The following is a 115,343-nucleotide window of genomic DNA, read 5'->3' as shown; positions in this document are numbered from 1 at the left end:
AGCCACGTCCTGCAAAGGCATTTTTGATCAAAGTCCAAAATTTGAAATCACCTGTTTCGTAAGCTTTATTAACGATCCACCAAAGTAACACATAACCACCCGCGATAACTGCGCGCTCGTCCGTAAAAAAAGCGGCCAGCATTAAAAAGAATACAGCGGCATGTTTTCGGGTCAAAAGTGCGTTTAGTAGGAAAAAGTAAGCAAAAGTATCCCCGTATCCATGGATATCCGCATAAGGCCATACGCCGATGAAAATATTGGAAAGAGACAAAATGAACAAGCAGGTTGTTACTTTATCATTTGAAACAGAATACACATATTTGGCGATCTGATTGATAAAAGCGACGCCAATAAGACCCTGGAAAAGTAATATCAACACAACATTATGATGGGTGACGTAGGAAAGTAAGGGAAGTGTCCATCGGTAAATCATGGCATCCCGCCGCACATATATACCGTATCCAATGTCAGTAGGATGTAAAAGATTATCTGCCTGATTTGCTATAAAAGTCCACGCATCGAGATTTCCGGTATGGTTCAGATGATGCCATAAAACAGTATACGGAGGAAATGCGAGGAAAACGGAAAGGGCGACGGAAAACAAAGTCAATAGTAGAATCCAGCGTCTGGACTTTAATTTGAGCTCAATCCACCCAATCAATAACTTGTAGAAGTTTTCAAAAAGCATGGCTAATTATTTATGGGTAATAACGCAAAGTATGATGCTAAGTTAAAATAGTTAGCACTTCTTTTCCAAAAAACATTACAGGGTTACAGCCATAATTTGCTTTAATGTTGTTCCTTAGACTTTTAATTTATTTAATGGTTAAATCTTGTTGTTTATAATAAGATTTTGCTAATATATTTTGTTTTAACGATAATGAAGAAGATTATCACTATTGCCGGAAAGGCCGGTCTGGATGGTTTTTTGCTTGCGTTGCTAAGTATGATCGGGCTGGCGTATATTTATCCTTATCCGGGAATGAAAAGTAGTCCGGTACCTTTGGGAGAAATTGCGACGTATGGCGTTTCTGTCATTTTCTTCTTTTACGGATTGCGGTTAAGCCCTGACAAACTGAAAGCAGGATTAACTAACTGGCGTCTCCATACGATGATCCATTTTTCCACTTTCATACTTTTTCCACTTCTCGCACTGGCTGTTCGTCCGCTTTTTAAAGGTTCTGAAAATGAATTGTTATGGTTGTCCATATTCTTCCTGACTACTTTGCCGTCAACGGTTTCATCTTCGGTCGTTATGGTTTCGATTGCAAACGGGAATATTCCTGCTGCAATTTTCAATGCCAGTATTTCAAGTTTGATGGGCGTTTTTATTACACCGCTCTGGATGGGACTGGTTCTGGACAATGCATCCGGTGAATATGATTTGCTGGGAGTAGTCGGAAAGCTGTCTTTGCAAGTAATACTACCTGTTGGTTTAGGTATATTGATGAATAAATCCTGGGGCGCATTTGCTGAAAAGTACAAAAGTAAAATCCGTTATTTTGATCAGTTTACCATTTTATTAATTGTTTATACATCATTTTGTGAGTCTTTCGGAGAGCATTTGTTTAGCGGATTTGAGCCTCGGGATATACTGTTTTTGGGAGCAGGAATGAGTGCTTTATTCTTTGCCATCTATCTGCTGCTGAGCTTTTTTAGTCGAATATTGCATTTTAGTAGGGAAGATGAAATAACGGCAGTATTTTGTGGTTCAAAAAAATCTCTGATTCAGGGAGCCGTGATGTCAAAAGTGTTGTTTTCAGGGGCTTCTTATGCAGGTGTAATGTTGTTGCCGATTATGCTTTATCATGCCTTGCAACTTATTGCTGCAAGTGTTTTGGCTCAGCGGATGGCGAGGAAAAATCTGGAAATGGCAGATTCTGTGTAGTCTGGCATCTTCCGGAAATGGGTATTATTTACAAAACAGATTACTATGCGATTGATTCCGTTCATCTTACGATTGATTTTATTTGTACTTATTCTGGCAGGGTTAAAGTCGATGTGGGATAATTTCAGTTCAGGAAACTGGATTCCGGATTGGGTTTCGGGGAAAAATAAAACAGAAACGGTTCATACTTTAGTATTGCAGGAAATGACTGCGATGGGAAAACTGGAACTGGTTAAATACAATTTTAAAGATGTAGTGGAACAGGAAGTTGTAAAAACCTGGCTACCTAATGCAAAAGCGGTTTTAATCGTTCAGGGAGAGGCGATAGGCTGTGTTGATCTGACCAAAATCCGGATTGCAGATATTACATCAGAACAAGAAACACTGGTAGTACATATGCCTGAGCCTGAGCTTTGTGTTTTCAAAATTGACCATGAACATTCCAAAGTTTATAATACCGAATATGCTTTTATGGAAGAGGGGAAGCTGGTGAACGAAGCTTATTTACAAGCCGAAAAGCAAATTCAAAAATCAGCATTGGACATGGGGATTCTGGAACAAACAAAAGAAAATGCCACAAAAATATTAACGCCTATGCTTGAAAAAGCGTCTGGCAAAAAGGTAATATTGAAATTCCCCATGAATGCTAAAATAGATAAATTACGTTAATCATATCATTCCTATGCCCGTTAAAGGATTTCTTACCCAGGAAGATTTTCAAAATAAAGTTAAGCTTGAAGAAATTGAAACCGTAATTGTTGCCTTCACCGATCATTACGGAAGGCTGATGGGAAAGCGTGTGGATGCCGATTATTTTATAGACAGCGTTTTGGATTCCGGCACACATGGCTGTGATTATTTGCTAACTACGGATATGGAAATGGAGCCCGTTCCGGGTTACACGTATGCAAACTGGGAATTAGGCTACGGAGATTTTCACATGGTCCCTGACCTTTCAACATTAAGAATGGCGGATTGGCTTGAAAAAACGGCATTGGTTATTTGTGATGTTTTTGATGAAAAAACACATGCGCCAGTGCCTGTCGCTCCACGTTCGATCTTAAATAAGCAGCTTGAAAATGCGGCAGATTTCGGTGGCTTGAAATGTTTTGCAGCTTCGGAACTTGAATATTATCTTTTAGAAAATACTTACAAGGACGCTTTTCAGAAACATTATCAGGATTTAACTCCGGCCGGATATTATCTGGAAGATTACCATATTCTTCAAGGGACACGTAACGAAAAATATACATCGACAGTCCGCAGGCATTTGAAAAATTCAGGTGTTCCGATTGAAACCTCAAAAGGAGAATGGGGGCTGGGTCAGCATGAATTAAATGTGCGTTACGCCGAAGCACTTCCCATGGCCGATAATCATGTTATTTACAAACAATGCATGAAAGAAGTGGCTGATGCGATGGGTTTTTCTGTCACATTTATGGCGAAATTTGCCACCGGGCAAGCAGGATCGAGCAGTCATATTCACATGAGTTTGTGGAAAGATGGTAAAAATGCCTTTGTGGGAGATCATCAATTTGGACCGGTTAAAGGATCGGATATTTTCCGCTGGTTTTTGGGCGGATGGATCAAACATGTACCGGATGTGATGCCATTTTACGCGCCTACGGTCAATTCTTATAAACGATTTGTAGATGGTTCCTGGGCTCCAACGCGGCTCGCGTGGAGTTATGATAACCGTACAGCCGGATTTCGTGTAGTGGGACAAGGTGCCAGTATGCGTATTGAATGTAGAATTCCGGGTGCGGATTGTAATCCATATCTTGCATTTGCAGCTTCTTTGGCATCAGGTTTGGCAGGAATTAAAAATAAAATTGAACCGCCGGAATGTTTCGTTGGTGATATATATGCCGCGGCACATTTACCGAGAGTTCCATACACATTAGCAGAAGCAACAACGCTTTTTGAGCATAGTGAATTTGCGAAGGAAACCTTTGGCGAAGACGTTGTTCAACATTATTCCCATTTTTTCAAAACGGAACAACGGGCCTATGATATGTCGGTAACGGACTGGGAGAGGAAGAGATATTTTGAACGGATTTAGGGGAATTTCTTGAATAGAAATAAATCCTAAGAATCAGGAATTGTCTAGCCGCAGCGCGGCTTCCTGTTTATAGAAATGAATTATCACCGGGCAAGGTTTGGCTCCTTCGGAGCTTCCTGGCTTTGATAACAATATTGATGGATGAAAACTAGGAAGGAGACTCCGAAGGAGTCAGTATCCGGCTTAACAGAAGTCATGAGCTATAAACAGGATGCTCCGATGGAGCGGGGTTTTAGAAAATAGAATTTCTAGAATGAGAATTAATTTCATAGAATCAGGAATTATCGGGCCGCAGCGCGGCTTCCTGTTTATAGAAATGAATTATCACCGGGCAAGGTTTGGCTCCTTCGGAGCTTCCTGGCTTTGATAACAATATTGATGGATGAAAACTAGGAAGGAGACTCCGAAGGAGTCAGTATCCGGCTTAACAGAAGTCATGAGCTATAAACAGGATGCTCCGATGGAGCGGGGTTTTAGAAAATAGAATTTCTAGAATGAGAATTAATTTCATAGAATCAGGAATTATCGGGCCGCAGCGCGGCTTCCTGTTTATAGAAATGAATTATCACCGGGAAAGGTTTGGCTCCTTAGGAGCCTCCTGGAAATGCCGACCAACAGAATTAATTTATTTCAAAACACATACTAAAAATTGGAAAAATGGCAAACACTTATTCACAAATTTATCTGCAATTTGTTTTTGCGGTTAAAAACAGACAAAGTTTGATACCCCAAAACCAAAAAGAGGAATTACATAAATATTTCACGGCTCTGGTTCACAACAGAAAATCAAAAATGTTGGCCGTAAATTGTATGCCGGATCATACACATATTTTTGTTGGTTTTAAATCTGTTTTATCCATACCTGATTTTATAAAAGAGATCAAGGTTGAGAGCAACGAATTTATAAATAGCAAAAAGTGGACGAATTATAGATTTGGATGGCAGGAAGGATATGGTGCGTTTTCTTATTCACATTCGCATATAGGTTCGGTTATAAATTATGTTTTAAATCAGGAAGAGCATCATCGGAAAAAGACTTTTAAAGAAGAGTATTATGGTTTTTTAAAAAAGTTTGAAGTGCCATTTGATGATCAATATTTGTTTGAGTTCTTTGACAAATAATTAGGAGACTCCGAAGGAGTCGAGATCAGGCTTAACGAAAGCGTGAGCTATAAACAGGATGCTCCGATGGAGCGGGTGGTAGAGAGGGGGATTTCGTGAATGTGAATGAATTCTAAGAACGAGGAATTATCCAGCCACAGCGCGGCTTCCTGTTTATAGAAATGAATTATCACCGGGCAAGGTTTGGCTCCTTAGGAGCCTCCTGTATTTGGTGATAATATTGTTGATGAGAATTAGATAGGAGACTCCGAAGGAGTCAGTATCCAGCTTACAGAAGTCATGGGCTATAAACAGGATGCTCCGGTGGAGCGGGGTTTTAGAAAATGGAATTTCTAGAATAAGAATTAATTTCCTAGAATCAGGAATTATCGAGCCGCAGCGCGGCTTCCTGTTTATAGAAATGAATTATCACCGGGCAAGTTTTGGCTCCTTAGGAGCCTCCTGTAAATCACTATTAATTATCACAAAACCAATTATACAAAACTCAATTACTATAAAATTTTAACCCCTTAATACATAACACAATGCGCTTAGAAAATAAAGTAGCCTTAATCACTGGTGGTAGTGGTGGAATTGGCCGTGAAACTGCTCTTTTGTTTGCAAAAGAAGGAGCAAAATTAGTGATCACAGACGTTAATGATGTTGCTGGCCAGGAAACGGCAGATATGATTACTGCCGAAGGTGGCGAAGCTTTTTATCTTCATGCTGATGTTTCCAAGGCTGCTGATTGCGAAGCTATGGTAGCATTTACGGAAGAGAAATTCGGTAAACTAAATATCATGTTTAACAACGCTGGTATTATGCACAGCGATGATGATAACGCGATGACAACCGAAGAATCCATTTGGGATTTGACAATGAATATCAATGCCAAAGGTGTTTTCTTAGGGTGTAAATATGGAATTCCCGCGCTTCAGCGTGCTGGCGGCGGCTCTATTATCAACACGGCTTCTTTCGTGGCAATTCTTGGAGCTGCTACGCCTCAGGTTGCTTACACAGCAAGTAAAGGTGCAGTTCTGGCTTTGACAAGAGAATTGGCCATTATTCATGCACGTGAAAATATTCGTATCAATGCTTTGTGTCCGGGACCTTTGCGGACAGAATTATTGATGAAATTTTTAAATACCGAAGAGAAAAAGCAACGCCGCCTTGTACATATTCCAATGGGGCGTTTTGGCGAAGCAAAAGAAATGGCTTCCGCCGTTTTATTTCTTGCATCGGATGAATCTTCTTTTGTTACAGGTACTGATTTTCTGGTTGATGGTGGAATTACATCTGCTTACGTAACACCATTATAAGATCAGCGGTAGATCAAATTTTTGAAATTATGCAAAAAACAATAAGCCCTATCGACGGGTCAGTATATCTGGAACGGCCTCTTGCCACAGACGAAATGATTGAAAGTGCTTTGGCAAAAGCGACCGAAGCACAGAAAGAATGGAGAAAAACGACAGTTCAGGAACGTGCTGCTTTTTGTTTGAAAGTGGTAGAGTATTTCGTGAACAATGCCGACGAAATTGGATTGGAGCTAACCTGGCAAATGGGGCGACCTGTTCGCTATACTGCGAATGAAATTAAAAAAGGATTTCAGGAGCGGGCTAAATATATGATCTCTGTTGCAGAGCAGGCCTTAGCCGATGTTGAAGTAGAGGAAATAGCTGGTTTTAAAAGATTTATTCGCCGTGATCCGGTTGGGGTGGTTTTCGTGGTTGCGCCGTGGAATTATCCTTATCTGACATCCGTGAACTCGGTTATTCCGGCGATTATGGCTGGAAATACGGTCATTTTAAAACATGCGCAGCAAACTCCGCTTTGTGCCGAACGTTACGCAGAAGCTTTCGCCTATGCAGGTTTGCCGGAAGGGGTTTTTCAATATTTACATTTAAGTCATGAGCAGGTAGCAACGGTTATTGCTGATACAAGAACTTCCTATGTCGCCTTTACCGGTTCTGTGGAAGGCGGTCATGCCGTTCAGAAATCTATCAATGAACGTTTTATTGTGGGCGGTTTAGAGTTGGGTGGAAAAGATCCTGCTTATGTTCGGGCGGATGCAAATGTGGCTGACGCGGTTGAAAATCTTGTAGATGGTTCATTCTTTAATTCCGGCCAATCCTGCTGTGGAGTTGAAAGAATTTATGTGCACGAAGATGTTTATGACGCTTTTGTTGAAGGATTTGTTGCGCTGACAAAAACCTATACGTTGGGTGATCCGCTTGATACTGACACGACACTCGGCCCGATGGTAAGAACTTCTGCCGCTGTTTTTGCTCAAAAACAAATTGAAGAAGCAATAGGGCAAGGTGCCAAAGCATTGATTGATACAAATCTTTTCCCGGCACATAAAGCGGGTACGCCTTATATGGCGCCTCAGGTTTTGGTCAATGTGGATCATACGATGCAAGTAATGACGGAAGAAAGTTTTGCTCCGGTTGTTGGTATCATGTCTGTGAAAAGTGATGAGGAAGCCATTAAGCTTATGAATGATAGCCAGTATGGTTTGACAGCTTCTATCTGGACAAGCGATATGGATGCAGCTTTGGAAATTGGGGCGCAGGTAGAAACCGGAACCTGGTTTATGAACCGCTGCGACTATCTGGATCCGGCATTAGCCTGGACTGGGGTGAAAAATTCCGGAAGGGGAGTTACACTTTCAAAAGTAGGATATGAAGCTTTAACAAAAGTGAAATCTTTCCACTTAAAAATTGGATAGTTGTAGGTTACACAGAGCTCCACGGAGTTAAAAAGAGGGGCACAGAGGTTATTTAAAATTTCTCTGTGCCCCTCTTAATTTCTCTCTTTTTACTCTGTGATACCTACCTGCGTGCGCAGCAGATCTTCCAGAGTTTCTCGTCTTCTAACTAATTTCGCCACGCCGTTATCTACCAAAACTTCCGCAGGGCGGAAACGGGCGTTATAGTTTGAGCTCATCGTGAAGCCGTATGCACCTGCGTTTAAAAATGCCAGAACATCTCCCTGACGAACTTCTGGCAACGGACGATCGGTTGCGAACGTGTCTGTTTCGCAGATGTAGCCCACAACAGTATACTCTTTTTCTTCTCCTGCCGGATTTGAAACATTGAGGATATGATGATAGGAACCGTACATCATCGGTCTGATCAGGTGATTTAAACCTGAATCGATATGAACAAAAGTGCGGGCCGGATCTTCTTTTACTACGGTTGTACTAACCAATAAATACCCGCTTTCACTTACCAGAAATTTTCCCGGCTCAAACCATAATTGTAGCTCACGGCCATATTTTGCACAGAAGTTTTTGAAACGGTCTGAGATTTTATTTCCCAAAAGCTCCATATCCGTGATCGGATCGTTGGGTTTGTACGAAACCTTAAAACCGCCACCCAAATCAATAATTTCAAGATCCGGAAATTGTAAAGCAGCTTCGAAAATGATGTCAGCTACTTGCAAAAAAGGTTCGGCGTCTTTTATATCTGATCCGGTATGTTGGTGCAACCCGACTACTTTGATATCATATTTTTTAACAACTTCCAGAATCTGATCCAAAAGCAACACTGAAATTCCGAATTTGGAATCTGCATGTGCGGTCATTATTTTAATATTTCCACCCGCAGCCACATTCGGTTTCAAACGGATCAGACATGGTTTTGTATTTCCATAGGTTTGTCCAAACCATTCAAGCAACGGAATACTGTCTACATTTACAATCGCGCCTGCTTCCACAGCTGTTTTTACTTCATGAAAAGGAACTCCGCTTGGTGTGAATGTGATTTGTTTGGTATCATATCCGGCCAGCTTTCCCATTTCCAGTTCACCGGTTGAAACAACATCCAATTCAACACCTATTTCACGCATCAAGCGTAAAACGGCAAGATTGGTATTGGATTTACAGGCAAATTTTATTTTCATATTAATGCCTGAAAAAGCATTTTGCAATTCCTTTACTTTGCGACGAATCGTTTCGCCATCATAAACATAAAGCGGACTGCCGTATTGTTCTACAAGCTGAACCGGGTCAATATTTTGTATTGTATATGTATTTTGTTCTGAAAGCTGCATTAGACTATTAAATTGTATTCGTTGATATTTTATTGATTTTAATCCTGATCAGTTACAATACTTATCAAGATAAATGGCCATTTCCTGTTGTAAAGATTGTGCTTCCTCCTTAGCTTTTTGCGCAAAATCCAGACCACCGCCTGCATAAATAATGCTTCTGGAAGCGTTCACCAACAATCCGCAGGATTTATTCATGCCATGCCGGGAAACTTCTTCCAGATTTCCACCTTGCGCTCCAACACCTGGAACAAGAAGAAAATGCTCCGGTACAATTGTGCGGATATTTTCAAGATCTTTTGCCTGCGTGGCACCTACGACGTACATCATCCGGTCAGCACCTGCCCAGGTTTGTGAAGTTTTCAAAACCTGTTCATATAAAAATCCGTCCGTTGTTTGCAGTCTTTGGAAATCTGCCCCGCCTGAATTTGACGTTAGAGCAAGCAGAATTACCCATTTCCCTTCAAAATCAAGAAAGGGTGTGACAGAGTCGCTGCCCATATAAGGTGCTACTGTAACCGAATCAAAATCAAGTCCTGACGAGGATGGATCGAAAAAAGTACGGGCATAAAGTCCGGACGTATTGCCGATATCACCTCGTTTTGCATCCGCAATTGTAAAATGACTTTTTGGAATATACTCAATCGTTTTTTGTAAACTTTCCCAACCTTTTGCACCCAAAGCTTCGTAAAAAGCAATATTCGGTTTGTAAGAAACGCAATAATCGGCTGTTGCATCAATAATCTGTTTGTTGAATTCAAAAACCGGATCGCTCTCTTTCATCAAATGAGCAGGGATTTTACGTATATCAGTGTCCAGGCCTATGCAGAGATAGGATTTCTTTTGGGAAATGTGTTCAAAAAGCGCTTCGTATGTCATGTTATTTCGAAATAATGTGCCGAAATTACAACCTCTGCAAATAGATTCATAAATTTGCACACACATTAAATGATTACAATCTTTAAAAAAGATAATTTATAACATAACTATGCAGATCCGCGAAACCTCCATTGCCGGTTTAGTAGAAATTATCCCGCGCGTTTTTCAGGACGACAGAGGATTCTTTTTTGAGTCGTACAATGAAGAATTATTTAAAAAATTAGGCTTGCCGACAAACTTTGTTCAGGACAACCAGTCATTTTCGATCAAAGGTGTGGTAAGGGGTTTACATTTTCAAAACGCGCCATTTGCTCAGGGAAAACTGGTTCGTGTTATTTCAGGACGTGTGCTGGATGTAGCCGTAGATATCCGGCCGGAATCTCCTACATTTGGTAAACATGAAGTTTTTGAATTGCGCAGCGATACAAACAATATGGCATACGTTCCGGAAGGTTTCGCCCACGGATTTGTAGCACTTGAAGATTCTGTGTTCAGTTATAAATGTACCAATGTCTACAATAAAGGAGCAGAATCCGGTTTATTGTGGAATGATGCTGACCTGGGAATTGACTGGGGAGTAGCAAATCCGATCGTTTCAGAAAAGGATATTATCCTTCCTACTTTTAAAACTTTATTTGAAAAATTCGTATAAGTTATTGAAAGCAAAAGATCGCTGGAATGACCAGTGATCTTTTGCTTTCATTTTTCAAAAAGTTCTTCCAGAGCTTTGGAGGCTACCTTTCCGGCGGAATTAGGGTTTTGTCCGGTTATCAGCCTTTCATCCATTTCAATAAATTCAATAAAAGGAATCATGGATTTGGTATAATGCGCGCCACGCTCTCTGAGTTTATCTTCTAAATGAAATGGGATTTCGCTTACAAAACTCATAAGTGTATCTTCCACATGAGAAAATCCTGTTACATATTTATCATTAATCAGGTAAGAACCATCTGAAAGTTTTACATTCAAAAGCCCGCTTACACCATGACAAACGGCTGTTACCATGCCGTGGTTTTCATAGATTATTTTTGTGATTTCCTGTAATGCTGTATTATCCGGGAAATCCCACATTCCTCCATCTCCTCCCGTAAAAAAGATGAGACGATAATCCTTTGCAATAACCTCGGACGGGCTTAGTGATTTTTCAAACTTGGCCAGAAACACAGGATCGCTAAAACATTTTTGGTTGATTTCGTCTTTCAGGTCAAAACTTCTTTCATCGATCGGGATTGTTCCACCTGTTGGACTTACAATATCAACCAATACTCTTCGTCTTGTCATTGCATCATAAAAATGAGTCAACTCGCTCATCCACAATCCAGTTTTTGCTGTTTTGGAAGGATATGAATCATGGTTGGTGCAAACAATAAGTACTTTCATTATATCAATGATTGAATGAGAGAATTTTGAATTTAGAAAGATAAATAAAATTGAAAGATGGATTTCACGCGAAGCAAAAAAGATAAAATTAAAGCACGCTAAGCTGTTTGCGTTCTTTAATTTTATCTTTAAAACTTTGCGCGAAATTAATTTCTACAAAAGTTGATTTTTGTAAGCAAATGCAACGGCAGCGGCCGTAGTTTTTGTCCCGGTTTTTTCAAGGACCCGCAATCGATGGCCTTCAACGGTGCGCACACTGATAAAGAGTTTTTCACCTATTTCCACAGTCGACAACCCGTCGCAGATGAGCTGAAGAACTTCTTTTTCACGGGCAGAAAGTGCTACGTTACAGGAATTTGGAAAAAAAGGATGTTTATTTGGCTGGCGGTTTACCATTTTTCGGTGCATAGCTTTGGATACGAAATCATTGTAATAAAAACCTTCTTCGGCAACACGGCGGATCGCTTTTTCCACTTCATCCGGACTCGTATCTTTTAACAAATATCCCTGGACGCCTTTCTCTAACATGTGAATTACAAAACGATCCTCATTGTACATGGAAACGACGATAATTTTGATATCAGGATAGCGCTCAAATGCGAGCTCTGTAGCCTGAATTCCATCCATGACCGGCATTTGTAAATCCATGAAAACGATGTCCGGCATATTAAAAGGAAGCTTGTCTAATAGTTCCTGTCCGTTTGCCGCTTCCAGTACGAAATCAAAATCCGGGACATTACTCAGCATGGAAATAAATCCTTTTCTGAACAATTCATGGTCGTCGGCTATGCCCAGTTTCATGGTTTTTAAATTTTAAATTTTCACGCGCTGACGGCGGAATGGATGTAATGGTTCAGGTTTGCTATCAATTGCCGGTGCAACAGGTACAAGTGCAAGTGCTTTAGAGCCGCCCATTTTAGGTTTTTCGTAGTTTATCGTACCGTCTACAATCGCCAGCCGACTTTCAATGCCAAGTAATCCCAAACCGGTCAGATTATTATCTTTTATGGCATCCGGCTCAAAACCGATTCCGTCGTCGGTTACCTGAAGTTCGATGATTGTACTATTTACATGCAAGTTAATTTCAATCATTGAACATTGCGAATGCCTGATTGAATTATTAACCAATTCCTGCATAATTCTATAAATCGTCAATTCTGTTTTCTGGCTTTGACGTGGGGAGTCTTCGGTATTTGAAATTAAGGAAATCTTTAAATCTTTACTATTATCAAGTTTATTGATAAATTCTTCAATAGCAGCTGCCAGCCCGAAGCGTTCGAGTGTTGTGGGAACCAGGTCACGGGTAATTCTTCTCACATGTAAAATTGTTTCCTCAACCAGTGCCTGGGATTTACGCATGATCTGGTCTTCTTTTATTCCAGAATCTGCAACAAGCTTACTCAACTGGTTTAGGCTCAGTTTTGTCAGAGACAACATTGTACCAATATCATCATGGAGATCCTGCGCAATTCTTCTGCGTTCAGTTTCTTCCGAATTTAAAGCCGTATCCAGCAAAAGCCGCTGATAATCTTTTTCAATTTCGTGTAGTTTTTTCTCCTGATGCAGTTGCCTCTTTTGATAAAACACTATGAAAAGGATTACAAAAAATGCCATCATTAACATTGCAAGTGTAGCGATTAGTATAGCCCAGGTTAATCCGTCACTGTTTTGCATAATAACGTATTGAAAATATCCAAACTCCGATGCTGAAGAATAACAGGCAAAGTGTTTCAAAGATGTAAGGAACTAAATTCAGAAATCCAATATAAAGTGGATTCTCCCATTTCTCGGTGTAGTGTAAAATTGGTGCTATAAATATGAAGCTTGAATAGTATAATAGCAATCCCGAGCAAACCCAAAAAAATGGAAATGTTAGCAAATTCGGGATTTTGAGCATACGAATAATCTCATAAAAATAGGCTAGTATCCAAAATAACAACAATAAGCATTCCACTGTTGTGGCATAAGCAACCATGCTATGATTGTGCAAATCTTTAATATCGGGATTGGAATAAAATATATCCCAGATTGAAAAAATCACAAATCCGATAATTGAATAAATAATTCCTCTTTTATAGACCGCAGACTCAATTTTGTAATAAAACATACCACTAAGCAAAGCATATCGAAGCGGAATGCTCAGGTTGTAATACATCAGATTATTTGTTCGCTGCGTAGCATAATGAAACATGATCAAATCAATTATCAACTTCGTGATCAAATAAATCTGAAGAAGATAAAATGAAGGATCAACGTTTGCTTTTCTGTACAGGATCAGAAATAAAGGAATTATGGTTACAAAGACTGCAAGACATACAATTAAATGGTTGTGAATGAAAGTAATATAGGATTCAATCAACACCATAGTCAGGATTGTTTAGTTACAGTGAGATGGGCAGGTTGGTCCGCCTGCCATTGCATCATCACGTACCGGCATATCCTTCAGGCCATCTACCCTCGAAATATCCTTTCCGTTGGCATCAACGGGCACAATAATAAGCCGTGATGTATGTTTTCCCTTTCCAATTACAACTTCTTCTCCGTCGTGATCTTCGTGTTGCGCACCATAATACACGCGGAAACCAACGCAGTTTTTACCCAATGGGTCTATTAATTTCTTAAAAGTATTCAAACCGAAAAATTCAGCCTGGATGAAATTTTCACCCCGGGCCCTTATATTTTTTTCCAGTGCATGATGAGGGCGTGTCAACTCCTTCACTTCCAGTGAAGAAATCAGCCTGCCTTCGTTACCATTGAAATCAGCCATGATTGTATTTTTAAGAAGAGAGTTAAAATTAGTTATTGTAAAATTACTTCTAAGTAATACTAATGCCAAGGTGAATCTCTTCGTTGAATATTTTGGTTTTTATAACTTATTGTTTTTGAGTATATTACTAATTTTTCAAAAAGTAAAACACGTAATATTACCTGGTAGATCAGGGGTAATTACGATTTGGGAAAATGCCATTTATGTGTCTTTAAAATCACGTGTTTTCACGCTAAAATGCAAAGCATGGTATATTTACTTTTGTAATGGATTATCACTTACCCCGCATATTATAGAAAGGTCAACAGGTTAGGAACACGTACAAAGCCGTTGCAGATTTCTGTGGCGGCTTTTGTTTTTAGAGTTTAGCTGCTATATTCTTCGATGTCGAATTTTGATTATTTTCCAGATTATTTAACCCTTTAAGTAATAAATCTGAACGAGAATTCTTCCGGTTACAGATTTTCCATGATGTCAAATAACAAGAATTGTACTATCTAAACAATCTTCATTATTGCAACAATAATTGTTGTACTATTTCTAGTATTACGTTTGTTTTAAGAATAAGTTTTACTGTAAAAAAAGTGACTATTGATTTGTTAATCAATACTTTATAGTTTAGTGGTGAAATGATAATTAGTTTTTTTTATTAAGGAGTGACAGTTGTTTAATGTAAATAAACCTGTATTTCTATGAAAAATAATTTCTACTTCCTACGCCGGGTGAGTTCTCTGATTCTGATGATAGTGGCTTTATCCGAAGCCCATTCGCAGGATAAATTCCCAAAAAGTGACATTGCTTTTTATTCAGACTTCTACGTTATGCAGGTCAGGCCCATGAAGTTTAAAGTTTCATATAGCTGGCCGGAGACAGACAGAGTTCTCGTAAAGATTTCAGATGGAAACAACAATCTGATATTTACTGAGACGGTCCTGGTTTATAAAAAATACCAAAAGCTGTTTGACTTATCTTCTTTTATGGATGGACAATATACATTCGAGTTATTTGATGGTGAAAAGCGATTCAGACAGTCCTTTGATATCTCCACCAAAACAACCCGGGTAGCTGTTGCATCAAAAACAAAGGCAATGTTTATTGCTGATTTCTAACGTATCGATGATCTTTTGATAAAGAACGTTTAAGTAACTTTATCAAAAAATAACGGATCAATGAAACCAACAATCATTATAGAATACTGTCCAAAATGCGGCTGGCTTTTACGTGCTGCATGGATGGCGCAGGAACTCCTGACCACTTTTTCGGATGACTTACATGCCGTAACCCTAGTTCCTTCAGAAATAGCAGGACGATATACCATTAAGCTTGACGAAAATCTTCTATGGGACCGGAAACGGGAAGGACATTTTCCGGAACCAAAGGAAATGAAACAACGCGTTCGTGATCAAATTGCTCCGGGGCGAAATTTAGGCCATAATGATCGTTGACAGGATTTTTATCGTAGATCTGGTATAAAATTTGGTTTAGGTATTCAATTCGATCAAGTCAGGTAAGTAATGTTTGGATATTTTACGTTTGGCAAATAGAGCGTCATAATGACATTTCTCTTGGTTTCGTCTGCAAATATGTCAGCTCTAATTAATTTATTCAAATATTTACTTATTTAGATTTATGAGTTAAATGTCTGATTAGAAATTGTTTATAAATATTAAACCTTTTAACCAAAATCTGCTCTAAGAAAAAAGGAATTACTGGTACATTCTTTTTTATTAAATAATTATCTGTGAATACAAAAAGCGAAAACAACATGGAAAGCAAGATAAAAATACCAAAAGAAATGTTGATGCATATTGATTTTAGCAATACCATTAACGGAGGATTGAGCGAACCGATCGTGAATCTTGAAAAAGGAACGGACGGTTACGAAATTACAGTGAAGGCACCCGGAATAGAATCAGAAGACCTTCAATTGGAGATTGTAAAAGACAAAATGAGATTATATCATCTCTTACCGATATTTCATCAGGAAAGAGAAAGTGAAGAGCAGTGGAAAACGATGCGTTTTATCAGCACATTAGCCATTCCTGATGGTGTGGATACTGACAGTATTACTGCAAGATATGATAGTGAAAAACGTCATTTGGTACTGTTTCTTCCATTTAATCACCAGCAAGATGATTTCCGCAGAAAAGTTGATATCGAACGTTGGTAAGATTAAGAAATACCTGACTTGTCAAACATAGAAGCCTCACAATTGTAAATTGTGGGGTTTTTGTTTTTATAATGGTATTGATTCAATAGTTAATATTAACATATAGTAAACCTGTATGATTTGATGAAAAATTAAAGTTGGATCTATGTATATTTGTTCACTCAATACCTCCTTTTATTCAACACATCATATGAAAAAGTCTAATATTTTCGCCTTTATTGAATTTTCAAAGCTTGCGGAAGGTCTCCGCACATCTTCGGACAAAGGAAAACTTAAAGATCAGCTTAAATCCCAGGCAGCTTATTTTAACATTATTGAACCAAAATACTTTTCGGAGGATTTGGTAGAAGAATGGGAAAATATTCTGGGTTCAACAAGAAAGTCCGGAGCCAGAATAAATGAAGAAGGACGCATTGTTTCCAACGCGGTTACCAACACCATTGAACAAATGAGCGATGTGGAATGCGAAGTTTTAGTGGATCGCGTGAACGCTTTGTATGATAAATTGAAAAAAGAATTTGAATGATTTTCACTCCCTTAAACTTGAAAATCTAATAACTCCTATACTATAAAGCCTGCCGCAGAATACCGCGGCAGGCTTTTCTTTTTCAATTTCAGATCGAATTAATTTACGGTTCCTCCGTTCCAGACTTCCTTGCCAGGCTGAACAAAAGCCAGACTTCCGTCTTTATCTTCGGCCATCAGGATCATACCTTGACTTTCCATTCCCATCATTTTACGGGGAGCAAGATTTGCCAGATACAGTACCTTTTTTCCAATGACTTCTTCTGCTTTAAAATGTTCGGAAATCCCGCTGAGCACGGTGCGTTGTTCGCTGCCGATATCAACTTTCAGTTTTAGCAATTTCTTACTTTTCGGTACATTTTCGGCTTCCAGGATGGTTGCAACCCGAATATCCATTGCGGCAAAATCGTCAAACTGGATTTCCGGTTTCACGGGTGCAACTACTTTTCCTTCCAGCTCATTCGCACGTTTTGCATCGTGTAATTTCTGGATTTGTTTTTCAATAACGTGATCTTCAATTTTTTCAAAAAGAAGACCAGCCTCGCTTATTTCCTGACCGGCTTTTAATAGATCAGATTTTCCTGCATCGCCCCAGTTTTTACTTTCAACACCCAACTGTGTGCGAATTTTTTCTGCTGTAAAAGGAAGTACAGGTTCCGAAACAATCGATAGGGAAGCAGAGATTTGCAATGCAATATTCATAATCGTATTCACGCGCTCAGGATCTGTTTTGATCGCATGCCACGGTTGTGTATCTGCAAGATATTTATTTCCCAAACGGGCAAGATCCATAATGAAAGTAAGCGCTTCGCGGAAACGATAATTTTCCATCGCCTCACCGATTTTTGCTGGAAAAGCCGCAAGTTCCGCTAAAACGATCTGATCAATTTCAGTTAATTCGCCAATGGCAGGTACTTTACTACCGCAGAATTTCTGTGTTAGTACAACCGCACGGTTGATGAAATTACCAAAAATTCCAACCAGTTCGCTATTGTTGCGTGTTTGGAAATCTTTCCAGGTAAATTCACTATCCTTTGTTTCCGGTGCGCTCGCAGTTAAAACATAACGAAGAACATCCTGTTTGTTCGGTAATTCTTCCAAATATTCATGAAGCCAAACCGCCCAGTTTCTCGAAGTGGAAATTTTATCTCCTTCAAGATTCATGAATTCATTCGCCGGAACATTATCAGCCAAAATCAGATTTCCTTCTGCAATAACGGTAGCCGGGAAAATGATACAATGGAAAACGATATTATCCTTCCCAATGAAGTGAACAAGTTTTGTTTCTTCAACACCGTATTCATTTTTTTGCCACCATTTTTTCCATCCCTCGTCCGTCCCATTTTTCTGGATCAGCCAGTCTTTGGTAGCAGAAATATATCCTATGGGCGCTTCAAACCAAACGTAAAGTACTTTTCCATCCGTATCAGGAAGTGGAACAGGAATTCCCCAGTCAAGGTCGCGCGTCATAGCTCGAGGTTTCAGGCCTTCTTTCAGCCAGGATTGGCATTGTCCCAAAACATTCGTTTTCCATTCAGGATGACTATTTACATACGCTTCAACCTGTGGCTGCAATTTATCTAACGGCAAAAACCAGTTGGTTGTTGGGCGCATAACAGGTTTTGCTCCTGAAAGCATGGAATGCGGCTCAATTAATTCTGTCGGGCTAAGCGCAGAACCGCACCGTTCGCACTGATCTCCGTATGCATGTGGGTTTCCGCAAACCGGGCATGTTCCTACGATATAACGGTCCGCTAAAAACTGTTGAGCGGTTTCGTCATAATATTGTTCGGTGGTTTCTTCTATAAAAACGCCTTTATCATACAAATCCTTAAAAATTTCCTGAGAAGTTTCGTGATGGATTTTCTTGCTTGTGCGTGAATAAACATCGAAAGAAATTCCAAGCTGCTTAAAGGAATCGTCGATTTGTGTGTAATACTTATCTACAACTTGCTGGGGAGTAAGTCCCTCTTTTTTTGCGCGGATCGTAATAGGTACGCCGTGTTCATCCGTACCACTGATAAATGCTACGTCTTTTCCGTTTGAGCGAAGATAACGTACGTAAATATCCGCCGGAACATAACAACCGGCAAGGTGGCCAATATGAATAGGTCCGTTGGCATAAATCAATGCCGCGGTGACGGTATAGCGTTTAGGGTCAATAATTGCCATTAATTTTTAACTCTTATTTAGTTTATCGTGCAAAGTTAATGAAATCGGTTTGAGCGAGGGCACATTTTAAAACAACAAAAACTACAAGTTAGTGTCAACAATGCGCTTCATCGAAAAACAATGTGAAATACTGACAACTAAAAAGATATTAACAAAAATCTATATGTATATTTTATTTGATAAAATGTAAACTATATTTTACATTAATTAAAATATAGTTTACATTTGAAGTGTTATGTTGATGTACTTTTAAAACCTCCGTTTTATGAAAACAAAATATCTACTGCCGAATTCCTGGCGGCCTTATGGGTTTATCCTGACTTTTATTTCCATGCCTCTGGCAATCTGGATGCTGATTGATGGCGCTAACTTCCCAATTACCGAAATTCCAACACGTTTGCATTTCAAATATCCCGACTGGGAAATGTTTCGGAATATTTTCGCGATAAAGCCCGATGGGACTGTCAGTTTTCGGAATATTCAGGATTTACTTGGCCTGATGTTAATCACAGGTTTATTTATTATTGGTTTTTCCAGACTTAAAGTAGAAGACGAGCGGATTGCTCAAATAAGGCTTGAATCATTGCAGTGGGGTATATATGCTAATTATTTCATTCTGTTTTTATGTATAATGCTGGTATTCGGGACTTCATTTTTCCTGATCATGATCTATAATATTTTCACGCCTCTTCTCATTTTCATCACACGGTTTTATTGGCTCTTAATAGTTCAGCCGAACATTGAAGCGAAAAAAGAAAGGAGTTTATCATGAAAAACAGAATAAGAATTGAACGTGCAATTTTGAATATTACGCAGGCAGATCTTGCAGAACGTGTCCAGGTTTCACGGCAAACGATTAATGCCATTGAAGCAGGAAAATATTCGCCAACCCTGGCATTAGGAATGAAGATTGCCCAACAGTTTGAGAAGACTGTAAATGAAGTTTTTGAGTTGGAGGAAGGCGATTGAAATTGGAATTAATGAAATGAAAATGATACTTTTTGAATCTCTGAACCAGTCATTTTTCCAAAAAATACTTTCTCAGAGACGAGTTTAGTTGCAAATTCTATTCATTTCTATATATTTGCACAATTACAAGTAATACTAATACTTTTGTAACCTTGGGTCGCATTCTTTCCATATTGCTTTTCGGGCTTTTGCTTTACAACATGATGGGCTATTCGGTAGTCTATTTGTTGGAAGATAAGTATGCTGTAAGTGCCGGAAATGACGATTTCATTGAAAGACACGAGTTTTCGAAAGACATTGTAATAAAAGTGCCGGTTTCACTTCCTTATCAGACAACCTGGGACAATCCGGAACCGGCAGAAGGAAAAATTCAGCACGAAGGCGAATACTATCAAATGAAATCGCGGCAGCTGATTAATGATACCATGTACGTTCATTGTGAGTTTGACCAGAATGCCCGTGATCGGTTCATGAGCCTTGTCTCGCATATCAATGATGAAGTTTCAGGTACTACTTCGGATACGCACAAAAAATCTCCTTCAACAATCCTTAAAAGTTTCCTTAAAGAATATATGACTTCCACAAAGAAGCATGTTTTCTATGTAATGGAATGGTCTGAAAAGTCGATTTACACTTCAACCTACAAAAAATTAACTCCGCTTAATGCTCTCCTGAGCATTCCCTCGCCACCGCCTGATTTAGTTTAAGTTTTATTTCTTTTTGCACAATTTGAATTACACCCGGCTTTTGAGTGATTTAAAAATCATGATGCCTGTTGTGGTTTATACGGTTTTAAATCGTCTCATTTTTTTGTGCAAATCGATTTTTGAATTCTTATAACTATTTCAAAATTAGTTAATTATCATTTTATAAAATTTTGGTAATTAACAATCAGCAGTAACACGGCTGATTAATTGGCGCATTTTCAAATGGCACATATACAACTACCGAACGAAGAACTTCCGGGTATCGTAGGACTTTTTAATTTTAAACCCGAAACGGCAAAACCGCTAGGAGCTCTGGCAGATGTTTTGCTCAGAGGACCGTCTCCACTAACAAGTGGCGAACGTGAGCTGATCGCTTCCTACGTTTCCAATCTTAACAATTGTCACTTTTGCCACACCTCGCATGGTGCTGCGGCAATGGCGCATTTGTCTTGCGATGTGAATTTGCTGGACGATATCAAACAGGATTTCATAACCATTCCGGTTTCAGAAAAACTACGTGCATTACTTAGTATTGCTGCAAAAGTTCAGAAAGGCGGAAAACATGTTTTGGAAGAAGATATCATGGCAGCGCGTGAAGTAGGAGCAGTGGATCAGGAAATCCATGATACGGTTTTAATTGCAGCTGCTTTTTGCATGTTCAACCGCTACGTGGATGGATTAGGTACCTGGGCACCGAAGGAAAATGAAGCTTACCGCGAAATGGGTGAGCGTATGGCTTTTGTCGGTTACAACCGCTATTGAAATCCGGAGTTTTCTATTTATCCAAACATCTAATCCACAAAAAAATGCCTCATATCGATCTGCCGGCACATTTGCCAGGCATTACAGGACTTCTTGAATATAGTCAGCATACCGCAGGGCCAATCCGGGAACTTACCCAGATTTTGCTGAGAGGTGATTCGACCCTTACGCAGGGAGAAAGAGAATTGATCGCAACGGTGGTTTCATATAATAATGAATGTGTGTTTTGCACAACGGCACATACAGCTGCGGCCGATTTACTTTTAGGTGAATCTGAAACCTGTGAAATGGTTAAAGCAGATATTGATTCCGCGCCTGTAAGTGATAAAATGAAAGCACTATTAAAAATTGCCAGGCTGGTACAGATCAGTGGGAAAGCTGTTACGCCCGAAGCTGTTGCCACTGCAAAAGAAAATGGTGCTTCGGATGAAGAAATCCATGATACCGTTCTTATCGCCGGATTATTTTGTCTTTACAACCGCTATGTTGACGGACTTGCCAGTGTAACGCCTGCCAATCCTGAATTTTATCAATATCTCGGAGAAAGAATTGTAAACCATGGATACAACAGGCTTCCGCAAGGGTATGACCATTTGAAAAAATAACTCAGATACTCTCCTAACAAATTAATGATATGAAAAGAAACTTTTACCACTTTATAGTACTATTGAGTCTGTTGTTTTCACAACTAACCAATGCCCAAACTGTCAAAGTTGTCGGGACAATTCTAGATTCTGAAACGAAACAACCTTTGGCTGGTGCTTCTGTTTTTGTGAAAGGAAATCTTTCAGGAACGATTACTAATGCAACCGGAAATTTTGAAATAAATATTAATACACCGGCTTCCCTGGTTATTTCTCTTGTGGGTTATGAACGTCAGGAAGTCAGAATAAATAACAATTCCTCAATTACAGTTTCTTTGAAAATGGCTTCGGAACAGTTGGATCAGGTCGTTATTTCGGCTTCACGTGTGGAGGAGAATATTCTCCGTTCCCCGGTAAGTATCGAGAAAATGGATATTCGTGGCGTTCAGCAAACGCCATCGGCAAATTATTACGACGGTTTGGTGAATATGAAATCGGTGGATATGGTCACCAGCAGTTTGACATACAAACAAATTAATACCCGCGGATTCAACAGTACCGGAAACAGCCGTTTCCTGCAACTTGTTGACGGTGTGGATAATCAGCCTTCCGGTTTGGGATTTGCGATGGGAAATTTATTCGGTCCGCATGATATTGATGTTGAAAGTGTTGAGCTGATTCCCGGTGCAGCTTCTGCACTATACGGGCCCGTTGCTTTCAATGGCATGTTATACACACGCACAAAAAATCCTTTTGATTACCAGGGATTAAGTATCCAAACCAAATTTGGAGCGAATCATATCAATGACGGTACCGGACTTGGTGCCAAACCGCTGTACGATATGGCGATCCGTTACGCCAAATCTTTCAACAACCGTTTGGCATTTAAACTGAACGCATCTTATTTGACGGGAACGGATTGGTATGCAAATAATTACACCGATATCGATCCAAATACCCCTGCCGCAAACAGAGGGCCAAATAATCCGGGAAGAAATGCCGTAAATATTTATGGTGACGAAGTGGCACAAACTTTACCAAATATTGGTCGCGTGTCGCGTACGGGTTACGAAGAAAAAGATCTTGCGACATATGGCGTATATAGTCTGAAGTTAAACGGCGCGATTCATTATCGGATTAGTGATAAAATTGAAGCCATTTACCAGGGGAATTTCAATCAGGGAACGGCACAATACACCGGCAGTAACCGTTTTGTGATTAATGATTTCAAATTTATACAACACCGTTTGGAGGTAAAAGGAAGTAATTTTTACGTTCGGGCTTATTCCAATCAGGAGCTTTCGACGAATTCTTACAATTCCCGTGCACTTGGACAACTTATTAATCGTCTTTGGGTAAAAGATTTAAACGGAAATACGGTTGCGCCAAATGTTGCCGATGCAACCTGGTTTCAGCGTTATGCAGCCGCTTTCAACGGAACAATTTCAGGCGTTACTTTGAAGGATCCGACCGCTGCACGTGCTTTTGCGGATCAGGGAAGAATTTTACCGGGAACTGCGGAATTTGATGCAGATAAAGAGCAGCTGATCAAAACAAGAGGATTGGGCGGTGCAGGGATTCTTAGTAAATGCAGCCTTCGTCATGTGGAAGGAATGTACGATTTAAGTTCTCTTTTGCATGTTTTTAGTTTGCAGGTAGGTGGAAATTATAGAAAATACAATCTGGATACAGGTGGTACTTTGCTGGATGATTTAAACAAAAAATTGACAAATGATGAGTTTGGAATGTTTGCCCAGGCTTCCAAATCCTCATTTAAAGATATGTTGAAACTGACGGTTTCAGGCCGCTATGATAAAAACCAGAATTTCGACGGACGTTTCACGCCTCGTGCTTCTGCTGTATTTTCTCCGGGTGAAAATCATCATTTCAGAGCATCATACCAAACAGGATTTCGTAACCCGACCATCAGCGATCAATATATAAAACTGAATGTTGGTCCAATCATTATTTTGGGAGGCGTTCCTGTAAATTCCGTGGGATTGAATGCCTATGAAAACTCCTTTACTGCCGCTTCGGTTAGTGCTTTTGCCAATGCATTTGGAGCACAGGTTGCACAGGGAACACCGTTTCCACAAGCAGTTGCCAATAACAAAGACAAATTGGTGAAATCAAATGTCCCTTATATCAAATCGGAAAAAGTGAAAAGCTATGAAGTTGGTTATAAAGGAATTGTTGGCAAAAAACTGCTGATTGATGTCAATTATTATTTCAGTGAGTATACTGATTTTATTATCAACACCGTCGTGATACGTCCAACGGCAAATGTTTTACTTCCGGATGGGAAAATTAATCCGGATGCTGCTGGTGAAATTCTGAATGGAAAAACACAGGCATTTCAGTTATATACCAATGCCGCGGATAAAGTTTCCATTCAGGGTGTGAGTACCGGCCTGACTTATTTTTTGCCAAAAAATTACAGAGTCAGTGCCAATGCGACCTGGATTGATTTCAATTTACGTGATGCAAATGCCAATAATATTCCTGCTTTTAATACGCCAACCTGGAAAACGAATCTTACGTTAAGCAACGCTCGTTTGACAGAAAAACTTGGATTCAGCGTGGCCTGGCACTGGCAAAATGCCTTTGACTGGTATGGAACATTTACAGAATTACGCCCGGGGAGAATCTCGGCATACAGTTTATTGGATGCGCAGGTAAGCTATAAAGTTCCGTCCATGAAAACGACGATAAAACTTGGCGCTTCAAATCTGACAAATCATTATGTGGTTCAGGCGTTCGGATCTCCGTCCGTTGGTGGATTATATTATGTGAGCTTGAATTTTGATCAGTTATTCAGATAGGTTATATAAATACGGAAATGGAAACCCTGGAATTAAATGAAATAAAAAGTCCTGTACTGACCAGAAAATGGATCACATTCAGTCTTTGTATGCTGGCCTATATTCTCAGCGGCACAGTATCTACATTGATGTCTGTTTATCTGCCCGTTGCCATTCCGGATTTGATGCACAGAGAAATTCCGGAAGCAGAAATGGGAGAGATCGGCGCTTTTATAAACGCTACTTTTTTGTACGGCTGGATGTTTGGCGGATTGCTTTTTGGATTGGTTAGCGACCGTGTGGGAAGAGTGAAAACCTTTGCTTTTTGTACAGCACTTTATGGAATTGCTACTTGTCTTGTTGTTATCGTGCCAAACTGGTACTCATTAATGGGACTTCGTTTTGTTACCGGAATGGGCGTTGGAGGCGTACTTTTGGTTTCAACGGTTTATATTTCTGAAATCTGGGAAAAGAAAACCCGCCCGGTAATGCTTGGGGTTCTGGCCGTTTCTTTTCCAATTGGAATTGTAGCTACCGGAAGTTTGAACATGATCTTTTCAGAGTGGAGGCCAGCATTCGGACTTGGATTACTTCCCATTGCCATTGCTTTGTTAATCCTGTTTTTAGCAGCTGAGTCCCATTCATGGCAAATAATTAAATCAGCTCCGTTGAAAAATACAGAAAGTGTTTTTGACGGGACAAACCGTTCCAGGCTGATTAAAGGATCTGTTATTTTTGGAGCTGTATTAATCGGTCTTTGGGGTATTTTCTCCTGGCTTCCAACGTGGGTTCAGTCATTACTGGCCGTTGGTCAGGATGGTCAGAAAGAACGGGGATTGACGATGGTTCTTTTAGGAATGGGAGGAATTATTGGCGGTGTTTTATCAGGTTTTCTGGTTAAAAATCTAGGAAGCAGAAAAACACTGATGATCACTTTTACCGGCTGTATTACAGTTTGCTGTCTGTTATTTCTTACAAACCATACCTTTTCTAAGATTGTATATCTGGAAACGGCTTTGTTAGCCTTGTTTTTCGGAATAAGTCAGGGATCGTTATCAAGTTATATCCCGGAATTATTTCCGGTCATTATCCGCGCTACGGCAACCGGATTCTGTTTTAATATCGGACGATTTTTTACTGCTACGGCTGTCTTTTTTATCGGAGCGCTGGTTACAGTTTTAGGAGGTTTTGGCAACGCATTACTGGTTTTTTCAATACCATTTTTCATCGCATTAATTACGGCCTGGCTCAGCAGAGACCCGGAAAGCAATATAAAGAATTTATCATAGGTTAATTAATTCAAGCAAACGGACTTGTCGTTTGACGAGTCCGTTTCTCTAAATTACATCAACTTTATGGTTTCAAAATAAACCAAATGAAAAAAATATTTTACCTCGGAATTGTCGGTCTTATTTTATTTGAAATAGCCAAAGTTTATTTCATCATGCCCATGCCGGGAAGTCAGCGCATGAACAGCATTGATCTCGCTTATTTTTTGCATACCTGGCGCTGGCCATTACGGATTTTCTTTTCACTACTAATCATCATTGGCGCAGCAAGTGTATTTAAAGCAAAAAGGAAATGGATTCCGGTTTTGCTGCTTTTGGTAGCGGTTGGGATAAGTTACGCTGCCAATTTTGAAATGGCAGCAGATACTATGTTTTATCAGCCCAAAACATTATCACTGAAAAACATTTCGGAAAATAAAGTGGATAAAGACCGTCTGGTTATTGGTGTTACCGAAAACGGGGAAGCAAAAGCATATCCGATTCAGTACATCGGTTACCATCATCAGGTTCAGGATGTGCTGAATGGAAAATCAATTATTGTCACCTATTGCACCGTTTGCCGCTCGGGAAGAGTTTTTGAGCCTCTTGTTGATAACAAACCAGAACTTTTCAGATTGGTTGGGATGGATCATTTCAACGCAATGTTTGAAGATGAATCAACCCATAGCTGGTGGAGACAAGCGAATGGTGAAGCGATAACTGGGCCTTCAAAAGGAAAAATGCTGCCGGAAATTATCAGTACGCAAACTTCATTATCAGAATGGATTGCTTTACATCCTAATACACTGATCATGCAGCCAGATCCAGAATTTCAAGCGAAATACGATTCCATGGCCAAATATGAAAGTGGAAAAGGAAAATCAACACTTACCAAAACCGATTCACTTTCCTGGAAAGAAAAATCCTGGGTTGTGGGGATAAAAAGCGGAAAAGCGAGCAAAGCCTTTGACTGGAATCGATTGAGAAAAGAAAGGATAATCAATAGCGTGGTAGGAAACCAGCCAACGACACTCGTGCTGGCATCAGACGATAAAAGTTTTTTTGCCTTCGCCAGACCATCTGAATATGAAGGAATCATACTTAAAAATGATACACTTTACCTCGGTACTAAATCATACAACTTATTAGGGAAAAATATAAGCGCCGAAAAAAGTCAGGATCTAAAACAGATCAATGCGTATCAGGAATTCTGGCACAGCTGGCAAACATTTCATCCCGAAACAGAAAAATATTAGCAGAATAGAAAAGCTTTTATTAGCCATGAAACCAACTTTTAAGGTCACCGCACTAAACGGGCGTCCGTTTTCAACTTTCAACTAAAAAATGGCCTATATAAAGATTCCAGAAGAAGATCAGCTTCCCGGCATACGTGGCCTTATGGCTTTCAGGCCGGAAACTGCTCGTCCGCTTAATTTATTAGCCGAAGCGTTGTTAAGAGAAACGGATAACGATTTGTCCCGGGGAGATCGTGAGTTAATTGCAACCTACGTTTCCTATTTAAATGATTGTCTGTTTTGCCAAAGCGTGCATGGAGCAGCAGCACAATGTTATCTGGAAGATGACGGAAATTTGATTAGTCAGGTAAAAAAGGATTTTCAGAATGCGCCGGTTTCTGACAAAATGAAAACATTACTTTCCATTGCCGCAGGTGTACAGAAAGGTGGAAAATATGTTATACCTGATCAGATTGAAGCTGCCAAAAATGAAGGCGCTTCTGACTCTGAAATTCACGATACCGTTTTGATCGCAGCTGCTTTTTGTATGTTCAATCGCTATGTTGATGGTTTGGGTACCTGGGCTTCACCGGATCAGGCAAGTTACATTCCCCGTGGAATCAGGATTTCAGAGGAAGGATATGCGGGGTTTGATGCTTTGAAGAGTATTGGGAAGTAGTTTAATTCAATATAGAAGTACCAAAGAAGTAATTATGTATCTTTCGATGTTTTGGAAATAATGTAAGAAAACTTCTTCATGAGTAATTTTATCAATCAACTGGAAATAAAAAACTTTAAATCAATCAAGGATTTGAAACTTGATTGTAAAAGGGTTAATGTATTTATTGGTAAACCGAATGTTGGGAAATCGAATATTTTGGAAGGTATTGGGCTTTTGAATCCACGGGTTTTAAATCCAATTCCTGATGAAAAAAGTGTTGTTAGATTTGAAGATTTAAGTGAATTGCATTTTGATAATGATCAGAATAACAATTTGTTTGTTGCTATTGTAACTAATGAGAAAATAATATACAAAGCTGATTTATTTAAACTAGGAAGAAATACGCATGGAGTTGATCCAGGGATTTATTTAATATATCGGGAAATTAATAAGGTTGACGTTAAGTTTTCAGAAGGGGTAAGTTTACCATACAGCTTGCCAAATTCAACTGATGTTGGAAAGTCACTTTTTGAATTCATATTAATAGACAATAATTTCGAGTTGGTTTCCGAAGGGCTCAGCAAAACAACAAATTCCAATAAGCTTATGGAGGATTTGTTTTCCATAATTAAGTATGAATTTAGAAATGATTCTTTGTCCGAAAAGGAGGTATTTGAAGACAATTTACTGATGTCGGATGGCAGGAATATTTTTGATATAGTTACAAATACAGACATCCTCAAACAAAAAATCGTCGAACTATTCAAAAATGACTACGGCCTGCAATTTGTTTTTTCCAAAATAGACAAAAAGTTTTTTGTTCAGAAATTGGTTGATGGCTACATTTATCAATATCCATATTCCTCGGTTGCAGACACTTTTCAGCGCTTTATATTTTATCTTGCAGCCATAGAATCCAATACTAATTCGGTTCTCATTTTTGAAGAACCTGAGGTCCATTCCTTTCCTCCTTATGTTAAAGAGCTTGCGGAAAGAATTGTTTCTAAAGATGATAACCAATATTTTATTAGTACCCACAGTCCCTACATGCTCCAAACACTTGTTGAAGAGCTGGATGATACAGAATTAAATGTGGTGCTAACTTATTATAAAGATTATCAAACCTTTGTTAAAGTATTGACGGCTGCTGAACTAAGGGAAGTTCAGGATTATAACATAGATATTTTTTTCAATCTTAATAAATTTGAACCGAATGCCTGACCTTCGATTTCTTCCGGAATGTCATGCGGATACCACGTTGCTTTTGTTTCTCACAAAAAATGACCCGCGTGTGATTCATGCATCAGGTTATTCAGAAGTTGGAGTTATCACGAGAAATGTTCCGGTTGATACTACCTTGATTGGATTTGTAGACGATGATAAAAGAATTCCTCCTTATTTTGATGATTTTGAAATAATTGATTCAGGCGATAAGGTGATTTTAAAGAAGAAATTGGAAAAGGATCAGTATCTGATTGTAATCCAGAAAGCGATTGAATCTTTTCTTATCTGGAATGCAAATCAGGTTGGAATCGATTTAGCCGAACATGAGTTTCCTAAAGACGTCAAGTTGTTAGGAAACAGGCTGAAAAGTTTGCAGATTGAAAAAGATGAGAATTTTCAGAAATTACTTATCGCTTTGGACAACCAAAATGCCCCAGGTTTTGTTAGAATAAGAAGCATATTAAACCAGCTTGTCAGGTAAATAAAAATCAGTTTAATGAAAATCCTTATTACCGGTGCCACAGGTTTAGTTGGAAGTGCTGTTGCACGGCTATTTCTTAAAGAAAATCATAACGTTCTTGCGCTTTATCGTCAGGGTTCAGACAGAAGTCTTCTGGCTGATGTAGAAGATAAAATCGAATGGATTGAAGGTGATGTGCTGGATATCGGTTCGCTGGAAAAAGCAATTGAAGATATAGACTTTGTCATTCATACAGCCGCCGTGGTTTCTTTTATACCGCGAGACCGCAAAATGATGTACAAAGTTAATATGGAAGGGACTGCGAATGTTGTGAATGTTTGCCTTACCAATAATGTGAAAAAGTTTTGTCACGTCAGCAGCATCGCAGCTTTGGGGCGTCCTGATTCGCGAAAAATTACCCCTGGTCAAGATCTTGTTATTGATGAAGATCAGCGTTGGGAGGATTCTCCTGAAAATTCGGAATATGCAAAATCCAAACATCTGGCTGAGCTTGAAGTTTGGCGTGGTATAGCCGAGGGATTAAATGCGGTTATCGTAAATCCCACTCTGATTTTGGGAGAAGGTGACTGGTCAAAAAGCAGTACCCAGATTTTTCGGTATGTATACAATGAAAAACCTTTTTACACGGAAGGGATAGCCAATTATGTGGATGTTCTGGACGTTGCCAAAGTGGTTTATAAACTTGTTTTTTCAGAAATTTCGGGGGAAAGGTTTTTGTTAAATGGAGGAAGTATTTCCTATAAATCACTGTTTTTCAATATCGCGGATTCTATGGGTAAGAAAAGGCCTTCTTTCAAAGTTGGCTCCGGACTTGCTGCTGTGATATGGCGTGTTGAAGCGGTGCGCACCTGGCTGATGGGAACCAAGCCGTTGATTACAAAAGAGACCGCACAATCAAGTGCACGCCGATTTCGTTACAACAGCGATAAAATTCAAAAGGCAATCGGGTTTGAATTTCAGCCAATTGAGAAAACGATTGCACGTGTCTGCGAAAGTTTAACCGGCAGGATTTGAATAAACCGGATTTATTTTTAACTTTCTTTTATTATTGTGTGGTGTAAATACCCTCAACTCTAACCTACTAATCCGTATGATGGAGAAAAACTTCGGGGAAAGAAAAGATTACATGAAGGAAACATTGCTCAGGTTTGAGCGAATGCTTAAAACCAACGAGTCGGAGTTTTTTGATTTGGAAGCATACGAGAAGGTGACGGAGTATTTTCTTGAAAAAGGAGAGTGGGACAAGGCGTTTCAGGCCTGTGAGCTTGGGTTGACCGATTTTCCATATTCACTTGATCTTTTGCTCAATAAAGTACAAATTCATGCCAACCGTGGAGAGCACGATCTGGCAATGGAAATATTGGAGAGGGCTTCTCTGTTTCATCCGGGCGATGTTGAAATTTCTTTCATGCAGGTCGGAATTTCCAATATGATGGGCGAATATGAAGAAGCAATCACCGTTCTGGAAAACCTGTTAAACCGTTTGGAAGACAAAGACGAAGTCTACTTCCAGATCGGCCAGACTTACCAGAACTGGGGAAAATATGATGAAGCAATTCTGAATTATAAGCTTTCTCTTCGAAATAATCTTGATAATGAAAGCGCCTTGTATGAATTGGCGCACTGTCTTGACCTGATCGGTGAGTTGGAAAGTCATCTTGCCTATTACCACGAACTGGTCGATAATAATCCATTTTCGCATCATGCCTGGTATAATCTGGGTATCGCCTTCAGCAAGCTTGAACGCTATGAAGATGCAGTAAATGCGTATGAATATGCAACGTTGGTAAAAGACGATTTCGCATCAGCTTTTTTCCAGCTGGGGAATTCTTACATGAGTCTGGAACAATATGAACAGGCAAAAATACAATATCTCAGAGCGATTGAACTGGAAGGTAAGCAGACTGAAACGTGCTGCTGTCTGGGGACTTGTTATGAGAAGTTAGGCGAGTTCGAAACTGCGATCAAATATTACCGCGAAGCGGTGAAAATGGATAGTCAGTGGGACGATGGCTGGTACGGTCTGGGAATTTGTTTTAGTGAATTGGGCCGCTGGTACGAAGCCGTTGGTTTTCTTAGAAAAGCAATCCAGATCACGGAATTAAATCCTGATTACTGGCTTGCACTTGCTGAAACTGAATTCCGGGTTGGAAATGTTATTTCCGCTTTTGAAGCTTTTGAAAAAGCGGCGGAAATTGAGCCTTCCAATCCTGATATATGGCTGAAATGGTCGTTTGTTCTTTTTGAACAGGGAAATTACGCCAGAGCTTGTGATCTGTTAACCGCAGCGATTGAAGAAATGCCGGAAGAGGCGGATCTTTATTATCGTATGGCGGTTTACCAAATCCATTCCGGTGATTATCGCGAAGCTTTGATTAATCTTGAAGTTGCTTTAACGCTGGATTATGACGCGCATTTGCAGTTATTCGATTTTTTTCCTGATTTGGAAAAACAGAAAGCATTGTTCAGAATTATCGAACAATACCGCGAAAAGTAAAGGAGATTACTTCGGCTGTCGGCAATCAGCTATCGATAAAATTGGTTTATCGGATGAGTTTGATGGCCGAGAGCCGATAGCATAAAACAGAACGGTTTCTTGAAATCTGCTAAGGCAGAACTTCAAGAAACTGTTCTGTTTTGATATCAACCGCACATTTGAAATGACCTTCCGGACACGCCTTATGGCCATGAAGACCGCACGGACGACAGGCCAGTTTTTCCAAGACTTCAACAATATGTGAATCATCGGATAACGGGCCAAACCCAAACTCTGGAACAGTGGAACAATAAACTGCGGTAACCGGGGCATTAACCGCAGAACTGATATGCATAGGAGCAGAATCATTGACAAAATTCATGACCGAACTTTTCATAAGTGCGGCAGATTGCAAGAATGAAAGTTTTCCACATAGATTTTGAACTTTGTTTTTGGTAACAACCTGACTGTAAATGTTCTCAGCCAACGCATTATCTCCCGGTCCGCCTAACAGGAAAATTTGATACTGACCATCAATCTGATCAATTAACCGGATCCAGCCTTCTTCGGTATATTGTTTTGTAAACCAGACAGATGCTGGCGCGATGCAAATGTAAGGTTTGGATTGATACGGTTTTACAAAATCGAAATCGGCATTGGAAGGATAAAGTTTGGGTTTGCAAATAGTCGCGGAAACTTCACTTTTGATCAATGCATTATTCCGGGTCACTTCATGTACGCCGTTTTCAATGCGATGTGGGAATTTATCAGTGAAGAGAAATGAAAAGGGATTTTTGTCAAAACCTGTTCGTTTTGCAGCATTTGAAAACCCGGTTAATAATCCGGTACTACCAAATCTTTGCAGGTTAATAACCCAGTCGTATTCCGTTTTTCTGATTTGTTTCAATAACTGAAAAAGGCTTTTGAATTTGCTTTCTTTTTTTTTCCAGATTAAAACGTTGGACAAATACGGATGATTTGCAAACAGGCCTTCATTTCCTTTTCTTACTAAAAAATCAATTTGGGCATTTGGGAAACCCTGATGTAAATTTTCCAATAACGAAGTTGCCAGAATTACGTCTCCGATAAAAGCAGTTTGAATAACAAGAATTCGCTTCGGAATCATTTTATTGCTGTTAGAAAATAAATATCAATTGAATTTTATATAATAAATTGATATACAATTTGTTGTAATGTAAATTGTCGATTACCGACAGCCGGAAGTCCTTAAAAAACTTTCTTTCAAACAAAAGTCTGTAATTTTGCAGACAGTACCGAAAATTATTGACAGGTAATTTGTGTTCATAAGGAATGAAGAGAAATAATATGCATAAACGTGCGAATGCCGAAACTCCCTCACTAGCGTTAACAGAAGAATATAAGTTACATACCTTAGCTAACGGAATTCGCATAGCACACAAACAGGTTCCTTACACGCAGATTGCGCATGTCGGGATTATGCTGGATATTGGAAGTCGCGATGAACAGCCTCATCAGCAGGGGCTGGCTCATTTTTGGGAACATATGGCTTTCAAAGGAACTGAAAAACGGAGTTCATACCATATCATTAACCGTCTTGAAAACGTAGGCGGAGAATTAAACGCGTATACAACCAAGGAAAAAATCTGTTTCCACGCGTCCGTTCTGGACGACCATTTTGATAAAGCCGTTGATTTATTAGCAGACATTGCCTTCCATTCAATTTTCCCGGACAAACAGATTGAACGGGAAAGAAATGTGATTATTGAAGAGATGTCGATGTACAACGATTCTCCGGAAGATGCAATCCAGGATGATTTTGATCAGCTTGTTTTTGCAAACCATGCGTTGGGAAATAATATTTTGGGAACGCCGGAAACGGTTAATTCCTTTGGAAGAGAAGAACTTTTTCAGTTTATCAATGAAAATCTTGATACCGAACAAATCGTAATATCTTCGGTTAGCCGGTTGCCTTTTTCAAAAGTGGTGAAGGTTGCTGAAAAATATCTGGGAAATATTCCTTTCAAAAAAACGACACGTGTTCGTACTGCGCCGGGAAATTATTCACCGATAATTCAGGAAAAAGAGCGCTCGATTACACAAGCACAATGTGCAATGGGCCAGCCTGCGTATGCTCTTGCGGACGACAGACGTTTACCGTTTTTCATGCTCGTAAATTTATTGGGCGGACCGGGAATGAATTCCCGTTTCAACTTATCACTTCGTGAAAAATACGGTTTCGTTTACTCCATTGAAGCAAATTATACTCCTTATCTGGACACCGGATTTTTAGGCGTTTTCTTTGGTACTGAACAAAAACAATTGGCGCGCAGTATTTCATTGATTAACAAAGAATTTAAAAGAATCCGTGAAATTCCATTGTCCACTATTCAATTACATCAAACGAAAGTGCAGCTGATGGGACAATTGGCAATGTCGGAGGAAAGTAATATGAGCTTTATGCTAATGATGGCGAAAAGTTTGCTTGATACTGGCCGGGTGGATACTTTACCGGAAATTTTCTCGGAGATTCAGGAAATCACTTCGGAACAATTGCAGACAATCGCTCAGGATATGTTCAATCCGGAGAATTTTAGTTATCTGACTTTTATTCCTGAGTAATTCGGGATTTTAAATATTGTTGTTGAAAGCAGTTATTGGCGAAAGCTGGTAACTGTTTTTTTATGTCAATTTATCAATATCCCAAAGAAATCCTGATAGCCTGATTCTATCCTCGGGGCGTAATATTAATGTCAGATTTCATGTAACCGGGCGATACAGATTATCGTTTCGCCTGGTTTATTATTCCAATTAAATTGCTTTTAAAATGTTGTTTTCAAACCTGCAATATTCTCTTTCACGAATTTTCTTTGCTGCCTTATTAACGATATCTTTTTTGACGACCAAAGCGCAGTTGGCTACCAATCCATACATTCCTGCCGAATTACCTGATAGAATTATTTTAAACACAACGCAAGATCCTTCTACGTCTATGGCCGTTAACTGGCGGACGCAGGAATCCGTTACTGAAAGTTATGCTGAAATTGCCACGGCAAGTGCCGATCCTCGATTTGTTGAAAAAGTAAAACGGATTAAAGCGACGTCGGAAAAAGTGGTTTTTAATGATACGCCAACGGCAGTTTATCATTCTGTTGTTTTTGATAATCTAATTCCAAATACAAAATACGCCTACCGGGTTGGACAAGGAGAAAATTGGAGTGAGTGGATTCATTTCAACACGGCCGGGAAAGTGGGAGAGAAGTTTTCTTTTCTTTATTATGGTGATGTTCAGGTTAATATTCGTTCTATGTGGTCGCGCGTGGCACGTGAGGCTTATGGAAAAGCACCCGATGCCAAACTTGCGATTTATGCAGGAGATTTGATCAATAAAGCAAATCGTGATGTGGAATGGGGCGACTGGTTTCAGGCGGGCGGTTTTATTCACAGCATGATCCCGGGTTTTCCTACGCCTGGAAATCATGATCATTATGAAGGTCCGGATGGCAAACCGCTAACTTCTGTATTCTGGCGACCTCAATTTACCTTACCTGAAAATGGCCCGGTGGATCTGGAAGAAACCTGTTATTACGCCGATATTCAGGGAACAAGATTTATTTCTCTCAACTCGGACAGAGCGGAGGAATCGGATGAGTATCTGGAAAAACAGCGTGTTTGGGTAGAAAAAGTTCTGGGTAATAATCCTAACAAATGGACGGTCGTGACTTTCCATCATCCGATTTTTTCTCCCAAATCAACCCGTGATAACAAACGGATGCGCGAAACTTTTAAGCCCATTTTTGATAAATATAAAGTGGACCTGGTATTACAAGGTCATGATCATACGTATGCAAGAGGAATGGCGAAAATTCCGATGGCGCAAAAAGGCGCAGTTTCTGGGACAATGTATGTGGTATCGGTAAGCGGTCCTAAAATGACCGATTCAAATGTTGAAAAACGTGACTGGATGGATCGGTCAGCGCTTTATATGCAGTTTTATCACTTGGTTACGATCGATCAGGATAAGCTAAGTTTTGAGACCCTAACGGCCACAGGAGAATTGTACGATGCCTTTGACTTGATCAAACAAAAAGGTAAAATTAACAAACTGATCGACCGGGTACCTCAGAACGTTCAGGAAAGAAGATAAACCAGTTTATAAATTCAAAAAACTGAAAAAATGAAAAAATATATTTTTCTGCTTTTGGCAGGTTTCGCAATGGTTGGCTGGAATGTGCAGGATAAAACCGAGGATAAAGAGAAAAAAGAAACAAAAGAATTTCCTTCTGAAATCGTAGATTTTAAACCTTACGATGGCAATCCGGTTTTCAAAGCAACGGGTGATACCGCAACTTGGGATGAACAAATCCGGGAAAGGGGATTTATTTTGAAAGAAGATAAAACCTACTACATGTGGTATTGTGGATATACTAAAAAAACGGGAAAGGAAATAAAGTACCTGGGACTGGCAACCTCACCGGATGGTTTGAAATGGACGCGTTTTCCAGGTAACCCAATTCATAAAAAGGCCTGGGTGGAAGATATGTTTGTCCTGAAATCAGCCGGAACTTATTATATGTTTGCCGAAAGTAAAGATGACATTGCCAGACTATTTACTTCAAAAGATAAAATTAACTGGGACGATAAAGGTGCGCTGGATATTCGTCTGAAAAATGGAAATCCGATTTCAAAAGGCCCGTTTGGAACACCGGCGGTTTGGAAAGAAGGTGATACCTGGTATTTGTTTTATGAAAGAAATGATTCGGATGTTTGGCTGGCAACGTCAAAAGATTTGAAAGTCTGGACGAATGTGCAGGATGAGCCGGTGTTAACCTCCGGTCCGGAAACGTATGATAAATTCGCTGTTGCCTTCAATCAGGTTATCAAATACAAAGGATTGTACTACGCCTATTACCATGCTTCCGCTTTCAAAGACTGGCATGAATGGACGACAAATGTGGCAGTATCAAAAGATTTGATACATTGGAAGAAATATGATAGAAACCCGATTTTGAAGGGAAATAAATCAAGCGGATTTACGGTGAATGACGGAAAGGAATTCAGGTTTTATACAATGCATCCGGAGGTGAATGTTTATTTTCACTAATTGATATTTATCTGGTTGCTACAATTATTTCGGTACGCTGTACCTTCCCCGGTTGCGTAGTTATAGGTACAGCTACAAATATTTCAGTGCTCTGCACCTTTTAATAGAAGGGCGCAGGGTCCGAAATATTTATAGCAAAGCAATAGTCCGTTACCATAGAAAGGTGCAGAGCACCACAATATTTGTAGCCAGAGAATAATCCGTTACCATAGAAAGGTGCAGGGCACCACAATATTTGTAGCCAGAGAATAATCCGTTAGCATAGAAAGGTGCAGAGCACCACAATATTTGTAGCCAGCGAATAGTTCGTTTCGATAGAAAGGTGCAGAGCACCACAATATTTGTAGCCAGCGAATAGTTCGTTACGATAGAAAGGTGCAGAGCACCACAATATTTGTAGCCAGAGAATAATCCGTTACGATAGAAGGTGCAGAGCACCGCAATATTTGTAGCCAGAGAATAATCCGTTACCATAGAAAGGTGCAGAGTACCGCAATATTTGTAGCCAGAGAATAATCCGTTAGCATAGAAAGGTGCAGAGCACCACAATATTTGTAGCCAGCGAATAGTTCGTTACGATAGAAAGGTGCAGAGCACCACAATATTTGTAGCCAGCGAATAGTTCGTTACGATAGAAAGGTGCAGAGCACCGCAATATTTGTAGCCAGAAGAATAGTTCGTCACGATAGAAAGGTGCAGAGCACCGCAATATTTGTAGCCAGCGAATAATCCGTTACGATAGAAGGGTGCAGAGCACCACAATATTTGTAGCCAGAGAATAGTCCGTTACGATAGAAAGGTGCAGAGCACCACAATATTTGTAGCCAGCGAATAGTCCGTTACGATAGAAAGGTGCAGAGCACCGCAATATTTGTAGCCAGAAGAATAGTTCGTCACGATAGAAAGGTGCAGAGCACCGCAATATTTGTAGCCAGCGAATAGTCCGTTACGATAGAAAGGTGCGGAGCACCATAATATTTGTAGCCAGAGAATAATCCGTTACGATAGAAAGGTGCAGAGCACTGCAATATTTGTAGCCAGGAGAATAGTCCGTTACCATAGAAAGGTGCAGAGCACCACAATATTTGTAGCCAGCGAATAGTCCGTTACCATAGAAAGGTGCAGAGCACCGCAATATTTGTAGCCAGAAGAATAGTTCGTCACGATAGAAAGGTGCAGAGCACCGCAATATTTGTAGCCAGAGAATAGTCCGTTACTATAGAAAGGTGCGGAGCACCATAATATTTGTAGCCAGAGAATAATCCGTTACGATAGAAAGGTGCAGAGCACTGCAATATTTGTAGCCAGGAGAATAGTCCGTTACCATAGAAAGGTGCAGAGCACCTCAATATTTGTAGCCAGAGAATAGTCCGTTACCATAGAAAGGTGCAGAGCACCGCAATATTTGTAGCGAGGAAAATAGTCCGTTGTTATACCACGGTGCAGAGCACCGCAATATTTGTAGCATGGAAATAACTCGTTATATGTCAAAGGTGCAGAGCACAGTAATGTTATCGACAAATAACCTATTACTTATTCTTCTTCAATATCGACGCCACCTGATCAAAATCTTTGGACAGAAACAACTTATATAAATCCTCTATTTCTGCCCAGGTTTTAAATTGAGCTTTGATCTCTTCATTTTCGTCATCTTCCAGTGTCCCGACAACGGTCAGGTCTTTGTGTGCTTCCAGGATTATTTCAGAATTTCCCTTAAAAATGCCGACCCAGAAAGAAGCTGGTTCTTCTTCTGATTCTATCGTTTCAGCAATGATTTCTTCAATATCTTCCATGGTCACATCATCAATGGATTCGCCCCAGGACGTTTGCAGATAAGTTTCTGGTATAGACATGGTATTTGTTTTGATACAATAAAAATGAATAAGAGATTGAAATAAGACAGAAACCTTATTACAATCTCTTAATTAAAAAGGAAATTAATTTCTAAACACTTTCTTCCGCCCGGTAATAAAGTGTCGATCCATTTTCCGGTCTCAGAATGTTTTTTGCAGCTTCGTGTAAATCTTCTGATTTCATATTTCTGATTATCTCGGCATCTTCATTTGCCCAGTCTACATTTCCTGCGTTGGCAGCAAATGCCAGGTTCATAGCCCGGTTCAAAAGCTCTACTTCTGAAAATGCAAGTGTCGCTTCGGTCTGATTTTTCACTTTCGTTACTTCTTCATCCGTCGCACCTTTTGACACAATTTCTTTTAGTAATTCTTTCACTGCTTCATCTGCTTCTTCCAAAGTGACACCCGGATTCAGGTTTCCTTTGATCAAAAGCAGTCCCGGATCAAGAGACGAAGTTGTACTTGCGCTGATGCTGTTGAAAAGTGGTTTATCTTTCAAAAGTGCTTTATACAAACGTGAAGATTTTCCTCTTCCTAAAATATCGCTCATCAAATCAGAAGCATAAAAATGATCTTCATACCGGCCAGGCATATGGAAAACTTTTACAAGTGAATCAAGCGGTACGGCCGCAGAAGTTTCCAGATGGCGCGCTTCGTTTTGCTTTGGTTCTTTTTCCAAATTCCTTACGTAAGGAGCACCGGCAGGAATTCCTTCAAACCATTTTTTTGCAAGTTGTTTAATCTGTTCCAGTTTCACAGCTCCGGCAACAACCATTACTGCATTATTCGGACGATAAAAACGCCAGAAAAATGCCTGGACATCTTCCATCGTCGCGCGTTCGATGTGGTCAATATCTTTCCCAATGGTTGCCCAGCGATACGGATGTTTCTGATAAGCAAGTGGCCGTAATTTTAACCACATATCACCATAAGGCTGATTTAAATAACGCTGTTTGAATTCCTCAATCACCACTTTGCGCTGTACTTCCAGCACATTCGGGTCAAAGGACAAACTCATCATCCGGTCGGATTCAAGCCAGAAAGCAGTTTCAACATTATCTGCCGGTAATGTTATGTAGTAATTTGTAATGTCGGGTGAAGTAAAAGCGTTGTTTTCACCTCCAACCGTTTGAACCGGAATATCATAATTCGGAATGTTTTTGGAACCCCCAAACATCAAATGTTCAAAAAGATGTGCAAATCCTGTACGCTCCTCATCTTCATCCCGTGAACCTACATTATATAAAATATTGACCGCCGCCATCGGGGTCGAGAAGTCTTCATGCACATATATTTTCAGACCATTGTCCAGCGTAAAATGCTCGTATCGAATCATAAAATCAAATCAATTAATGGTAACGGCACGGTTCTTTCCAAAATAAAAATCTGGTAAGAAACCCGTACGCAGGTTTTGTGGTTATGAACAAAGCTAATGCTCAGGTGGGATTCCACCAAACCATTTATACTGATATCCTGATAGTCATGAAATTTACTTTGCAGTTTTGTTTTTTATTTGTCTTATTTATTACAATTCCCAAGCCGTCAAAGGCGCAATTACTAAGTGATCCTGTAACACTTAAACTGGTTCAAAAAGGTCTCGATCATATTTATAATTACGAATATGCCGAAGCCAATGCAGTATTAAATCAGGTTGAGAAAAAATATCCTAATCACCCCGTTTCCTACATTCTTGATTCATTTGTCATGTACTGGCAATATCTTCCAATCAAGGACAATCCTACGAAATCGAAGGAATACATCAGCAAATTAAATCAGTGTCTGGATGCGATTACCAAAAAATATGGTAAAGACAGCAAAGATCCGGAAGCTGTTTTTTACACCATTGTTGCCAGAGGTTATATTGCCATGATGTACAACTACAATGGTGAATTAATGAGTGCGGCCGGCGAAGCTAAAAAAGCTTATAACGCCTTAATCACCGGATTGAAATTAACCGAGAGAAATCCTGAGTTTTATTTCACCTCCGGGATGTATAACTATTATGTTGAATACTATCCGGAAGATCATGGAATGGTTAAGCCTTTGATGATTTTTTTCAAAAACGGAGATAAAGCTTTGGGTTTAAAACAAATCGATATTGCTACGCGTCAGGGTGTTATTACAAAAGCCGAAGCTTGTTTTTATTTGTCTCATATTTATCTGGAACACGAATCAAACTTTCCCAAAGCGCTTACCTACACGCAAAAACTCGCAAGCTGGTATCCTGAAAATCATATTTTCAATATGATTAATACGGAAACTTTACTATTAACCGGTCGATATGATGAGGCAGGAAAGGGGATGGAGAAATTGAAAGCCAATAACAAAGGATTCTATCCAATCGCCTACAATACTTTTCAGGGAATCATTTTTGAAAAGGGTACAAAGAATGACAGCGCGGCGCAGAAATCATATTTAACGGCCCTTCGTACCCCTCACGACGATCAGTACACCCGCGAATATTATGCCATGGCATACGCCGGTTTAGCACGTATTGCAAACAGAGCGGGAGATAAAGGCAAAGCGAGACAATACTATAAAAAGGCGCTGGAAAAAGCGGAATACAAATCGATTATTAAGGAAGCGAAAGCCTTTAAATAATTGTTAATTGTTAAGGCCGGGTCGCCAGTGCGATTAATTGTTAATAAAAAAAGAGGTTGCCGAAAATTTCGGCAACCTCTTTTTTTATTATTTTGGGAATTGGGATTTGTCTAATCCTGGAATGATATTCAGTGCGTTTTTGTAATATAGCTTTTTCAAGACTTCATCAGAAAGTCCCATGCCGTACATACGCCAGAAGGCATGGTATTTTTTGTGGTAAGGGAAATATTCATCTTCGGTTTCAAGTACTCTGAAATAGGTACTGTATTCGGAAGGAACCCAGCTGTCTTTTCCGAACAAAACCCGGTCTTGCCATTTGTCGAAGAACTTTTTTGCTGCTCTGGGCTGACGTCCGAGTTCAGCAATTACAGCTCCGATTTCAACATACATATTTGGGAAAACAATCATCAAGCTATCCAGCTTTTTCAGATTGTTTGGATACCAGCCCATGTGCGCATTGATGAATATCGTTTTTGGATTATCTCTAAAAATCTTGTGTTGTTCAGAAATAAGCGAATCAAAAGGTACGGGGTCATTTGGACCACGGCGACGTCCCGGATGCGTTTTTAATTCCAGCCAACGTTCGTTGTAACGGTCCATCGGATCCCAGAAAGACGGTACATCCGCCGTGTGAATCAAAACCGGAATTTTCAGTTCACCGCATTTTTTCCAAACCGGATCCAGGCGCGGGTCACTTACGGCAACGCGGTTTCCTTTGTCATCTTTAATCCCGCTGAAACCTAAACTTTTGTAAATCTTCAAACCTTTGGCGCCCATTTTGACGTCGGCTTCCAATTGTTTGACCGCTTTTTCCGTCCAGTCTTTATCTCCAAATCCTTTGAATTGAAGATTGGTGAAAACGGCAATCCGCTTCGGCTCATTTTTGGCAATATTTTCAATTGATCCTTTCAAAGTGGCCGTTCCTTCCTCCCAATTGTCACTCCACCCACGTCCGCTCAAATTGACCATAATACCCATATTCAGACTGTCCATTTGCGCAACCAGAAATTTTAGATCCTGTGTCGGCATTTGATACTGATGATTGTGCACATCAATAAATGGAAATTTAGCGCGTCTGAGTTTGTGTTCTTCAACCTTTAAAGTCGACACAGGATCGTATTCTTCAAAACCTAGCGGTTCAATGGCGTTTTGTGCTTTTGCATTTTCTACAAACGCTCCAAAAGTAAAAGCAAACGATAAAGAGAAAAGTAGAGGTCTGATTAATTTCATAGGAATGGTTTTGAAAATTAGTCGAAAGAAAAGCAGATTACTTTTCAGGTTTATATATCAAGGCAACACAATGTGCGGCAATTCCTTCTTCTCTTCCAACAAAACCTAAATGCTCGGACGTTGTTGCTTTGATAGAAATATCTTCTTCCGAAACGTTCATAACCTGTGAAAGACAAGTTTTCATTTCTGGAATATGCGGGTTTAATTTTGGTCTTTGAAGAATAATGGTAACATCGACGTTCCCAACCTCAAAACCTTTTTCGCGAATCATTTCCAATACTTTTGACAGCAACACTTTGCTGTCGACGCCTTTCCACTTTGGATCCGTATCGGAAAAATGAAAGCCAATATTGCGCATATTAGCCGCACCCAGAAGTGCATCACAAAGCACATGGCAAACTACGTCGGCATCAGAATGGCCTTTTGCGCCGTGTGTATGAGGAATTATAATACCGCCAAGCCAAAACGGACGGTCTTCAACTAATTGATGAACATCATAACCTTGTCCAATCCGAAAAGGAAACATGTGAAATTTGATTAATAAATAGTAGCCGCAAGTTGGTGATTGAATTTGTTAAAGACAACCTCCGTCCGACGGTTTTTTATATTCTCATGGGTAGAAAACAAATTTATACGCTAATGCCAATTGGGAAGGCAGAAAAAAATCCCTGCGATTTGGAAAAGGCAGGGATTTTAAATTCTTATTACTAATCAGATTATCTTTTTGGAGAAGCAATTTCCGTCCGGAGCTTTTGGATTTCGTCCTCCTGGCTTGCAGCTTTAAAATAATAGTAAAGTCCTGTGATCAGAAATACTTTTGAAAGTATAAAAACAGCCACAAAAGCCGGACGCCACCATTTGTGGACTTTTATATAGGTATCGTTAACTTCAATGTCAAGGTAATTGTCTTTTTTAACCGTGTTATCCTTCGGCATATCATAGTAAGTATGATTTCCTTTTTTCGTAACATCTGTTTTATTACTTCTGAATTGCACAATTTCTCTTACATCTGCAGGAGGCGGAACTGCACTCTGAAGGAAATAATTTTGAATGTTTTTTTCAAAACGCACTAAATATTCGGAAATTTCTGAATGCGTCATCACCATCTGATTTACCTGATGCTGCTCTTCGTCCGTGCTCATGCCAAGCAAGTAAGATTCCAGTATACCGCTCTCAATAAATTGTTGAGTTTTCAAAGTGTGATATAGTTATGCGTTTGTAGATTTGAAAAATTCGTGAAATGCTTTGAGCACTTCTGATTTCGAAATTTTTAATTTTTCAGCAACTTCATCTGGTGAATATCCCTGACGAAACGCAAGGTCAAAAATTACTTCAGGAGTATTTTCCTTTATTGAATGTCCATTATCTCCGCTGAAAGGTGCAAGGGTCATTAATTTTCTTTTGGCTTCAACTGCTTTTGCCCTGGCCAGTTTAATAACGCAGACGGCAAAGGTAAACGGGTAACTATTACAAGATTGCAGAAGCGGAGATGAAAAAACACTAACCAGGATTTCCTGAGCTAAGTGTGGCTGTGGTACTATCTGCAAAATAATTCCATAGGCCATTGCCCCATATTGGTCATATACTTCAATAGTAGTCAGAGGGACAGAATTTTTCGTCACTACCTGTTGACCAGAATTATCATTTACACGTTCAAGTTCATTCATAATTAACGCTGACTTTTAACGGATAGAGATTTATGGGGTGAGATGATAACTTTGAAGGTGATGGTTAGTAAAGTAAAATCTTATCCCGGTGAGAAATATTTGATCGTAGCTGTTTAATTATTTTATACTGTAATTAACAAGGCTAAATTAAAAAGTTCTATGGATAAATCATTATAAAACTTGTCATTTGGTTAATTATGTTTCATAAAATGCTTTAATTATCCTAGAAATAAAGAATCCATAGATTTTTTTTATTTCTTATTATTTGAAATTAATACTTAAAAAGTAACTTAACCGGGTCAAATTTAACCTGGTATAATGTAAATATCCTATATAGTACCTTTGCCTTATGAAAAAACAAATTGCAGTTATATTCGACATGGACGGTGTGATCGTTCATACTAATCCTTACCATTCCAAAGCTTTTCGTGAATTTTTTTCGGTCCGAAATCTGTCTCCCACAGATGAAGATTTCGCTCAGCATATGTTTGGTAAAAGCAATAGTTACATTCTATCGCATTTTCTGGAAAGGACTATTGAGGGAGAGGAACTTCGGATAATGGAAGATGAAAAGGAAAGTTTGTTCCGGAAAATATATGAGCCATACATCGATCCTATTACCGGTATCATTTCTTTCATTGATGATTTATATCAAAATGGAATAAAACTTGGCGTGGCAACTTCTGCTCCGGTAGCGAATCTTAATTTGGTTTTTAGCAAAGTGCCATTGCGGGATAAAATGGGATCAATTCTGGCCAGTGAGGATGTGAAAAAACATAAGCCAGATCCTGAGGTATATCTTACTTCGGCTAAAAACCTCGGTGTTTCTCCTGATGATTGTGTCGTTTTTGAAGATTCTTTTTCAGGAGTTTCCGCTGCGCTGAATGCTGGTATGAAGGTGGTTGGCGTGCTTACCTCTCATACTATTGAGGAATTGCCGCCTTGTAATTTGTATATTAAGGATTATTCCGAAATTTCGTTTGAAAAGGTTTTAGAGCTATTTGTATAAAATTTCTTCAGATTTCGTTCGGGCGACCCTCGTGGTCGCCCTGTTCGAATTATCCGGAATGGTGGATTGATTAAATTCTGGTGGTCGCCCTGTTCGAATTATCCGGAATGGTGGATTGATTAAATTCTGGTGGTCGCCCTGTTCGAATTATCCGGAATGGTTGATTGATTAAATACTGGTGGTCGCCCTGTTCGAATTATCCGGAATGGTTGATTAATTAAATACTGGGGTGGTCGCCGATTTCGAATTATCCGGAATGGTTGATTGATTAAATACTGGTGGTCGCCCTGTTCGAATTATCAATAAATCCAGAATTATCCGGAATTTCAAATTATCCGTAATTATGGATCGGAAGAATATCAGGTGGTTTCCGGGCAACCACGAGGGTTGCCCCTACCTCGCGGCCGTGGCCCCAACGGATTCTTCAACGCGAACATCAAACGCGCCCGTTAAAACCTGGCCATTTCTTTTAACCTGAAGAAATATTCGATACCGTCCACTTTTAGGGAATGAATACGGAAAAGAAATCCGGTTGCTATGATCCATAGCGTTCATTGCTCCGGTTTCATTCAACTTATACATGCCCATTTCGGTCATCAATAATTCTTCTCTATCAGCGGTAGGCATTGCTTTTAACCTGGAAAGATAACGATCAACACTATCACGGAAAATGACCGGTGATGGCCTTTGCATGATTTTCGTTGTATCGGTCAATCGGTTTTTTAAGGTTTGTTCCGCTGCCATCGCAAATGTACCAGAAGGATGCAAATGAATATAAACTGAGCCGTCTGACCGCAAAACAGCCACATGTCCCATCATGCCCAGATAAGGTTCAGGGAAAGTTGGTGTACCATCTGGATTAAATATCTCAAAGTTTAACAAATAAGGTTTCCCGGCTTCCAGCGGTTTATCCGGTTTTCCTTCCCAAATCGCATACGAACTATCTTTAAAAATAGTTTTCGTTCCAGGCTTTCCGCAGATCACCACGTTTTCATCCAACGGAATTTTCCCCGGAGAATTAATGGCATCCGTAACAACATAGGTATCTTCTTCGGCTGTTTTCTTTATTTCGCGGCCTTTTGCAAGTTGTTCTGGGATTTCCAAAGTATCCACGATGGTTTCGGCAAAACCTGAGTATTGAACCACATCCGCATACATAAGATATTTCCCGGCGGGCAGATTGGGTAAGTAAGCCTGGAAAGTTACACTGTCCTTTCGTTCGGGATGAATGTGCGCGAACGCGTCCAAACCGGGAGTGCGTACGAGGAAAACGTGCATCAGTTTTCCGTGATCAGGAATTAAGGTACTTAACATGGCGCCTCGTTTCTTTTCTTGCCAGCCAGTGGTATCAATTTTTAGTTGAAAAATCCGCTGTCCGTCTTCACTACTAACCGACGAATTCCCTTTTAATGCCTTGTAAATATTTTTGTTATAACGAGCTGCCCAACTATTCCACCAACTGCTTCCGCCAAACAAAATTAATGCGCAGACAAACGCTGCGATACCCATATTCATCCATCTTTTTCTTTTTTGTTTGGATGATAAAACTTCGCCCGGACGAAGCAATCCGTCGCTTACACTGGCGCCAATGGCTGTGATCATTAACAAAAAGAGAAGAATTCCAAGTAAGGAAAGACCAAATCCCAGTCCTTTCGGCATTACACTCTGGGCGGTAGAAACTGCTACAACCGGAACAATAAATTCTCCTTTTCCGTCCTTGCCGGAGATTTCAATCTGTACACTGGAAGACCCACTTTGCATAAGCCAAACCACTCCCTGGAATTGTCCGGGTTGACCAGGAACTGGGTGAATTTCGTCCGCAGATGGAGCACCCTGACTTCCAAAACGGTATGTAATGGGCCGGGCTAGAACTTTCTGAGGATCTCCATTTTCAACAAAAACAGTAATTCGGGCCGTTCCCGGGATGACTTCCGGAGGTGTTATATCAATTAAAACTTTGTATGGACCGGCCTGCCCTTGAAGAAGTACGCCTGAACTTCCAACATGCGCAGAGGAAATCTGAACGGAAAACAGGAACAGAATTATTAAGTAAATTAGTTTTTTCATCGTTGAATTTTATTCATCCAGTTTCCCCATTTCAAACCAATACGTGTAGATATAAGGCTGCTGACCAAAGCAATTGCCAATCCTTTAATTAATTCAGGAGTAGTATCAAGCGCCCAATCAGGAAATTTATAACGAAATTCCCAGTCCGGGTTACTTCCAAAATACCAGTAATGACTTCCGAAAAACCAGTTTCTTGCATGTGGTGATTCAACCAGGAATGTTCCGGCATTCCATTGCGCTACAAAAAATGTAAGAAGAAATGCAGTTCCGAGAATTAATGACAAAATCCAGTCGTTCAGATAAGCAAATTTGTTTCTTAAAATATCTGCGAAAAATGCCGGAACAATTAATAATAAGGGGAACTTAAATCCCTGGTAATGGTCGATATGATTAACAATTGGCCCGAGTTTTGGCTCTGCCGGGAAGAGTGGAATGATCCAAAGTGTCAGTAACATCAGCAAACTGTAAATCGCCGTCACAGCGGTAATGGTCCATTTGTTTTTCACAGCTTTTCCCAAAGCCATCAGGTAAAAAGGAAACACGATAGAAGCAACAATGTAAAAGTCTGATTTGTGCGTATTGCGTATTCCCATTTCTTCGGAAAGTAGCGTATACCACATCGTCAATAAAAATCCGGCCGAAAGTGAAAACAGCCAGAATAAGATCTTATTGATGTTTTTCTTCTTTTCAGGATTTTCGTTAAAAAAGAGTTTATTCTGATTTTTCAATGAAATAACACTGATCATTGCACCAAACTGGACGCTGATAATTCCCAAAGCCAAAATCGTATGAGGCGGAGAAAGAATGGTAATATCCAAACCGTAGGTATTATGCCACCAGTCGTCAAATGGTGCAGAAGTAAGCATGGCCAAGGCTCCCCAAACACAGAATAATTGCCCCAAAGAACTATAAAAAAAGCCCCACACTTTTACACTTTTACTTTTTTCGATTGGGTTTCCCCAAAATGTAACCCGTAATATTTCATACCCTGAAAATATTCCTGAAACGACTGCGCCGAGATAAATGATCAAATGTGGTGGAGAAAAAAGTCCGTCGCGCCCGATACTCATGTGCCAGCAAATATCCCAGATCAATCCGGTGATGACGCAAAAGGAAGAAAATACGGTAGCGAAAATATAAAATGGAATTCCCTGGTTGCCGTGCAATGCAATGACGCGCGCAGGCGGAACAGGCGGTGGACCTAATGTATTTTCCATTTAATTTTACGGGGGTTGGAGGTAATTTATTAATAAGCCATTGATAGCAAATTTCTTACGTATCCTTTTGAGAATAAAAAGATACAGAATATTTATTGTTACTCAAAAGAAGAGAAGTCGGGCTAGTTTTTAAAACGGGCGCATCGCTTTCACAAACCGTCCCTTGAAGTAAGTTGAAAAAAGATTGTCCTCGCGAACGCCTCGTGAAGTGGATGCATGAATGAAAAATATTTCCTGTTGATTTCTTACATCCGTTACGATTCCTGCATGGGAAACATAACCTTCCTTGCCCGCTTCGGGAACAAAAAATACCCAGTCGCCCGGACGGATTTCCTGAATACTTCCTACTTCCGTTCCAAATTCTGATTGCTGCCAGGAAATGCGTGGCACTTTGATACCAACTTCTGAATAAACAGAGCAAATTAATCCTGAACAGTCAATGCCATTTTTGTCATTACCTCCTGAACGATAGGGGGTTCCGGAGTATGTCCTGGCTACTTCCACTACTTGCGGGATTTCACGATTGTAATTTCTGGATGGACTGGCATTTGAATAAGCTGGTTTATCTTTGGTTGGCGTTGGGCGGCTATTAGCTGGTTTTCTTGCCGGAGCGTTTGTTGGTCTTCTGTTATTCGCAGTTGTATTTGTTCTGCGCGGCTGCGCTACCGGAGCTGGATTTTTACGCAGTGTGTCGCAGGAAAATTGTAAAATGGTAAAAACGAAAAGGCAAATCGTAGTGAATAAAGAAAAGGAAATCTGCTTCTTCATATCTAATTTTTTGTTGATTAATTTCATCTCAGTCTTACCATAGCACTTACAAATAACGATACTTCTGTCAAAAATTGTCGAATCAAAATTTGAAAAAAGTATGAAAAGAAAAGTTAATACGTTGAACTTCAAATTTTGAACCTGTTTTTTAGATTGAAAAAATGATAAAAATATTATGTGGGAGCCGGCTTTGTCAGTAGTTTTGTTGTAGTCAGAATCTATTTTCTGAGGTTACTATCCTTTAAATCTCAAATCTTTTTTAATGAAAATTATTTGTGTAGGCCGTAATTATACGGAACATATCGAAGAATTGAATAACGAGCGCCCTGATGCGCCGGTTATTTTCCTGAAACCTGAAACGGCCCAGATCCGCGCCGGAGAACCTTTTTTCTATCCTGATTTCTCAAAAGATATTCATCACGAAGTTGAGCTGGTTATCAAAATAAATCGTGTTGGTAAAAATATAGAAGAACGTTTTGCGCATAAATATTATGATGAAATCGGTGTAGGAATTGATTTTACAGCGCGCGATCTTCAATCAGAATTGAAAGCAAAAGGCTTGCCTTGGGAATTGGCAAAAGCATTTAACGGATCAGCGCCAGTTTCTGAATTCTTGCCAATTTCGGATTTTGAAGATATCCAGAACATTAATTTCAGTCTGGATGTAAATGGAGAAACACGGCAGTCTGGGAATTCTTCGATGATGTTGTTCCACATCAACTACCTGATTTCTTTTGTTTCAAAATATTTTATGTTGAAAAAAGGTGATTTGATTTTTACAGGAACACCCAAAGGCGTTTCGTCTGTACAAATCGGCGATAAGTTAACGTGTTCAATTGAAGGTAAAAAACTTTTGGAATTGTCGGTAAGGTAGAGGGGAGAAGTTTATTTATCATTTTCAATTCATGTTGTATAATCCATTGGTTAACAGACGTACTAGTTTCATATTCTTTCTTTTTTTGCTTTCTGTTCTTTCCGGTTTTGCTCAGAAACAATCATATCCGCAAGGTTATTATCAGTTTCCGATCAGGCCCGGACTTACTAATTCATTGGCGGGTGGATTAGGTGATTTGCGTTCAAATCATTTTCACGCGGGGTTGGATATCCGTACGCAGCAGGTGGAAGGTTTGCCTGTCCACGCGGCCGCGGAAGGATATGTTTACAAAGTTGCTGTGCAAAGAAGTGGTTATGGAAATGTAATTTATTTACGTCATCCCAACGGACAAACGACGGTTTATGGACATTTGTTGAAATTCAGCGATTCGCTGGCCAATTACGTCCGTGCTGAACAATACAAAAAACAAACTTTTGAAATTGATCTTTTTCCGGAAGCTGGAAAATATGCTTTTAGAAAAGGCGAAGTCATTGCGCTTTCGGGTAACACCGGTGGTTCTGCCGGGCCGCATTTGCATTTTGAAATTCGTGATTCCCAGGACAATTATTTGAATCCGCTTTATTTTGGTTTTAATGAAATCAAAGACGTCACGCCGCCGAAATTTGTAAGTGTAGCCATTCGTCCTACCGATATTAATGGCAGGATCAATGGTAAATTTGAAAGACAAACCTACACGCCCGTTCGACAGAAAGATGGAACATACAATATTCCGGCAACGATTACAGCAACCGGTACGGTTGGATTGGAATTACTGGCGCATGATATGATGACCGGTACTGGTTTTCGTTATGGTTTGCAGTGTATTGAAATAAAAATGGATGATCAGGAAGTTTTCGCCTACAACATGGAAATTTTCCCAAACGCCGCCACCCGCGATTATAACAACCTAATTAATTACGAAACAGAACAGGAAACCGGACAGCGTTTTTTGAAATGTTATGTGCCAGACGGGAATAAATTTGATTTATATAAAACCGGTGCTTACAAAGGCAAACTCTTTATCAACGATACTTTAACACATCAGGTCAAAATAAAGATTTTTGATTCCTATGAAAATTCATCGGTACTCACTTTTTCAATAAAAGGAGAAACCCAAAATCCACCACTTCCGGTTTATGATATGGAAGTAAATCCGGAATGGATCCAAAGTGAAATTTTTGATAATACATTAAAAGTAAGAGCGAAATATTATCGCAGCTCAATGCCGCTGGCTACTTTTTATGTGTATGGAAAAGAGGTAAAAAAAGCACCCGATCTTTATGAAAATGAAACGGCAGTTTTCCTGACTGATTTAAGAGATTATATTCCTGATTCGGTTAAAATTGGAAATACCATGGCTCGAACTTATCTGAGATCGAAGATCAGTCCGGGTAAGTTAACAACTTACAAGACCGATCGCTGGTCACTTCAATTTGATACCAATACGTTGTTTGATACTTTGTATGTAGTCGGTCAGCAAAATTATAATTCGCTGACTATAAATGATAAAGGTATTCCGCTGCGAGATTATGTGACGATTTCTTTCAAACCGGAAGAAGTCCCGGTCAATAAAGAAAGAAGTGGGATTTATCGGTATACCGGTTATGGTTATCGCTTTATAGGAGGAACTTGGAAGGATAATGAAATTACATTCAAAACCAGGGAACTGGGTACTTTTGTCATTCAAAAAGATACAATTCCACCACGAGTCAGGCTGGTTGAACATAGTACGAAACGCATACGAGCTTTCATCAGTGACGGGATTTCAGGGATTGATAATTTCAAGGCGTATGTCAACGGAGAGTGGGTTTTGATGAATTATGATGCCAAAACAGGATATATCTGGTCAGAAAAAATGGATGAAAGCCAACTTTTTGAGGGCGAACTGATGTTAGAAGTTAAAGATGGGGCCGGAAATAGTACTATCTTGCAAACTGATTTAGTTGAACCTGTTACCACACCCAAAAAACGAAAACGAAAATAAATTATGGGACTTCAGATAGGTGAGGTAGCACCGGAAATTTCAGCAAAAGACCAGAACGGAAATGATGTAAAACTTTCCGATTTCAAGGGCAAAAAAGTGATCCTTTATTTTTACCCCAAAGACGACACTCCAGGTTGCACAGCGCAGGCATGTAATCTTCGTGATAATTACGAATCACTTTTAATCAAAGGATTTGTGGTTTTAGGAGTAAGTGTTGATAATGAAAAGTCGCATCAGAAATTCATCAAAAAATACGATCTTCCGTTTCCGTTATTAGCCGATACCGATCATGCGATCGTGGAAGCTTATGGTGTTTGGGTTGAAAAAAGTATGTATGGCAAAACTTATATGGGGACAGCGCGTACAACTTTCGTCATAGATGAAAACGGTATTGTTTCTGAAATAATCCAGAAAGTGGATACCAAAAACCATACTGATCAAATTCTGAGTAAAACTGAGTAATTAAAAGTCAATTACTGAACTTTATAAATCCGAAATTCGCAGTTCATTTATGTTTGTTAAAAGTGAAGCGAAAGTTAAATCCAGCTGTTTTACGCTCCAATAAAATAATAAAATCGAGAAATGGAAATTAAAGAATTAGAAAAAGTAGCAGCACAAGTTCGCAGGGATATCGTTCGCATGGTACATGGTTGCCAGTCGGGACACCCTGGAGGATCACTTGGCTGTACTGATTTATTAGTTGCGTTGTATTTTGAACGCATGAAGTTGAATGAGAAAGATGGCAAAGTAGTATTTGAAATGGATGGCGCAAATGAAGATCTGTTCTTCCTTTCAAATGGTCACATTTCACCTTTGTTGTACAGTGTTTTGGCCCGTAAAGGTTATTTTCCTGTTTCTGAACTTGCTACATTCCGTAAATTGAATTCAAGACTTCAGGGTCACCCGACTCCGCACGAACATCTTGAAGGAATCCGTATTGCTTCCGGTTCATTAGGACAAGGAATGTCTGTGGCGATCGGTGCTGCTTTGGCTAAGAAATTAAATAATGATACAAGTCTTGTTTACGTCCTAATGGGCGATGGCGAGCAGCAGGAAGGACAAGTTTGGGAAGCAGCAACTTTTGCTCCGCATCATAAAGTTGACAACTTGATCGCAGTTATTGACTTAAACGGTCAGCAAATTGACGGTCCTACTGCAAAAGTTATGGACAACCGTGATCTTGGTGCTAAATACGAAGCATTTGGTTGGGAAGTAATGGAAGTGGAAGAAGGAAATGATATGGCATCGGTTGTGAAAGCGCTTTACGAAGCAAAAAGCAAAGCCGGACACGCAAAACCAATTATGATCATTCTTCATACCGGTATGGGTTATGGTGTTGATTTCATGATGGGAAGCCACAAATGGCACGGTGTTGCACCAAACGACGAACAATTAGCAGCAGCATTGGCGCAGTTGGAAGAGTCGATGGGGGACTATTGATATCAGATTCTGAAAGATGACAAGCATAGATCAACTAGATTTTTCCCGGCAATACACCTATGCAGATTATCTGCAATGGAAATTTCAGGAACGTCTGGAACTGATCAAAGGGTATATTCACAAAATGTCTCCCGCACCTGCCCGTCGTCATCAGGATATCTCGCGCAATCTGGGAAGACAAATAGATAAATACCTGCTTGATCTGCCCTGCCAATGGTATACCGCGCCGTTTGATGTACGTTTACCCCGTCGTAACAAAAGCGGAGATGATGAAATAATAACAGTAGTGCAGCCTGATATTTGTATTATTTGCGATGCTTCAAAATTGGATGATCGCGGCTGTATCGGAGCGCCGGATGTTATTATTGAGATTTTGTCTCCTGGAAATACGAAGAAGGAAATGTTTGACAAATTTCAAGTGTATGAAGAGGCGGGCGTAAGAGAATACTGGCTGGTTGAGCCTGCTGATAAAATTGTATTGGTTTACACATTGAATGAGCAGGGGAAATATATCGGCAAGCGTCCCTTTACAGAGGGAGAAAAGATGACTTCTTTTGTTTTTCCGGAGTTAGTAGTAGATCTCAATACTGTTTTTGTCGATTGAAAATAATAAAAAAGTTATGACGATAAAGTGAAAATAAAGAAGCTCCATATCAAGAATTTTAAATCCCTCGTCGATCTCGAAATCGTCGAACCAAATCCCTTTACAGTTTTTGTTGGGGCAAATGGGGTAGGGAAGTCGAATATTTTTGAGGCTTTGGAGTTTGTATCTTATTCAAAAACTCCCAATTTGGTGGATTTATTTGGTGGCATTACATCAGTAATGACATTTGGTAAATCGTCTTTGCCGGAGATTTCAATTGAAGCTTTTGATATTGAGTATAGTATTTCTATTGATGATGAAGATTACATCTCTGGTGTAAAGGTAAACTCTCTCCCTGGATCGAAAGATGTTAAGGAGTATCTTAATTCACAACAAAAAAAAATCTCTTTTGAACTGATAAACAAGATTTCAAGAATTTTTATTGGGAAGTATAATTATTTAAAAGTGAAACTTGATGGTGAATCAAGATTGAATCTAGCCTGTACAAATCTGGAAAAAGTTTTGAAACGTCTTCTTTCAGATGAAAACAAACGAGAAGAAATCACAGAGTATTTACAATTACTGATTCCCGGATTTGAAAAAGTTGAAATTCATTCTGACAATATTGGAGGAACAGATTCACTTTTGATATACGAAGTTGATTCAAAAAAACCATTTACAAAGAATCTAATTTCCGATGGAACATATAATATTATATGTCTTTTGACAGCTGTTTTTCAATCAGATGAGCCTCAATTCTTATGTATTGAAGAACCAGAAAATGGTTTAAGTCCATATGCTATCGAAGTGTTAGTAGAAATGTTTCGGAGCAAATGTGAAGACAACGGTCATATTATCTGGCTAAATACGCATTCTCAAACATTGGTTCGCCATTTGAAAGAGGACGAGATGATTTTGGTAAATAAGATTGATGGAAAAACCCAGATCAAGCAATTGGAAAAGGGGGCATTTTATGGCCTTAATGCTGATGAAGCATGGCTTACAAATGCTCTTGGAGCGGGTCTTCCATGGTAAGAGTTGGTTTCATTTGTGAGGGTAAAACTGAAAGAAAAGTTATTGAATCTGGAAATTTCCAACAGTATTTGACCAATTTGGGAATTGAATGTTTGAGGCCAGTTTTGGACGCTAAAGGCAGCGGAAATTTGTTGCCCGAAAATCTTCGGGAATCCTTGGAATTATATAAAGCCAAAGAGGCAGAGAAAATAATAATTCTTACTGATCTGGATGAAGATGCTTGTATTACATTGACTAAAAATCGAATAACCAGTGATGAGAATCGATTAATAATAGTAGCAGTTAGAAAAATTGAGTCATGGTTTTTGGCTGACAGTTTAACTTTGAGTCATTTATTGAAGGAAGAGTTTTACTTTGATAAACCAGAAGAGGAAAGCGTCCCATTTAATACATTAAAAAGCATTTTTATTCAAATGCAAGGTCGTGGAATAGGAGTAAAGGATATTTTTACGGCAAGAATGATTAAGTATGGTTTTTCTGTCCAAAACGCAGCCAACCATCCAAACTGCCCAAGTGCCGCTTATTTCCTGAGTAAATTAGAACAAATAGCAAAAAAATAATTTTAGACATTACATCGATACAAATAATGAAAAAATACACCTTCACCGAAAAAAAAGATACCCGTTCGGGCTTTGGCGCCGGGATGCATGAACTTGGACAGAAAAATCCAAACGTGGTTGCACTTTGTGCTGACCTTGTTGGTTCTTTGAAACTGGAAGCTTTCATCAAAGAAAATCCTGAAAGATTTGTTCAGTGCGGTATCTCTGAGGCAAACATGATCAGCGTTTCTGCTGGGTTGACTATCGGTGGTAAAATTCCTTTTGCAACTACTTTTGCCAACTTCGCTACTGGCCGTGTTTATGACCAGATCCGTCAAAGCGTTGCTTATTCAGGCAAAAACGTAAAAATATGTGCTTCTCACGCGGGTCTTACTTTGGGAGAAGATGGTGCAACACACCAGATCCTTGAAGATATCGGGATGATGAAAATGCTTCCTGGTATGACGGTAATCAATCCTTGTGATTATAACCAGACAAAAGCTGCAACGTTGGCTATTGCTGATTATGAAGGACCGGTTTATTTACGTTTTGGTCGTCCTGTTATTCCAATTTTTACACCTGCTGACCAGGTTTTTGAAATCGGGAAAGCGTGGATGGTAAGTGAAGGAACGGACGTTAGTATCTTCGCAACAGGCCATATGGTTTGGGAAGCAATCCAGGCTGGTGAGCAACTGGAAGCAGAGGGTATCAGTGCTGAAATTATCAATATCCATACAATCAAACCACTTGACGAAGAAGCAATTCTGAAATCAATTGCTAAAACACGTTGCGCTGTTTCTGCCGAAGAGCATAACCGTATTGGTGGATTGGGAGACAGTATTGCACAGGTTATTGTGAAAAACGATCTTGTTCCTCAGGAATATGTTGCCGTTAATGACAGTTTCGGAGAAAGTGGAACACCTGCTCAATTAATGGAAAAATACGGTTTGACTGCTGCTGACATTGTTGCAGCTGCAAAACGCGCCATTGCCAAGAAAAAATAACAAGTTGCCGGAGGTAAATTAAAGTAGCCATTGGAACTGGAGTGCCTTTGAGTCTTGTATATAAGTAAGATAACTTTCTTCTTATGTACAAGACTCGAATTTTATTTGCCCTGAACAAAAAAATAAACTATTATTGATTCTTAGTGAAGATTCAATAACCACCATTGTATTTTGAAAAGGTAAAAATCATTAGGATTTAGCCCTTTTATCTAACAATCAGACTAGGACTGAGTATTAAATGTCTGACGAAGAATTATTAGCATTATTTCAGAACCCCGAAACGCGGAGAAATGCGTTCAACCAACTGGTGCGTAAGTATCAGCAAAAGGTGTATTGGCTGGTGCGCAAAATGGTCGTTGATCACGACGATTCGAATGATATCACACAGGATGTATTTATAAAAGCGTGGACAGCGCTGGAAAATTTCAGAGGTGATTCCAAACTTTATACCTGGTTATATCGCATTGCCAGTAATGAAGCCATCAACTTTTTGAACAAAAAACGTAAACGGTTTTTTGTCTCAATTTATGATGTTGAAAGTGAATTGAGTGAAAAACTTGAAGCAGATCCTTTGGTAAGCGGAGATGCCATTCAATTAAAACTTCAAAAGGCTTTATTGAAATTACCAGAAAAGCAGCGGCTGGTATTTAACCTTAAATACTTCGAAGAGCTACCCTATGAAGAGATTTCTGAAATTACCGGAACATCGGTTGGTGCTTTAAAAGCATCTTATCACTGGGCGGTAAAAAAAATAGAAGACTTTTTAAACGAAACAGATTAAACCATTTGTAAGTGAATAAGTCAAAGATAAGTAAGATAAAGAAACACGTATAGTCATGGACAAAAAGCACATACGGTTGGACGATCTGAAAAAGGAAACGCCTTTTTCGGTACCTGATGGCTATTTTGAAAATCTACCCCAACTCATTCAGTCGAGGATTCCAAATGAAGTTGTTCGCAAGCCGTTGATTCGATGGAGCTGGCAAAGGTCTGCCGGACTGGTTGCTGCGATGAGCTTTTTACTGGTAATGGTTTGGGTTACATTTCCGGAACGCCAGGGTTCGTTGGGGCAGGAGCCGCTTAGTAAAATCAGCGATGCCTCGATAGTAAGTTATCTGGAAGATCAGAATATCAGTTATTATGATCTTAGCGAGCATCAGGTAATTCAAAAAGCTTTTGACACAGATTCAACTGTTTTGAATTATCTGGACGGTATGGACGAAGAATTTCTTCGTCAGCAAATCCTTGAAACCGGTTCCGGTTCGGAGAAAATTTGACATTTATTGACCTGACAAAATGAACGCACCAAAAATTAAAAACAACGTTAAGGGAATAACTCTGATAGTGCTTTTTACCCTTTTCTCTACGGCTATGGCCTGGGCACAACGTCCATCGGGAGAAGAAATGCAGCGTATTCAGGATGCCAAAATTGCAATTATTACAAACAGGCTTAATTTAACGCCAGAGCAATCGACTGGTTTCTGGCCGGTTTATAATGAATATTCTCAGAAAAGAAGAGAAATACACCGTGCGCAGCGTAAAATTATAAACGATAAAAAGGCAGAGGGGAAAACGGATGAGCAGGTTTTAAATAATTTGAAAGAAGTACAGGAACTTAAACAAAAAGAACTTGACCTTGAAAAAGAATATCAAAACCGGTTCTTAAAAGTGATTTCGGCGAGCCAGGTTATTGAGCTATATAAAGCAGAACGAACATTCAATGATATGTTGATTCAGCGATTGAAACAGAGACAAGGAAAACCAAACGAATAAAAGTATAACAGTTTTTAGCAAAAATCCCCATAACTGACAAAATCTGTTATGGGGATTCTTGTTTATTATCGAGTCAAAATCTTAATGTCCTCCAACGGCAGCCACACTGTCTATACCGATAGTCTCCACTTTGATATTTTTCGCAGGCGCGGAATGTTCCTTAAATTCCTGAATTATTTCCAGCACATCATAATCAATATTCAACGATTTTGTGCCATCAATGATCACTTTGGAGTTTTCTGGCAGATGATCCAACGTAAGACCAATACTTCCCTTGTTTAAAAAGGTTACTTCTTCTGATAAAACAATCGTTATTACGTCTCCATCCTTGTATTCTTCCTTTTTGTAGTGATACGAGTGTTTGTAATTTTTTCTTAAAATAAAGTAAATCGCAACCACCATTCCTATGGCAATCCCTTTCAATAAATCCGTACTCAAAATGGCGATTACTGTTACGATAAAGGGTAGAAATTGTTCTTTCCCTAATTTATACATGCCTTTGTAAAGCGAAAACTTTGAAAGTTTATAACCTACAAGAAGCAATATCGCGGCCAGCGAAGCCAAAGGGATATAATTCAAATATTTAGGGATAAATATTGCAGAAAGAAGCAAAATAGAGCCATGAATAATCGTTCCCATTTTCGTCCGCCCGCCTGATTCTATATTGGCAGAACTTCTTACAATAACTTGTGTAATTGGTAAGCCACCCAATAGACCAGCGACCATATTTCCAATTCCCTGTGCTTTCAATTCACGATTTGCCGGCGTGTTCCTTTTGTAAGGATCCAGTTTATCCGTCGCTTCAACTGATAAGAGTGATTCCAAACTTGCTACAATGGCCAATGTAACCGCAACAGTATAAACCTCAACCCTGTTGAATGCGCTGAAATCAGGTGTTTTGAAAAAGCTTAAAAATTCAGATGCACTGGAAGCAACCGGCAACTGTACTAGATGATCTCCACCCATCGCAATTTGTGGGTAGAAATTCAAAAATAAAGAGTTGAGAAGTATACCCGTCAAAACAACAAACAATGCTCCTGGTAGAAATTTGAAAAGCTCAATTCTCTTCATAAACGGTTTGTCAAAAAACAACAACAATCCCAGAGAAACAATGGAGATGATAATGGCTCCTGCGCTGCTATACCTGATAGCGTTATAAACTTCCGTCAACGTATTCTGCCCGTCTTTCTGACTGAATGCTTCGTCGCCCATGAAATCAGCATCGTAACCAAATGCGTGTGGTATTTCTTTTAAAATTAATGTGATACCAATAGCCGCGAGCATTCCTTTGATGACCGATGAAGGAAAGTAATAACCGATAATTCCCGCATTCATAAAACCTGCCAGGAGCTGGATAGCTCCGGCAATTACGACGGCGAGCAAAAAGGCTTCGAAACTTCCCAGTGTTTCAATAGCGGTTAAGACAATTACGACCAATCCGGCGGCAGGACCGGAAACACCAAGCGCAGAGCCACTCAGAAAACCAACAACGATTCCTCCCACAACACCGGAAATAATTCCTGAAAATAATAGATCGGGCCTGCCGGTTGAAGCTAGTGCAACGCCAAGACAAAGCGGCAATGCAACCAGATAGACGACCAATCCCGATGGGAAATCGAATTTGAGGTTTGAGAACAGATTTTTTTTATTAGTCGACATAGGAATGGTTCAAGAGGAAAATTACGGTTGCCAGTGATTAGCTTATTGTCTGTTCTGTGATATCAAGTTTGTAGAAATCTTCGATTTCTGCAGTGTTGTCAGCGGTGATATTAAGATCTTGCAGATAACCGTTTTTGATATCGTAAACCAGGCCGTGAACCTGAAGCGCTTTCCCGTTCGCCCATGCATTCTGCACGATTGATGTTTTTGTAAGGTCATAAACCTGTTCCTGAACATTAAGTTCTACAAGTCTGTCGCTTCTTTTTGCAGGATCTTTAATGGCGTTAAGTTCATCCTGATGCAGGCGATAAACGTCTTTTATATGACGAAGCCAGTTGTCAATTAAGCCAACCTGTTTGTTTCCCATGGCGGTATTAACGCCCCCACATCCGTAATGTCCGCAAACAATGATATGTTTTACTTCAAGCACATTAACTGCATAATCCAAAACGCTCAACATACTGATATCGGTGTGAATTACCATATTGGCGATATTTCTGTGTACGAAAATATCGCCCGGCATAGTTCCGGTAATCTCATTGGCTGGAACACGACTATCTGAGCAGCCAATCCATAAAAACTGAGGAGATTGTCTTTCTGCCAGATCATTAAAGAAATTAGGATTTTCTGTTGTTCTTTCCTCTACCCACTTTTGATTGTTTGTGAAAAGCTTATTATATGACTTAATCATTATTCTAATTATTTATCGTTAAAAAAAATGTAAAAGATGACAGCATAACAGACGATCAATCAGATCAATAAAAATATTGAAACGATCGTGCCTGACAAGCAAATGTCATTCAATAATACCGATGAAATAAATCAGGATAACTCGGGTGGAGGAGACAAGAGATTCTTGTAAATCTCGTTTTCACACGCGATGGTGTAAGAGAAGGCGGTTTTGAGAAGAATCGAAACCGTAATTTTATTAAAAGTAATCAGATTCGGAATCAGGATCTGATCGTCATCCATTGTCTTTTCTAGTTCAGTATTTTCATTGTCGCAAGTACCATCAATGCAAACTACTTTTGCTTTGTCATTAGCCAACAGAATACTTGCTACATCTGTGGCTTTACAGATTAGGAAGACCGTTAACAGTAAAAGGCAAAGCTTTTTGAACAAAATAAGGCGACGATTAGAATGCTGTTATATGCTGGACAACGTAAAGAAAACTAAAAATGGTTTCTTTTATTTTATAAATTCTTACTTTTTGTATAAGCGGCAATTAAAGGGCATAAAAAAAAGGGATGTTTCAAACACCCCTTTTATATTAAGACTTGTAACTTTTCTCGTGGTTCTCTAACCAGCGTCCAACCAAAAAGGCTGAGCCTAAAAGAACTACATAGAAAGTTATCATTACAATCGTCATGAACATAATAATATCTGATTAGGTCTTGATTGAATAGAACAAAAATATGCAAAAAATGTCAACGACCGACTTGTCACTTCAAAAAATTATAAAACACCTTTGGTAGATGGCATAAAATCAAGCGCTTTCAGGTCACGGCGAACGGCCATTTTTATTGCTTTGGCAAAACCTTTAAAGATTGATTCAATTTTATGGTGTTCGTTATGGCCTTCCACTTTTATGTTAATATTTGATAAAGAGGTGTCGGAAAACGATTTAAAAAAGTGATAAAACATTTCCGTCGGCATTTCTCCAATTTTTTCTCTTTTAAATTCAGCATCCCAAACAAGCCAGGGACGGCCTGAAAAATCAATTGCAACTTGTGCAAGAGCCTCATCCATAGGTAGTAAAAATCCGTACCGGCTTATTCCGCGTTTGTCGCCAATCGCTATTCTGTATGCTTCGCCCAGTGCAAGCGCAGTATCTTCAATGGTATGATGTTCGTCGATGTGCAAATCGCCTTCTACCTGAATTGTCAGATCGGCACCTGAATGTCTTGCCAATTGGTCCAGCATATGGTCATAAAATCCCAAACCGGTATGAATATCAGATCGCCCGCTTCCATCAAGATTTAATTCGATGTGTATCTGGGTTTCTTTGGTATTACGTTGCACGCTGGCCGTTCTGGATGGTAATTTCAAATGCTCATAAATCGCATCCCAATCCATAGAGATATAGGAAACTGCCTTATTCATTTCAGCCGTAACATCTTCTTTTGGAAGCTCATTTTTCAACAAAATGGCTTTTGATTTAAGATTTACCGCCAATTGAACGTCAGTCAGGCGATCTCCAATTACATAACTGTTTTCAAGATCGTAGTCTTCTGAAAAATAAGAAGTCAGCATACCAGTTCCCGGTTTTCTGGTTGGTAGATTGTCCTCAGGAAAACTTCTGTCGATATGAACCGTTGTAAAATGTATATTTTCTCCTTCAAGAATCTGAAGCATTTTATTGTGTGCGGCCCAAAATGTATCTTCCGGAAAGGATTTGGTCCCCAAACCATCCTGATTGGTTACCATTACCAGTTCATAATCAGTTTCTTCGGCTATTTTGCGAAGATTTGAAATCGCTTTTGGAAGAAATTCAAGTTTTTCAAGGGAGTCAACCTGAAAATCCGTTGGCGGCTCAACGATGATCGTTCCGTCACGATCAATAAATAATACTTTTTTCATTTAAAAAGGATACAAAAAATCAAAGGTTTTAAACAAACTTCAAAGCAGAAAAAATGGCGGCTGCCTTTTCGCTGTCGCAAAGTTCGTAAACTATATGGTATTGAAAAGATTTATACGAAGTAAATAACCATAGTTGGAGTTTGAGCAACAAAAAGGTCAGCAAAGAAGTTGTACATTTACGGGATAAACCAATTCATTTTTTTAAGCAGAATGTTTACAGGAATTGTAGAAACCATTGGAGAAGTATTAAAAGTCGAAACAGAAGGTACTAACAAAACTTTCACATTACGTTCGAGTCTGGCTCCTGAATTGAAAATAGACCAAAGTTTAAACCATAACGGTGTTTGCCTTACCGTAGTTTCGCTGAAAGAAGATACCTATCAGGTTACTGCGATTGAAGAAACTTTGAACAAAACCAATCTTGGAAGTTTGAAGGAAGGCAGCAAAGCAAATCTTGAAAGATGTATGCCTGCAAATGGCAGATTCGATGGTCATATTGTGCAGGGACATGTGGATCAAACCGCGATTTGTACACGCATTGAAGAAAGAGACGGAAGCTGGTTATTTGATTTTCAGTATGATGTGACGCTTGGGAATATGACGGTTGAAAAGGGATCGATTTGTGTGAATGGCGTAAGTCTTACCGTTTTTAATTCGGAAGAAAACTCATTTCGCGTTGCGATTATACCTTATACTTATAATTTTACTAATTTCCACCAATTGCAGGAAGGAGACACCGTAAATCTTGAATTTGATATTCTTGGAAAATATATCAAACGAATTCTTGGATCTTATACGATGTAAGTAATTTGCATCTTGAATTATTCCTTCTATTTTTACCATTTTTAGAAATTACCCGCAGCATGTACGTCCATGGCAAAAATTAGCACCCAATCCCGCAAGGATCTTTTCATACACATTGGCATTGTAGTATCACTTATACTGGTATTTTTTCTCGGCTTTTTCTTTATTTATCTGCCTTTTACCACCAACCACGGAGAGGCCATAACGGTGCCAGATCTTCGCAAGAAAAATCTAAGTGAATTGGAAGAATTTCTGGATAGCAGGGATTTACGTTTTGAGGTAGATTCTACTTATGTGCCCAATTTGCCTCCATTGACTGTAATTCAACAATATCCTAAACCGGGAGCAAAGGTTAAGGAAGGGCGGAAAATATATGTAACGGTCGTTTCGCTAACGGCTCCATTGATAAAAATGCCAAAGCTGACGGACATGACGCACAGAAGTGCGCAGATGCAGCTTAAAAGTTTAGGTTTGGAAGAAGGTACAATTTCCTATGTTCCGGATATGGCGCAAAATGCCGTTTTGAGACAAATGTACAAAGGTGTTGAAATTTTACCGGGTCAACCAATCGCGAAAGGGTCTAAAATTGATCTGGAACTTGGCGAAGGTTTAGGTTCTGCCCAGTTTGAGTTACCCTCTGTTATCGGAATGCCTTTGGATGAAGCCAAAATCCAGATTGTCGGTGCAGGATTAAAAGTTGGTCAGGTAATGCAGGTTGCGATGGAAGAAGGGCAAATTCCCGGAAGCGTTGTAAAACAAAATCCTGAATCAGGAAATAAAGTTCGAATCGGCGATGTAATTGATCTGTGGGTTATCCCGGCAGGTGTTGAACCAAATGCCCCAAATGAAGACAACACACAACCGTAAAAACGTTTTATCAGGAATTGACAGATTTTTGTTTTTGACACTATTCATTCTGATTTCCAGTCAGACTAATAGTGTATATGCGCAACTTAAACTGGTTCCGATTGGTAAAAGTCAAAGTAATAAGAGTGAGGTAAAGTCTAGCGCATCAGCCAGAATCCAGGCGTTGAGTTTACCATTTTTTGATGATTTTTCTACAACAGCCACTTCACATCCGGATTCCACTTTCTGGCTTCCCGGAAGTGGTGTTTATATCAATAATACTTTGGCCACCACGCAGCCTTCTGTGAATATGGCCACTTTTGACGGACTGAATGCCAATGGTGTTCCTTATAATTATGTGAACCAATTATCGCAGGGACATACTGATACGCTTACTTCCCAACCGATAAATCTGGCAGGTACGATTCCTTCTGATTCTGTATATCTGAGTTTCTACTGGCTGGCAAAAGGCTTGGGGGAATTGCCAGACGATGATGATACATTACGTTTGGAATTTCTTGGGCAGGACCAGCAATGGGTTTCTATGTGGTCAACAACCGGTCCGTTATTTGACTCACTTTTTACAAGACAATTTATTGCGGTTACAAATCCTGTTTTTTTTCATAGCAATTTCCAGTTTAGGTTCAGAACTTACGGCCGGCTTTCCGGACCTTATGATACCTGGCACCTGGATTATTTGTATTTAAATAAAGGAAGGTCTGTTACCGACCGTTTTATAAAAGATATTGCTGTCAGAACACCTTTGACTCCCTTTTTGAAAAAATATACAGCAATGCCAATCAAACAATACCGGGCAAATCCGGCATTGGCTACGACAGATTCTGTTGGTACAGACATTATCAATCTGTTTAATAACTTCAATTTTACAACGTTCAATTTTACGGTTAAAGACGAGATTTCCGGTAAGGAATTTACGAACCTCAATGCTACATCAGCCGTTTTTATTGGCGGTGAAAAAACGCAGCGTAAAAGAATGGCCGTTTCTCCGATTCCGGTTGATAAATCAATCAAGTCTGTGAAATTGAAATACAAATTAGAACTGATCACCACGGACGATCAGAATCCTACCATTCCATCGGTCAATCTTAGAAGAAATGATACCATCAGTGCCAGGACAAATTTGAGTGATTATTATGCTTATGATGATGGAAGCGCAGAATATGGTGTACAGATAAATCAGCGACTGGGACGTGTGGCTGTACGATTCGCACTGGCTCAACCTGATACATTAAAAGGAGTTAGAATGTCTATTGTGCCGTTTAACCAAAATATTGCCGGGCAGTCTTTTACCATTCAGATATTGAGTAACAAAAATGGAAAGCCGGATCAGGTTTTGGCTCAAAGGGCTGTTGCAGCGCAGTACGCCTCGTCTCGTGACAGTTTAATTCAATATGCTTTTGCTTCGCCGGTTGCTTTGAAAGATACATTTTATGTCGGCTGGATCCAGGTAGATGAGCAGCCTCTGAGTTTGGGATATGATCGTAATTCGATGCTTGGGAATAGTAATGTTTTTTACAATCTGGGTACGCAGTGGGTGCAGGAAACATCTTTGAAAGGCAGCGTTATCATTAGACCTTACATGGGCGGAAGTGTTGGTGAGACTGTTACAGGTACTGAACCCGTTACGGACAAAAGTGCTTATTTTTTTCCAAACCCAAGTAAAGGAATTATTGGCTGGAATGAAAACTGGATCAGAAAGGTAGATATTTATTCAATTCAGGGCGTTTTAGTAAAGACCATCGCAGCAGAAAGTGAAAGCCGGTCGGCATCTGTTAATGAATTACCGGATGGTATGTATATATTTAAAGCGTCGGATGGGAAACGATCTTTCGTACAAAAAATGTTGATAGTAAAATGAGGGTAATAACATTTATAATTTGATTATCATGGATATTAAAGTTGAAGAATTAAAGGAACGTTTAGATAAAGGAGAAGCTTTGAATTTTTACGATGTTCGCGAAGAGCATGAATATGAAGAAGACAATTTGGGTGCTACACTAATTCCTCTTGCGGAATTACCGGATCATCTGGACGAACTTGAACCTTTGAAAGACGAAGAGATAATCATTCACTGTCGCTCAGGCGCTAGAAGCGGAAAAGCACAGGCATTCCTGGAATCCCGTGGTTTCACGAATGTACGTAATGTGATCGGTGGAATTCTTGCCTACCGTGAATTGGAAGAAGAAGCTTAATATGCTCAACTCAATGATTAGCTGGTTGTTTTTAAAACAGCCAGCTATTTTTATTTAAACCAGATTCTGAATTTACATAATCCAGGATTTTATCGAATTCTTCGGGTTTGAACCACTTGAAATCACCCTGATGGCGGAACCAGGTTAGCTGCCTTTTTGCGTATCTTCTTGAATTTTGTTTCAAAAGCCGCTCCATTTCTTTCGCATTGTATAGGCCATCCAGACAACCGTAGACTTCTTTATACCCTACGGTTTGAAGTGCATGACTGTCACGAAATTCAATTACACTTTTTGCCTCTTCCACCAATCCCTGGTTGAGCATTTGATCCATTCTGCTGTCAATCCGATGATAGAGTTCAGTTCTATCGCGATCCAATGCAATCAGTATTTGTTTGAAAGGCCGTTTGTTCAGGTTTTTCTGCTGATATTGAGATATCGGAATGCCGGTAGTATGGAAAACTTCCAGGGCACGTACAACCCGCTGAGGATTGAAAATTTCCTTCGTTGCGGCAAAATCAGGATCCAGGTTTTTAATTTCTTCCTGTAACTTTTCCAATCCTTCTTTTAACAAACGATCCGTTAACAATTCCCGAAGCCCTTCCTTGGGCGCAGGCAAAGCGTCCAAACCTTCTGAAACTGCTTTTATATAAAGACCCGAACCGCCCGTCATAACCACAAAATCATGATCTTGAAATAATGTGTCTAATAATTTCAATGCATCACGTTCAAAATCTCCGGCACTATATTGTTCACTAATGGAATGAGAATTGATAAAGTGATGTGGAACTTCCTTCAATTCTTCCTCGGAAGGTTTGGCTGTTCCTATTGATAATTCCCGAAAAATCTGACGTGAATCAGCGGAAATAATTTCCGTTTTTAACGTCTTGGCGAGCCGGATTGCAAGTTCGGTTTTACCTACTGCTGTGGGGCCTGCGATGATGATCAGGTATTTTACCTGGCTATTTGGCATTCTGGACTTTTTATGTGATTTTAGTAAACACAAAAATACACATCATGGAAATGAGCACACTACTTTTCTTTATATTATCTGTTTTTTTAGGCGGTGCACTCGGTGCGGGTGCCTATTATTTCTGGTCGGGGAGGCACAAACTAAAATCCGAGCCACAACGGGAAGCCACCGTTTTACTTGAAAGAATAGAAAAAGTTTTTAAGGTTGTCATGGCAGAGGGTTATTTTACAGAAATTTACAATTATCAACACGACAAAAATTTCTGGAATCTGATTAAGGACAAGAAAAAAGCGCTGGTAATAGCAAAAGCGAAAGTACTCGTCGGATATGATTTTGGTAAACTACGTTTTCATGTGGAAGGGGTCAATAGGAAAATTGTCATTGATTATTTTCCCGAACCGGAAGTCCTTTCTATGGACACGGATTATAAATTTTACGATATTGAACAGGGCTGGTTAAATCGTTTTCAAAGTGACGACTATACCTCAATTTTAAATGAGGCAAAACAAACGATGAACGAAAAGGCACTTCAGAGTGATCTTCCACGCATTGCAACAAACCAGGTGCAATTAATGATGTTCCAGTTAGCCGCGACAATGAATTGGAACATTGACATGCAATTGCCGGAAACGAATAAAAATAGTATTGACGAGTATTCTTCTTATAAACCGGTTGAAGCAGGAATAGAATCACTCAATAAAAAAACAGAGGAATAGAAAATTTATTCATTATGCCTCATCATTTTCCTTAAAAGGCGCGTATAAGCTATTAAATCCAAATCATTAATTTAATCTCTTACTTTTCAATATTCATTCTTAAACTTTACGATTATGTTCAAAAAATTATTAATGGTAATATGTGTTTGTTTTGTTGTTTTCCTTGCAGGTTGTAAAGGTGATGACGGAGCAGTAGGTCCGGCAGGTCCAGCTGGTGCCACAGGCGCTGCCGGAGCCACGGGTGCTACGGGAGCAGCAGGTACTGGTGGTTCGTCAGCAATTATTTTAAACACGGGTGCAATAACAGGAACAGGAACGGGGGGAGATCTGTCGTTTGCTCTTGATACAGCTTTAACCGCTGATGAGCAAAGCTTTTATGACACTGGTGTTGCGGTTTTGGTTTATGCAAAATCATTAGGAGTTTGGTGGCCTCTTCCTGGCAATGTTCAGTTTGCAAACAGTAAAGTAAGTGGCTTTACTTTTGTACATGGCGTGGATAGCGGAACATTTTTTGTTGACATTTTCACTACCGGAAACTCTGATGGTGCTACAACTGCACCATCAAGAAGTTTCGATGATATCAGAGTTGTTTTAATTCCTGATACAGGCGCGAGATTATCATCTGATATCAATTGGAGCAGTTATGATGCTACGATCAAAGCATTGGGATTGACAGATGTAAGTGTCAAAAAGGTAAGTTTATATAAGAAGAAATAAATTCCTATGATTTTTAATTTATTGAATCCCTGTCGCGTAAAGTGGCAGGGATTATTTTTTGTCTATGCCATAATTATTTACCCTAGGATTATATGATTCGAGCTAGGATTATTGTGCCTTTTTAGTACGCTGTAAGCTATTTTGAATTGTAGGATTAATTTGATCCATCCAATTGTAATCTGATATCCTACAACGAAAAAAAGCGAAAGCACCTTCCGGTACCTTCGCTTTCTTATTTTAGAGCGGTTTGGATTAATATTCCCAAAGACCGTGTTCAAGTTCCATTAACTCTTGTTCGTAGTTAAGAGATTTAATAAGAGCTTCCTTATCTCCTTTGTAAATGTCAATAAATGACTTATCAGAGGCATTTGAATACTTTGTGATGCGACCGTAGAACAAACGTAAATCAAAGGCATCAGCAAGGTTTTTATTTTGTGCTGTATTCTTGGTGTTATACCAGATATATTTTTTAGGATCACTTCTGAAAAGACGTTCAACATCTTTGTAACGGAACGAAGCGATTGGTAATTCAAGACCTGTTGCAGCATTCATATCGGATGGAATCAAAAGCGTGATAGCCTGGATGTCCATGTACAAACGAGAACGTTTTTTATCAAAAGTCCAGTCTTCCTTAACTTCCATCAAATTGATCTGATCAGGGAAAAACTCTTCTTCTGTTGCCATCGTAGCTGCTACCTGAAAAGTATCAACCGGAACAGCCGCAACAACAGGAAGTTCTTCTTTTATGGCTTTACCTTTTGCTCCTTTTTTAGTTGATTTTTTTGGTTTAGGTGCTCCCCAACCATCATCTTCGGCAGCCGTTTTTTTCGCAGGGGCTCCCCATCCGTCATCAGCCTTGGCTGTTGTTTCGGTTTTCTTAGAGTCTACCTTAGCTTTATCATCCCATCCACCAGCGTCAGCAGCAGGTTTTCCAAAACCAGCAGCGATTTCTTCGGCAGACAGACCAGCTGTCTGATTCGGAATTAGCATCTTTTTATGGATCAGGTCACTTGATAATTTGGTCGTACAAGAATCGTTCGTGTAAGCATCAATAAGACCTGCTTTTGCTGCTTCCAATAAATATCTTGTGATCTCATTATTTTTAGAGAACATGGAAGAGTTTTGTTTCTCTTTAAGATCAACTCTTCTCCACAATGTTCTTTTCATCATCACATCACCCTCACTGATTGGATGTGACGAAAATTGATTCGCGGTAGAGTCTTCCTTCTCCTGAGCAAATACCATGGTAGATCCCATTGTTAGGGACAATATTGACCATGCAATTGTTTTTCCGTTCATTCTTCTCATTGCTTATATTTTTATCTTATCCAATCAGCAAGTGCCTGTTGTTAATTAAGTGAAACAGTTCTGATAACCTGACCCATTTCAACTTCGCTAACGCTTCCTTTAAAATTCTGACGTTCTACTTTTAATACTTCAATCACATAACGATCACCAGGTTCTGCTTGTTGTGCCAAAGAAGAAATTGATCCACCACCACCTAAGCTGATCGGACTTCCGATACGTCTTGCTCCTCTTGCAAGAGAGATCTGAATCGAAGAAACGCGGAAACGTGCATCTTCAGGAGAGAAAGTTTTAAAGCTTTCATCTGCCAATGCTACAACCTGAATGCTACGTGCAGCGCTTGCAGCGATACCACGACGCTCATCAAGAGGACTTCCATTAACACGAATTTCAAGCGTTGGTTTCGGTACAAGTCTTACACGGAAACCATCAGTTCCCAAAACACTTCCCTGGTTGCTTACTGTTAAAGTCAACTGAGCTCTGTTAGGAACAATAGTGAATTTACCTTTTTGTCCACTGTTAATAATCTCTCCACCGTCTGTTGTAAAACTTGGAGCCCAAAGAGCGCCTAACGCAGGACTTTGAATACTTAGTTTATTTGCACAACCCAGATATAAAGGAGGCAAAGTACCTGTTTCAATCTGATAAGTAGGTTTTACTACGAAATATTCCTGTTTCAGGTTAACCGTTGTATCACGACCGGATGGAGTAGGGAAGGAGATTGCTCCTGTTAATTCACGACGTGCAATACCTTCTGCATTATAGCCACCGCCTTGTGCAGTGAACTCAATTTTACCAACACCATTTTCAACTTTAACACCGCCACCGTTCAAACTCATACGAGGTGTGATACCACTTGCCGAAGCAGCGATAAACATATCTCCTTTGAATTTAGTACCTGCTACAACTGTTTTAGCATCTGCGCTGATCATGGCAAGAATTCTGTCAAATTTAATGTCAGCAGCACCTACTTTACTTGCAAGGTAGCTCAACACTTCACTTTCCATTCTGCGGATATCAGTTTGCTTCTGGCTCAAAACTGCTAATGCAGCAGCAACAGGAGTTTCAGCAAAGTTCAGTTCAGCAAAATCTTTATTTCTTTGATCAACACTTGTTTTAGTAACAGGATCTTCCTTACCGTCCATCGCGATTGACTGGAACTTGGTAGGATTCATTGAACTCAAACGGTCTGTAAAAGCATTAAGATCTTGTTTTAGCTTATACGCTTTACCATTTTTCTTTCCTCCAATCATTAACTCACCAACTTTGGCTTCTTCGGAAGGATTTTTGATACCACCTTGCTCGTTTAATCCGCCACCGGCACTTGTAATGATTTCTTGTTTAAGCGTATTAATTTCATTTATAATGTCAGCCGAAGATTTCCGTACGTCATCAGCCTGCTTTAATACTGCAACATCCGCTGCACGGCTGCCCGACTTTTCAACTGCTGCTTTTATTTTTAGTACGGTTTCCTGGTTTATTTTATTGGCTGCTCCCGAAGATAGTTCCAAAGAATTGTTCAGTAGGACGAATTTTTCGATAATCGCTGAGCTTACCTGCAATGCGAGCATTGCTGTAAGAACCAGATACATCATTCCAATCATCTTCTGACGGGGTGTTTCTTTTCCACCTGCCATATTATTCAGTAATCAGTTATCAGTGATTAAATAGTTAAGATAACAAACAATAATAAGATCCTGTTAGGGTTTACAACACTGTTTGCCCGGTTGATATTATGCGTTACCACCACGCATGGCAGTTAACATATTACCATAAATACCGTTAAGTGAAGAAATATTAGTTGTCAGTTTTGACATCTCATTTTTAAACACTTGTGATTCTTTGGTTGCATCAGCCATATTTTCCATAGCAGCCGTAAGGTTACCGTAGAAAGCATTCATCGCTTTAAGGTGTTTTGTTGTATCCTGAAGTTCAAGTTCATAAACAGCATTCAAAGCACCCATGTTTTTAGTAATCTGCTGAAACTGGTCACGGTATGATTGAGCATCTTTCGTAGCATCGGCCATAGAAGTCATTGCTGTAATAGCAACACCGTATGACTTGTTCATATCGTTCATAGCAAGGGATGCAGATTTCACGTTTTTGGCGTAATCATTTGTTGCAACTGTTGCATCCGTCAAATCAGTGATTTTACCAACGGTATCAGAAAGGTTTTTGAATCCTTTTCCCAGGCTATCAAAAACGTCAGGAGATATTTTGGCGTTGTCAAGCATAGTATCCAGTTTGGCAGTAATGCCGCTTCCAGCCGATGAACCGCCGCGAGTGATCGCCGGTCCGTTATAATCTTCAGCAAGTTCAGGATAGACACGTGTCCAGTCCGGATCAGAATTTGTTGATTGCGTTATTGTTTGCAATGCATATAATAAGAAAATACCAACTTCTGTCCCAAGACCTAATGTAAGCATTTCACTTCCTCCATCCCAATGCTGAATTTTAAATAAAGCTCCCATAATAACAACTGCAGCACCTGCGCTGTAAATTGTTGGTACTAGTTTGTCCCATAAAAAACTAGATCCGTTACTCTTAGCCATACGAATTGAAATAAATTATAGTGAATAGTGATATTAAAATTTGTTGTATTTATAAAATGATGACGCAAAGAAGGGAGCAGTGTCACAAAACGCTGCTACTTCTTTGCGTAAATTTCTTAGCGACGGGAACGTCCACCCGCACGACCATTAACATTATCCATCACGCAACGGAAACCGATAAAGGCTCTGCGTTCAGTTTCGTACTCATAGGTACGTGTTCCGGTTTGAAGGAAATAAGCAACATCCTTCCATGATCCGCCTTTTACAACTTTACGAGGCTCGTCAGGATTGTCATATCTTGGGTTCATATCCCAAACAATTGCAGTTGCGTTGTCGGTAAATGCATCAAGTGTCCATTCCGCTACGTTTCCAGCCATATTATATAAACCAAAATCATTTGGATTGTAGGCATTTGCAGGAGCCGTATAAGGATATCCATCGGCATCGTAATTTCCACGCTGTGGTTTAAAGTTTGCCAGGAAGCAACCTTTGGTATTCATTGTATATGGATTTCCCCATGGATATTTTGCCACTGCGCGTCCACCACGTGCTGCCCATTCCCATTCTGCTTCGCTAGGTAACCGGAAAGCAGTTGAATTGAACTGACCTTCTTTATTTTGGTAATCGTGATAAAGATTTGTACGCCATTTTGCAAAATACTGAGCGCCCAACCAGCTAACTCCTACAACAGGATAAGTATCGAAGCCAGGATGCTGATAGTAATATTCAACAAAAGGATCTCCGTTGGAATAAGCAAAATCTTTTTTCCATGCCGTAGTATCCGGATAGTATTTAGTCATAATCTCTTCTTCTCCCAGTACGGAAACAGAGTCAACAAGAAGTGCATTCACGAATTGACGATATTCGTTGTTCGTAATCTCGGTGTCGTCCATGAAGAAAGAACTGATCGTTACGCGACGGTTCATATTATTCATCGAAGCTGCAATATCTTCATCAGCCTGCCCCATTGTAAACGAACCTGACGGTATCATAACCATACCTGCCGGTGTTGTTTGTTTGAACCCTTTACGCGCCGTTGCGGTGATTTCGCCATTCGCGATGCCGACGTCTTCTTTTCCTCCCTTGCCAAATTTATTTTTGATAAACCCGCAACTTTGCATCAGCATAAGAGCAACTATCAAAAGCAAACTTTTGACTCCATCCCGATAGATCACTTTAACATTCATAGTGGTTTTTGATATTTGAAATAATAAATGTTAGCCTAAAAACGTCAACCGATTAATATATAGTATACTTAAAATAAAAACAAAAGTAACGAACCACTAAAAATGAATGAGAAAGCTGAAAAGGAAAAGCCTATCTGATTTTACCCGAATCATTTATTCGACTTAACGTAAGAACGCATGTCGTTGGTATAACACTTGAAAATTTTACAAATATAAATCAAAGTTTTGCAAACTGAATGACATGTACCCGGGGCCATCATTAAAAATATAAGAAATTAAATGCCCTTTTTTTGATCAAATAGCAATGTTTTGCTTTTTGATTGTACATATTGATGATTTTGCCAAGTACTCATATTTGCCTCAAAAATCAGAATCTGAATCGTGGAGTCCTGATTATTGTTTTCTTACCAAATTTAGGAGAAGGTAGGGCATAGGATAACATTACTTCAAAAGAAGATGGTGATTTTGCTTTATTTCCACCAATAACCAAATCATAGGCACCGGATAATCTCAGAGATTGATCAGACAATAAATAAATTCCACCCATGATGATAAAATAGGTATCCTGTTGTCTGTAAGTTGCTCCGGCCCAGTACTTTTTATTATATGTCACGGTAGCTCCTCCTTCCACAGAAACTGTGGTGATATCTGATTTTACCAAAACAATGGGCTGAACATCAAGTAAGTAACCCAACTCAATGTTAACACCTGCATTAAGATAAACTGTTTTTGGTAAAGGATTTGTTGCTGTTGCGGATCCAAGTTTGTATTTCGGTTCCAATAAATGATTTAATGATGCGCCTACATAAAATGCATCGCTTGTATAACGTACACCCACAGAGAAATCAGGATTCATTTCAGAAACAGTTCCGGTCTGTATTAAAGGATCATCCGGATCACGTGCCCGAAGTTTACTGTAATCGATTGATTGTCTGAATAGTCCTGCACTAGCTCCAACATGCAAATTTCCACCTGCAAGCGGAAAATGATAAGAAGCAGATAATTTAAAATCCTGATTGGTGCGTGGCCCCGTCTTGTCGTTTAGGGCATAAAAACCAATTCCAAAATTCTTTACAGGCATGCTGAAAGAAAAAAGCTGCGTTGAAAGAGCCCCTCCTTCGTCATTATTCGTACCCTGATAGCCGACATACTGCGTACGGTGTGTAAGCTGGAATTTGGTCAACCCGTCTGCACCTGCTGCCGCAGGATTAAGATAAAGCTGATTTAAAGAAAAAAGGCTGAATTGAGCATCCGTTTGTGCAAACGCTCCGAAAGATATTGTTAGTAATAATATCCCAAATATATAGCCCCATTCAGTATTACGATAGATAAACGTCAAGGTCATGCGTATGGATTAGGTTAAAGAACACTTGAGTGCTTAAGAGGTTTATTTCATAACGCATATTCTGGAAAAAAATTGATATAATAATAAAAAAGGCCGGGAAATTTTCTCGGCCTTTTTAGTAAGCAGGTTATGCTAAATATTATTTGCTTTGCGGATGTACAAATCCAGTGCTCCAGTCATTGATGGGGCATTAGGTAAAGGCGCCTGAATATCAAGAATTAACCCTGCATCTTCAACCGCTTTTGCCGTTGTAGGACCAAAGGCTGCAATACGTGTCACATTTTGTTTGAAATCCGGGAAGTTGTCCAAAAGTGACTTAATTCCTGATGGACTAAAAAATGCTATAATATCGTAGTAAACATCTTCGAGATCTGAAAGATCTGCGGAAACGGTTTGATACATCGTTGCTTCTGTAAACTGGAACTCTTCTAAATCTGCGAATTCCGGAATTTCATTTTTGCGTACATCAGAACACGGGTAAAGGAATTTTTCCTTTTTGTGTTTACGGATCAGCTCAATTAATTCAACAGCGGTTTTCGTTCCTGCAAAGATTTTACGTTTGCGGATAACGATATACTTCTGAAGATAATTTGCTGTCTGTTCTGAAATACAAAAATATTTCATAGTAGCCGGAACTTCTATGCGCCCTTCTGTGCAAATTCTGAAGAAATGATCAATGGCGTTACGACTTGTGAAAATCACGGCCGTGTGATCCAGGATATTAATCTTTTGCTTACGAAACTCTTTGTAAGAGACTCCGTCTATCTTGATAAATGGCCGAAAATCCACTTTAATGCCATATTTCTTAGCTATCTCAAAATAAGGGGAATTTTCATCGGCCGGCCTTGATTGGCTTACCAGAATACTGGTAACCTTTTTGAGCCGATCCTGATCAAATTTGATGGTCTCACTCATGTATAATTCTCATTAGTTTAATTTCAAAATCATCCCTGAAACTTACATAGCGAACTTTATGCCGATAATCAACGGGATTATTTCGATGACGCAAAGGTACGAAAATAAATACAGATTAATAAACGATGCCGGCGGCTTAGTCACAACATAAAGTGTAAAGAACCTTGCCACGTAAAAAATCAGGAAAGGAAACATGATATAAGGGCGCAGCGGAACAAGCCAGATGGCATTGTTCAGACTTAGCATAAAAACAAGAAGAAACAGGGCAACATAAAAGAAGTAGGAGGATTGGATTATTTTTAGGAACAAGGTTTCTACAAGCTTATCAAGATTAAGCATTTCTCCTACCAAAACCATAAAAATATATTTGCCATAAGTCAGCAAAAAAAAGATTGCCGAGAGCATGAAAAAATCGACCAGAAATTGAATAAGGTTTGATTCTTCCGAAAGAATTGCAGAAACAGAAAATAGGTTCAGCTTGTTATTGGCAAAAAATACCAGCACAAATGCCATCAGCATTGACACAATAATGACCAGAAATATAACGGTGTTGCTGTATGGTTTATTTAATTTTGAAAGTTGATCCCTCGGATCGTTGTTGAAAAGTTCCAGCGGGTTGATAAGCCTTGAAAAAGCAAGAGGATTGACGTTAAAAATCCACACATTCAGGATCAGAATGACCAGCATGGCAAGGATGGAAAAATTTCCAAAAGGAGAAAAATTAATTGGTTTTATATTGATTAAAGTGGATGCTGTTTTCTCAATTACCCCGCTTGCATCCTGTGATTTCTTGTTGCAAATGAGCACGTCCTTATCATCAATACCCGCATTTCCATAAATGGAAAGCAATAATTCTTCTTTTTTATAAATACGAGAAAGGCTGTCGATGTTAAGTTCAAGCCATTGATGTGCAACTATTTTTTTTTGAAGTGCTCCTTCTAAGAACAAATAGCTTTCATTTTCTGCTTTAACAAGAAGAAAATATCTGCGGTTTTTTAGTAAATCAATATATAAACTGACCGACTTGGTGCCCTCATTTATTCCTTTTGAGAATGGAACGTAGTTTTTGTACTGATTACTATAAACCAGCCAGTCGTTTTGATAATCGTAAACAGGGAAAAATTGTTCGGGAGGCAAAGCTTTGACAGCTCCCCGGGTATTGGCCCCGGCGAAAAGTAAAATCGTAGTAACGACCAGAAAAAGCAGTGAATGAATGGACTTCATTGCTACAAGAAAGGGCGGGGTTTCCCCAGCCCTTTCAAAAAAAATTATATTGTTGATTTTGAATTATCTTCTTCCAAGAGCTGTAAGCATGGTTTCGCCGATAAGTGCAGGAGATTCTGCAACAAAAATACCTGACTCTTCCATGATACGGATTTTAGCTTCCGCTGTATCGTCAGCTCCACCGATAATGGCACCCGCATGGCCCATACGACGACCTTTTGGAGCAGTTTTACCAGCAATAAATCCTACAACAGGTTTAAGGTTTCCGCTTGCTTTGATGTAGTTCGCTGCGTCAGCTTCCATACTTCCGCCAATTTCACCGATCATCACAATCGCTTCTGTTTCAGGATCGTTCATCAATAACTCAACAGCTTCTTTCGTAGTTGTACCAATGATCGGGTCACCACCGATACCGATTGCAGTTGTTTGTCCAAGACCTGCACGTGTAAGCTGATCTACTGCTTCGTACGTCAGTGTTCCGGATTTGGAAACAATTCCTACGGTTCCTTTTTTGAAGATGAAACCTGGCATGATACCAACTTTACATTCTTCCGCAGTAATAACACCTGGACAGTTAGGGCCGATCAAACGAACATTTTTACCTTGTAGATATTGTTTCGCCTGCATCATATCCTTTGTAGGGATACCTTCGGTAATACAAACGATTACACCAATACCAGCGTCAGCTGCTTCCATGATAGCATCAGCGGCAAAAGCCGGAGGTACAAAAATGATCGCCACGTCAGCGCCTGTGGCACGCACAGACTGTTCTACTGTATTGAATACAGGTCTGTCAAGGTGAAAAAGTCCTCCTTTGCCCGGAGTAACACCGCCTACTACGTTAGTTCCGTATTCGATCATTTGCTGGGCATGAAAAGAACCTTCAGAACCCGTAAATCCCTGAACTATAATCTTAGAATTTTTATTAACTAAAACGCTCATGTTGGTAAATCAGTTTTTTTGGTAAAAGTAGCTCGAAAAGCACGAAGTAGCAAAATGAAACTATAATTTGTAACTTGCTTTACTGATAATCTTGAAAATTGCCCATGAATATACTGACGAATTCCCATATCTTTTCAAATCTGGTTTTAAGTATTGCAGGTGTGCTTGTCTTTTTGAAATATTTCAAGGCTCAGACAATAGAAAGCCGTTTATTATGGGGGATTTTTTTGTTAAGTATTTCAATAAATGCTGCGGTAGAACTTCTGGTATTTGCCGGTGTTGAAAAACTGAAATTCATACATATAATAACACAGGCAGCTGAAATGACTTTAGGTGCAATTTGTCTGGTTGTAGCTTCTTTTAGTTTGATATTAAAGTATAATCCCACGATAGTTGTAATGTTATCTACTCTTATCCTGGGCATGACGTTATTTTTAAGCATACTTATATACAACGTTCCATACGTAGGACTTATAATACAGCCGTTCTGTATTATTGTCACTTTATGCATTTCTTGTCTGGGACTGGCATATCGGCAAAAAAGTGCTCTATGGGTCGTTATGGCTATGACTTTACTCGCTGTTTCAGCAAAATCACAGTCCATTCCTTTGCCGATGCATCCGCTGGATTTGAACCATTATATTATTGTCCTGTCTATAATTTGCGTTGGCCGTGCGGTTCAGGACCAGTATAAAATTCTTTTCTGATATTTTATTCCAAACAAATGTTAATGCATTCTTTTTTTATTGTTCTGTATACTAACTTGCATCAGTTAAATTTCAATAAACAAAGTTTATCCATATCCTGATTATGAAAATGATTAAGTCCAGCGCCTTGCTTCTTGCCGCAGTTTTGGCTTTCGGAGCGGTTTCTGTTAGCCCGTTACAGGCGAAATCACTTGGTACTACTGAAGTACGCGATGTTAAGCAAGTAAAAACTATCTTAATCAAAGGTAGTGATGCTATGCAATATGATGTTAAGGAAATGAAAGTTAAAGCAGGACAAAAAATTAAGTTGACGCTTACCCACTCGGGTAAATTGGCTAAGGCTGCTATGGGTCATAACTTTGTTTTGCTAAAACCAGGTACTGACATTGCTGCATTCGCTTCAAAAGCTGCTGCTGCAAGAGAAACTGAATATATTCCTAAATCGGAAGAAGCAAGTATCATCGCTCACACTAAATTAGTTGGTGGCGGAGAAAGCGATACAATCGAATTCACAGCTCCTAAAAAAGGAACTTACACGTACATTTGCAGCTTCCCTGGTCACTATGCTTTGATGAAAGGTACTTTCATCGTTGAATAGTAAGCAGCTGTAAACGCATAAAAAAATCGATCTGGAAATTCCAGACCGATTTTTTTATGTATGCTGTTAAATTTCTGCCAGTTGCTTTTCAATCAAACTATTAATTTCCGGCGTGTCCCATTGGGATGCACCCACTTCCTGCGCTATTACTTTTCCTTTGTAAATAATATAGGTCCTCGGAATTGCATTTCCATCCAATGCCGGAGGATATGCGCCTGCAAACTGATAAAAAGGAAGCTGGTATCCTTTGCGCGCTATAAAAGGATTGACCGTTGCAGCGTCTTCGTCAGAAACAATAAAAAAATCGATCTTTTTATTGGTCTTATATTTGTTGTATAAAGTTTGAATTCCAGGCATTTCCATGTTACAAGGTCCGCACCAAGTTGCCCAGACGTTTAAGAATATTAACTTGTTTTCGTCCATCGCAACAACATTTCCGTTTAGATCAGTCAGGGAGGAAAGATAAACGGATGACGAAACTTCCGGTTGGGATACTAAATTTTCACCAGATGGAATATCTGTTTTAGGAGCGAAAACAACAAAATAAATGGCTACAAAAGCCAGAATTGATAAAGCAAAAATAAGGAGTTTTTTGGGTGTGCTGTTCATAATGTATAAGCGTAATAATATTGATACAACGAATGTTAGAATTTTTTCTATCTACAAAAGTAGTTATATTATGTAAGATATGAATTCAATGCAAAGCTTCAAAAAATAGAGAACTTGTTTGCAAATCGCAGTCATAATTTGAATACTTTTATAACCCTATTAACATCATAAATCCTTATCTATTGAAAAACTATACATTCATGAAAGTTAAACAAGTTCTTCTTCCTCTTATTTTTACAATTTTGATTTTGCCTTATCAGATTTTAGCCCAACGATCCGCAGCTGAATATTTTGAAGAAGGAAATACCAAAGCCCGTGCAAGTGATTTTGCCGGCGCTCTTCAGGCCTATAGTGTGGTGGTTTCGATCAATCCTGAACATGCACCGAGTTATTTCAACAGAGGATTGGCAAAAGCCAATTTAAAGGATCATCGCGGTGCTATTCTGGATTATGATCATGCTATTGAAATTAATCCCAAAGAAGCCCTGTATTACCAGAGCCGCGGTGTGAGTAAAAGTATGCAGGATGATTATCGCGCAGCAATCCAGGATTACACAAGAGCCATTGAATTAAGTCCGGAAGATGCAAAATCGTTTTATAACCGCGGTGTTAGTTATGCCAAACTGGAAAATCACCGGAGCGCGATGGCGGATCTTGACAAATCATTAACACTGGATCCTGGCGATGTAGCGGCCTTATATGCACGTGGAAACTGCAAACAGCATTTACATGAATATGCAGGTAGTCTGGCCGATTTTTCAAAGGTTATTGAAATTAGTCCTAAACGCGCGGGAGCATATGCCGGTAGGGGAAATGCAAAAATCGAGCTGAATGATTTCGCGGGTGCAGCAGCTGATTTTACAAAAGCAATAGAATTAAGTCCGAACGAAAGTTCATATTATGATAAAAGAGGTTTTGCTAAAAATAAAATCGAGGATTTTCAGGGTGCTATTGCAGATTATGACAAAACATTACAGATTGAACCTGAAAACTATAAAGCTTACTATGGAAGGGGTTTTTCGAAAACAAAATTAAATGACCAGCGCGGAGCGGTTATTGATCTGACAAAAGCAATCGAAATAAAAAACCTTTACATTTCAGATCCTAAAAAAATCGTTTATGAAGGAAAAATAACAAAAAGTATTCTGGACGAATTGCGTAATCAGGTGAAGGAACATATCAAAATAGATGATCTTACAACCGAACGTTCGGAAGCATATTATATCCGCGGCGTCAGTAAATCGAAAAGTGGAGATAGTAAAGGAGCATTACTGGACATCAGCACGGCGGTTGAATTAAATCCGACGTATGCCGATGCTTATTTTTCAAGAGGATTGATAAAATCATCCATTGGAGATCAAATGAGTGCAATTCTGGATTTTTCAAGTTCAATAAAACTAAAATCCAATTTCCCGGAAGCATATTATATCAGGGGAATTATCAAGCACAGCCTTGGACAGGTTAATGAAGGTTGTCTGGATTTAAGCAGAGCGGGAGAACTTGGTTATATGCCTTCTTATAAGGTAATCAGCAGCTACTGCAATTAATGGTTAATGATCAATTGTTAATGGTTAATGACTCAGAATTAGACATTAACCATTAACACTTAACCATTAATAATTATGCTTTTTTTAGGTTCTCAGCTACCTTATCCCAGTTTACAACATTCCAGAATGCGGCTATATAGTCAGCACGTTTGTTTTGGTAATGCAGGTAATATGCGTGTTCCCACACATCCAGTCCCAAAATCGGCGTTCCCTTTACTTCTGCGATATCCATGATCGGGTTGTCCTGATTTGCAGTGGAACTAATGGCAAGTTTGCCGTCTTTTGCAGTTAACCATGCCCAGCCAGATCCGAAACGGGTTGTAGCTGCTTTGCCAAATGCTTCTTTAAATTTGTCAAAAGAACCGAATTGTGCATTGATTGCATCAGCAACTGCTCCTTTTGGAGCACCACCTTTTCCAGCGCCCATCACTTCCCAGAAGAAAGTATGGTTCCAGTGTCCGCCTGCATTGTTACGTATTGCAGCCGGCGCTTTTCCAGCCATTTTTACGATTTCTTCAAGCGTTTTCTTTTCGTATTCTGTACCTTTTACAGCATCGTTCAGATTTTTTACATAGGCAGCATGATGTTTGCCATAATGTATTTCCATCGTCATTTTATCTATACTCGGTTCCAAAGCTGCAAAATCGTAAGGAAGCGGAGCCTGTTTGAAGGGCGCAGTTTCAAGCAATATTCCTGATGAAGTTTTTGCAAATGCGAAATCAGCAAGTGCGCCAACGGCCAAAGAGCCTCCGGCTAATGTGCGCAAAAAATCTGTTCTATTCATAATACTTTGATTTTTAAATAAACATTTCAATCGTAAGCCACCCGGCTAACGATACTGCGACCAAGTGTTATTTCGTCAGCATATTCAAGATCACCGCCAATAGGGATTCCACGGGCAATAGTACTCACCTTGACTTCGCTGGGTTTTAATTTTTTCTGTAAATAAAAGGCAGTTGTGTCGCCTTCCATAGTAGGACTTAGCGCAAGAATAATTTCCTGCACACGATCATCCTGCGGAGCTGACTCAATCCTTTTTATCAGTGAATCGATATTAAGATCTGATGGCCCTATTCCTTCCAGAGGGGAAATAATCCCGCCCAGGACATGATACAAACCTTTGAATTGGCTGGTAGCTTCTATCGCCAAAACATCCCTTGTATCCACAACAACGCAGATAATCGAAGAATCACGTTTTGGATTCTTGCAGATATTGCAAAATTCTTCATCGGAAATATTATGGCATTGAACGCAGTAACAGGTTTGCGTCCGCATTTTCAGGAGCGCTTCTGACAGCCCACGGGTTTGCTGTTCGTCACGTTTCAGTAAGTGTAAAGCAAGGCGGAGCGCTGTTTTTTTTCCGATTCCTGGAAGCCGGGAAATTTCACTGACTGCATCCTCAATAAGACGGGACGGATAATTCATGTGTAGCAATAAAGTAAGTAACCGCCGATTTTAATTAATGAATCTCTGCTGAAATACCTCTCCTGCAAATTTCATTCCTCATACTGGCCAGTTCTTCAAATTCTCCCTCTTTAACAGAACATTTTCCTTTAAAGTGGATAATCAGGGTACACTGTTCGGCTTGTTCGCTGGTATGTTTACAAACCTCCATTAAAGTATCTATAACCCAGTCAAATGTATTTATATCATCATTATAAACGACCAGCTTCATCAAATCGGTCTCAACCGTTTTTTCGAGAATTTCTGTATCTGTTTCTATTAGCACTTGCATAACAACCAAATTTCTGTTTGTTTAGCAAATCTAATCAAAAGTGGAGATTATTCGAAGTCTTTTATCACCTCTTTTATTATTCATGCTTTCTTAAAACCCACAGGTGAATGAATCCCTACATTTCTTTAATTATTCTAATTGTCTATTTCGCAATGCTGATTACGGTGTCGGTTTACACCTCTCGCGGAGCAGATACTAATACCTTTTTTACCGCCAACAGGCAGTCGCCCTGGTACTTGGTTGCCTTCGGGATGATCGGAACTTCTTTATCCGGCGTTACCTTTATTTCTGTTCCCGGAGCAGTTGCCAATATCCAGTTTTCGTATTTCCAGGTTGTTATCGGATACATTTTTGGTTATCTGGTTATCGGTACCGTTTTGTTGCCACTTTACTATCGTTTGAACCTGATTTCAATTTATTCTTATTTAGAACAACGTTTTGGTTTCTGGTCATATAAAACCGGTTCGGCTGTTTTTCTTTTGTCAAGAACAGTGGGTTCTGCTGTGCGTTTATATGTTGCCGCTCAGGTTTTGCAGATTGCGCTTTTTAAGCCGCTTGGTGTTCCATTTGAGGTTGCGGTAGCAATTACAATTCTCTTGATCTGGATTTATACGTTTAAAGGAGGTGTGAAAACAATTATTGTGACGGATACGCTTCAAACCTTTTTCCTGGTAACAGCTGTTATCCTTACCATTGTTTTGGTTTCACAGGAGCTCAATCTTCATGGTCTTTCAGATGTCTGGAATACAGTTCAGGACAGTGGTTATTCCAAGATTTTTTACTGGGATTTTAACGACTCAAAGAATTTCTTTAAGCAGTTTTTTGCGGGTATGTTCATCGCTATTGTGATGACTGGAATGGATCAGGATTTGATGCAAAAGAATTTAACCTGTAAGAATATCGGTGAAGCGCAGAAAAATATGTTCTGGTTTACAGCCGTTTTAGTGGTCGTGAATTTCCTGTTTTTGTCACTTGGTGCCTTGCTTTACGTATATGCAGCAGCGAAAGGAATTCCTGTAACTGCCAGGACTGATGAATTTTACCCGATGCTGGCACTCAATCATTTAGGTCTGGCTGTTGGCATTACCTTCTTGCTAGGTATTACGGCAGCGACTTATGCAAGTTCAGATTCTGCGCTTACTGCACTTACAACGGCCTTTTGTATCGACTTTATGGAGATTGAGAAAAAACCGGAAGAAAAGCGTTCCAATATTAAGTTCTGGGTACACATCGGGTTTTCAGTTTTGTTCTATGTTGTGATTTTAATTTTCAACAGGCTAAATAATAAAGAGGTGATCACCGCTATTTTCGATCTCGCCGGTTATACTTATGGTCCGTTACTCGGATTATTTGTTTTTGGTTTATATCTGAAAAGACCGGTTATCGACCGCTACGTTCCTTTTGTTTGTATCCTCGCGCCGATTTTGACTTACTATATCAATAATCATTCAGAAGAATGGTTTAACGGATATAAATTCGGTTTTGAAAGATTGATCATTAACGGGCTGATTACCTTCATCGGACTTTGGCTGCTTACTGATAATAAGGCAAAGAAACTGGCTTGAATTTAAATCATAATTAAAAAACGGGATCGACTGGAAACTTTAACTTTCAGTCAATCCCGTTTTTTTTAGATAGTTTTGACAAAAGATTAAATAACGAACACATTATTTTGAAAAATGACTTACTAAACCTGCGCGATATCTTTGCATACTTTCTGGTTGCAGCGGCAGGTGTTCTGATACAGCTTATAATAGGTACGCTTGCACAGGATTGGTTTGCGATTACTTACATTCAGTCGCTTACGGCGGGATATGCGGTTGCCTTTGTGGCGGGTTTCTTCCTTACTAAAATATTTGCCTTTAATACCAAAAATAAAACAAAGAGCAAAAGGGAAATGATCAAATTCGCTTTGGTAGCAGCCCTTTCATTTTGCATAACGGTTTATGGTTCCGATGCCTTGTTTAGACTTTCCCTTACACTGGTCGGTCAATATAAAATCATGATACCTTTTTCCATAAAACTGGTGGATATCAATAAGTTATTTAGCCAGCTGACTTGTATGGGTATAAGTTTTATCAGCAATTACATTCTTCACAAAAAATTTACTTTCCAGGATACAGGATTTTACGACCGTTTAAAAAGTTTGCTGAGCAAGTAAAAGGTCTACATTTTTCATTTAAAATAATCTGTCAGTTTTTTTAGCTGTCTTAGTACCACTTTGTGCCAAAATCCTCATTTTATTTAATTGAATAGGTAATTTTTATCTTGTTTTAATTCTATAATTAATGTAACTTTCTACCAGAAAATGGTGATAAAAGGTAGGTATGTTTTATTAATTATTTGAATGGGAATGAAGAGAATAAGAGAACCTTAGTTAAACAAATTAAACTTCTGGATTATGAAAACAGTATCATTAATGCTCATTGCAGCTTTTATGTGCGCTGCATGTTACGAAACTCCGAAGAAAGATAATTCCTCAAAAGAAATTAATCAGGAAAACGAAAAGAAAGCCATTCAGGCAACCATTGAAAAGGAAACAGAATCCTTTTTTGCAAGAGATTACGAGGCATGGAAATCAAATTATGCTCAAACCGATTACGCTTTCCAGGCCTGGAGTAATGACGACGGGACTTTTGATTCTAACGTTGGCTGGAATGATATCAATAAACAAATTGGAAAGTACATTAACGAAAATCCTGAACCGCTTTCCAGCCATCCGAAGGTGGAACGAAAAAATATAAAGTATAAATTTTATGGTGATAATGTAGCCTATCTTACCTGGGACCAGTTCAATAGCGACAAACCTGAAAAGAATTTCCATCACAGTAAGGAAGTAAGACTGATGGAAAAGATTGACGGACAATGGAAAATTGTTTGTGTGTCTGCTTTCTGGGATTATAAAAACCTCATTCCCGCAAGTCGATTACCTCAAATTCAGAGAATCGCCAATGAAAGCGGAGGTAAAACGAAGATCTGAAATTGTCCGGATTGTTCGGTATCAGAAATTTATGTTCGCTTATGAACACCTGTTCTGGCGCATGATTTATTTATTTTTATTTCAAAATGATGATTATCAGATGATTAGAGGTGATATTTTGTAAAATGGCACACCGAATTTTATTTGGCATGGACTTTTTTAATAGACAGATAACCATGTTAAATAAACATTCAAACTTTAATAATTATAGCCATGAAAATTGCAACTGTTTCCAAATTCGTTCTAACATTGACATTGTCTCTTTCTCTTGTTTCATTTTCTTACGCCAAAGAAAATGAAGGTGAAAAACTTGATAATAAAAATAAAACATCTGTCGTAGCGTTCGACGCATCTTTGTATAAAGTAGCTAATACCAACAAAGTGAAACTAGCCATTGACAGAATTCCTGAAGCCACTGTAAGTGTAGTTCTCAGAAATAGCGAAGGAGATATAATTTATCGGGAAGCTTTAAAAGGAGATAGCCAACCTTATCGTCGCGTCTTCGATGTGGAAGGAATGGAAGATGGAACGTACTATTTCGAATTGTACAATAAGGATCGTAAAATCACTAAAAAGCTTGAAATTTCCACTTCTAACGACAAAGTTGTGGTTTTGTAGGTAACAGTTTTTAGGATTTAGAAAAGCTCGGCCGTGAATGGCTGAGCTTTTTTTGTTGTTCAAATTTTGGGGATCAGTAATTGTCTCCCGCAAGAGGTTATGCACTTTATGAACAGTCTTATAAGTTATTAAAAGTCTTCACCTGAATAATTTACAAACTTTCATTCAAGAGTCCTTTCAAATATTTTTAATTTTTGAAAACGGTTTCAAGTACTCAATTAAATAATCTAAGCATACAATATTTCAGAATGTGTCCGAAATGTTCAATAATGGATCTTTTTGTTCGCTAATGAACACTTTGAACACTTTGATAAATTAACGAAAATATTACAAATACTTGATAAATAGATAGTTATATACTTTTTTATTCTTTTTGGTATGCAAAATTTTATTTGGCACGGACTTTTTTAATAGATAGATAACCATGTTAAATAAAAATTCAAATTTTAAAAATTATAGCCATGAAAATTTCAGCAATTTCCAAATTCGTTTTATCATTGACACTTGCTTTTTCTCTTGTATCTTTTTCTTATGCCAAAGAAAATAAGGCGGACAAAACAGACAAAAAAGTTAAAGCATCCGTAGCATCGTTTGACGCTTCGATGTACAAACTTGTTAATACAAACAAAGTAAAGTTAGCTATCGATAAAATGCCGGAAGCTTCGGTCAACGTAATTTTGAGAGATGGTAAAGGAAATATAGTTTATCAGGAAGTATTAAAGAAAAATGATGACCGCCCATACCGCCGCGTTTTTGATGTAGAAGGAATGGAAGACGGAACGTATCAATTTGAACTGTATAACAAAGACAATAAAATCATCAAGAAACTGGAAATCGAAACTTCAAGTAACAAAGAAGTAGTTTTGTAAAAAAACATCAGACACAAAAAAAGCTTGGCCAGAAACGGTCAAGCTTTTTTTGTATCTGAATATCTTCTAATCAGGATAACTCCTTTTCAGGATCCCAAAACTTATTATTCCAATCCTGAACTTTATCATCTTTAACTTCAACGCCTTCACTTTCCAGTCTTTCCTGCATAGCGGTTGGTGTTTCAAACTGATGTTTTGCACTTAGTAATCCGTTTCTGTTTACTACCCGATGGGCCGGAACGTCTTGCTGCGTGTAACTATTGCCTAATGCCCATCCAACCATTCTCGCACCTCTTTTGGAACCCAAATACGCTGCAATAGCACCATATGAAGTAACTCTTCCTTTGGGAATCAAACGAACGACATCATAAACATTTCCGAAAAAATCATTTGTTGCCGGACTATATTTTTCTTCCTTCTTTGCGGTCATCAATTTCTTGCGTTAGTTCCTTATACCATTTCGGGCCATAGGCACGAATCAGAGGCTCTTTTAAAAACTGATAAAGCGGAACACCAAGCTGTTGTCCGAAACTGCAAGCCGGACTGCAAATTTCCCAGCGGTCATAATTCAGAGCATGGTATTGTTCGTATTTTGTAACACGGATAGGATACAGATGACAGGAAATTGGTTTTTTATAATCAATTTTTCCGTCGTTATAAGCCTGTTCAATGCCGCATTTTAATATCTTTCTTTCATCGTAAATTGCATAAGCGCACTCCCTGCCATTAATAACCGGCGTTACGAAATCGCCGTCATCATCTGTTGTATAGGTTCCTTCGGCAGCGATAACTCTTTTGCCTTCCTCTGTTAAATACGGTTCTACTTGTTTGTAGATACTATCCAGAATAGGTAATTCCTCAGGATCCAGCGGAGCGCCTGAATCTCCCTCCACGCAGCATGCGCCCATACATTTGTCCAGATTGCAGACAAAAAGCTGGTCTTCAATATCGTCGCTGATGCAGGTATTGTCAATAAGTATCACTTTTCTTTTTGTTTATTATTGTTGTGGAATTTTAAGTTTCTGGCCCACGATCACAGTGTTTCCAGACAATTTGTTAAGCTTTTGAAGTTCTTCAACGCCCACATGATAATTTTGCGAAATCCGGAAAAGTGTTTCACCGGCAGCCACGGTATGTGTTGTAACGCCAGAGCGGGGAGATGAACGTTCTTCTGCTATTCCTTTCGTATTTCCGGAAGTTTTGTTCGTTCCGCTTTCAGAAACAGTTGTTGCTTCTTTGCCAACGATCAGTTTCTGTCCAACACTTAATTTCACAATATCATTTAAACCATTTATCGCAAGAAGCTCTTTTACAGATAAATTGTACATTCTGGAAATACTGTAAAAAGTCTGTCCGGCCTGAACGGTGTGGTAATTCTTTGATTCTTTAACTGTTGAAACAGCTGGTTTTTCCTTTACAGGCGGAAGCGGATTATCGAACGCGGCCGGCTGTGTGTTAGCCGGTGTGCGCGAAGCATTTTCTGACGGTGTTGAGAATGGATTACTATCTGTTCTTTTAGCGACGGGTTTGCCAGCTGGTTTCGCAGCAGGCTTGCTAGGAACTGCCTTTGGTTCAGGAGCCTGTTTGAAAGAACCATCGTTTCCGTCTTGCGTGATTATAACAACGCGATCATTTGTATTTCCAGACGGAGCCGCTGCTACGGTCGGAATTTCTACGGTTGACGGTGATGAAACGTTTGGAACTACACCCGGTTGAAAGTTCTGATCTTCTTTTGCGATACTGCTCTGATTTTTATCGACCAAAATAGGAGTATATTTTTTTCTTCCGGCAGCGTTTGATGGAATGTCGTTGTTAGATGGCTGCTGAGTAGGAGCCGATGCAATGACCGGATCAGTAACGGCTTTGTCGACCGGTTTAGGAGTAATGATTTCGATCGGTGTTTTCTTTGGTCGTTTTTTATTTAGCCATACAACCTGTCCGGTTTGAAGCGGATAGGTTTTGCTGATCGTGCGGTTAAATTTCAAAAGATTGACCAGTCTCAAACCATATTGCTGAGAAATACTCTGCCAGGAATCACCCGTTTTTGCTGTATGAAACGGAATGGCTGCTTTCTTATTTTTTCTAGCGAGGTAGTAAACATTCCCCGGAATAATCGGCATGTCAACGGACATATCATTATATTTCAAAAATCTTGGTCTTCTGAGATTTCCTGCTTTGGCAATACTCTTTGCATCATCACCGGCTTTGGCTTCAATACCCGGCAATCCATTTATTTCGTAAAATCCGTATCCATTTTTACCACTGGATTTTACATTTGATTTTTTCAAAATTGGAAAACCCGTTTCGTCAGGAACTGCATTAGAAGCAGATGTTCCGGCTGAGGCGAGAGTCGGCTGATTTTGTGCAGGCAATGACAATTTGGAACGTACCGAAGCAACCAGGTTGGAAGGAACCGGCAATGTTACAAGATATTCTCTGTCAGAAGGAATTTTGTCACCGCTTACCCAACGGTTATAGCTTTTCAAATCTCTTTCCTGAATACCCAGTTCGCTTGAAATTTCAGCAAACGTTTTTCCTTTACCATATTCTGATTCAATCAGGACCATGGAATTTGTAGTGCGGTATCTTTCAATACCAGCTTCCAGTGCAATTTTGTGAGCAAAAAAGCGAAGCATATAACGATCCGTTTTTCCATTCAAAGTAACTTCTCTCGCATATGACCAACTTGCCGGAACCAGTTTTTTTACGCCACCAACACCTTGGTAATAAGAATAAAGAGAAGAAACCCAGTTGTTTAGCTGAGTATTGTTTTTCTTCAGATACCAGGCCGCAGCATGCGTTGAAGAGCTGATATTTTTTCTTTCATCCACATCTTTATCAACACGAAGGTTTAATTCCTGAGCCGTTTCAGGCTTAAATTGCCAGAAACCAACTGCATTGGAGCTTGACACAACATCAGGTTTGAACGAACTTTCCTGAACAGCCAGATATTTGAAATCAATAGGAACTTCTTCGTCCATCAAAATACTTTCCACAATCGGGAAAAATAATATTGCCCGGTCCATCTTTTCTTCCCAGAATTTCCTGTTTGACATCAGGCTTTTGATATCCTCCTCAATCAGATTTTGAGCACTTCTGTCAAATTTTACCGTAATTCCTCCAAACATGATACTTGCCGGAATTTCCGGAGACGTGCCTTGCGCTCCCGCAATTTGAATTTGAAAAACAAACGAGAAGAAAACCAGTGTGGTTATTTTTAAGTATGTGCTGGAAATTTTGTTCATAGATGATGAAAGCTTGGCTTGTTAGATTTGCGAGTTACAATTTTTGAAGGATCATGAGTCCGTCACGGATGGGCAGCAGAATATTGGATACGCGATGATCCTGGTGAACCATGTTGTTGAAATCCAATAACGCTTGAGTATCCTTATCTATTTTCTTTAATTCCTTGTCCACTACTTTTCCACTCCACAAAACATTGTCGGCAAGGATAAAACCTCCCGGCCTGACTTTGTCAAGACAAAGATTAAAATAGGAAATATAATTGATTTTATCCGCATCCATAAATACCAGATCGAAGATATCTGTCAGGGTTGGAATAATATCCAGTGCATTTCCAATTCTGTAATCGATCTGATTACTGAATTCGGACTGGTCAAAATAATGTTGGGTGAGGGTTTCAAGCTCTTCATTAATATCGAGGGTAATAAGTTTTCCCCCAACTTTTAATCCTTCACACAGGCAGAGCGCTGAATAACCTGTGTAAGTACCTATTTCCAAAATTTTCTCAGGGCAAATCATCCGGGAAATCATGGATAAAAACCGCCCTTGCAAATGCCCGGAAAGCATACGGGGATTGAGTACGTTAGCGTGTGTCTCCCTGTTAAGAGATTTTAGCAACTCGTTTTCATTCTCAGTATGAGTTTCGGAATACACTTCTATTTCTTCCGCCAGAAACTTCATTTGTTGAATGAATTTTAAGGATTATAAAACAAAAAGCAGCTGTTACTGAATTATTTACTCTTGATAATTCGATAACAACTACTTTTTTCAATAATTAAACATTGGCAACAAGGCCCAATAAATATTTGCCATAACCGCTTTTTACCAAAGGTTTGGCAATTTCGCGTAATTGTTCGGCTGTGATAAAGCCCATACGGTATGCTATTTCTTCAATACATCCCACTTTCAAACCCTGACGTTCTTCAATAACCTGAACAAATTGTCCGGCTTGCATCAAAGACTGAAAAGTACCCGTATCCAGCCAAGCCGTTCCTCTATTCAGAACACCTACTTTCAACTGGTTTCTTTCAAGATAAACACGGTTTACATCCGTGATCTCCAATTCTCCGCGTGGGGAAGGAGGGATGCTTTTTGCAATTTCTACAACCTGATTATCGTAAAAGTACAAACCAGGCACTGCATAATTTGACTTAGGCTTTTCCGGTTTTTCTTCAATAGATAAGGCATTGAAATCCTTGTCAAATTCTACAACACCGTAACGCTCAGGATCCTGAACCTGGTAAGCGAAAATAACGCCTCCCTCAGGATCATTGTTAGATTGCAACAATTGAGAAAGTCCTGATCCGTAGAAAATATTATCACCCAGAATAAGTGCTACTTTTTCTTTTCCGATAAATTCTTCGCCGATAATAAATGCCTGTGCAAGTCCATCCGGACTTGGTTGTACAGCATAAGAAATGGAACATCCAAGACGACTGCCATCACCCAACAATTTCTCGAAATGAGGCACATCATGTGGTGTGGAAATAATCAGGATTTCCTTAATTCCTGCCAGCATTAAAATCGATAACGGATAGTAAATCATCGGTTTGTCATAAACAGGCATAAGCTGCTTACTCACCGCCAATGTAAGTGGATGAAGTCTTGTACCGGATCCACCAGCTAAAATAATTCCTTTCATTTTGACTCTTTCAATGGTTTTATAGTTGTTGTTCGATCAATTGTCCACAGACAACCGGCAAACTTACGAACTATCTGGTGGAGTACATTCCGTCGTAATATTTTTGGTATTCGCCTGAGGTAACATTATTTAACCATTCCTGATTGTCAAGATACCAGGTTACAGTTCTTTCAAGGCCTTCCTCAAACTGCAAGGAAGGTTCCCAGCCAAGTTCTTCCGAAAGTTTCGTAGCGTCGATTGCATAACGAAGATCATGTCCGGCGCGGTCAGTAACGTAAGTGATCAGTTTTTCTGTCTCACCTTCTGCACGCCCTAGTTTTTTATCCATTACGCGGCACAATAAAAGTACCAGATCAAGATTTTTCCACTCGTTATGTCCGCCGATGTTGTAAGTTTCACCGTTTCTGCCCTTATGGAAAATGGTATCGATAGCGATCGCGTGATCTTCTACAAAAAGCCAGTCACGAACATTTTCACCTTTTCCATAAACAGGAAGCGGTTTATTTTGAATAATGTTGTGGATCATCAACGGAATCAGTTTTTCCGGGAAATGATTTGGTCCGTAGTTATTTGAACAGTTTGAAATGACAACCGGAAGATTATAAGTATTCTGGTATGCTCTTACAAAGTGATCCGAAGAAGCTTTTGAGGCCGAGTATGGCGAACGTGGATCGTAGCTGGTTGTTTCCGTAAAGAAAGTACCCGGATCGTGCAATTCACCATACACTTCATCCGTCGAAACGTGATAAAATCTGTGGTCAGCCATATTTTCCTTCCAGGCTTTTTTCGCAGCATTTAGTAAATTCACAGTTCCAACAACATTGGTCATCACAAACGACATCGGATCAGAAATCGAACGGTCTACGTGACTTTCTGCTGCAAGATGGATAATGCCATGAAAATCAGTTTCAGAAATTAATTTGTCAATAAATTCAGCATCAACGATATCACCTTTTACAAAAGTGTAATTTGGTGCGTTTTCAATATCACGAAGATTTTCCAGATTTCCTGCGTAAGTCAGGGCGTCCAGGTTATAAATGTGGTATTCAGGATGGTGTACTACAAAACGTCTAACAACGTGTGAACCTATGAAGCCGGCACCTCCGGTGATTAAGATTTTTTTCATTTTTTTGGTGTGATTTTTAGTTGCCAATTCCATGCGTCAAGAAGTGCGTCCGCCATCGTTTTTTCGGCAGTCCATTTCATGACAGAATTTACTTTGTCTGATTGTGCATATATTTTTTCCACATCACCTTCCCTGCGTGGTCCAATGGAATAGTTAAGTTTTTCACCGCTTACTTTTTCAAATGTGTTGATAAGGTCCAAAACTGTGTAACCTTGCCCGGTGCCTACATTGAAAACGTCATAATAATTTTTATCAGTTTGCGAATCAAGTAATTGAAGTGCTTTTAAATGTGCTTTGGCCAAGTCTACCACATGGATAAAATCGCGTACGCAAGTTCCGTCGGCTGTATCATAATCGCTTCCGAAAACTGTTAACGATTTACGAAGTCCGGCAGCAGTTTGTGTAATAAAAGGAACAAGATTACTTGGAACACCATTTGGCAATTCACCAATCAAAGAAGTTTCGTGCGCTCCGATCGGGTTAAAATAACGCAATGAAATCGCTTTAATTCCAGGTGCAGAATGAACGTGATCGCGGATAATATCTTCAGCTATTGCTTTGGTATTGCCGTATGGTGAATTTGCTGGCTTGCGGGGAGTACTTTCAGTAACAGGCAGCGCATCAGGCTGACCGTAAACGGTGCAGGAAGAAGAGAAAACAAATTTGTCAACGTTATATTCCTTCATTACCTTTAATAAGACAAGCAAGGAAATAATATTATTTTCATAATAATTTAACGGTTTTTCAACTGATTCGCCAACTGCTTTGTAAGCTGCGAAATGAATTACACCGTCAAATTTTTCTTTTTCAAATACAGCTCTTACTTTTTCAATATCATTACAGTCAACCTCGTAAAAGGGGAAATCTTTACCCGTAATGCCTTTAATTCCGTTGAGTACTTCCCGATTTGAATTGTAAAGATTGTCAAGAATAACAGGCTCAAAACCGGCTTCATGAAGTTCAACAACGGTATGTGAACCAATAAAGCCCGCTCCGCCGGTAACAAGAATTTTCATAGGAATGATCTTAAAAGAGATTGGTGGTAAGTGTGAAAATTGTATCTAAAAGTTTCATTTTGAACTTCCAAAACTGAATTTTGAAGCGATATAGTGTGTAAATGGTCTCTTCAAAATACAATTTTTTTCCGGGCAAAAGTAGAAAATTTGACGTCCATAAAAAAAAAATGTTTTTATTTATCCGTTGGTTGTTAAAAGCAGATTCGACAGAAAATGAACAAGAGAGAAATAAAAGCGCTGATATCCTTACTTGATGACGAAGATCATGAAGTAACTCAGCACGTTGAGGGGAAGATCTTATCATTAGGTGGAAATGTGATACCGTTTCTGGAAACAGAATGGGAAGAAAGCTTCAACCCGAATCTTCAGCGTAAAATAGAAGAACTGATTCATGAGCTTCAATTAAGTATCATGAACGAACGATTGCAATCATGGAAAAATGGCGGCGGTCTGGATTTAATGGAAGGAATGTGGATTTTGTCAACTTACCATTATCCTGAACTTTCGCTCGAGAATCTTAAAACGATTGTTGAACAGCTTTACTATGATATCTGGATACAGTTTCAGGAAGAGATGAATCCGATTGATCAGATCAAGCGGATCAATAGTATATTTTTTGGTACCATGAATTTTGCCGCGAATACAAAAAGCTTTCATTCGCCATCGAATTCGATGATTAATGTGGTTTTGGAAAATCGTCGTGGAAATCCTATTACCTTATGTGTGATTTATTTGCTGATTGCACGGAAACTTGGTTTGCCGGTTTACGGGGTCAATCTTCCGAATTTGTTTGTGCTTACTTATAAAAGCCACAATACGCAGTTTTATATCAATGTTTTCAATCGGGGGATTATTTTTTCAAAAACCGATATTGATCATTATATAGCTCAGCTAAATATTAAACCAAAGGACATTTTTTATAATCCCTGCACGAATCTTGAAATCATTCAACGGGTTTTACGTAATCTGATTTTATCCTATGAAAAAACAGGTGATCAGGAGAAAATTAAGGAAATTGAAAATATTCTTAAATCAATGCTGGAAAGTTTCGGAGACGACAGTGTTTAAACAGAAATTGCAAGGCAGTATTCTTCAAACCAGCGAACGTGGATATTGGACTTGACTTTAAGATTTTCATCGTCGTCGGATAAAATGCCTTTTACGATCGATTGTGACTTATCAAACGGTTTGATATAAATTGAATTTTTGAAGCTGATTTTCTTTTTTCCATACAATTTGTAGATCGCTTCCTTCGCGCACCAGTACATGCAAAGAACTTCGAGATGATTGTTGGCTTGTTCAAATTCAGGGGCTGACAGAAACTTGCCGGAAGTTCTTTGAAGTTTGAAGTCCGTTTTTTCCATGTCAATACCCACGGGTGCGGATGCATTGATGACGGCGGCAACATAATCAAAGGTATGCGTCAACGAAATGTGAGATGCGTTATTAACCAGAAATGCCTTTCCGTGTTCGTCCTTATGAGTGCCTTCGTAAAGAAAGCCAAATTGCTCTACCAGAATTTTAATCAGAATCCGGCTGGCCAGCCATTCTCGTCTTTTTTGAGGATGCGAAATTGTTTCCAAATCATCCAGATTATACGAAGAACCCAGGCTTTCGTGTAATTCAGATTCGGTTTCTATTAATTTCCAGAGTAGCAAAGTACTGGTCTCTTCAATCTTTTCGGAATGAACGAGCGGCATATTATTTCTGTTTAAATCGAGCGTTTAGCTGTTAGCATTTAGCTTTTAGTGCGGCTCAAACGGTTATTGTATTGTAATGACAGTTGGATGTAACTGTTTATTTTTTACAAAAGACGTCTTAATTTTTATATAAATTTACAAAAGCAGGTTACTGTTTTTCTACTATTAATGCTAATGGCCATAGCTAAGTGCTAATAGCTAACAGCCAAAAGCTTCACAAAATGATAATTCGCAAAGTAGACACTTTTTCCGGTCATCGCGACAGCGTTTATACAATTATTTCTGATAATACCGATCATGGATTTTACTCTGCCGGAGGTGACGGATTTGTCATACACTGGGATTTAAAAAAGCCGGATATGGGAAAACTGGTTGCAAAAGCAGGAGTTTCAGTTTATTCGTTGTGCCTGGATGTAACAAATGATTTTCTCTGGATCGGTCAGAATTTTGAAGGAATTCAGGTCGTTGATACCGTTAATAATAAAATTGAATATGCTTCAAAAGTCACGGCTTCGGCGATTTTTGATATTAAAATTTGGCAAAACAAAGCTTTACTTGCTTTGGGTGATGGTGTAATTGCTGTGATGGATGTGCCTTCACTTTCTGTTCAAAAACATATTAAAGTTGCCAACAACAGTGTACGCTCTATTTCGGTAAATCCGGTTACAGGTGAATTTGCCGTTGGAGACAGCGACTGGAATATTCACATTTTTGATTTTGACGGATTCAAATTAAAAAAAACAATTTCTGCACACACTAATTCGGTTTTTTCCGTTCAATATTCTCCGGACGGGAATTTTCTTTTTACAACAGGAAGAGATGCGCATATCAAAATCTGGGATGTTCAAAACCATTATGAAGCTGTAAGTGATGTTTCAGCGCATATGTATGCAGTTAATAACATTGTTTTTAGTCCGGATGGAAAACATTTTGCAACATGCAGTATGGACAAATCCATTAAGTTATGGGATGCAGAAACATTCAGGCTGAAAAAAATAATAGACCGTTCGCGCCTGGCTGGGCATGCTACTTCGGTGAACAAGTTACTCTGGACAAACTTTGAAAATCAGTTAGTATCATGCAGTGATGATCGTATGATTTCGGTTTGGGAAGTGGCCATTTAATATGGTTAAAAAGTGTAATTCAGTCAAATACTTTGAAATGTTGGTCATATGTCTTTATCTTAGACGACCGTTACGAATTAAAATTAAAAGCATATATCCATCATGAAAATTTCAGCAATAGACATACGTAAACATACGTTTGAAAAGATTTTCAGAGGTTACAATCCTGACGAAGTTGATGCATTTCTTAACTCTTTGTCGCAGGAATGGGAGCGCTTTTCGAGTGAAAACAGCATGTTGAAAATGCAGTTGGAGTATGCTGAAAAAGAACTTAGCAAGTTAAAAGATATAGAATCAACGCTTTTCCGTACGCTAAAGTCGGCGGAAGATGTGAGTCGACAAATTGAGAAAGAGGCGATTGAATCTGCGGATAAGCGAATTGGTGAATCCAAAGAACAGGCTAATAACCTGATTGAGGAAGCCGAGAACAGAACGAATCAAATCATTCTTGAAACGGAAAATCGTCTTAAGAAATTTAAAGAGGATTTTGCGGTTGAAATTAAAAACCAGGAGCGCGATTTCCGCGCCATTGAAAATTTCAGAGATAATCTTGTTGTGCAGCTTTCTTCATTGGCCAATAATACAATTGAGACGGTTGAAAGGTTTGAGAATAAATATGATAAGGAATCTGTCCTGAACAAAATGGAGGAAATCAAACAGCATGTTGCTGAAATTGAGATTCCTAAAAAACTTCCTATCCCAATTGAGGTTGAAAAATCAGAACCGGAGGTTACTGAATTAGCCGTTGTCTTGAATGATGAAACTCCGGAAGTAGCGTTTGAAATTGTTGCAACACCGGAAGAATCCAATGAGCCATTTTTGGTAGAAGAGGAAATCGTGGAAGAAGAGCCGGAAATGGTTTTGGAGCAGGAAGAGGTTGCTCCTGTTATTGAAGAAGTAAAAGAAATTTCAGTTCCAACGGTAAAACATGAAGATTTAAGTCCGGCAGATGCGGCGTTGGAAATGGTTGAACAGATGCGAAAATCACGCGAAACGCCTCCTGTACGCGAAGCTGTAAATACTTTTAGAGAGAAACCTCAGGAACCAGTTTTGCCAAAAAGTTCTGGCGGATCATTCTTTGACCAAATATAATTTACATTGGGTACTATCGCATTAGAAGGCCTGGAGTTTTTTGCCTATCACGGCTATTACCCGGAAGAACAAAGAATTGGTAACAAATATGCTCTGGATATCACAATCGATACTGATTTCATTGAAGCGGCCGTCAAAGATAAATTAAGCGCGACGGTCAATTATGAAACGCTCTATCAGATTGCTGCAAAAGTGATGCAGGAACCGGCGAAATTGTTAGAACATATTGGTTTTAAAGTTATCGCAAGCGTAAGAGAGCATTATCCTGATGTTAAAAAAGTAACCGTAAGAGTTTCGAAATTCAATCCTCCTATTGGTGGAGTTTGTACGAGGGCAACGATTACGATGGAAGGATGATTTTTTAATTGTTAATTATTAATGGTTAAGGGTTAATGATTGGCGTTTGAAATTGATTGTGTTTTGAGTTAAATTTTAGATAAAATAATTTGGGTTTTTACTCCAAAACCAGAAAAGCCAACTTTTAAAGTTGGCTTTTCTGGTTTTGGAGTATTTTGTTCTTCCCTTATTTTCTATCAAGCAGGATATTCATGTGGAAGCGGGATATTGATTCTTTCGTTCCATGGTAAACCCTGGGTATTCAAATGTGCCATAAACGGATCAGGATTCAGCTCTTCGCAGTTCCATACACCTGGTTTCATCCATTCTTCATCAGTAAGCATTAGCATAGCGCCGATCATGGCCGGAACGCCGGTTGTATAACTTACCGCTTGTGCTTTTACTTCTTTATAACATGCTGCGTGGTCACAGTTATTCCAAACGTAGTAAGAAGTTTCCTCACCATCTTTTGTTCCTTTAATCTGGCAACCGATCGAAGTCTGGCCTGAATAATTTTCTCCCAAAGAATCAGGAGCTGGCAAAACTGCTTTCAAAAATTCAAGAGGAACGATATCCATTCCGTTAAATTTGATAGGTTTGATACTGGTCATTCCAACATTTTCAAGCACATTTAAATGTGTGATATAAGCCTGTCCGAAGGTCATCCAGAAACGTGCACGTTTCAAAGTCGGGAAGTTTTTTACCAGCGATTCAAGTTCTTCGTGGTAAAGAACATAACTTTCTTTTGGTCCGATTCCAGGATATTCGATTGGTTTGTGAATGGACATGGCTTCTATTTCAATCCATTCTCCATTTTCCCAGTAACGTCCTGGTTGGGTAATTTCACGAATATTGATTTCAGGATTAAAATTCGTAGCAAATGCTTTTCCATGGTCACCGGCATTACAGTCGATGATATCCAGGTAATGCATTTCGTCGAAATAATGTTTGTTGGCGTAAGAAGTGAAAACCTGTGTAACACCCGGATCAAAACCACATCCTAATAAAGCCATCAATCCAGCATCTTTAAATCGCTGCTGATAAGCCCATTGCCAGCTATATTCAAATTTGGCAACATCTTTTGGTTCATAATTCGCCGTATCAAGATAATGAACGCCAGTCGCAAGACAAGCTTCCATGATCGTCAAATCCTGGTATGGAAGTGCAACGTTAATTAGCAATTTTGGCTGGAAGCGTTTGATCAGCATCACAGTTTCAGCAACAATATCAGCATCAACCTGAGCTGTTTCGATGTCAACTCCGTGCATTTCTTTAATTTCACCTGCAATTTTATCGCATTTTGATTTTGTACGACTTGCAAGCATTATGCTCGTAAATACATGGCTGTTCAGTGCACATTTATGCGCCACCACACTTCCGACGCCGCCGGCACCAATAATAAGAACTTTGGACATTTGTTTTTTTTATGAATGATTTCCTGAATGATTGAATAAGTGACTTTTTTACCTTCACTAATAAAAATGAATGCCAGTGAGCACTTTTTCACAAATTGCAGACGATTAGTTGCATACCATAAGGTTAGACCTTTTTTAGAATAATCGCCATTTCAATTTACAAAGATAGGACGGCCAAATGTTTTTTTATTAATTCAGTGTTAATTTAACATCACAGTTATGGATATTTTGCTTCTCGTTGTCGGTATCGCGTGTTTATTTACTGGACTTGCCGGAGCGATTTTGCCACTTCCCGGACCGGCTTTAAGTTTTGCAGGACTTATTTTACTACATATCAGTAAGTTCGCCGAATTCAGCCAGACTACGCTTTACACGCTCGGTTTTATAACCGTAGTAATCGCCGTGCTGGATTATTATATTCCTGTTTGGGGGACGAAAAAATTTGGCGGAACAAGGTATGGGGCAATAGGCGCAACACTCGGTTTACTTGCAGGATTTCTTTTTATTCCGGCTATCGGCGTTTTTATCGGGACATTTCTTGGCGCGTTACTGGGAGAATTAATAGGTGGGGCTAAAATAAATGCAGCTTTAAAATCAGCCTTGGGTTCATTCGTCGGTTTTCTGACGGGTATTATCATTCAGGTACTGCTTTGCCTGATCATGATTGGTTTTGCAGTCGCAGAACTATGGAAAAATATCGGATAACGGAATAATTTGACAGACTTCGATCTCTCGGCTGAAAAACCCTTGAAGATTGAAATCACGAATTAAATAAAAAATCCTTGCAGCAAAGCCGCAAGGATTTCTTTTTAACCTAAACTAAATCGAACTTATTACATATTTGTAACGCACACGTTCTAGTTTTCATTTGATTTTTTGTCATCTTTTTTCACTTCTTCTTTCTTTTTCTCGACAATGTCTCCTGTTTTTAGTGTTTTGGACACAACAATATAAGGTCCGGATATAATTTCATCTCCTTCTTTTAATCCCGATAAAATCTCGATATTTTCAAAATCGCTGATTCCGGTTTTTACCTCACGCATCTCAGCTTTTCCATTTACAGCAACAAATATAACTTCTTTGATTGCTTCTTCTTTTTGTCCTTTTAGTTTTTCAGGTTCTGCTTCTTCCGGCTTTTTATCTTTATCATCCACTGCCGGGGCATTATTTCTTGTTGTCACGGACGCAATCGGAACGGAGATTACTTTATCTTTTCTATTTGTGATAATTTCAACAGACGCGGTCATGCCTGGTTTAAACGGATAAGATCTTTTGCTTCGTGTAGCCATAAGGTCGCTGAATGAGGTATTCAGGATTTTAACTTTTACTTCAAATTCAGTTACTGCATCTGTGGAAGTGCTGGCAGCTGATGTTGAAGTCGAGGAAGCAAGGCCAGCGGCAGTATTGGCAATTTCTTTTACAATACCTTTAAATTTACGGCCTGATGCACTGTAGGCGTCAACATCAATTTCGGCAGTATCGCCCAAAGTAACACGGACGATATCATTTTCGTTAACATTAACACGCACTTCCATATTGCTCAGATTGGCAATCCGCATCATTTCAGTTCCTGCCATTTGTGAAGTTCCAACCACACGTTCTCCAACTTCGACATTGAGCAAGGAAATAATTCCACTAACAGGAGCGAAAATGGTTGTTTTGCGTAAGTTTTCAGCGGCATCACGAAGACTGGCCTCTGCACTTTTAATATTAAAAAGAGCTGCGGAAACATTCGCTTTTGAAGATTCAAGATCCTGTTTTGCTATATCGTAATTTGAACTGAACTGTTCAAAGTCTGATGCAGAAATTACCTTATCGTTGTATAATTTTTTATTCCGGTCATAAATCGTTTTTGATTGGGATAATTTAGCTTCGGCCTGTAAAACCAATGCCTTGGTCTGTTCGTGATTTGCTTTGCTGGAATTGACTGCAGCCTGTGCACGGGCCATTAGTGACTCGTAATTATCCGGACGAATCTTTAAAAGCAACTGGCCTTTGACAACAGAATCGCCTTCTGCGACATAGAGATTTGTGATTTCACCGGATACATCCGGACTTAATTTCACTTCTACTTCGGGCTGGACTTTTCCGGAAGCACTCACACGCTCAATAATATCTGCGCGTTTCACCTTTGTGAATTCTACCTCGGTGGGTTTCGGTTGTCCGATATATCCGGCCTGTTTTGCCCCGAATAATCCGGCGACAAGAAGTACAACAATACCTCCTACAATCCACCATATTCGTTTTGAAGATTTACGCGCCATAATTCGTTTTTTGGTTTACGGTTATTTATTTTTCAGGCCAGCAGAAATCCTGCTATGATTAATGATTTTATCTTTTGAAAAGACGTATTTCAATTTTTATTAAAAATCAGACAAAGGTCTGTTCATATAAAAATCAAGTATTTTGGTGCGGAATACATAATCATACTTTGTTTGAATAAGATTACCATTCGCGCGGTCCAGATTGGCTTTTGCAATATTGTATTCAACGGAATTGATAGCTCCCACATCAAAACGAACCTGAGAAATCCGGAAAGCTTCGGCCAAAGCTCTAACCTGATTAGCCGTTGCAGAATACCGTTTAGCAGCATTATTCATATCAATGTATGCTTGTTCTACATTTTTACGAATAGTAAGCTGCACTTGCTGAGCCTGGAATTCGGTTGTGCGCTGTTGAAGTTTAGCATTGGCCAAATTGTACCTAACCTGGAAATTGGTAAAAATCGGAATTCTTAAACTGATATTAACAGAAGAGTTTCTGTTGAAATTAAGCTGATCCAGATAACCAAAATGTTTTAATGATCCTCCCGGGGTTGAAACTGTCTGTACAATGGGCAATTGCTGATCATTAACAATAATATAATCGGTTGAAGAAGTTACTACCTGTGTTCGGCCCGGAGAGCCATCCGAAATAAATCTTTCTTTTGGTGCAACACTTGAAAATGTCGTATTGATACCGCCGTTCAAAGATAGTACTGGCATCGCAGCACCGCGGATAATTTCAATATTTTTCTTGGCAGCTTCTGTTCGCAATTCCGCAGCCTTCATTTGAGGGAGATTATTCATCGCGCTTTCGTAAATCTGCTGAATCGTAGCATCATAAGTCCTAAGATTAGGATCTGCAACCGGAATTTTGATCAGATTAATTTCATCGCTTCCCGGCATGTTCATTAATTGTTTTAAACTAAGCTTTGCCGTTTCCAGATTGTTTTGCGCATTAACAAGCGTTAATTCGTCGTTTGCAAGCTGGGCTTTTAAATCAAAAAGATTACTTTCTGCAAGGGTTCCTGCTTCCACAAGTTTCGCTGTGCGGCCAACCTGCAAATTGGAAGCATCAACCTGGCGTTGCGCTACACCTATTAATTCTTCGTTGCTGATCACCTGCAAATAGGAAAGAGCAACATTCAGCATTATATCATTTCTGGCGGCGTCAAGATCTTTCTGGCTTGCCATAACATTGATCTCATTACGTTTTATGGTATTTTTTAATTGAAATCCGCTGAACAAAATAACACTTGAACCAAGTTGAAACTGGTTCTGGCTAATGTTTTGCTGAACAAACTGGTTGGTAAACGGATCAATGTTACGACCGGAATTGAACCCTTGCGCCGCATTAAAACTTAAACTCGGCCAACGCTGCCAGCGGGATTGGTCATGGATGTTATTATCCCGCTGCACCTGAATTTCAGATTGTTTAACCTGTGGATTTGTTTCCAAAGCAATGCGGATACAATCTTCCAGAGAATACGTATTATCTGCTTTTTTTGGAACATTCGTTTGTCCGTACGCTGACTGAAACAGGACAAGTCCACAAAGCATGAAGGCTAGGAATGCAGATTTTGGTAACGAATTCATCATATGTTATTCTGTGTTAGATATTCAATATTACATGATGCTACAAAAAACAACCATCCATTTAGTACGGACGGTTGCATAAGTAGGTAAATGGGTATTTTACTATAAATAAAATTAATGGAAGAATAAATATCCAAGCCAAATGCCAGCGATCACACCGATTAAATCGGCAATGAGGCCTACTACAATAGCGTAACGGGAATTTTTAATCCCGACGGATCCGAAGTAAAGTGCTACTATATAAAGTGTTGTATCTGCTGATCCCTGAAAAATGCAACCAAGGCGTCCAACAAACGAATCCGGGCCAAATTTTGTCATACCTTCAATCATCAAAGCACGTGCTCCGCTGCCGCTTAAAGGCTTCATAAGCGCAACCGGGAGGGCATCGGTAAAATCACTGTTGATCCCGGAACTGATAACTATATACCGAAGTCCGTTTATCAAATAATCCATTGCTCCACAGGTACGAAAGGCGCTGATGGCAACCAGCATTCCTACGAGATAAGGCATTATTTTGACGGAGGTTTCAAAGCCCAATTTGGCTCCGTCAATGAATACTTCAAAGACATTTACCTTTTTATATAGTGCTCCAAGAAGAAAAGAAGTAATAAGTAAAAGGAGTACTGAATTTCCAAAAACGACTGAAATTGTTTCGATCTGCTCTTTTGGTAAACCTGATAAATACCAAAGTAATAATGCCAGAACCGCTGTAACACCCCCAAGGCCCAATACAACTGTCCGGTTAAAAAGATTGATTTTTTGCCAGGCCGCCGTAATGATCAAAGCAATTACTGTTGTGATATAAGTGCCGATGACGCAAGGAATAAAAACATCAGATGGGTCAGAGGCTCCCAAAATGGCGCGTTGGGCAATAATACTTAGCGGGATAATCTGAAGACCGGAGGTATGTAATACCAAAAACATGATCTGCGCATTGGATGCGGTATCCTTACTTGGATTTAAATCCTGAAGACTCTGCATTGCTTTCAAACCAAAAGGTGTTGCGGCATTATCCAAACCCAACATATTGGCTCCGAAATTCATAATCATCTGCCCGTTTGCCGGGTGATTTTTAGGGATTTCAGGAAATAATTTGCTAAAAAACGGACCGATTATTCTGGCCAGAATATTAATTGCTCCTGCTTTTTCACCTACATTTAAAATTCCCAGAAAGAATGTCATGACGCCGGCCAATGGCAAGGCAATATCCATCACAGCAACTTTTGATGAACTTAGAATACCTTCGACTACAAGCTTTAAAGTTTCTACGTCACCAAAAAAAAGAAATTTGGCAAACGCAACGACAAAAGCTATTGTAAAAAAAGCAATGAAGATATAATTAAGGGCCATGCGTTGGAGTGGAAGTTAGTCGAAAGGATTGTGGTACGGTACCTGGAAATTTAATCAGGGTCTAAAATAATGCAAATTAATGAGATTGTTATTATTGATCCTAATTGATAAAAGGGTAAATCAAAGATCATCGATTCTTTATTATTTAATTAATTAATCATTACTAAACCTTGATACGATGGAATTTCTGGAAACGATTTATAAGGAGTTTACCGGTTTCTTCAATTATCACAAGTTATTTGAAATTATAAATTCCGGAGATTACGAAGTCTTACTTACCCAGAAAGGAATTCAATCGGCGTTGGGTCCTTTTGTTCCGGTTCTACTTGTCATTGAAATAATCCGAAGTCTGTTTTATAGAAAATATACATTTTCACAATACAAAATATCATTTTTTACCTATGTCCTGAACCGTTTTGTCTCGCGGTTTATTTCCATTGCTATGGTGGCATTTTGCATCGGTTTCTTTGAGCCTTATGCTATTTTTAAATCAGAACTTACCTGGTACTGGTTTATTTATGGTTATATTGTTTGGGAGCTGGCTCATTTTGTTTATCATTACCTGGGTCATAAAGTAAGAATTTTCTGGTGCCTTCATTCTACACATCATGCTCCGGAATACATGAATATGTCTGTGACTTATGCTCATTTCTTTCTGGAAGCGCCTTATGCCGATATTATCAGGACGACAATTTGTATTTTACTAGGTGTAAATCCGCCGTTACTTTTCCTGATCATGTTCATCGATGGCACCTGGGGATCATTTATTCATGTCGGCGAAAATATTCTGAGAGATGGCCGTCTGGGTTTTTTAAATAAAATCATATTGACACCATCACATCACCGTGTACACCATGCAAAGAATCCCTTATATATGGATACCAACTTTTGTAATTTGTTGAATATCTGGGATAGGGCATTTGGTACGTTACAGGATGAAAAAAGAGATCTGGATATTGAATATGGGATCTCCCGTCCCATGAAGTCAGGTGATTTTCTGGATGCTTATTTTGGAGAAATCGTTGTGCTGGTAAAAGATGTTTATCATGCTCCGGGATTAAAAAACAAATTTTTGTACATTTTTATGCCTCCTGGCTGGAATCATACCGGCGATCATAAAACGGCTGACATCGTTAAAAAAGAATATCAGCAGCAACATCCCAGGGAAGCAGAATTGGTTTTGAAATAATTCAAAGTTGGAATATTAATGAAATATTCACAAGAGAACCGGCATTTTTAAAGGTCGATTTCCTATCTTCCATTTTTCCAAACATTATCCTTCATTTAATAGTCTATGAAAAAGTATTGTTACGCATTTGCCCTGATTGCCTTATTAGCTTGTAATAAAAAGAATGGATCCGGTGAAAGTGGAGGAGATTCAAATGCCGAAATTTCCGATGTCAGAAAAGTAGTAAAACCGGAAGCCGTGTCAAGTTACAGTGAACCTGTGAAAGATAAAGATGGACTTAACGATTGGAAATTTGCTGTAAGCCTATTTGAAACCGAACAAACATTTAAATACAAGATCAAAGTAAAATATAAGGAGCTGGAAGCGGAAGATGATCTGGTTGTTCCAAACTTAGGAATCCAGCCGAAAGTGGAAGTTCAAAAAGGCAAAGAGCCATTAACTTGTGTTATAGGTTTTATGGACAAAGAAAATGTTTTCAAAGAAGTTAAACGCGTAGAAATAATTGGAGACGAATTAAAAATCCGCCAAACCAAAAGTTACAGCATGAGGTAGGGGCGATCCCTTGTGGTCGCCCGGAGTTATCGAAAAAACATCCCCAGGAAAACCCGATTTAGGGAATATTCGGATAATAAAGATTTCCCGGATAAGAAAAAGGGCAACCACAAGGGATTGCCCCAACGAGGTCCCGAATGATTGCCCCGAATAGTTTACGACGCGAAAATCTTATCCATAAAATCCTTTATCGTCTGTAATCTTTTCCGATCACCGCCGCTAACTTCGGCAGAAGCCCAGCCAGAATATCCGACTTTTTGCAAGGCCTTATTGACTTCCGGCCAGTTACAGTCTCCATCAAAGAATTCTACATCAAAGCCTTTCCAGAGACCCAGATCATTCTGCTTTTTAAAACTGAATTCTTTTAAATCAATTTTTAAAATACGTTTATCCAACGCTTCTATCCAGGAAACCGGCCAGCTATAACGCAGAACATTTCCTACATCAAAATACCAGCCAATCATCGGATGTTTGAAATCATCAACATATTTTGCTGCTTCCATCGGGCTTAGCAAAAACTGATTCCAAACATTTTCCAGAGCAATTTTTACCCCTGTTTTTTCAGCAATTGGCAACAGTTTGGTAAGCTCAGCACGTGAACGTTCATAAGCCTCAGAATAGGAAACCTCCGCATTAACAACACCGGGAACAACCAATACCGTAGTCCCGCCATATTGTTTAGTATCCCAGAGAGCCTGTTCAATGGATTTCACACATTCAGCACGTTTTTTCGGATCCGGATCGGATAAAGGTAATTTCCAGTGTTTCGAGTTTACAGTCCCCGGAAGTTCCAGGCCCGTTTTATCTCTGGCAGCCAGAATTTCCTTCATGTTCAGATCATTCGGAGAATCCAGCTCAACGCCGTCATACCCAATGTCTTTCAGCATTTTAAATTTATCCATTACAGACAAATCTTCCTTCACCATACCCCATTTCAAGCTTTTCTTGATCATGGCTTTGGGTAGCGGTGCAGAATTTATTTGTCCTGGAAGAATAATATTGGAAGCAGATGCAACGACGTCTGTTATTGCACCAAGTCCTATCACAGCACCCGTTGCAAAAGCAGTATTTTTGATAAATTCTCTTCTATCCATGCCGATATTAAGAGAAAGCAGTGATACCAGGTCTTGCAACTTCAACGATCGGAGGCTTCATGTCAAAACTGAAATCAGCTGAACTTTGAGGTCCTAGTTTTTCTGTTGAATTCATTGCTTCCTCCCAGGTTACTCTTTTTCCTGTATAAGCTGCCATTCTTCCCATGATCGCCAAAAGAGTGCTCTGCGCCATAAATTCACCGTCGTTTAACGGAGTACCTTTACGGATTGAGGCAAACAATTCGTCATGTTCAGTCTGGTACATATCATTTTGTTTTCCTTCATATTTCCATGGATTCTGGCCGTAGATCTCGTGAACGTTACGGGCACAGTTTACCATCGCTCTTCCTTTTGTACCAATCGTTTCAACAAGGTAGCTGTTTTCACAGTTTGCCTGTTGTCTTGAATGGTGGAAGCCTTTTACGCCGTTTTCATATTCGTATGTTACAGCGAAATGGTCAAAAATATTGCCAAAAAGCTCCTCCGTTCTAACCTGGCGACCACCTGTTCCGGTTGCTGAAATTGGCAATTTACCACCCATGGCCCATGACATCATATCAATACTATGAACAGCCTGTTCAACAATATGATCTCCTGCCAGCCACGTGTAGTAAGTCCAGTTACGCAAAACATATTGTGCATCTGTCCAGCCCTGTACGCGTGGGAATGACCATAATGTACCTGTATCATACGTATTATAAATCGCGGAAATATCACCTACAGCTCCATCAAGGATTCTTCCAAAACTGGCTCTTTTTGGCTCATGGTATCTCCAGCAAAAACCTGACATCAGAGAAATATTTTTTTGCTTTGCCAATTTAGCAGCATCCAAAACCTTCCGCACACCAGGCGCGTCAACCGCAACCGGTTTTTCACAAAAAACGTGTTTCCCTGCATTGATGGCCGCCGTCAAATGTTCCGGGCGGAAATGTGGAGGTGTAGCAAGAAGTACAACGTCAACCCCCGATTCCAATACTTTTTTGTAAGCATCAAAACCAACGAATTTATGTCCGTCATCAACCTTAACTTTTGAACCGTGGACCTTCGTTAGGTTTTCAAGTGAAGATTGTAGTTTATCCGGGAAAATGTCACCCATTGCATGTAATACAACGTTTGGGTCAGCTTTCAAGGCTTGGTTAGCAGCTCCGGATCCGCGTCCTCCGCAACCAATCAAACCGATTTTCAGTGTATCAGCATTAGTTCCGGCAAAAACCTTGTTTGGATTAAGAATCGTGATAGCGGGTAATGCACTGCCAGCCAGGGCAACACCTGCCATTTTTAAGACATCTCGACGAGAAGCATTCATGTTTAAAAGGGATTAGGTTTTAAATAATTGTATTTACATAAATTCTAAGAGTTTTACAACTCATCCTTCTATGTTATGCAAAGGTTTAAAGATAAATAATTCTCTTAGTTTTTTGCCAATTAACTTCAAAAATCGTTCGGTAAAATCACCAAATTCAAAATTTAGCATAGGAGAAAATGGTGACCAAATAATTTAAATTTCGTAAATTATACATTTCTTTGGCTTTGTGGAATTTGAACCTTGAAAATGAAAACATCTATCTGGCTAATGGCTCAGGATAACATCCAGGATAATTTACTTATCGTTATATCACTTTTGTTTGTTGTTTCCATGCTCACAATGCTGAGCGAAAAACTGCAAATTTCTTATCCTATTTTCTTGGTTATTGCTGGATTGCTCATTAGTTTCATTCCAGGAATTCCTCATATTTCTCTTGAACCTGATTGGGTTTTTCTGCTATTTTTACCGCCGCTTTTATATTTTGCTGCATGGAATACTTCCTGGAAAGATTTCTGGCAATTTAAGCGTCCCATAGGGCTATTGGCTATTGGCCTTGTTGTATTTACGGCAACCGCAGTAGCATATTTGTCCAACGCCATGATCCCTGATTTTACATTGGCTATGGGGTTTGTTTTGGGAGGAATTATTTCTCCACCGGATGCTGTCGCGGCAACATCAGTTTTACAAGGCTTAAAAATCCCCAAACGTGTTGTAGCAATTCTGGAAGGTGAAAGCTTAGTAAATGATGCATCTTCGCTCATCGTTTTTCGTGTTGCTTTGACGACTTTACTAACCGGACAATTTGTTTTCTGGAAGGCAGGACTGGATTTTTTTCTGGTTGCAATCATGGGTATAATTATTGGGCTTGCCATTGCTCATTTAATTTATCTGGTACACCGGTTTTTTCCTACCAATTCAAGTATTGACACCGCATTGACGTTTATAGCGCCTTATCTGATGTACATTGGTGCCGAACATTTTCATTATTCCGGTGTTTTGGCAACCGTCAGCGGAGGTTTGTTTTTGAGTTACCGGTCCAATGAAATCCTTTCTTATAATTCCAGAATGCAGTCCCAGTATGTCTGGGAAACGGTTGTTTTTCTGCTTAATGGTATTGTCTTTATTATGATAGGATTACAGTTGCCGGATATTATTGAAGGATTAGGTGAAAATTCAATAATGGAATCTGTCACGTATGCAGTAGTAATTAGTATTGTTACAATCTTGATTCGTCTGCTCTGGGTTTTTCCAAGCTCTTATTTGCCGCGCTTACTAAGCAAAAGGGTTCGGGAAAACGAATTAAAGCCATCATGGCAAACGGTTTTTATTGTCGGGTGGAGTGGCATGCGCGGAGTGGTTTCGCTGGCTTCGGGCCTGGCGGTACCGCTTACGCTAACGAATAGTACAACTGCATTTCCGCAACGTGACCTGATTCTTTTTATCACCTTTGTCGTAATCCTTTTTACACTTGTTTTGCAAGGATTAAGTCTGCCTTATTTGATAAAATGGCTGAATATTACAGATGACGGAGGGAATGAGGAAAAACAGGAAATCGCGGTTCGCTTACGTCTGGCTACTGCCAGTCTTAGCCATATGCAATCTTCTTATGGCGAAGAAGTACAAGTAATTGATGCTTTCAGCCGGCTAAAAGAACGCTACGAAAGAATGATCGAAAATGCGAATAATCGTTTGGTAGAAAAGGAATCAAGGAGTTCGAATGCTGATTTTCTGCCCAAATATAGAAGTATGCTGGTTGAAATTGTTTCAATCAAGCGGGATGAATTGCAAAAATTAAGAAGGGAAAAAATATATTCAGACGAAATGCTGAAAGCCCGGGAAAGGGAACTGGATTTTGAAGAAGCCCGTCTAAGAGATTCACCCTGAGAATTAAATAACTCCTTAGAAAATGGTTCGAAGGAGTTGTTTAATTAATTCCATTATTCTAAAATCTTTTTACCAGCAGAGATTTTACTCATTCGGCCTAACAGCAAATTGCCAAAAGCGTACTGCTACCTCACTTTGTAAACGAGAATTTCTTCATCATTTCATCAACCAAAGGATCGCTATAAATTCCGTAGGCACTCACCAAAATGCCCTTTAAATTATATTTTGCGGAAGAAATTGCGTAGACAATGGATTCGTCAGAAGGATTCGTTTCGCCTTCAAAACGAAAGAATTTATCAATTTCGAATTCATGATGTAGAATCTGAAATTTCCCGTGACTGCTTTCGACGTAATTTTGTTTGAGATTAAATTCTTCTGTATAGCCTTTTTTCGCCAGTCCTTCGATGGCTTCAACGAGCGTATTATAAGATTCCATAATTGACAATTTGAGCGTTACACCATTTTCGCGTGGTTAAATTACAAATTATCTTTGACAAATTTCCTTAATTCCATTGTACTTCCACGGCGTATTCTTTCAAATCGATCGTCGTGAAGTGCTCTCCGTTTTGGCGTCTCAATGAAATTTTCCCGTTCTGCACCTTTGCCGTTTGCTGGGAGATCACATCCTTATTATTTTTCTTTCTGTATATAGCAACCAGATTTTCGTCTGTCGTTACATCCACTTCACAATTTCTGCCCGTTGCATTAATCAGTTTGGAATGATTGGGTAAATAAGGTGCTCTTGCCAAAGCGAGTGCACGTGATGCAAGCGGTACACCATAACCCACATAATTATTCCCGTAAGGATATAAATGAGCTGATTTTTCAATTAATTCAATTACTTCTTTATTAGAAAGTTTTGGATTAACCTGCATCATACAAGCTGCAAATCCGGTAATGACGGGAGCAGAAAGTGATGTGCCGTATAGTGAAAAGCAGGAAACATTCGGTTTGACATAATTCAAAAATTCCGGGCCGACGCTGCTGTAACCGATCCGGTTCCAAAGTTTTGCATTCGTCGCGCCAATAGATAAAACACCTCTGGCATCTGCCGGGGCTGAAATAATTCCCCAGCTTTTATCCTCTCCTTCATTTCCTGCAGAAACGACGATCATAATTCCTTTTCTATCCGCAGCAATTTGGGCGGCACGGGTAATAGCGCTGGTTTTTCCATCCATTTGGGAAGGCTTGTAATTTTCGGACGGATCTGAAAACCCTTTGGCATAACCCAAAGACGTATTGATCAAACGAACTCCAAGGCTATCCATCCATTCCATGGCAGCGATCCAGTTGTCTTCCTCGCCACGCCATTCGCGTAAAGAATAATCAGTGCGGGCTAAATAAAACTTGGAATTCAAAGCCAAACCATATTGCATTTGATCCTGATTGTCAATTCCTGAAATCGCAGTCAAAACTTCTGTTCCGTGCATATCTGAAAAAGATTCTGCGGTGCTGAAAAGCAATTCGCCGGATCGTCCCGGTTTCACATAATCATGAATACCTAAAATCCTTTTATTTGAAAAAATATGTTTCAGAGAAAGAGAAGAATCCGCTCCGTAAAAACCTGCGTCAATGACACCGATTGTAACATCTTTTCCATTAATTCCCGCTTTTTGAAAAGCATTTGCCTGAACCTGTGACATCACCTGCGCCATCTGCGCACGTTCTACCGGTTTTGTCTGGGCGATGTAAAAACCGGATGTCATCGGTACCACTTCCTTCACAAAACTTAACTCCCGCACTTCCTGCGCCTGAGCGGATGTAAGTACCGCAGAAACCGCATTAAGCCATTTGGAGCGGTTGGTGATTTTTACCGAAATATCTTTCAGCCGGTTTTGATAATCTGCACGAACGGGCAAATCGGTATCGTCAGTAGCCAGTCCAAATTTTTGACGGGTCTCTAATGTTAATTGGGAAACAGCGGGGGCATTGTCTAAATTCTTATCTTTAAGATATATCCAGTATTTTGGCTGTGCAGACAGTAATGCAGGGACACACAAAAGTGCCAGGAGGAAAATTCGCTTCATTGAATGTTTAAAGTTGTTAGGTTGCCTGCGTACTAATGTTATTCCAAGATAACAGGTTATTTTGAATTTCTTCGCGAATGACCCAACTCATGGATTACTTTGACTTTTCTTCTATATTATATAAGAAGTAAAACGTAATTTTACGAATTAAATTACCAGTTACAAAAATTAAAAACTTATGCGTTATTCGGCCATAGATAAAAACCTGTTTATAGAAAATCGTCGCAGGCTTTCGAGTTTATTGAAAGCAAAATCATTGGCAATTCTAAATTCAAATGATATTATGCCGACGAATGCGGATGGTTCTATGGGTTTTCGTCAGAATACAGATCTGTTTTATTTGACTGGCGTGGATCAGGAAGAAACGATTTTACTTGTTTTTCCAGGACATCCGGACGAGAAATTCAGGGAAGTTTTATTTGTACGTGAAACCAATGAACTGATTGCTGTTTGGGAAGGTGAAAAATTGTCGAAGGAACAAGCGCGTGAAGTTTCAGGAATCCAAACCATTTACTGGACGCATCAATATGAAACGGTTTTCAGAAATATCGTTTACGAAGCTGAAAATGTTTATCTCAATTCAAACGAACATACCCGAAACGATTCGCCCGTTATAACCCGCGATGTACGTTTTATTAATGAATTTAAAGAAAAATATCCTTTACATCAGCTGGTAAGGCTTGCGCCGGTCATGCACCAGCTTCGGGCTATAAAACAGCCGCAGGAAATTGCCTTAATGCAAAAAGCCTGTGATATCACGAAACTTGGATTTGAGCGATTGTTGAAATTTGTAAAACCAGGCGTTGAGGAATTTGAAATCGAAGCTGAATTGCTGCACGAATTTATAAGAAACCGTTCCA

The 115,343-nt window shown here is 39.4% G+C and carries 115 protein-coding genes (2 of these 115 cut by a window edge); 63 read left to right on the top strand and 52 right to left on the bottom strand.

Annotation, left to right across the window (positions count from 1 at the left end; genetic code table 11):
* Positions 1–688: the 5' portion of a hypothetical protein gene (locus tag FZF08_RS20095; RefSeq protein WP_159472215.1), read on the bottom strand. Its footprint begins 515 nt before the window's first position; 688 of the gene's 1,203 nt are visible here — the first part of the coding sequence; its start codon is at positions 686–688; its stop codon lies off the left edge, out of view.
* A 192-nt stretch (positions 689–880) separates the two neighbouring features.
* Here FZF08_RS20095 and FZF08_RS20090 point away from each other — a divergent pair, with 192 nt between their 5' ends.
* The 6 genes from FZF08_RS20090 to FZF08_RS20065 all read left to right on the top strand — a co-directional run bounded on the left by FZF08_RS20090 (position 881) and on the right by FZF08_RS20065 (position 7,782).
* Entirely contained in the window at positions 881–1,888 is a 1,008-nt protein-coding gene (locus FZF08_RS20090) for a bile acid:sodium symporter family protein (RefSeq protein WP_159472212.1), read from the top strand.
* Positions 1,889–1,933: 45 nt separating this feature from the next.
* On the top strand, positions 1,934–2,557 hold the full coding sequence (locus FZF08_RS20085; RefSeq protein ID WP_159472209.1) for a DUF4230 domain-containing protein: 624 nt from the start codon (positions 1,934–1,936) through the stop codon (positions 2,555–2,557).
* A gap of 13 nt (positions 2,558–2,570) precedes the next feature.
* A complete protein-coding gene (locus FZF08_RS20080) occupies positions 2,571–3,950 on the top strand; it encodes a glutamine synthetase family protein (RefSeq protein ID WP_159472206.1) in 1,380 nt (459 codons plus the stop codon).
* Between the two features lie 657 nt (positions 3,951–4,607).
* Positions 4,608–5,072: an IS200/IS605 family transposase gene (gene tnpA / locus FZF08_RS20075; protein WP_159472203.1), complete on the top strand. Its 465-nt coding sequence runs from the start codon at positions 4,608–4,610 to the stop codon at positions 5,070–5,072.
* A 524-nt stretch (positions 5,073–5,596) separates the two neighbouring features.
* Positions 5,597–6,370: a glucose 1-dehydrogenase gene (locus tag FZF08_RS20070; RefSeq protein ID WP_159472199.1), complete on the top strand. Its 774-nt coding sequence runs from the start codon at positions 5,597–5,599 to the stop codon at positions 6,368–6,370.
* A gap of 29 nt (positions 6,371–6,399) precedes the next feature.
* Positions 6,400–7,782, top strand: a complete 1,383-nt coding sequence (locus FZF08_RS20065) for an aldehyde dehydrogenase family protein (protein ID WP_159472196.1) — start codon at positions 6,400–6,402, stop codon at positions 7,780–7,782.
* Positions 7,783–7,871: 89 nt separating this feature from the next.
* On the opposite strand, the gene lysA is transcribed toward FZF08_RS20065, so the two are convergent.
* Complete coding sequence (gene lysA, locus FZF08_RS20060; protein ID WP_159472193.1) at positions 7,872–9,107, bottom strand: diaminopimelate decarboxylase; 1,236 nt, start codon at positions 9,105–9,107, stop codon at positions 7,872–7,874.
* A 48-nt stretch (positions 9,108–9,155) separates the two neighbouring features.
* Positions 9,156–9,983, bottom strand: coding sequence for an orotidine-5'-phosphate decarboxylase (gene pyrF / locus FZF08_RS20055; RefSeq protein ID WP_159472190.1), 828 nt, complete (start codon positions 9,981–9,983; stop codon positions 9,156–9,158).
* 109 nt (positions 9,984–10,092) lie between these two features.
* Here pyrF and rfbC point away from each other — a divergent pair, with 109 nt between their 5' ends.
* Positions 10,093–10,635, top strand: coding sequence for a dTDP-4-dehydrorhamnose 3,5-epimerase (rfbC, locus tag FZF08_RS20050; protein WP_159472187.1), 543 nt, complete (start codon positions 10,093–10,095; stop codon positions 10,633–10,635).
* 47 nt (positions 10,636–10,682) lie between these two features.
* On the opposite strand, the gene FZF08_RS20045 is transcribed toward rfbC, so the two are convergent.
* The 5 genes from FZF08_RS20045 to FZF08_RS20025 all read right to left on the bottom strand — a co-directional run bounded on the left by FZF08_RS20045 (position 10,683) and on the right by FZF08_RS20025 (position 14,130).
* On the bottom strand, positions 10,683–11,363 hold the full coding sequence (locus FZF08_RS20045) for a type 1 glutamine amidotransferase domain-containing protein (protein WP_159472184.1): 681 nt from the start codon (positions 11,361–11,363) through the stop codon (positions 10,683–10,685).
* 153 nt (positions 11,364–11,516) lie between these two features.
* The gene (locus tag FZF08_RS20040) at positions 11,517–12,164 is read right to left on the bottom strand and encodes a response regulator transcription factor (RefSeq protein WP_159472181.1); all 648 of its coding nucleotides are present in this window, start codon (positions 12,162–12,164) and stop codon (positions 11,517–11,519) included.
* Positions 12,165–12,176: 12 nt separating this feature from the next.
* Positions 12,177–13,037 carry a sensor histidine kinase gene (locus FZF08_RS20035; RefSeq protein WP_159472178.1) on the bottom strand — a complete coding sequence of 287 codons (861 nt, stop codon included), beginning with the start codon at positions 13,035–13,037 and terminating at the stop codon, positions 12,177–12,179.
* Positions 13,024–13,728: a hypothetical protein gene (locus FZF08_RS20030; RefSeq protein ID WP_229216613.1), complete on the bottom strand. Its 705-nt coding sequence runs from the start codon at positions 13,726–13,728 to the stop codon at positions 13,024–13,026. Before FZF08_RS20030 ends, FZF08_RS20035 begins: the two co-directional genes overlap by 14 nt.
* 12 nt (positions 13,729–13,740) lie before the next feature.
* Complete coding sequence (locus tag FZF08_RS20025; protein ID WP_159472175.1) at positions 13,741–14,130, bottom strand: hypothetical protein; 390 nt, start codon at positions 14,128–14,130, stop codon at positions 13,741–13,743.
* 692 nt (positions 14,131–14,822) lie between these two features.
* On the opposite strand from FZF08_RS20025, the gene FZF08_RS20020 reads away from it, so the two are divergent.
* The 4 genes from FZF08_RS20020 to FZF08_RS20005 all read left to right on the top strand — a co-directional run bounded on the left by FZF08_RS20020 (position 14,823) and on the right by FZF08_RS20005 (position 16,826).
* Complete coding sequence (locus FZF08_RS20020; RefSeq protein WP_159472172.1) at positions 14,823–15,239, top strand: hypothetical protein; 417 nt, start codon at positions 14,823–14,825, stop codon at positions 15,237–15,239.
* 60 nt (positions 15,240–15,299) lie between these two features.
* A complete protein-coding gene (locus tag FZF08_RS20015) occupies positions 15,300–15,575 on the top strand; it encodes a SelT/SelW/SelH family protein (RefSeq protein ID WP_159472169.1) in 276 nt (91 codons plus the stop codon).
* 320 nt (positions 15,576–15,895) lie between these two features.
* Positions 15,896–16,300, top strand: a complete 405-nt coding sequence (locus FZF08_RS20010) for an Hsp20/alpha crystallin family protein (protein WP_159472167.1) — start codon at positions 15,896–15,898, stop codon at positions 16,298–16,300.
* 190 nt (positions 16,301–16,490) lie between these two features.
* Positions 16,491–16,826: a hypothetical protein gene (locus FZF08_RS20005; protein ID WP_229216612.1), complete on the top strand. Its 336-nt coding sequence runs from the start codon at positions 16,491–16,493 to the stop codon at positions 16,824–16,826.
* A 98-nt stretch (positions 16,827–16,924) separates the two neighbouring features.
* Here FZF08_RS20005 and metG read toward each other — a convergent pair whose 3' ends face one another.
* The gene (metG, locus tag FZF08_RS20000; protein WP_159472163.1) at positions 16,925–18,997 is read right to left on the bottom strand and encodes a methionine--tRNA ligase; all 2,073 of its coding nucleotides are present in this window, start codon (positions 18,995–18,997) and stop codon (positions 16,925–16,927) included.
* 265 nt (positions 18,998–19,262) lie between these two features.
* On the opposite strand from metG, the gene FZF08_RS19995 reads away from it, so the two are divergent.
* The 13 genes from FZF08_RS19995 to FZF08_RS19935 all read left to right on the top strand — a co-directional run bounded on the left by FZF08_RS19995 (position 19,263) and on the right by FZF08_RS19935 (position 32,186).
* The gene (locus FZF08_RS19995; RefSeq protein WP_159472145.1) at positions 19,263–19,769 is read left to right on the top strand and encodes a hypothetical protein; all 507 of its coding nucleotides are present in this window, start codon (positions 19,263–19,265) and stop codon (positions 19,767–19,769) included.
* On the top strand, positions 19,766–19,966 hold the full coding sequence (locus FZF08_RS19990) for a helix-turn-helix transcriptional regulator (RefSeq protein ID WP_159472142.1): 201 nt from the start codon (positions 19,766–19,768) through the stop codon (positions 19,964–19,966). Before FZF08_RS19995 ends, FZF08_RS19990 begins: the two co-directional genes overlap by 4 nt.
* 152 nt (positions 19,967–20,118) lie before the next feature.
* On the top strand, positions 20,119–20,673 hold the full coding sequence (locus FZF08_RS19985) for a hypothetical protein (protein WP_159472139.1): 555 nt from the start codon (positions 20,119–20,121) through the stop codon (positions 20,671–20,673).
* Positions 20,674–20,895: 222 nt separating this feature from the next.
* The gene (locus tag FZF08_RS19980) at positions 20,896–21,435 is read left to right on the top strand and encodes a carboxymuconolactone decarboxylase family protein (protein WP_159472136.1); all 540 of its coding nucleotides are present in this window, start codon (positions 20,896–20,898) and stop codon (positions 21,433–21,435) included.
* A 44-nt stretch (positions 21,436–21,479) separates the two neighbouring features.
* Positions 21,480–22,040: a carboxymuconolactone decarboxylase family protein gene (locus FZF08_RS19975; protein WP_159472134.1), complete on the top strand. Its 561-nt coding sequence runs from the start codon at positions 21,480–21,482 to the stop codon at positions 22,038–22,040.
* 29 nt (positions 22,041–22,069) lie between these two features.
* Positions 22,070–24,841, top strand: a complete 2,772-nt coding sequence (locus FZF08_RS19970) for a TonB-dependent receptor domain-containing protein (RefSeq protein WP_159472131.1) — start codon at positions 22,070–22,072, stop codon at positions 24,839–24,841.
* Positions 24,842–24,858: 17 nt separating this feature from the next.
* Positions 24,859–26,109: an MFS transporter gene (locus FZF08_RS19965; protein WP_159472128.1), complete on the top strand. Its 1,251-nt coding sequence runs from the start codon at positions 24,859–24,861 to the stop codon at positions 26,107–26,109.
* 86 nt (positions 26,110–26,195) lie between these two features.
* A complete protein-coding gene (locus FZF08_RS19960) occupies positions 26,196–27,344 on the top strand; it encodes a DUF3179 domain-containing (seleno)protein (RefSeq protein ID WP_159472125.1) in 1,149 nt (382 codons plus the stop codon).
* A gap of 88 nt (positions 27,345–27,432) precedes the next feature.
* On the top strand, positions 27,433–28,002 hold the full coding sequence (locus tag FZF08_RS19955; protein WP_159472122.1) for a carboxymuconolactone decarboxylase family protein: 570 nt from the start codon (positions 27,433–27,435) through the stop codon (positions 28,000–28,002).
* Between the two features lie 78 nt (positions 28,003–28,080).
* Complete coding sequence (locus tag FZF08_RS19950) at positions 28,081–29,205, top strand: AAA family ATPase (RefSeq protein ID WP_159472119.1); 1,125 nt, start codon at positions 28,081–28,083, stop codon at positions 29,203–29,205.
* The gene (locus tag FZF08_RS19945) at positions 29,198–29,689 is read left to right on the top strand and encodes a hypothetical protein (RefSeq protein ID WP_159472116.1); all 492 of its coding nucleotides are present in this window, start codon (positions 29,198–29,200) and stop codon (positions 29,687–29,689) included. The genes FZF08_RS19950 and FZF08_RS19945 overlap by 8 nt, the downstream gene beginning before the upstream one ends.
* A 15-nt stretch (positions 29,690–29,704) precedes the next feature.
* Positions 29,705–30,703 carry an NAD-dependent epimerase/dehydratase family protein gene (locus FZF08_RS19940; RefSeq protein WP_159472113.1) on the top strand — a complete coding sequence of 333 codons (999 nt, stop codon included), beginning with the start codon at positions 29,705–29,707 and terminating at the stop codon, positions 30,701–30,703.
* A gap of 76 nt (positions 30,704–30,779) precedes the next feature.
* The gene (locus FZF08_RS19935) at positions 30,780–32,186 is read left to right on the top strand and encodes a lipopolysaccharide assembly protein LapB (protein ID WP_159472110.1); all 1,407 of its coding nucleotides are present in this window, start codon (positions 30,780–30,782) and stop codon (positions 32,184–32,186) included.
* Positions 32,187–32,295: 109 nt separating this feature from the next.
* Here the strand turns inward: FZF08_RS19935 and FZF08_RS19930 are convergent, their stop codons facing one another.
* The gene (locus FZF08_RS19930) at positions 32,296–33,291 is read right to left on the bottom strand and encodes a glycosyltransferase family 9 protein (RefSeq protein ID WP_159472107.1); all 996 of its coding nucleotides are present in this window, start codon (positions 33,289–33,291) and stop codon (positions 32,296–32,298) included.
* A gap of 185 nt (positions 33,292–33,476) precedes the next feature.
* On the opposite strand from FZF08_RS19930, the gene FZF08_RS19925 reads away from it, so the two are divergent.
* From FZF08_RS19925 to FZF08_RS19915, 3 genes are all read left to right on the top strand, one after another.
* Positions 33,477–34,766 carry a pitrilysin family protein gene (locus FZF08_RS19925; RefSeq protein ID WP_159472104.1) on the top strand — a complete coding sequence of 430 codons (1,290 nt, stop codon included), beginning with the start codon at positions 33,477–33,479 and terminating at the stop codon, positions 34,764–34,766.
* A gap of 205 nt (positions 34,767–34,971) precedes the next feature.
* The gene (locus FZF08_RS19920; protein ID WP_159472101.1) at positions 34,972–36,291 is read left to right on the top strand and encodes a metallophosphoesterase family protein; all 1,320 of its coding nucleotides are present in this window, start codon (positions 34,972–34,974) and stop codon (positions 36,289–36,291) included.
* 30 nt (positions 36,292–36,321) lie between these two features.
* Positions 36,322–37,248 (top strand): glycosylase, encoded by a 927-nt coding sequence (locus tag FZF08_RS19915; protein WP_159472098.1) that lies wholly within the window; start codon positions 36,322–36,324, stop codon positions 37,246–37,248.
* 1,529 nt (positions 37,249–38,777) lie between these two features.
* On the opposite strand, the gene FZF08_RS19910 is transcribed toward FZF08_RS19915, so the two are convergent.
* Together FZF08_RS19910 and FZF08_RS19905 are read right to left on the bottom strand one after the other, a co-directional pair.
* Positions 38,778–39,101 carry a hypothetical protein gene (locus tag FZF08_RS19910; protein WP_159472096.1) on the bottom strand — a complete coding sequence of 108 codons (324 nt, stop codon included), beginning with the start codon at positions 39,099–39,101 and terminating at the stop codon, positions 38,778–38,780.
* Between the two features lie 91 nt (positions 39,102–39,192).
* Positions 39,193–40,437, bottom strand: coding sequence for a pitrilysin family protein (locus FZF08_RS19905; protein WP_159472094.1), 1,245 nt, complete (start codon positions 40,435–40,437; stop codon positions 39,193–39,195).
* A gap of 146 nt (positions 40,438–40,583) precedes the next feature.
* Here FZF08_RS19905 and FZF08_RS19900 point away from each other — a divergent pair, with 146 nt between their 5' ends.
* Positions 40,584–41,702: a lipopolysaccharide assembly protein LapB gene (locus FZF08_RS19900; protein ID WP_159472091.1), complete on the top strand. Its 1,119-nt coding sequence runs from the start codon at positions 40,584–40,586 to the stop codon at positions 41,700–41,702.
* Positions 41,703–41,789: 87 nt separating this feature from the next.
* On the opposite strand, the gene FZF08_RS19895 is transcribed toward FZF08_RS19900, so the two are convergent.
* From FZF08_RS19895 to FZF08_RS19880, 4 genes are all read right to left on the bottom strand, one after another.
* Positions 41,790–42,932, bottom strand: a complete 1,143-nt coding sequence (locus FZF08_RS19895) for an amidohydrolase family protein (RefSeq protein ID WP_159472089.1) — start codon at positions 42,930–42,932, stop codon at positions 41,790–41,792.
* Positions 42,933–42,969: 37 nt separating this feature from the next.
* A complete protein-coding gene (ispF, locus tag FZF08_RS19890; RefSeq protein WP_159472087.1) occupies positions 42,970–43,458 on the bottom strand; it encodes a 2-C-methyl-D-erythritol 2,4-cyclodiphosphate synthase in 489 nt (162 codons plus the stop codon).
* Between the two features lie 190 nt (positions 43,459–43,648).
* Positions 43,649–44,128 (bottom strand): hypothetical protein, encoded by a 480-nt coding sequence (locus FZF08_RS19885; protein ID WP_159472085.1) that lies wholly within the window; start codon positions 44,126–44,128, stop codon positions 43,649–43,651.
* A 12-nt stretch (positions 44,129–44,140) separates the two neighbouring features.
* Entirely contained in the window at positions 44,141–44,599 is a 459-nt protein-coding gene (locus tag FZF08_RS19880; protein WP_159472083.1) for a hypothetical protein, read from the bottom strand.
* 349 nt (positions 44,600–44,948) lie between these two features.
* Here FZF08_RS19880 and FZF08_RS19875 point away from each other — a divergent pair, with 349 nt between their 5' ends.
* Entirely contained in the window at positions 44,949–45,608 is a 660-nt protein-coding gene (locus tag FZF08_RS19875; protein ID WP_159472081.1) for an HAD family phosphatase, read from the top strand.
* 393 nt (positions 45,609–46,001) lie between these two features.
* Here FZF08_RS19875 and FZF08_RS19870 read toward each other — a convergent pair whose 3' ends face one another.
* The 3 genes from FZF08_RS19870 to FZF08_RS19860 form a co-directional block, all read right to left on the bottom strand.
* Positions 46,002–47,675 (bottom strand): hypothetical protein, encoded by a 1,674-nt coding sequence (locus FZF08_RS19870; protein WP_159472078.1) that lies wholly within the window; start codon positions 47,673–47,675, stop codon positions 46,002–46,004.
* A complete protein-coding gene (locus FZF08_RS19865; RefSeq protein WP_200837135.1) occupies positions 47,672–48,892 on the bottom strand; it encodes a hypothetical protein in 1,221 nt (406 codons plus the stop codon). The genes FZF08_RS19870 and FZF08_RS19865 overlap by 4 nt, the downstream gene beginning before the upstream one ends.
* A gap of 129 nt (positions 48,893–49,021) precedes the next feature.
* Positions 49,022–49,660 (bottom strand): C40 family peptidase, encoded by a 639-nt coding sequence (locus FZF08_RS19860; RefSeq protein ID WP_159472075.1) that lies wholly within the window; start codon positions 49,658–49,660, stop codon positions 49,022–49,024.
* A gap of 262 nt (positions 49,661–49,922) precedes the next feature.
* Here FZF08_RS19860 and FZF08_RS19855 point away from each other — a divergent pair, with 262 nt between their 5' ends.
* The 11 genes from FZF08_RS19855 (at position 49,923) to FZF08_RS19805 (ending at position 58,892) form a co-directional block, all read left to right on the top strand.
* Entirely contained in the window at positions 49,923–50,534 is a 612-nt protein-coding gene (locus tag FZF08_RS19855; RefSeq protein ID WP_159472072.1) for a fumarylacetoacetate hydrolase family protein, read from the top strand.
* A gap of 85 nt (positions 50,535–50,619) precedes the next feature.
* Positions 50,620–52,518, top strand: a complete 1,899-nt coding sequence (locus FZF08_RS19850; protein WP_229216611.1) for a M23 family metallopeptidase — start codon at positions 50,620–50,622, stop codon at positions 52,516–52,518.
* Between the two features lie 3 nt (positions 52,519–52,521).
* Positions 52,522–52,980, top strand: a complete 459-nt coding sequence (bcp, locus tag FZF08_RS19845) for a thioredoxin-dependent thiol peroxidase (protein ID WP_159472066.1) — start codon at positions 52,522–52,524, stop codon at positions 52,978–52,980.
* Positions 52,981–53,100: 120 nt separating this feature from the next.
* Positions 53,101–53,958, top strand: a complete 858-nt coding sequence (locus FZF08_RS19840; RefSeq protein ID WP_159472064.1) for a transketolase — start codon at positions 53,101–53,103, stop codon at positions 53,956–53,958.
* A gap of 16 nt (positions 53,959–53,974) precedes the next feature.
* On the top strand, positions 53,975–54,562 hold the full coding sequence (locus FZF08_RS19835) for a Uma2 family endonuclease (protein ID WP_159472061.1): 588 nt from the start codon (positions 53,975–53,977) through the stop codon (positions 54,560–54,562).
* A gap of 27 nt (positions 54,563–54,589) precedes the next feature.
* Positions 54,590–55,576: an AAA family ATPase gene (locus tag FZF08_RS19830; RefSeq protein WP_159472058.1), complete on the top strand. Its 987-nt coding sequence runs from the start codon at positions 54,590–54,592 to the stop codon at positions 55,574–55,576.
* Positions 55,570–56,136, top strand: a complete 567-nt coding sequence (locus FZF08_RS19825) for a hypothetical protein (protein WP_159472055.1) — start codon at positions 55,570–55,572, stop codon at positions 56,134–56,136. Before FZF08_RS19830 ends, FZF08_RS19825 begins: the two co-directional genes overlap by 7 nt.
* Positions 56,137–56,162: 26 nt before the next feature.
* Entirely contained in the window at positions 56,163–57,119 is a 957-nt protein-coding gene (locus FZF08_RS19820; RefSeq protein WP_159472052.1) for a transketolase family protein, read from the top strand.
* A gap of 238 nt (positions 57,120–57,357) precedes the next feature.
* Positions 57,358–57,900 carry an RNA polymerase sigma factor gene (locus tag FZF08_RS19815; protein WP_159472049.1) on the top strand — a complete coding sequence of 181 codons (543 nt, stop codon included), beginning with the start codon at positions 57,358–57,360 and terminating at the stop codon, positions 57,898–57,900.
* A 55-nt stretch (positions 57,901–57,955) separates the two neighbouring features.
* Positions 57,956–58,396, top strand: a complete 441-nt coding sequence (locus FZF08_RS19810; RefSeq protein WP_159472046.1) for a hypothetical protein — start codon at positions 57,956–57,958, stop codon at positions 58,394–58,396.
* 19 nt (positions 58,397–58,415) lie between these two features.
* Positions 58,416–58,892, top strand: coding sequence for a hypothetical protein (locus tag FZF08_RS19805; protein WP_229216610.1), 477 nt, complete (start codon positions 58,416–58,418; stop codon positions 58,890–58,892).
* An 81-nt stretch (positions 58,893–58,973) separates the two neighbouring features.
* On the opposite strand, the gene FZF08_RS19800 is transcribed toward FZF08_RS19805, so the two are convergent.
* The 4 genes from FZF08_RS19800 to hisB form a co-directional block, all read right to left on the bottom strand.
* Positions 58,974–60,551: a SulP family inorganic anion transporter gene (locus tag FZF08_RS19800; RefSeq protein WP_159472043.1), complete on the bottom strand. Its 1,578-nt coding sequence runs from the start codon at positions 60,549–60,551 to the stop codon at positions 58,974–58,976.
* 37 nt (positions 60,552–60,588) lie between these two features.
* Positions 60,589–61,242 carry a carbonate dehydratase gene (gene can / locus FZF08_RS19795; RefSeq protein WP_159472040.1) on the bottom strand — a complete coding sequence of 218 codons (654 nt, stop codon included), beginning with the start codon at positions 61,240–61,242 and terminating at the stop codon, positions 60,589–60,591.
* A 131-nt stretch (positions 61,243–61,373) separates the two neighbouring features.
* On the bottom strand, positions 61,374–61,673 hold the full coding sequence (locus FZF08_RS19790) for a hypothetical protein (RefSeq protein ID WP_159472037.1): 300 nt from the start codon (positions 61,671–61,673) through the stop codon (positions 61,374–61,376).
* Positions 61,674–62,006: 333 nt separating this feature from the next.
* Positions 62,007–63,131 (bottom strand): bifunctional histidinol-phosphatase/imidazoleglycerol-phosphate dehydratase HisB, encoded by a 1,125-nt coding sequence (gene hisB / locus FZF08_RS19785; protein WP_159472033.1) that lies wholly within the window; start codon positions 63,129–63,131, stop codon positions 62,007–62,009.
* A gap of 210 nt (positions 63,132–63,341) precedes the next feature.
* Between hisB and FZF08_RS19780 the strand changes: the two genes are divergently transcribed.
* From FZF08_RS19780 to FZF08_RS19765, 4 genes are all read left to right on the top strand, one after another.
* Complete coding sequence (locus tag FZF08_RS19780; RefSeq protein ID WP_159472030.1) at positions 63,342–63,935, top strand: riboflavin synthase; 594 nt, start codon at positions 63,342–63,344, stop codon at positions 63,933–63,935.
* A gap of 69 nt (positions 63,936–64,004) precedes the next feature.
* Entirely contained in the window at positions 64,005–64,802 is a 798-nt protein-coding gene (locus FZF08_RS19775; RefSeq protein WP_159472027.1) for a PASTA domain-containing protein, read from the top strand.
* Positions 64,780–66,660, top strand: coding sequence for a T9SS type A sorting domain-containing protein (locus FZF08_RS19770; protein WP_159472024.1), 1,881 nt, complete (start codon positions 64,780–64,782; stop codon positions 66,658–66,660). The genes FZF08_RS19775 and FZF08_RS19770 overlap by 23 nt, the downstream gene beginning before the upstream one ends.
* Positions 66,661–66,688: 28 nt before the next feature.
* Positions 66,689–66,994 carry a rhodanese-like domain-containing protein gene (locus tag FZF08_RS19765; RefSeq protein ID WP_137340428.1) on the top strand — a complete coding sequence of 102 codons (306 nt, stop codon included), beginning with the start codon at positions 66,689–66,691 and terminating at the stop codon, positions 66,992–66,994.
* Between the two features lie 31 nt (positions 66,995–67,025).
* Here the strand turns inward: FZF08_RS19765 and miaA are convergent, their stop codons facing one another.
* A complete protein-coding gene (gene miaA, locus FZF08_RS19760; protein ID WP_159472021.1) occupies positions 67,026–67,964 on the bottom strand; it encodes a tRNA (adenosine(37)-N6)-dimethylallyltransferase MiaA in 939 nt (312 codons plus the stop codon).
* Between the two features lie 50 nt (positions 67,965–68,014).
* Between miaA and FZF08_RS19755 the strand changes: the two genes are divergently transcribed.
* The gene (locus FZF08_RS19755) at positions 68,015–68,680 is read left to right on the top strand and encodes a DUF4230 domain-containing protein (protein ID WP_310590610.1); all 666 of its coding nucleotides are present in this window, start codon (positions 68,015–68,017) and stop codon (positions 68,678–68,680) included.
* Positions 68,681–68,794: 114 nt separating this feature from the next.
* Positions 68,795–69,397 (top strand): hypothetical protein, encoded by a 603-nt coding sequence (locus FZF08_RS19750; RefSeq protein ID WP_200837134.1) that lies wholly within the window; start codon positions 68,795–68,797, stop codon positions 69,395–69,397.
* 252 nt (positions 69,398–69,649) lie between these two features.
* On the opposite strand, the gene gldN is transcribed toward FZF08_RS19750, so the two are convergent.
* The 8 genes from gldN to sucD all read right to left on the bottom strand — a co-directional run bounded on the left by gldN (position 69,650) and on the right by sucD (position 78,867).
* Positions 69,650–70,696, bottom strand: a complete 1,047-nt coding sequence (gene gldN, locus FZF08_RS19745; protein ID WP_159472788.1) for a gliding motility protein GldN — start codon at positions 70,694–70,696, stop codon at positions 69,650–69,652.
* Positions 70,697–70,746: 50 nt separating this feature from the next.
* Positions 70,747–72,339 (bottom strand): gliding motility protein GldM, encoded by a 1,593-nt coding sequence (gene gldM / locus FZF08_RS19740; RefSeq protein ID WP_159472015.1) that lies wholly within the window; start codon positions 72,337–72,339, stop codon positions 70,747–70,749.
* Positions 72,340–72,435: 96 nt separating this feature from the next.
* Positions 72,436–73,254, bottom strand: coding sequence for a gliding motility protein GldL (gene gldL / locus FZF08_RS19735; protein WP_159472012.1), 819 nt, complete (start codon positions 73,252–73,254; stop codon positions 72,436–72,438).
* 116 nt (positions 73,255–73,370) lie between these two features.
* Positions 73,371–74,441 carry an SUMF1/EgtB/PvdO family nonheme iron enzyme gene (locus FZF08_RS19730; RefSeq protein WP_159472009.1) on the bottom strand — a complete coding sequence of 357 codons (1,071 nt, stop codon included), beginning with the start codon at positions 74,439–74,441 and terminating at the stop codon, positions 73,371–73,373.
* Positions 74,442–74,808: 367 nt separating this feature from the next.
* The gene (locus FZF08_RS19725; RefSeq protein WP_159471990.1) at positions 74,809–75,786 is read right to left on the bottom strand and encodes a type IX secretion system membrane protein PorP/SprF; all 978 of its coding nucleotides are present in this window, start codon (positions 75,784–75,786) and stop codon (positions 74,809–74,811) included.
* Between the two features lie 132 nt (positions 75,787–75,918).
* Entirely contained in the window at positions 75,919–76,701 is a 783-nt protein-coding gene (locus tag FZF08_RS19720; protein WP_159471987.1) for a uroporphyrinogen-III synthase, read from the bottom strand.
* Between the two features lie 42 nt (positions 76,702–76,743).
* Entirely contained in the window at positions 76,744–77,925 is a 1,182-nt protein-coding gene (locus tag FZF08_RS19715; RefSeq protein ID WP_159471984.1) for a DUF4271 domain-containing protein, read from the bottom strand.
* A 63-nt stretch (positions 77,926–77,988) separates the two neighbouring features.
* Positions 77,989–78,867: a succinate--CoA ligase subunit alpha gene (sucD, locus tag FZF08_RS19710; RefSeq protein ID WP_159471981.1), complete on the bottom strand. Its 879-nt coding sequence runs from the start codon at positions 78,865–78,867 to the stop codon at positions 77,989–77,991.
* Between the two features lie 104 nt (positions 78,868–78,971).
* On the opposite strand from sucD, the gene FZF08_RS19705 reads away from it, so the two are divergent.
* Together FZF08_RS19705 and azu are read left to right on the top strand one after the other, a co-directional pair.
* The gene (locus tag FZF08_RS19705; protein WP_159471978.1) at positions 78,972–79,574 is read left to right on the top strand and encodes a hypothetical protein; all 603 of its coding nucleotides are present in this window, start codon (positions 78,972–78,974) and stop codon (positions 79,572–79,574) included.
* A 103-nt stretch (positions 79,575–79,677) separates the two neighbouring features.
* A complete protein-coding gene (azu, locus tag FZF08_RS19700; protein WP_159471975.1) occupies positions 79,678–80,172 on the top strand; it encodes an azurin in 495 nt (164 codons plus the stop codon).
* A 66-nt stretch (positions 80,173–80,238) separates the two neighbouring features.
* Here azu and FZF08_RS19695 read toward each other — a convergent pair whose 3' ends face one another.
* On the bottom strand, positions 80,239–80,781 hold the full coding sequence (locus tag FZF08_RS19695; protein ID WP_159471972.1) for a TlpA disulfide reductase family protein: 543 nt from the start codon (positions 80,779–80,781) through the stop codon (positions 80,239–80,241).
* 200 nt (positions 80,782–80,981) lie between these two features.
* Between FZF08_RS19695 and FZF08_RS19690 the strand changes: the two genes are divergently transcribed.
* A complete protein-coding gene (locus tag FZF08_RS19690) occupies positions 80,982–82,328 on the top strand; it encodes a tetratricopeptide repeat protein (RefSeq protein WP_159471969.1) in 1,347 nt (448 codons plus the stop codon).
* Positions 82,329–82,401: 73 nt separating this feature from the next.
* Here the strand turns inward: FZF08_RS19690 and FZF08_RS19685 are convergent, their stop codons facing one another.
* From FZF08_RS19685 to FZF08_RS19675, 3 genes are read right to left on the bottom strand one after another with little or no spacing between them, the layout of a single operon-like run.
* Positions 82,402–83,112: a superoxide dismutase gene (locus FZF08_RS19685; protein WP_159471966.1), complete on the bottom strand. Its 711-nt coding sequence runs from the start codon at positions 83,110–83,112 to the stop codon at positions 82,402–82,404.
* A gap of 26 nt (positions 83,113–83,138) precedes the next feature.
* Entirely contained in the window at positions 83,139–83,753 is a 615-nt protein-coding gene (recR, locus tag FZF08_RS19680; protein WP_159471963.1) for a recombination mediator RecR, read from the bottom strand.
* Positions 83,754–83,787: 34 nt separating this feature from the next.
* A complete protein-coding gene (locus tag FZF08_RS19675) occupies positions 83,788–84,063 on the bottom strand; it encodes an ATP-dependent Clp protease adaptor ClpS (protein ID WP_159471960.1) in 276 nt (91 codons plus the stop codon).
* 107 nt (positions 84,064–84,170) lie between these two features.
* On the opposite strand from FZF08_RS19675, the gene FZF08_RS19670 reads away from it, so the two are divergent.
* The 5 genes from FZF08_RS19670 to FZF08_RS19650 all read left to right on the top strand — a co-directional run bounded on the left by FZF08_RS19670 (position 84,171) and on the right by FZF08_RS19650 (position 88,530).
* A complete protein-coding gene (locus FZF08_RS19670) occupies positions 84,171–85,628 on the top strand; it encodes a sodium:solute symporter (RefSeq protein WP_159471957.1) in 1,458 nt (485 codons plus the stop codon).
* Positions 85,629–85,735: 107 nt separating this feature from the next.
* Entirely contained in the window at positions 85,736–86,224 is a 489-nt protein-coding gene (locus FZF08_RS19665; RefSeq protein WP_159471954.1) for a GtrA family protein, read from the top strand.
* Between the two features lie 240 nt (positions 86,225–86,464).
* Entirely contained in the window at positions 86,465–87,043 is a 579-nt protein-coding gene (locus FZF08_RS19660) for a hypothetical protein (protein WP_159471951.1), read from the top strand.
* A gap of 213 nt (positions 87,044–87,256) precedes the next feature.
* A complete protein-coding gene (locus tag FZF08_RS19655; protein WP_159471948.1) occupies positions 87,257–87,661 on the top strand; it encodes a hypothetical protein in 405 nt (134 codons plus the stop codon).
* A 461-nt stretch (positions 87,662–88,122) separates the two neighbouring features.
* On the top strand, positions 88,123–88,530 hold the full coding sequence (locus FZF08_RS19650; RefSeq protein ID WP_159471945.1) for a hypothetical protein: 408 nt from the start codon (positions 88,123–88,125) through the stop codon (positions 88,528–88,530).
* 70 nt (positions 88,531–88,600) lie between these two features.
* Here FZF08_RS19650 and FZF08_RS19645 read toward each other — a convergent pair whose 3' ends face one another.
* From FZF08_RS19645 to galE, 7 genes are all read right to left on the bottom strand, one after another.
* Entirely contained in the window at positions 88,601–88,960 is a 360-nt protein-coding gene (locus FZF08_RS19645) for an MGMT family protein (RefSeq protein ID WP_159471942.1), read from the bottom strand.
* Positions 88,932–89,513 (bottom strand): DUF3109 family protein, encoded by a 582-nt coding sequence (locus FZF08_RS19640; RefSeq protein WP_159471940.1) that lies wholly within the window; start codon positions 89,511–89,513, stop codon positions 88,932–88,934. The genes FZF08_RS19645 and FZF08_RS19640 overlap by 29 nt, the downstream gene beginning before the upstream one ends.
* Before the next feature lie 15 nt (positions 89,514–89,528).
* A complete protein-coding gene (locus tag FZF08_RS19635; protein ID WP_159471938.1) occupies positions 89,529–91,775 on the bottom strand; it encodes a LysM peptidoglycan-binding domain-containing protein in 2,247 nt (748 codons plus the stop codon).
* A 34-nt stretch (positions 91,776–91,809) separates the two neighbouring features.
* Entirely contained in the window at positions 91,810–92,454 is a 645-nt protein-coding gene (locus tag FZF08_RS19630; RefSeq protein ID WP_159471936.1) for an O-methyltransferase, read from the bottom strand.
* 94 nt (positions 92,455–92,548) lie between these two features.
* A complete protein-coding gene (gene rfbA / locus FZF08_RS19625) occupies positions 92,549–93,415 on the bottom strand; it encodes a glucose-1-phosphate thymidylyltransferase RfbA (RefSeq protein ID WP_159471934.1) in 867 nt (288 codons plus the stop codon).
* 70 nt (positions 93,416–93,485) lie between these two features.
* Complete coding sequence (gene rfbB, locus FZF08_RS19620; protein WP_159471932.1) at positions 93,486–94,541, bottom strand: dTDP-glucose 4,6-dehydratase; 1,056 nt, start codon at positions 94,539–94,541, stop codon at positions 93,486–93,488.
* Positions 94,538–95,557, bottom strand: a complete 1,020-nt coding sequence (gene galE, locus FZF08_RS19615) for a UDP-glucose 4-epimerase GalE (protein WP_159471929.1) — start codon at positions 95,555–95,557, stop codon at positions 94,538–94,540. Before galE ends, rfbB begins: the two co-directional genes overlap by 4 nt.
* A 213-nt stretch (positions 95,558–95,770) precedes the next feature.
* Here galE and FZF08_RS19610 point away from each other — a divergent pair, with 213 nt between their 5' ends.
* On the top strand, positions 95,771–96,625 hold the full coding sequence (locus FZF08_RS19610; protein ID WP_159471926.1) for a transglutaminase-like domain-containing protein: 855 nt from the start codon (positions 95,771–95,773) through the stop codon (positions 96,623–96,625).
* Here the strand turns inward: FZF08_RS19610 and FZF08_RS19605 are convergent.
* Positions 96,622–97,257, bottom strand: coding sequence for a 4'-phosphopantetheinyl transferase superfamily protein (locus FZF08_RS19605; RefSeq protein WP_159471923.1), 636 nt, complete (start codon positions 97,255–97,257; stop codon positions 96,622–96,624). The genes FZF08_RS19610 and FZF08_RS19605 overlap by 4 nt on opposite strands.
* A gap of 221 nt (positions 97,258–97,478) precedes the next feature.
* Here FZF08_RS19605 and FZF08_RS19600 point away from each other — a divergent pair, with 221 nt between their 5' ends.
* From FZF08_RS19600 to folB, 3 genes are all read left to right on the top strand, one after another.
* Complete coding sequence (locus tag FZF08_RS19600) at positions 97,479–98,381, top strand: WD40 repeat domain-containing protein (protein WP_159471899.1); 903 nt, start codon at positions 97,479–97,481, stop codon at positions 98,379–98,381.
* Between the two features lie 102 nt (positions 98,382–98,483).
* Positions 98,484–99,473, top strand: a complete 990-nt coding sequence (locus FZF08_RS19595; protein ID WP_159471896.1) for a DivIVA domain-containing protein — start codon at positions 98,484–98,486, stop codon at positions 99,471–99,473.
* A 6-nt stretch (positions 99,474–99,479) separates the two neighbouring features.
* Positions 99,480–99,830 (top strand): dihydroneopterin aldolase, encoded by a 351-nt coding sequence (gene folB / locus FZF08_RS19590; RefSeq protein WP_159471891.1) that lies wholly within the window; start codon positions 99,480–99,482, stop codon positions 99,828–99,830.
* A 176-nt stretch (positions 99,831–100,006) separates the two neighbouring features.
* On the opposite strand, the gene FZF08_RS19585 is transcribed toward folB, so the two are convergent.
* Positions 100,007–101,224: a saccharopine dehydrogenase family protein gene (locus FZF08_RS19585; protein WP_159471888.1), complete on the bottom strand. Its 1,218-nt coding sequence runs from the start codon at positions 101,222–101,224 to the stop codon at positions 100,007–100,009.
* Positions 101,225–101,443: 219 nt separating this feature from the next.
* Here FZF08_RS19585 and FZF08_RS19580 point away from each other — a divergent pair, with 219 nt between their 5' ends.
* On the top strand, positions 101,444–101,929 hold the full coding sequence (locus FZF08_RS19580; RefSeq protein WP_159471886.1) for a DUF456 domain-containing protein: 486 nt from the start codon (positions 101,444–101,446) through the stop codon (positions 101,927–101,929).
* Positions 101,930–102,081: 152 nt separating this feature from the next.
* Here FZF08_RS19580 and FZF08_RS19575 read toward each other — a convergent pair whose 3' ends face one another.
* From FZF08_RS19575 to FZF08_RS19565, 3 genes are all read right to left on the bottom strand, one after another.
* Positions 102,082–103,488 (bottom strand): efflux RND transporter periplasmic adaptor subunit, encoded by a 1,407-nt coding sequence (locus tag FZF08_RS19575; RefSeq protein ID WP_159471884.1) that lies wholly within the window; start codon positions 103,486–103,488, stop codon positions 102,082–102,084.
* A 99-nt stretch (positions 103,489–103,587) separates the two neighbouring features.
* On the bottom strand, positions 103,588–105,084 hold the full coding sequence (locus tag FZF08_RS19570) for a TolC family protein (RefSeq protein ID WP_159471882.1): 1,497 nt from the start codon (positions 105,082–105,084) through the stop codon (positions 103,588–103,590).
* Between the two features lie 111 nt (positions 105,085–105,195).
* Positions 105,196–106,431 carry a nucleoside recognition domain-containing protein gene (locus tag FZF08_RS19565; protein ID WP_159471880.1) on the bottom strand — a complete coding sequence of 412 codons (1,236 nt, stop codon included), beginning with the start codon at positions 106,429–106,431 and terminating at the stop codon, positions 105,196–105,198.
* A 178-nt stretch (positions 106,432–106,609) separates the two neighbouring features.
* Here FZF08_RS19565 and FZF08_RS19560 point away from each other — a divergent pair, with 178 nt between their 5' ends.
* Positions 106,610–107,620, top strand: coding sequence for a sterol desaturase family protein (locus FZF08_RS19560; RefSeq protein ID WP_159471878.1), 1,011 nt, complete (start codon positions 106,610–106,612; stop codon positions 107,618–107,620).
* Positions 107,621–107,725: 105 nt separating this feature from the next.
* The gene (locus FZF08_RS19555; protein ID WP_159471876.1) at positions 107,726–108,172 is read left to right on the top strand and encodes a hypothetical protein; all 447 of its coding nucleotides are present in this window, start codon (positions 107,726–107,728) and stop codon (positions 108,170–108,172) included.
* A gap of 155 nt (positions 108,173–108,327) precedes the next feature.
* Here FZF08_RS19555 and FZF08_RS19550 read toward each other — a convergent pair whose 3' ends face one another.
* Positions 108,328–109,266, bottom strand: coding sequence for a sugar phosphate isomerase/epimerase family protein (locus FZF08_RS19550; RefSeq protein ID WP_159471874.1), 939 nt, complete (start codon positions 109,264–109,266; stop codon positions 108,328–108,330).
* Positions 109,267–109,273: 7 nt separating this feature from the next.
* Entirely contained in the window at positions 109,274–110,542 is a 1,269-nt protein-coding gene (locus FZF08_RS19545) for a Gfo/Idh/MocA family protein (RefSeq protein WP_159472785.1), read from the bottom strand.
* Positions 110,543–110,818: 276 nt separating this feature from the next.
* Here FZF08_RS19545 and FZF08_RS19540 point away from each other — a divergent pair, with 276 nt between their 5' ends.
* Positions 110,819–112,456, top strand: a complete 1,638-nt coding sequence (locus FZF08_RS19540; RefSeq protein WP_159471872.1) for a Na+/H+ antiporter — start codon at positions 110,819–110,821, stop codon at positions 112,454–112,456.
* 130 nt (positions 112,457–112,586) lie between these two features.
* Here the strand turns inward: FZF08_RS19540 and FZF08_RS19535 are convergent, their stop codons facing one another.
* Together FZF08_RS19535 and FZF08_RS19530 are read right to left on the bottom strand one after the other, a co-directional pair.
* Positions 112,587–112,892, bottom strand: coding sequence for a phosphoribosylpyrophosphate synthetase (locus FZF08_RS19535; RefSeq protein ID WP_159471870.1), 306 nt, complete (start codon positions 112,890–112,892; stop codon positions 112,587–112,589).
* A gap of 67 nt (positions 112,893–112,959) precedes the next feature.
* Entirely contained in the window at positions 112,960–114,483 is a 1,524-nt protein-coding gene (locus FZF08_RS19530) for a S8 family serine peptidase (RefSeq protein WP_159471868.1), read from the bottom strand.
* A 178-nt stretch (positions 114,484–114,661) separates the two neighbouring features.
* Between FZF08_RS19530 and FZF08_RS19525 the strand changes: the two genes are divergently transcribed.
* Positions 114,662–115,343: the 5' portion of an aminopeptidase P family protein gene (locus FZF08_RS19525; RefSeq protein WP_159471866.1), read on the top strand. It continues 608 nt past the right edge of the window; the window shows 682 of its 1,290 coding nt (coding positions 1–682); the start codon lies at positions 114,662–114,664; its stop codon lies off the right edge, out of view.

The sequence above is a fragment of the Dyadobacter sp. 3J3 genome, assembly GCF_009801115.1.
Taxonomy (GTDB): Bacteria; Bacteroidota; Bacteroidia; order Cytophagales; family Spirosomataceae; genus Dyadobacter.
This window is presented reverse-complemented; position numbering and strand designations above follow the sequence as displayed.

What these genes read in the sequence shown, in the direction of transcription:
- FZF08_RS20090 (WP_159472212.1), top strand. Translation starts at nt 881, where the DNA reads ATGAAGAAGATTATCACTATTGCCGGAAAGGCCGGTCTGGATGGTTTT.
- FZF08_RS20085 (WP_159472209.1), top strand. Translation starts at nt 1,934, where the DNA reads ATGCGATTGATTCCGTTCATCTTACGATTGATTTTATTTGTACTTATT.
- FZF08_RS20080 (WP_159472206.1), top strand. Translation starts at nt 2,571, where the DNA reads ATGCCCGTTAAAGGATTTCTTACCCAGGAAGATTTTCAAAATAAAGTT.
- tnpA (WP_159472203.1), top strand. Translation starts at nt 4,608, where the DNA reads ATGGCAAACACTTATTCACAAATTTATCTGCAATTTGTTTTTGCGGTT.
- FZF08_RS20070 (WP_159472199.1), top strand. Translation starts at nt 5,597, where the DNA reads ATGCGCTTAGAAAATAAAGTAGCCTTAATCACTGGTGGTAGTGGTGGA.
- FZF08_RS20065 (WP_159472196.1), top strand. Translation starts at nt 6,400, where the DNA reads ATGCAAAAAACAATAAGCCCTATCGACGGGTCAGTATATCTGGAACGG.
- lysA (WP_159472193.1), bottom strand. Translation starts at nt 9,107, where the DNA reads ATGCAGCTTTCAGAACAAAATACATATACAATACAAAATATTGACCCG.
- pyrF (WP_159472190.1), bottom strand. Translation starts at nt 9,983, where the DNA reads ATGACATACGAAGCGCTTTTTGAACACATTTCCCAAAAGAAATCCTAT.
- rfbC (WP_159472187.1), top strand. Translation starts at nt 10,093, where the DNA reads ATGCAGATCCGCGAAACCTCCATTGCCGGTTTAGTAGAAATTATCCCG.
- FZF08_RS20045 (WP_159472184.1), bottom strand. Translation starts at nt 11,363, where the DNA reads ATGAAAGTACTTATTGTTTGCACCAACCATGATTCATATCCTTCCAAA.
- FZF08_RS20040 (WP_159472181.1), bottom strand. Translation starts at nt 12,164, where the DNA reads ATGAAACTGGGCATAGCCGACGACCATGAATTGTTCAGAAAAGGATTT.
- FZF08_RS20035 (WP_159472178.1), bottom strand. Translation starts at nt 13,037, where the DNA reads ATGCAAAACAGTGACGGATTAACCTGGGCTATACTAATCGCTACACTT.
- FZF08_RS20030 (WP_229216613.1), bottom strand. Translation starts at nt 13,728, where the DNA reads ATGGTGTTGATTGAATCCTATATTACTTTCATTCACAACCATTTAATT.
- FZF08_RS20025 (WP_159472175.1), bottom strand. Translation starts at nt 14,130, where the DNA reads ATGGCTGATTTCAATGGTAACGAAGGCAGGCTGATTTCTTCACTGGAA.
- FZF08_RS20020 (WP_159472172.1), top strand. Translation starts at nt 14,823, where the DNA reads ATGAAAAATAATTTCTACTTCCTACGCCGGGTGAGTTCTCTGATTCTG.
- FZF08_RS20015 (WP_159472169.1), top strand. Translation starts at nt 15,300, where the DNA reads ATGAAACCAACAATCATTATAGAATACTGTCCAAAATGCGGCTGGCTT.
- FZF08_RS20010 (WP_159472167.1), top strand. Translation starts at nt 15,896, where the DNA reads ATGGAAAGCAAGATAAAAATACCAAAAGAAATGTTGATGCATATTGAT.
- FZF08_RS20005 (WP_229216612.1), top strand. Translation starts at nt 16,491, where the DNA reads ATGAAAAAGTCTAATATTTTCGCCTTTATTGAATTTTCAAAGCTTGCG.
- metG (WP_159472163.1), bottom strand. Translation starts at nt 18,997, where the DNA reads ATGGCAATTATTGACCCTAAACGCTATACCGTCACCGCGGCATTGATT.
- FZF08_RS19995 (WP_159472145.1), top strand. Translation starts at nt 19,263, where the DNA reads ATGAAAACAAAATATCTACTGCCGAATTCCTGGCGGCCTTATGGGTTT.
- FZF08_RS19990 (WP_159472142.1), top strand. Translation starts at nt 19,766, where the DNA reads ATGAAAAACAGAATAAGAATTGAACGTGCAATTTTGAATATTACGCAG.
- FZF08_RS19980 (WP_159472136.1), top strand. Translation starts at nt 20,896, where the DNA reads ATGGCACATATACAACTACCGAACGAAGAACTTCCGGGTATCGTAGGA.
- FZF08_RS19975 (WP_159472134.1), top strand. Translation starts at nt 21,480, where the DNA reads ATGCCTCATATCGATCTGCCGGCACATTTGCCAGGCATTACAGGACTT.
- FZF08_RS19970 (WP_159472131.1), top strand. Translation starts at nt 22,070, where the DNA reads ATGAAAAGAAACTTTTACCACTTTATAGTACTATTGAGTCTGTTGTTT.
- FZF08_RS19965 (WP_159472128.1), top strand. Translation starts at nt 24,859, where the DNA reads ATGGAAACCCTGGAATTAAATGAAATAAAAAGTCCTGTACTGACCAGA.
- FZF08_RS19960 (WP_159472125.1), top strand. Translation starts at nt 26,196, where the DNA reads ATGAAAAAAATATTTTACCTCGGAATTGTCGGTCTTATTTTATTTGAA.
- FZF08_RS19955 (WP_159472122.1), top strand. Translation starts at nt 27,433, where the DNA reads ATGGCCTATATAAAGATTCCAGAAGAAGATCAGCTTCCCGGCATACGT.
- FZF08_RS19950 (WP_159472119.1), top strand. Translation starts at nt 28,081, where the DNA reads ATGAGTAATTTTATCAATCAACTGGAAATAAAAAACTTTAAATCAATC.
- FZF08_RS19945 (WP_159472116.1), top strand. Translation starts at nt 29,198, where the DNA reads ATGCCTGACCTTCGATTTCTTCCGGAATGTCATGCGGATACCACGTTG.
- FZF08_RS19940 (WP_159472113.1), top strand. Translation starts at nt 29,705, where the DNA reads ATGAAAATCCTTATTACCGGTGCCACAGGTTTAGTTGGAAGTGCTGTT.
- FZF08_RS19935 (WP_159472110.1), top strand. Translation starts at nt 30,780, where the DNA reads ATGATGGAGAAAAACTTCGGGGAAAGAAAAGATTACATGAAGGAAACA.
- FZF08_RS19930 (WP_159472107.1), bottom strand. Translation starts at nt 33,291, where the DNA reads ATGATTCCGAAGCGAATTCTTGTTATTCAAACTGCTTTTATCGGAGAC.
- FZF08_RS19925 (WP_159472104.1), top strand. Translation starts at nt 33,477, where the DNA reads ATGAAGAGAAATAATATGCATAAACGTGCGAATGCCGAAACTCCCTCA.
- FZF08_RS19920 (WP_159472101.1), top strand. Translation starts at nt 34,972, where the DNA reads ATGTTGTTTTCAAACCTGCAATATTCTCTTTCACGAATTTTCTTTGCT.
- FZF08_RS19915 (WP_159472098.1), top strand. Translation starts at nt 36,322, where the DNA reads ATGAAAAAATATATTTTTCTGCTTTTGGCAGGTTTCGCAATGGTTGGC.
- FZF08_RS19910 (WP_159472096.1), bottom strand. Translation starts at nt 39,101, where the DNA reads ATGTCTATACCAGAAACTTATCTGCAAACGTCCTGGGGCGAATCCATT.
- FZF08_RS19905 (WP_159472094.1), bottom strand. Translation starts at nt 40,437, where the DNA reads ATGATTCGATACGAGCATTTTACGCTGGACAATGGTCTGAAAATATAT.
- FZF08_RS19900 (WP_159472091.1), top strand. Translation starts at nt 40,584, where the DNA reads ATGAAATTTACTTTGCAGTTTTGTTTTTTATTTGTCTTATTTATTACA.
- FZF08_RS19895 (WP_159472089.1), bottom strand. Translation starts at nt 42,932, where the DNA reads ATGAAATTAATCAGACCTCTACTTTTCTCTTTATCGTTTGCTTTTACT.
- ispF (WP_159472087.1), bottom strand. Translation starts at nt 43,458, where the DNA reads ATGTTTCCTTTTCGGATTGGACAAGGTTATGATGTTCATCAATTAGTT.
- FZF08_RS19880 (WP_159472083.1), bottom strand. Translation starts at nt 44,599, where the DNA reads ATGAATGAACTTGAACGTGTAAATGATAATTCTGGTCAACAGGTAGTG.
- FZF08_RS19875 (WP_159472081.1), top strand. Translation starts at nt 44,949, where the DNA reads ATGAAAAAACAAATTGCAGTTATATTCGACATGGACGGTGTGATCGTT.
- FZF08_RS19870 (WP_159472078.1), bottom strand. Translation starts at nt 47,675, where the DNA reads ATGAAAAAACTAATTTACTTAATAATTCTGTTCCTGTTTTCCGTTCAG.
- FZF08_RS19865 (WP_200837135.1), bottom strand. Translation starts at nt 48,892, where the DNA reads ATGGAAAATACATTAGGTCCACCGCCTGTTCCGCCTGCGCGCGTCATT.
- FZF08_RS19860 (WP_159472075.1), bottom strand. Translation starts at nt 49,660, where the DNA reads ATGAAGAAGCAGATTTCCTTTTCTTTATTCACTACGATTTGCCTTTTC.
- FZF08_RS19855 (WP_159472072.1), top strand. Translation starts at nt 49,923, where the DNA reads ATGAAAATTATTTGTGTAGGCCGTAATTATACGGAACATATCGAAGAA.
- bcp (WP_159472066.1), top strand. Translation starts at nt 52,522, where the DNA reads ATGGGACTTCAGATAGGTGAGGTAGCACCGGAAATTTCAGCAAAAGAC.
- FZF08_RS19840 (WP_159472064.1), top strand. Translation starts at nt 53,101, where the DNA reads ATGGAAATTAAAGAATTAGAAAAAGTAGCAGCACAAGTTCGCAGGGAT.
- FZF08_RS19835 (WP_159472061.1), top strand. Translation starts at nt 53,975, where the DNA reads ATGACAAGCATAGATCAACTAGATTTTTCCCGGCAATACACCTATGCA.
- FZF08_RS19825 (WP_159472055.1), top strand. Translation starts at nt 55,570, where the DNA reads ATGGTAAGAGTTGGTTTCATTTGTGAGGGTAAAACTGAAAGAAAAGTT.
- FZF08_RS19820 (WP_159472052.1), top strand. Translation starts at nt 56,163, where the DNA reads ATGAAAAAATACACCTTCACCGAAAAAAAAGATACCCGTTCGGGCTTT.
- FZF08_RS19815 (WP_159472049.1), top strand. Translation starts at nt 57,358, where the DNA reads ATGTCTGACGAAGAATTATTAGCATTATTTCAGAACCCCGAAACGCGG.
- FZF08_RS19810 (WP_159472046.1), top strand. Translation starts at nt 57,956, where the DNA reads ATGGACAAAAAGCACATACGGTTGGACGATCTGAAAAAGGAAACGCCT.
- FZF08_RS19805 (WP_229216610.1), top strand. Translation starts at nt 58,416, where the DNA reads ATGAACGCACCAAAAATTAAAAACAACGTTAAGGGAATAACTCTGATA.
- FZF08_RS19800 (WP_159472043.1), bottom strand. Translation starts at nt 60,551, where the DNA reads ATGTCGACTAATAAAAAAAATCTGTTCTCAAACCTCAAATTCGATTTC.
- can (WP_159472040.1), bottom strand. Translation starts at nt 61,242, where the DNA reads ATGATTAAGTCATATAATAAGCTTTTCACAAACAATCAAAAGTGGGTA.
- hisB (WP_159472033.1), bottom strand. Translation starts at nt 63,131, where the DNA reads ATGAAAAAAGTATTATTTATTGATCGTGACGGAACGATCATCGTTGAG.
- FZF08_RS19780 (WP_159472030.1), top strand. Translation starts at nt 63,342, where the DNA reads ATGTTTACAGGAATTGTAGAAACCATTGGAGAAGTATTAAAAGTCGAA.
- FZF08_RS19775 (WP_159472027.1), top strand. Translation starts at nt 64,005, where the DNA reads ATGGCAAAAATTAGCACCCAATCCCGCAAGGATCTTTTCATACACATT.
- FZF08_RS19770 (WP_159472024.1), top strand. Translation starts at nt 64,780, where the DNA reads ATGAAGACAACACACAACCGTAAAAACGTTTTATCAGGAATTGACAGA.
- FZF08_RS19765 (WP_137340428.1), top strand. Translation starts at nt 66,689, where the DNA reads ATGGATATTAAAGTTGAAGAATTAAAGGAACGTTTAGATAAAGGAGAA.
- miaA (WP_159472021.1), bottom strand. Translation starts at nt 67,964, where the DNA reads ATGCCAAATAGCCAGGTAAAATACCTGATCATCATCGCAGGCCCCACA.
- FZF08_RS19755 (WP_310590610.1), top strand. Translation starts at nt 68,015, where the DNA reads ATGAGCACACTACTTTTCTTTATATTATCTGTTTTTTTAGGCGGTGCA.
- FZF08_RS19750 (WP_200837134.1), top strand. Translation starts at nt 68,795, where the DNA reads ATGTTCAAAAAATTATTAATGGTAATATGTGTTTGTTTTGTTGTTTTC.
- gldN (WP_159472788.1), bottom strand. Translation starts at nt 70,696, where the DNA reads ATGAACGGAAAAACAATTGCATGGTCAATATTGTCCCTAACAATGGGA.
- gldM (WP_159472015.1), bottom strand. Translation starts at nt 72,339, where the DNA reads ATGGCAGGTGGAAAAGAAACACCCCGTCAGAAGATGATTGGAATGATG.
- gldL (WP_159472012.1), bottom strand. Translation starts at nt 73,254, where the DNA reads ATGGCTAAGAGTAACGGATCTAGTTTTTTATGGGACAAACTAGTACCA.
- FZF08_RS19730 (WP_159472009.1), bottom strand. Translation starts at nt 74,441, where the DNA reads ATGAATGTTAAAGTGATCTATCGGGATGGAGTCAAAAGTTTGCTTTTG.
- FZF08_RS19725 (WP_159471990.1), bottom strand. Translation starts at nt 75,786, where the DNA reads ATGACCTTGACGTTTATCTATCGTAATACTGAATGGGGCTATATATTT.
- FZF08_RS19720 (WP_159471987.1), bottom strand. Translation starts at nt 76,701, where the DNA reads ATGAGTGAGACCATCAAATTTGATCAGGATCGGCTCAAAAAGGTTACC.
- FZF08_RS19715 (WP_159471984.1), bottom strand. Translation starts at nt 77,925, where the DNA reads ATGAAGTCCATTCATTCACTGCTTTTTCTGGTCGTTACTACGATTTTA.
- sucD (WP_159471981.1), bottom strand. Translation starts at nt 78,867, where the DNA reads ATGAGCGTTTTAGTTAATAAAAATTCTAAGATTATAGTTCAGGGATTT.
- FZF08_RS19705 (WP_159471978.1), top strand. Translation starts at nt 78,972, where the DNA reads ATGAATATACTGACGAATTCCCATATCTTTTCAAATCTGGTTTTAAGT.
- azu (WP_159471975.1), top strand. Translation starts at nt 79,678, where the DNA reads ATGAAAATGATTAAGTCCAGCGCCTTGCTTCTTGCCGCAGTTTTGGCT.
- FZF08_RS19695 (WP_159471972.1), bottom strand. Translation starts at nt 80,781, where the DNA reads ATGAACAGCACACCCAAAAAACTCCTTATTTTTGCTTTATCAATTCTG.
- FZF08_RS19690 (WP_159471969.1), top strand. Translation starts at nt 80,982, where the DNA reads ATGAAAGTTAAACAAGTTCTTCTTCCTCTTATTTTTACAATTTTGATT.
- FZF08_RS19685 (WP_159471966.1), bottom strand. Translation starts at nt 83,112, where the DNA reads ATGAATAGAACAGATTTTTTGCGCACATTAGCCGGAGGCTCTTTGGCC.
- recR (WP_159471963.1), bottom strand. Translation starts at nt 83,753, where the DNA reads ATGAATTATCCGTCCCGTCTTATTGAGGATGCAGTCAGTGAAATTTCC.
- FZF08_RS19675 (WP_159471960.1), bottom strand. Translation starts at nt 84,063, where the DNA reads ATGCAAGTGCTAATAGAAACAGATACAGAAATTCTCGAAAAAACGGTT.
- FZF08_RS19670 (WP_159471957.1), top strand. Translation starts at nt 84,171, where the DNA reads ATGAATCCCTACATTTCTTTAATTATTCTAATTGTCTATTTCGCAATG.
- FZF08_RS19660 (WP_159471951.1), top strand. Translation starts at nt 86,465, where the DNA reads ATGAAAACAGTATCATTAATGCTCATTGCAGCTTTTATGTGCGCTGCA.
- FZF08_RS19655 (WP_159471948.1), top strand. Translation starts at nt 87,257, where the DNA reads ATGAAAATTGCAACTGTTTCCAAATTCGTTCTAACATTGACATTGTCT.
- FZF08_RS19650 (WP_159471945.1), top strand. Translation starts at nt 88,123, where the DNA reads ATGAAAATTTCAGCAATTTCCAAATTCGTTTTATCATTGACACTTGCT.
- FZF08_RS19645 (WP_159471942.1), bottom strand. Translation starts at nt 88,960, where the DNA reads ATGACCGCAAAGAAGGAAGAAAAATATAGTCCGGCAACAAATGATTTT.
- FZF08_RS19635 (WP_159471938.1), bottom strand. Translation starts at nt 91,775, where the DNA reads ATGAACAAAATTTCCAGCACATACTTAAAAATAACCACACTGGTTTTC.
- FZF08_RS19630 (WP_159471936.1), bottom strand. Translation starts at nt 92,454, where the DNA reads ATGAAGTTTCTGGCGGAAGAAATAGAAGTGTATTCCGAAACTCATACT.
- rfbA (WP_159471934.1), bottom strand. Translation starts at nt 93,415, where the DNA reads ATGAAAGGAATTATTTTAGCTGGTGGATCCGGTACAAGACTTCATCCA.
- rfbB (WP_159471932.1), bottom strand. Translation starts at nt 94,541, where the DNA reads ATGAAAAAAATCTTAATCACCGGAGGTGCCGGCTTCATAGGTTCACAC.
- galE (WP_159471929.1), bottom strand. Translation starts at nt 95,557, where the DNA reads ATGAAAATTCTTGTTACCGGCGGAGCGGGCTTTATTGGTTCACATACC.
- FZF08_RS19610 (WP_159471926.1), top strand. Translation starts at nt 95,771, where the DNA reads ATGAACAAGAGAGAAATAAAAGCGCTGATATCCTTACTTGATGACGAA.
- FZF08_RS19605 (WP_159471923.1), bottom strand. Translation starts at nt 97,257, where the DNA reads ATGCCGCTCGTTCATTCCGAAAAGATTGAAGAGACCAGTACTTTGCTA.
- FZF08_RS19600 (WP_159471899.1), top strand. Translation starts at nt 97,479, where the DNA reads ATGATAATTCGCAAAGTAGACACTTTTTCCGGTCATCGCGACAGCGTT.
- FZF08_RS19595 (WP_159471896.1), top strand. Translation starts at nt 98,484, where the DNA reads ATGAAAATTTCAGCAATAGACATACGTAAACATACGTTTGAAAAGATT.
- FZF08_RS19585 (WP_159471888.1), bottom strand. Translation starts at nt 101,224, where the DNA reads ATGTCCAAAGTTCTTATTATTGGTGCCGGCGGCGTCGGAAGTGTGGTG.
- FZF08_RS19580 (WP_159471886.1), top strand. Translation starts at nt 101,444, where the DNA reads ATGGATATTTTGCTTCTCGTTGTCGGTATCGCGTGTTTATTTACTGGA.
- FZF08_RS19575 (WP_159471884.1), bottom strand. Translation starts at nt 103,488, where the DNA reads ATGGCGCGTAAATCTTCAAAACGAATATGGTGGATTGTAGGAGGTATT.
- FZF08_RS19570 (WP_159471882.1), bottom strand. Translation starts at nt 105,084, where the DNA reads ATGATGAATTCGTTACCAAAATCTGCATTCCTAGCCTTCATGCTTTGT.
- FZF08_RS19565 (WP_159471880.1), bottom strand. Translation starts at nt 106,431, where the DNA reads ATGGCCCTTAATTATATCTTCATTGCTTTTTTTACAATAGCTTTTGTC.
- FZF08_RS19560 (WP_159471878.1), top strand. Translation starts at nt 106,610, where the DNA reads ATGGAATTTCTGGAAACGATTTATAAGGAGTTTACCGGTTTCTTCAAT.
- FZF08_RS19555 (WP_159471876.1), top strand. Translation starts at nt 107,726, where the DNA reads ATGAAAAAGTATTGTTACGCATTTGCCCTGATTGCCTTATTAGCTTGT.
- FZF08_RS19550 (WP_159471874.1), bottom strand. Translation starts at nt 109,266, where the DNA reads ATGGATAGAAGAGAATTTATCAAAAATACTGCTTTTGCAACGGGTGCT.
- FZF08_RS19545 (WP_159472785.1), bottom strand. Translation starts at nt 110,542, where the DNA reads ATGGCAGGTGTTGCCCTGGCTGGCAGTGCATTACCCGCTATCACGATT.
- FZF08_RS19540 (WP_159471872.1), top strand. Translation starts at nt 110,819, where the DNA reads ATGAAAACATCTATCTGGCTAATGGCTCAGGATAACATCCAGGATAAT.
- FZF08_RS19535 (WP_159471870.1), bottom strand. Translation starts at nt 112,892, where the DNA reads ATGGAATCTTATAATACGCTCGTTGAAGCCATCGAAGGACTGGCGAAA.
- FZF08_RS19530 (WP_159471868.1), bottom strand. Translation starts at nt 114,483, where the DNA reads ATGAAGCGAATTTTCCTCCTGGCACTTTTGTGTGTCCCTGCATTACTG.